We start from the raw sequence: 114,545 nt of genomic DNA, 5'->3' as shown, positions 1-114,545 counted from the left end.
CACCCCGCTCCTCGTCACGGACCCCGAGGGGGAGCACTTCTGGCCCGGTGCGTCGCGACGCCTGTACGACGCCCTGCCGGGCTCCAAGGAACTGGTCGGCTTCCCGGCGGCCGAAGGCGCGCATCTGCACTGCGAGCCGATGGGCCGCGCCCTCTTCGAGCAGCGGGTCTTCGACTGGCTGGACGCGCGCCTGGCCTCCGGTCCCCCGGCGTGAGGCTGATCCGGACGATCCGGCTCAGTTACCCGACTCCTTCTCCGGCCGGAGCTCACTGGGCCGTACGATCACGAACCCCTCGCCGTCCAGACGGAGTTGGACGGCCTCCCCGGAACCGCCCCGGAGCATCGAGCCGAGGCTCTGCGACCGGTGCAGCGTGGTCTGGAGTGCGCTGCTCCAGCCGACCACGGCATCGGTGTCGACGAAGACCGGGGCCTGCGGCGAGACGGGTATGACGATGGGGTTGCCCTCACACATCACCCCGAGCTTGCCCTGGCCGCTGAAGACGGAGTTGAAGAGCCCGCCACCGACCATGCCGGCGCCCTTGACGACCTTGATCTCGTAGGAGAGCGACGGGTCGAAGCACAGCACATTCCGGCCATTGACGGTGATGCCGTCCCCCGGGGCGAGGTCGATGATGAAGCAGTTGGCGGCCTCATGCGCGAACCACACCTCCCCGCGGCCCCGCACCGCCATCAGCGCCAGCCCCTCACCGGTGACCGCACGCTTGAGGAACTTCCCGATGCCCTGCCCCTGCTTCTCGAATTGCAACTCGCCCCGGTAGGCGATCATCGAGCCCTGCCGGGCATAACACTCGCCATCCAGCGCGTACTTGAGCGATTTGGCGTTCTGCTGCGTCATCCCGGGCGCGGTGGCCGGCGCGGCCATGTTCTCCGAGGCGAAAAGGTCACTGTTCATGGCCGGAATGCTAGCCCGGGAGTTGCCGCGCACACCGGAAAAGTCGGGGAGTCAGCGGGACAGTGCCCGGCAACCAGCGACCTTCGTCCCCGGCCCCGGCGATGGCCCCGGCTCATGCCGACCGGTCACTGGCCATAGGTTCATGCCATGACGACCACTGACGCCATGGACTACGAGTTCCGCACCGCCCGGCCCGAGGACACCCCGGCCATGGAGGCACTCGACGGGTCCTTCACCACCCGCACCATCTTCCATGTGGCCGTCACCGAGGACGGATTCGCCCTCCATGAGATCCCGGTGGACCCGCCCCTCCACAAAACTTTCCCGGCGGAGAACACCGACGACGACACCGACGCCGACGACGGCCCGGCAGCCGAGGAGGATCCGAACCACCGCACGTTCGTCGCCGTCGGCCCTGACGGCTGCCTGGCGGCCTTCGCCGCTGTCTCCTACGCCCCGTGGAACCGGCGCCTGGCCATCGAGGACATCGAGGTCGCCCCGGCCCATCGGAACCAGGGCCTCGGCCGCGCCCTGATGGCCCACGCCGCCGACTTCGCCCGTGACCGCGGCGCCGCACACATCTGGCTGGAAGTCACCAACATCAACGCCCCGGCCATCCACGCCTACCGACGGATGGGATTCACCTTCTGCGGACTGGACACAGCGCTCTACGACGGCACAGCCTCTTCGGGCGAACGGGCGCTCTACATGAGCATGCCTTGCCCCTGAGCCGTGCACGGCAGCGATGTTGATGACGGGGCTGTAGCTTCATGCGCTCCACGATCACTGCGGCAGACACCGACCGCGGCCGGCCTGCCCGCCCTCGTAGGCAGACAGGCGGAAGAGGTTGACAGCCCGTTCGTCGCGGTCGTCGCTGAAGGTGTGCGGGAGCCCGGCGAGCAGTTCGACATCACGCTTGCCGGTGGCCGCGTTGGCTACCGTCCGCAGAGGCAGTGCGTCGAGTTCCGCGGCCGAGACGGAGGCGTCGGTCGCGACGGCATGGGCGGCCAGGGCCGCGAAGACCTGGATCAGCCGCTCGCCCATCACCGTGGCGATACCCCAGGTCCGCAGGTTCTCATGGCGATCAGCCTGCCGCCCTGGCTCCTGGTCCACGAGCGGCAGCAGGACACGACCCAGGTGAGCGCAACGACGCCACAGCGTGTCGGAATCCGAGGTCACGGTCGTTCCTCTCGTGAGGGCGGCAGGTAGCGATCCGGGGTCAGGTGAGCATCGGATCGGAAATCAGCGGTAGTGGAGCGGGAGTTTGATTCCAGCCTGGTGCCGCGCGCTTGCTTTGCCTGGTCAGCAGGCTCCACGTCCCTCGGCATGCCGGTCTGGAGGGCGCCGAAACTCGGCAGGACCTGCGCAACCGCTCTGGGAATTGTCTCGCGCTTGACATGCACAATTTGGCGATATGCCCCCTTCTCCCCACCTTGGATCGGCCCATGGTGTGGCTTGCCCCAGATGGTCCGCTGGTCCTCAGCGGCAAAGGCGCACACCAAGCTTCTGCACGCAGGAGAGGGACTATGACATGACGCAGACGCATCGCCATGAGCGCGTCGGTGGTGGCACTCATCGGCAGCACCGTCGCTATCGCACCCACAGCTGCGGCCCACTCCTCGGCCCCGGCAATGACCGCGTCGTGGAATCAGACCACCTCACTCGGAGGCCCGATCAGGAAGTGCTACGCAGCCAGTTGCGATGCGGTCGTCCAGACCTACTCCGGCGAGTGGTTGGACTGGGACCACTACGCCACTAACGGGTCCGGCAACCGCTGGTACTACGTCCGGTACTCGTTCGGCAGCGGCATCCCCCACACCGTCTACGGCTGGATCTACTGCGGCAACGTCACCGCTCCCTGCTGAACCGCATGCAGCCCACAGCCGCTGTTGCCGCCGCCACGAAAGCGGCGATCGCCGGATGCGTACCGCCGCCCGCACGGAAGGCGACCTTCGAGCGACGGAACAACGGCAACTTGGTCAACACCACACCTTCGCAGCTCTGCACAGTGGCCATTTCCGGCACAAATCCGGCCCCTTGCCCGGTGGCGGCCAAGGCCAGCACGGTGCGGAAATCGTTGACCTGGTGGCGAATTCTCGGCTGGAACCCGGCCGCCTGACAGGCGCGCACGGCCATCGCGTGACCGGTCGTGCCGTCCCGCGCGGTGATCCACGGGACCTCGGCATAGGGTCCGAGCAACTCTGCCAGCGTGCCGCTGCGGCTGGCGGTCTCGGCCGCCGTATTGGTGACGAGGTACACCGGCTCCTCCAGCAGGGGCACCTCGTCCACCGTGGTGTCCGGTGATGCGGGCACGAAGTCATAGTCATGGACCAAGGCCACGTCGAGTTCACCGGCTCGCAGGCCGTCGGAGACGCGCGCAGAGTCGATCTCTTGCACCATCGGTTCCAGCGCGGGATGCCGCTGAGTCAGCTCTGCCAGCGCGGCGGGCACGATGGTGTGGCCACCGGAAGGGTAGGTCCCGATACGCAGCGGCCCGCCGATGCCCTCCCGTGCGCTGGCGAGCTCGGCGACCGCCAGCTCGAGGCGTTGCAGCACGGCGTCGGCGTGTGCGACGAGGGACCGGCCCGCGGGCGTGAGGATCACCCGCCGGCCGCTGCGTTCCAGCAAGGCCACGCCGGCCTCGCGTTCCAGTACGCCCAGCTGCTGGGAGACGGCGGACGCGGTGAAGGTCAGCGCCTCGGCCACGGCTGCGATCGTGCCCCGCCGGTCCAGCTCGCGCAGCAGGTGAAGACGACGAACATCAAGCATTAGCTCAGCTTAGCTATACAGGTAGAAATCAGAAATGGATCTACTGGATCAATGTGAGCCAGGGTGGGACCATGAAGCCCAACCCGCTCTTCAACGGCCTGTACGTCCCCTTGGTGACTCCGTTCACCGACGACCTGCGCCTGGCCCCCGACGCGCTGGCCCGACTCGCCGACGAGGCGCTGTCGGCCGGCTCCTCCGGACTCGTCGCCCTCGGCACCACCGCGGAATCAGCCACGTTGACCACGGAGGAGAAGCAGACCGTGGTGCGCATCTGCTCGGCCGCCTGCCAGGCGCACGACGCCCCGCTGATCGTCGGGGTCGGCACCAACGACACCGCCGCCGCCATCAAGTCACTGCGCGAGCTGGCGACCACCGGCGACGTAGCCGCGGCGCTGGTTCCCGCACCGCCCTACATCCGGCCCGGCGAAGCGGGGACACTCGCGCATTTCGCCGCGCTGGCCGAACACGGCGGCATACCGCTGATCGTGTACGACATCCCCTACCGCACCGGACAGACTCTCAGCGCCGGCGCGATCGACGCACTCGGCCGCCTACCAGGGATCGTCGGGATCAAGCACGCGACCGGCGCGATCGACGCGACCACGATGGAGTTGCTCGGCTCCCCACCACCCGGCTTCGCCGTGCTCGGCGGCGACGACATCGTCATCTCACCGCTCGTCGCGGCGGGCGCCCACGGCGGAATCGTCGCCTCGGCCAACCTCCGCACCGCCGACTACGCCGAACTGATCTCGCTGTGGCACCTCGGCTCCGCCGCCCCCGCCCGCAAGCTCGGAGCCGAGCTGGCCCAGTTCTCGGCGGCCCTGTTCGCCGAACCGAACCCCACAGTGATCAAGGGAGTACTGCACGCCCAGGACCGCATTCCCAGCCCCGCCGTCCGAATGCCACTGCTGGCCGCCTCCACCAGCACGGTCCACCGAGCAACCCTCCTGGCCGACAGCCGTGTACGGGAAGCGACCACGGGCTGACTGGCGCTGCTCCCGGCGGCCGTCGAGATCGTCTTGTCCATGGCGTTGGCCACTGTGGTCGGACGCGCCGGCGCACGGTTTCGCCAGCCCACCGTCCGCCGGGTGTTGTTCCGGAAGAGCGGCTTGCGTTACACCCAGCCAGTGATGTTCGGGTCGCGCTCGACCAGCTCGGTGATGCCGGCCTGCTGTGCCTGTGCGATCCGGGCGGCATCGGCGTGCGCACGCTCCTGGGCAAACTTCTCCCAGTTCGCGGGCTGCATGAACATCATGGCGTTGCTGCCGGGGACGACAGAAAGTCTCTGCCATCTCCTCGGCGGATGCCGCCAGTTGCACCACCACGACCTCAGGACCACCGAGGCCCGTAACCGCTGGCGTGCCCTACCAGATGTCACCCCTGGGCGGGTCATCGCTGCCCTCGGCCGGACGGCCCGGGGCTGGCGGGTGCCGTTCCCTCCCCGCTTCCGTTCCACCTTCTGGGAGATCCGCGACGGCATCCACGAAGCCTTCCTCACCCTTGGACGCGCACTGATCTGCCAACGACGCCTGAACTCTTGATAGGAATTTCAAGACAGGCACGGCTCACGTTGACGGCGGCGACCCGGCGGTCGGCCTCAGGCTGGCTTGCGCCACACGGAGACATGCTTCGCGGAGTCCTGAGTGAACGGCGCCCCGTCCCAGCCCGCGACGCGACGTTCCAGCTCGAGCCCGGCGATCCGTGCCATCAGGTCGAGTTCCGCCGGCCAGGCATACCGGTGCCGGGAGTTGCCGCGGCGGTAGCGACCGTCGTCGCCGTCGCGGGTGAAGTGGTGCGAGACGAGAATCTGCTCGACCAGGTCGAAGGTGTCGAAGCCGAGATGTTGCTCTGAGACGTCGAATGGCACCGCGACCTGGCCGGGTGGCAGGAACCGCAGCGGCGGCACGCCCAGCTCGATGACGAATCGGCCGCCGGGCCCCAGATGACGTGCCGCGTTGCGGAAGCACTCGACCTGCTCGTCCTGCGAGAGCAGGTTCGTGATGGTGTTGTAGACGAGATAGACCAGAGTGAACTCGCCGGGGACGACAGTGGTGGCCATGTCACCGATGGTCACCGGAAGCACGTCCTCGTCAACCTTGCGCCGCAGGACCGCTGCCATGTGCTCTGACAGTTCGATGCCCGCTACCGGAACGCCGCGCTCCCGCAGCGGAACGCCCACGCGTCCGGTTCCGATGGCGAACTCCAGTGCCCGGCCCTCTCCGGCAAGCTCGGCGAGGAAGGCGAGAGCCGGATCGAGAACGGCGGCCGAGGACATCTCGGTCTCCTCGGCGTCATAGCGGTCGGCGGTCGCACGGGTCCACAGCTCACTACTCGTCACGGGAGGCCACTGTGCCGGGTGTTGCGGGCGCTGTCGACGCATTTTACCCGGAAGGGCTGAAGTAGGCCTTCCGCAGGGCCTGTTGTATGGCCATGGGCATGCTGGCCGGGCATCCACCGCACAGCCCCAACGACAAGGCAGCCGGCTAGGCCTTCTCTTTCGGACTACGCTCCCGGGAGCGCGATAGGTTGCCCGGCATGGCTGAACTCGGCCCCGTCGCCTGGCCACCCGCCCCGATCAGAACCGAGCGGCTCGTGCTCCGCGAGCCCGAGGCCCGAGATCGGGCGGCGTTCATCGAGCTGCTCGCCTCACCGGAGGTGCATACCTACCTCGGTGACCCTCGACCGCGTGATGAGCTGGAGCGCGCGGTGCCCGAGATATCCGAACGGCGGCCTGGTCTTTTCGTGATCGATCTCGACGGAGCGATGATCGGCATGGTCAAGCTCGATCGGTACGACGCGGAGAGTCCCGGGCACGACCGTCCGGATGTCGGGGAGGCCGAGCTCGGCTACCTGTTCCTGCCGGAGGCGTGGGGACGCGGATACGGCGCCGAGGCGTGCACAGCGGCACTCGACTGGTTCGCCGACACGCTTCCCGGCCAGCCGGTGGTGCTGCGCACCCAGACCGCCAATGAGCGCTCGATGCGCCTCGCGGCAAAGCTGGGGTTCACCGAGGTGGAGCGGTTCGAGGCCTACGGCGCCGAGCAGTGGCTCGGCGTGTGGTCCTCGGTCACGCCGTCCGGTTGAGCCGGCCGTTTCATTCGGATCATCTCGCTGACCAGGTGAAGATGGCGGCGAGGTGGAGTCCGGCGAGGCAGATCGTGACGGTTTTGCCGTAGCAGGCGGTCGGGCCGCGCCATTTGCTTGAGCTTGTTGATGCAGCGCTCGACGGTGCTCCGCTGACGGTATGCCTCGCGGTCGAAGACCGGCGGCCGACCGCCCGACCGGCCTCGCTTCTTGCGGTTGGCGATCGGGTCGGCTGGCCGCGGGATCACCGCCCGGATTCCACGCCGTCGGAGCTTGGTGCGAATCGCTCGGGACGAGTACGCCGTGCCCGTCAGGACCACCGTCGGGTGCTCTGGGTTGGCGTCAGGTGTGACGTGGCGGTCGCCGCAGGCCGTGAGGTCGCACGAGGCGATCAGGCCTGTTCGTCTGCGCCCAGCGGCGGAGGTACACACCAGTGTGAGCGAGAGATTGTCCGGGATGACGTAGATCGAAGCACTGCCGGGGCGAGCGCACGGATCGGCTTCAGCGCGGCCAGGCTGTTGGCGGTGCCCGTGCGGCAGTGGTTGACGCCCCATAGGCGGTCGTCGGCGACGGAGTAGAGCCGTGGAAGTAAGTCACGCCGTGGTGCGGCGACAGGCCCCGGCAGGCGGTCGGGCTCGAGGCGCACGGCAATCGGCACGCGCTCCCGATCGTGGACATCGCCAATGCACTCCTCACCCCCTGAGATCACCCCCCGATCGCCCAAATCGCCCAAATCCCCTCGAAGGCAACATCGAACCCGTGGCGCAGTCAGCAGCAGTGGCCGACGAATTCGTACCCATGAGAAGCGACTCCCCCGCCTGGCTCTACCATCCTGTCGATCACCTAACCCGGGAGGGGACATGGCCGAGGGCCAGGAGAGCACCGACGCAGCTGCGGCTGGAGCGGTGGAGCTGGCCTACCGGCCGACCGTCGCCGACATCACGGCCGCCCTGCGAGCACGGGCGAAAAACAGCAGTGGGGGCCGCTTCCTGCGCCGGGGGCTGATCTACGTACTGGTGGTCATGGCTGTCGGCGTCCTGCTGTCGACGGGCGGCGCCGACCGCCACGACACACCGTGGCGGCTGTATTTGGTGCTGGGGGCCTGCGTCGCCTTCATGACCGCGGTGCCGTGGCTCCAGGCTCGCCAGGTCCACCGGCTCAGCGAGCGGCAGGGAGACGTGCGCGCCGCTGTGGACGACGCCGGAATTCGCCTCACCACCGCGCACAGCTCCGCCACCCTCGACTGGCACCTCTACCCGCGCTACGTCGAGACCTCGGAGCTGTTCGTGCTGCTCAGCGCGGACAGGACCGCTGTCGGCGTCGTCGTCCTCCCCAAGCGAGGCGTGGCGACTCCGGAGAACGTGGAACGGCTGCGGGCGATACTCGACCGCCATCTCGTACGCGCGGATGTCGCCGCGACGATCGGCAGCCCGCGGACCCGGGGCCGGGCTGCCGGCCGCGGAGCCGGCTCCATCGGCCTGCTGCTCCTCGGTCTGCTGCTGTTCTTCTTCGCGTTCGCCGCCGGCCAGAAAGTAGCGCACCCGGATCGATTCCCCGGCATCCAGAACAACACCGCTCCCATCTCGGTCGTCCTGCTGCTTCTGGGCGTGCTGGCCGTCGTCGGCGGGTGGCGGCTCGCCCGGCGGATGAAGGTGATGCGGATCGTGTCCACCGTGCTCGCCGTCGCCGCCCTGCTGGCCGGCGGAGTCGTCGTGTACCGCGTCGGGCCGATGCTCCACTGCTGGGACTCGGCCCAGATCGCCCGCGGCCCCGCCGGCGGTTACGCCTGCCTGGACTTCTGAGCGGGCCGAGTGCTGCTCCGGATGTGGATCATCGGCCATCCCGGACCCAACGACCAAGACCCGGGCTGGAGTCAGCAGAGGCTTGCAGCCGGCACCGTCGCCGCACTCACGCACACGCACACGCACACTCACCTCATCCGCGGCCTGTGGTCCCGCCGACCACTGGCGCAGACTCACCATTGAGAAGATCGTGCTGCGGTGTCTCCCCTGCACCCGGCATCGCATCGGCATGCCGGGTGCAGGCCCGGCCCGTGGGCTCCTGGTCACCGACGTACCCCGGCGAGGGATTCCGGGGTGTCAAGGCGGCGCCCTGGCGCGGCACCGGACAGGACGCCCGCATCCACGAGCGGCTGCTTCAAGGGTCGCCCGAGCTGCGCGCCACCATGCTGGTCGACACCTCCCACATCGCGGTCCGCGGACGTCACGAGCAGTGGGGCTACGCGCCATCGGCGACCAGCAGCCATTCGATGACGCCCCGGTGTACACCATGATGGTCCGCAACCTGCCGGCACACGTCGGCTGAGGGCGCCCGCCGCCCCTACTCAGCCATCACCGGACGACTTGGTGCTCAAGGGTTCCGCGGCCGGAAGGGATCGACTTCGGTACGGTTCCGGGCATGCCCGCTCCCCGTGACAGCTACGACTCGACCCGTCACCCCGATCTCCTGGCGTGGCTGACAGAACGACAGACCGGCTTCGAACGCTGGGCCCACGAAGCCGGCGGCATCGCCCTGTTCGACTTCTCCAACGCCTCCCTGGACGTACTGGAAGACCGGGTGAGGGAGACGTACACCAAGACGGAAGAGATCACTCAGCAGCGCCGCACCCTCTTCATCCAAGGCGCCGTGTGGTACATCGGCGAAGTCTTGTGCCGCCGCAAGGGGTGGGTATGGAAGTTCGAGCCGGACTTCAACACCGGCGAAGTACCGCCGTTCTACGGCGAGACAGAAGCGCCGGGGCTCCTGGACACCCCCTGCGTGGGCGCACCCGAGGCCGGTCCCGGTGAGCACTGGTACCCGCTGAACACGCTACGCCGCCTGCTCGCCGAGGACGACGAGTTCGGCAATCCGATTGATGAACAGCTCGTCGGGATGGTCGAAGGCTGGTACGACGAGGACGAGGACCAGGAGGACGACGAGGGCTGATGCCGCGCACCCTCGCGTGCGGGGCCCGCCCTCGTCGCGGCCGCCGCTGTCGACCTCATCGATCTCATCGACCTGATCCTGGTCGGCTCGCCGTCCTAGCGGCCTGGGCTCCACTGGAATTGGCAACAGTTGAAGGTGACCTCAACTACCTGAGCGGGCTGGGAAAGACCGGTGACGGCCTCAGTGTTGGATCAGGCCGCCGAGCGGAACGGGAGCGACGTGGCTCGTTGCCGGAAGGCTCTGCACCAGGGCGAGACCGACATCGACCAGCAATGACCGCCGCAGGCCCGCAACGTCCGGTGACCGGAGTCCAGACCGACTCAGCAGTTTCGCCGTTCGGCTCAGGCCGGAGTCGGCCGCCGGTGATACGGACCTGGTAAAAGATGCCGACGTTCTGGTGCTCTGGTCCGCCGGGGATGGTGCGTTAGGCCGCGGGAATCACCCTTGAGTCCACGCCCAGCAGGCGTTCAACCACCGAGGCGTAGCCAGTCTCCTCGGCGACCTCCCGGATCACCGCGTCGAACGGACCCTCAGCGTGCTCGACTCTGCCGCCCGGAAGAGTCCAGTTGGTCTCGCCCTTCGGCGGTACGTGACGGGCCAGCAACACCCGCCCGTCCTTGATACACACGGCGTACGCTGCCAGCCGGAAACTCATCCCCGCACCTTCCACCGGGCCTGTTCCGACGTCCAGGATCCGCGCATCGCCAGTGCCGTGACCGGGAACGTTCGCCGGGGTGGGGTCGTGGTGGCTGTGTTGCGGTGTGGCTTTGCTGTGCTGCTCCGAAATCGCTGGACGCCGTTCAATGGAGTAGGCGAGCATCCGCAGGTGACAGATGAATCCGATTGCCCGGGGCCGTTCACGAGGAGCCCGAAGAAGATCCGTTTTGTCGAGCTCTCCGGCGGGGCGATGTCCGCTTTGCTCGACGGGGACTTGTCTGCAGCCAGCAGGATGGCCGGGGTTTCGCTGACCGAGTACTTCGTCACCGGCAGAGCACGGTGGCTGTGGCGGTTCCGGCTTGACCAAATGGACGCCGCTCCCGCTCATGCGCGGTGGTTGGTGCCGCAGGCAGTCGTCGGAGACAAGGACCGCGTCGTCGGACATGCCGGGTTCCACGGACCACCCGATGAGGTCGGCATGGTCGAGATCGGCTACTCCATCGCTCCCCCCTTCCGCCGCCAGGGATACGCCCGGTCCACGCTGATCGAGTTGCTTCGCCAGGCGGCGGCCGAAACCGCAGTCACGACCGTGCGGGCAACGATCAGTCCCGACAACGTGGCGTCCCTGGCCACGATCTCGGGCTTCGGCTTCGTTGAGGTCGGAGAACAGTGGGATGAGGAGGACGGTCTCGAACTCGTCTTCGAGGTCCCTGCCCGCCAGGTTCCACGCGCTTGATGGGATGGTTCGCGGCAGGACGCCGACTGTGACCGCGGCGTCCAGTGCGGTGGTCAGGCCGCAGCAGTGAGGGCACGAACTCCCCATCGGATGCCCTTCTCGCTGCGGATGCGGGCGCGTTCTCGGCGTTGCGCGGCGAGTACGTCGAGGTGGCGGGCGTCGGCATTGCGCCGGCGCAGGTAGCGGTGCAGAGCCTGGGGCACTAGCTGGAGGTTGGCCTGCACCACGGCTACGGCGACCGCATTGGCCTGTCCCATCTGCACATCCCTCACCCAAGGGGAGCGCGCACGGATGCGGAAACGAAGCTCACTCACGCCGACCGCGCCGTGCGCCCCGAGGCTCGGCGTCCCAGACACGCACCGGGCCCGGCGACGGCCCCGTCCCCACGGGAGGCCGTCGCCGGGCCCTTTGGTGCGCCGATCCCGTCCCCACGGGTGGGCACCGGCTCCGGGCTGCCGCTCCGCTCATACAGCGGTCCCGGAGGTCTTGGTGCGGCGGCCGACGGCTCAGAGGCCGGAGGCCGTTGCGGTGGCGGGCCGAGAGCCGGAGCGGCGACCGGCGGCCCGACGCGGTGACGGAGCGTCAGACACGCGCCGTTTCACGTGCGTTGCCCGCGTCCGCCGCTCCGTCGGCCGCAGGGGCCTCGGTGAGCTGCGTACGCAGGGCCTCCCCCTCGACGTCCACGTTCGGCAGGAGCTTCTGGAGCCACCGCGGGAGCCACCAGGCGGAGCGGCCCAGCAGTGCCAGGATCGCGGGGACGATGGCCATGCGGACGAGGAAGGCGTCGAAGAAGACGGCGATGGCGAGGCCGAAGCCGATCATCTTGATCATCGAGTCCGAGGAGCCGATGAAGCCGGCGAAGACGCTGATCATGATGACCGCGGCGGCGGTGACCACCCGCGCACCGTGCCGGAACCCGGTGACGACGGCCTCTCCCGGGCGCTCCCCGTGGACGAAGGCCTCGCGCATCCGCGTGACGAGGAAGACCTCGTAGTCCATCGCCAGGCCGAAGACCACACCCACCATGAAGATCGGCATCATGCTCATGATCGGGCCGGTCTGCTCGACGCCGAACACGCTGCTCAGCCAGCCCCATTGGAAGACCGCGACGACCGCGCCGAGCGCCGCCACCACCGACAGCAGGAAGCCGAGCGCCGCCTTGAGCGGGACGAGCACCGAGCGGAAGACCACCATCAGCAGGAGGAAGGCCAGGCCGACGACCAGCGCCAGATAGGGCACCAGCGCGTCGTTCAGCTTCTGCGAGACATCGACGTTCATCGCGGTGGTGCCGGTGACCAGGGTCTTCGCCCCGGTGTCCTGGGCGATGCCGTGCGTCGTGGACCGGATGTCGTGCACCAGGTCCTCGGTCTGGACGCTGCTGGGCTTCGACTTCGGGACAACGTTCAGCATCGCGGTGTCGCCGGCCTTGTTGAAGGTGGGCGGGGTGACGACGGCGACATCGTCCAGCCCGCCGACCTTCTTGGCGACCCGCGCCGCGGCGGACTTGACGCTCTCCCCGGCGTGGACGTCCCGGCCGTCGACGACCAGCAGCAACGGGCCGTTGACACCGGCGCCGAAGCCGTCCGACAGCAGGTCGTAGGCCTTGCGCTGGGTGGTGTCGGTGGGCTGGGAGCCGTCGTCCGGCAGGCCCAGTTCCAGCGAGGTGGCGGGGATCGCGACGGCGCCGAGGCCGATCACGGCCGTGAGGAGTACGGCGACCGGGCGGCGCAGCACGAAGTGCGCCCAGCGGGTGCCCATGTTGGGCCGCTCCCCGGCACCGGCCTGCCGGCCGTGCCCCTCGTCGGTCTCGCTCCCCTTATGGGCCTTAGGGACCTTGGGGGCCTTAGGGGCCTTAGATGCCGTACGGGCCGTACGGGGCAGCGCCCGCGCCCCCGCGAAGCCGAGCAGCGCCGGGATGAGGGTCAGCGCGATGAGCACGGCGATGACGACGGTGCCGGCCGCGGCCAGGCCCATCTTCGTCAGCATCGGGATGTTGACGACGGTGAGGCCGACCAGTGCGATCACCACGGTGAGCCCGGCGAAGACGACCGCGGAGCCCGCGGTGCCGACCGCGCGTCCGGCGGCCTCCTCGCGCTCACGGCCGTCGGTGATCTCGGCGCGGTAGCGGGAGACGATGAACAGGGCGTAGTCGATGCCGACCGCGAGGCCGATCATCGTGGCCAGCGTCGAGGTGGTGCTGGAGAGATCGAGGGTGCTGCTCAGCGCGGTGATGGTGGAGACGCCGATACCGACGCCGATCAGCGCGGTCAGCAGCGGCAGTCCGGCCGCGATCAGCGCGCCGAAGGTGATGACGAGGACCACCGCGGAGATCGCGATACCGATGACCTCGGTCGCGCCGGTCTCGGGGATGGCCTGGAGTGCGTTGCCGCCGGTCTCGACGGTCAGCCCGGCGTCCCGGCCGTCCTGGGCCGCGTCCTTGAGGGCGTCCTTGGAGGCGTCGCTCAGCTCGAAGCCGGTGACCTTGTAGGAGACCTGGGCGTAGGCGGTGCGGCCGTCCTTACTGAGGGCCTTGGCGGCGTACGGGTCGGCGACCCGGTCGACCTGCGAGGAGCCCGATCGCAGGGCGTGGACGGTGCGTTCGACGGCCGCCTTGTTCGCCGGGTCCTTCATCGACTCGCCCTTGGGGGCCTTGAAGACCACCCGGGCCGTGGCGCCGTCGGCGTTCGCGCCGGGGAAGCGCTGGTCAAGGAGGTCGAAGGCGCGCTGGGCCTCCGTGCCGGGGATCGAGAAGGAGTCGGCGGCAGGTGCGGAGGCGGTGGCGGCCCCGACGCCGGCAACGGCCAGCAGGGCGACCCATATCAGGGCGACGAAGCGGCGTCGCCGGAAGGCGAAGCGTCCGAGTTTGTAGAGGAAAGTGGCCATGAGACCGGGGGCTCCCGTCGAATGTGGGACGTACAGGGGCGTGCGCCATCGCCCCGGCGACGAGAGCGGCGTTCCGGGTACGAGGGCTCGGATGAAGGGGAGTCGGGCGAGCGGGATCAGACGCCGAGGGCGGGGAAGACCACGGCGTCGAGATAGTCGGAGAGGAACGCGGCATCGGCGCAGCGGTTCTCGATGAGCTGCCGGGCGACGAACGCGCCGACGAGCATGTGCGGGATGAACTGGAGCGCGGGGCAGTCGGCCGCAATCTCGCCACGGTCGATACCGCGCCGCAGCATCGCGTTCAGTCCTGTCACCTCGGGGTCGAGGAGGACTTCACGGAGGGCCTGGTGCAGATCGGGGTTGCCGTGGATGGCCATCCCCAGCCCCCGCATCAGGGCCGCGTCCTTCTCGACCTGCCCCTCGTCATCGGCCCGGCGCACCAGCTCGGCGAAGTCGCCGCGCAGGCTCCCGGTATCGACGTCCGCGGTACTGACCGGCTTGCAGTGCCGCAGCGCCCTCGCCACCAGCTGCGGCTTGCCCTGCCACTGGCGGTAGAGGGTGGCCTTGCTGGAGTGGGTGCGGGCGGCGACGGCGTCCATGGTCAACGCGTCGTACCCGACCTCACGCAGCAGATCGAGCACGGCATCGAAGAGCTCGGCCTCCCGCTCGGGAGTCAGCCGGCTGCGTCCCATGACACGCACCTCCTGGTTGGACCGTACGGACGCTGCCACCCTACCGGCGGTAGCGAACGAAACAGTTTCGTACACCTCGTAAGGTAAGGGTGCATCGAACGAAACGGAAGCGTTTCGATGGTGGCCTGCGTCACGCCGCACGCCCGCACGCGTCACGCGTCACGCGTCACGGGTCACGCGTTGCCGTGCTCGTCGCCGACACGGCGACGGTGAGCCGTTACGCGATGCGGCAGGACGGGTCGAGCGGGGAGGGCGCGCCAACGCTGAGAGCGTCACCGGCACCAGGGCGGATTGACTGGGCGATGTTCCGCCCGTCTCACCGGATCATGCCGAGCGTGGCCGCCTGCCCACCCGCCCCGCACCACGGCCGCTAAGTGCCCCGGCAGGACATATGTCATCCCCAGGAGGTGACGCACGGCTCTGCGCGGTCGGCTGCCGGTCCTCGTAGGCTCAACACCATGTTCACATCCCACAAAGCCGGACGAGATGACTCCTGGGAAGGCATCGTCATCGATAAGTCCCGGGGCATGCTCGACGGCTCGAATATGTATCACTTCGTCGAAGTCCGCCTTGCCGACGGCGAATCCGTGAAGGTCCGGATCAGCCGCCGTCTCTGGAAGTCGATCGCGATCGACGATCGGATCGTCAAACGACCGGGCACCGAACCGGCCAAGGAGTAGCCCCGCTGATCGACTTCTGTCAGAGCGATCCTGGAGCCCTTGGGGCGCGCCTGGGCCTCCTCGGTAGTCGCGGCCACCAGTCCACCCGGCGACCCGCTTTGCTCGAGTTCCGGTGACGGCCGGCGAGGCGGTCTCGGTGGTGAGCCGGAGGGCGCCACGCGTATCGGGCGAGCCCGGCGCGGCACACCCGCGCGGATGGTGGCGGCCTTGGGTGCCCAGGCGTCGATGGCCACCTCGATCAGCTCGATGTCGCCGCGATCACCCTCGCTACCGCCCTCATCCGGCCCGACACGTGATCGACAAGATGCCCCTTAGGACGGCCATTGCTCCGGCTGATATCTCATCAGTCGGAGGTACCGGGTGAACACCTTCGGGTCGAAGAGCATCCCGGAGTACTCCTCGGTCATCTGCACGCCGTTGACAACCGCGGTGGGCGTGCCCAGGCCGCCTGGGGCATCTGCATCGGCCCGATCGAAGGCCCGCTCGGATCGGTCGACGAACTCGCGGTACTTCATGGTCTTGACGGCGGAGTCGAATGCCGGGCCGCGCAGTCCTGGCACCTTGCCGGCAAGTTTCAGCAGCAACGCGTTGGTGTAGCCGTCAACGGCTTCGGCCGGCTGGTGCCGGTAGAGCATGGCGTGGTACTCGGCGAACTTTCCAGCTTCCAGCGCGGCCCGCAGCGCGTTGACGGCCCTCTTCGAGCCGCCGCCACCCACTTTCTCGTCAAGGAAGGACGCGAAGGTGTACTCGGTCTTCACCTCACGCCGCTGGGTGAGGGTGCGGAGGGCCGGTCCGCCACCGGTCACCTCGAACTCCTGGCAGACGGGGCAGCGCGGGTCCTCGTAGAGATGCACCCTGACCGGAGCGTCCGGATCCCCGACGACGATGGTGGTGCCGTCCACGCCGAGTTTCTCGGGCGGCTTCGCCGGGCCCTCATACACGGCCTTCTTCGGCGACGGCTTCCGTGCGGTGCGTTCACCGCATCCGCTCGACACCAGCCCCGGCAGAACCAGTATCAGCGCTAAGGCGGCCAGCCGTCTTCGGCCACGTCCCACTCTCATGTATCCCTCCCCGGATCAGGGAGACATGAGAATAAAAGTACGAGGACGGCAGGAAATTACCCGCATTAGTGGAGTCTGCGCGGAAATCCCAGGCCGGCCCACGACTTCTCCGCTCGCGGCAGCCACTGGCTCACATCGCGCCACTGATCACCCGCCAGATCTCCGCACCCCAAGGCACTTGCCCGTCCACGGACTTGCTCTACTTTCGCGAAAGGCCTAGGCCCTGTCGTCAAACTCCCGCCTGCCCCGCGGCGTCTGGCACGCACGCTCGCTGCGTTGTCGGGATCGTCCACGTAGGCCCACTACGAGGACGACCCTCCGCCTTGCGAGCGCACGCACCAGACGCCGCGGGACCTGCCCTCCGGGCAGACGACGGGAGTTTGACGACAGGACCTAGTTCCGCCCTTCCATCCGCTTGATCCAGGAGTACGACCATGAGCGCTACCGGCCCGGACGCCACCCTCATCGTGGGAGTGCATGGGGTACTGGACCGGCACCCCTGGATCGACCGGGTGAGCGCCGAGTTCGACCTCGACGAGGACGTCTTCAGCCTCGCCGTGAAGCGGGCGTCCGCCTACGCCTGGAGTTCCACCGCCCTTACGGACAAGCCCGCCGACAACCTCTGGGACCACAACGACGCGGACGGCGACTGGACGCAGGACGGCCAGGTCCGTCAGCTGGCCTGGCTACAGTCGTCACTTCCGCGGCCCGTGAACACTCCGGGCAAGAAGCAGCGCGCCCGCCGCCTCCCGGTCCTGCCCGTCATCACGGTCCTCTCGGACGCGCTACGCCGCGTCGGCACCGTCCGCCTCACCGGCACCCACGCCCTCGTGCCGCTGCACCGCGCCGGGGATGCCCGCATCGAACTCGCCGAAGTGGCCGACTGGTTCGCCCTCGCCGACCCGACCGGCGCGGCCTCGCTGACGGTCACCGTATCCGCCCTGCCGTCGTCGAACCTCACCGCACGGGCCGCCGAGATCCGCGAGGCGGCACTTGAACGCACGTACCAGCACATGACAGTTGAGACCCTCAAGCCCGCCGGCACGACGACTCCGGGTCTCGCCCGTCCCCTCGCCGGGGAGGTGCAGGCCGAGGGTTTGCGCCGGGCGCTCGCCTTCCGCTGCGACGTGCGCGAGTGGTCCACGGACGTGGCCGCGTGGACGGCGGAGGTGTTCGCTGACTCGATCCGGGCAGTGACGGGACTCTCGGGCCTGATCCTCATCACGGTCTCTTCGGAGGTCTGAAATCCGGAGGTAGGGGTTGCGTAACTGCCGGTCGCCAAAGTCCGGCGGGCCGCCGACGCGCCGAGCGGTGAGACGGTCGTACGACTGGCCGAAGTCAGTCGTACGGCTGGCCGAAGTCAGCAGAATCAGGGCTCGCTGTCCGGCGGCAGGCTGGGCACATCAGCGTGGAAGAGGCTGACCAGCAACCCGTACGGCTTGCTGTGTGCGCTGTCGGTGGTCGGATGCAGTTCTGCCGCCATCGCGCGCAGCCGGGCTTCCAGGGCGTGCGCCTCGGCGTCGGTGAGCCAGAGGTGGCGCAGCGCGGTGTGCGAGGGGTCGCCGGGCCGGCTCGGCAGCATCTCGCCGAGCGCGGCGTTGATCAGGAACTCCGGCCCGACCGCGGCGTCCTCGTGCACCTTGAAGCCGTGGCTGACCAGCGCGAAGTACTGCTCGGTGCCGCCGCGTACCTGGCGGGTCTCTGCCAGCCGGACCAGTCCGGCCTCGCGCAGCACGCGCACGTGATAACCGATGGTGCCCTTACTCATGCCCAGCGCGTCGGCAAGCTGACGCAGCGTTGCGGGACGTTGGCGCAACACGTTGACCATACGGTGACGCCCCGGGTGCCCGAGGGCCTTGAACTCCGCGGGCGAGCGCAGCACAAGGTGCTCCTGCTCGTCGCGACGGTTCTCGTCCTGGTCGGCACTGCTCCCCTGCTCGGGGGACTGCTCTCCTGCCATGGAAGAAAGTGTCCATGAACCTCAACACTTTTGACAACTCCGCGCGGTGGCCCCAGAATTCCGACCAAGGAAGTGGCGAGGATTCTCGCCACTTAACCGCCGGGAGACCCCAAGGAGCCAGATGCCCCTCGCCACAGCCCGTGTCGCCACCACCCGCCCCGCCCGCTACGTCAAGCAACTCGTCTCGCATATGGGGCACAAAGCTGATGCCGCCCGCACCTCCGACGACCGCGCCACGATCACGGTCGCTTCCGGGACCTGCACCCTCACGCCCACGACGGACCGGCTGGAGTTAACCGCCACCGCGGTCGACGCCGAGTCGCTGACCCGGGTCCAGGACGTCATCACCCGTCACCTGGTGCGCTTCGCCGCCCAGGAGGAGCTCGCTGTCGAGTGGACCGCCGCGATGGACGGCGGCGAGCTGGAACCCACGGCCCCCGTCGTCGGCGAGTACCTGCTCAGTCACCACACCCCGGCCGACGACATCCTCGGTGAGCTGGCCGTCGCCACCCGTGAGGCCGCCGGCGGCGCTGCACACATGCAGGTCTCCTCCGACGAGGGCACGCTGCTCACCATGCTGACCCGGCTGACCGACGCCCGCTTCGCGGTCGAAGTCGGCGTCTTCACCGGCTACTCGACTCTCTGCATCGCCCGCGGCCTGGCCGACGGCGGCCGACTGCTCGCCTGCGACGTCAGCGAGGAATGGGCCGCCATCGGCCGGCCGTACTGGGAGCGTGCAGGTGTCGCCGACCGGATCGACCTACGCATCGCCCCCGCGCTGGAGACCCTGCGCGCGCTCGACGCCCAGCCGGTCATCGACATCGCGTTTATCGACGCCGACAAGGACAACTACCCGGTGTATTACGAGGAGATCGTGCGCCGACTGCGACCCGGCGGGTTGGTGGTACTGGACAACGTCTTCCTCGGCGGCCGCGTCCTCGACCCCGCGTACCAGCAGGAGCATCACCTGGCGGTACGGAGGCTGAACGACATGATCACTCGCGACAAGCGGGTGCAGTCCGTGATGCTGCCGGTGCGCGACGGCGTGACCATCGCCCAGCGCTGCTGACGCGGCACGCTTGACAGAGCTGCTTCCACAGAATCGCCGCGTTGCGCATCGGGACGTTCACGGCCTCATCGTTCCCCGACGCGAGTGCATCGACCGCCGCCCGATCGTAGGAGATCTTGGCGCGCGCAGTGCCGAATACGTGTGACCCGGTCGGGGGCGCCGGGTCATGGCCAACAACAACCCCAAGGCCGGTGCCGCAGGCGCCGTCCAGGCTGAAATCGACGCGACCTGAGCGCACCGCAACAGCACACGGACACCCCCGACCTTGCGGCCGCCACCGCCCGCCTCCCTTTGAACCCCGGCTCCCGCACCGGCAAGCGCACGCCAACCGTGCACGAGGTACCGCTGCTGCCCACAACTGCCCCCAGCTCACTGCCGATCCGGTAGCCTCATCGTCGTCCGCGCCGCGGAAACCCGGCAGCGCCCCGGCCTGTGGCGCACCGGAGCCACCGTGCATGACATTGACTCACCCGCCGCCCAGGCCGGCTCCCTCACGGCCTTCGCAGCACTGCCCGAGAGCCTGCACCTGGACACTGAGCAGACCACCGGCTCGGGGAGGGTTATATCGGCCTCCCGCCCGCGCCGGATCTCGCCCCCGACCTCTCCGCACTGCTGGATTGCTTCATCCGCGGCGGAACTCTCGCTACGTACAAGGTCCCTGCTCCGGCGAGGCCGAGGGAGCCGAGGCGGCAACAGGGCAGATTTTGGACGCCCAAGCGGCAGAGCAATGGCTGTGGCTATCGCGCAGCCCGACCAGCAGTGCGCCTCTAGAGCATCAGTCCTCTTCGCCACCCACACGGAGGACGCCATTCATCCCGCTCCCCCGGACCAGCCCCATGGAATCGAACGGCAACTCAGCACGGCCGTACACAGCCTTTGCGGCACCGGCAGCTCAGCACGACCGGATACGAGGTGGGCGGCATGAGCGAGCCCACCGATGCATCAGCTGACCACATCCCGGAGCCGCGCACCGCCCCGCCGCCGCCCCCGCCCGTGGCACCCACCGCCGGGTCGACGAACCGACCGGGCATCCCTCTTGACGCCGAGTCGGACGCCGCCGGAGACGCGAACGCTCCCGGGGCACAGATGCGATATGTGGACCTGACGGGCAGCCGAGAGGCGGCCGGCCGCTCGATCCGGCTGCGTGACATGGCCAGACGCCTGCCCCAGTTGGTACGCCGGTCGCTGGCTCTCGCCTGGCAGGTCGACCGGTCAGCGACCGTCGGCCTCCTGCTGTGCCAGCTAGTCGCCGGCGTGATGCAGGCCCTGGGCCTGGTCGCGGTCAGTGGCACCCTGACCGCGCTGTTGACCAGCGGGGATGTCTACCACCGGCTCCTGCAAGCGTGGCCGTCCGTGGCCCTGCTGGCGGGGGCATCCGGCGTGCGTGCCCTCCTGGGGATCACCGTCAACTGGCTCTCCTCCCGGCTGGGCCCGCTGATGACGCGGGAGGCCGAGCAGATGCTGCTGACGGGCTGCGCCGAGGTGGAGTTGTGCGCCTACGACGAGCCGGACTTCAACCGCGACCGTGAAGCCGCCGACCGCGGGGCCACGGTCACCGGAGACCTGATCGACGAGGGGCAGGACCTGATCGCCTCGTCGGCCTCCTTCCTCGCCGGGGCCGTCGTGCTGGCCGGGGTGCACCCGCTGCTCCTGCCGCTCCTGGTGGCAGCCAGTCTTCCGCAGGCGCTGGCCCAGGTCAGCGCCGCGCGGGTGCGCTACCTGGCGAACCTTCGGAGCAACGGTGACAACCGGATGCTGTCGGTGCTGCGATGGCACATTTACACGAGAGAAGCGGCCGACCAGATCCGTGCCGGCACCATGGCCGCTTTCCTGTCCGGCCGGTACCGGCAGACGGTCGCCCGGATCAACCATGAGGACCGGGCCGCAGCCGACAAGGGAGCCCGCATGTCCCTGGCCGGCGCGCTGTGCGGAGGGCTGGGGTCGGCGGTCGTGTGGGCGGCGGTCGTGTGGCTGCTGGCCACCGGCCGCATCAGCGTCGGGCTCGCGGGGACGGCCGTCTTCGCATTGCAGACGGCGGGGCAGTCGGTCCGCGGCCTGGTGGCCGTGGGGGCGCGGGCCGTACGCACGGGGCTGTATATGGACGACTGGACCGGATTCCTGGACAAGGCCGGCGGGTTCCGTATGCGCCGCGGCCCGCACTGCCCCGAGCCGCCGAAGACGATCGAGATCAAGTCGGTCTCCCATCGCTACGCGGGCAAGGACCACGATGCGCTGTCCGACGTCTCGCTCACTCTGCGGCGGGGGGAGGTTACCGCCCTGGTGGGTTTCAACGGCTCGGGGAAGTCGACGCTGTCCAAACTGGTCAGCGGCCTCTACCTACCCACAGGGACAGGTGTTGTGGGATGGCACCCCCACCGGCGACGCCGACCCACAGGCGCTGTGGCAGCAGGTGGCTCTGGTGCCTCAGGACTACGCACACTGGCCGCTGACAGTGCGCGAGAACATCACCCTCGGACAGCCGTCGCCACGTGGTGATGCGGCGGTACGCGAGGCGTGCGAGGCCGCCGGCGCCGACGAAGTCGTCGACAAGCTCGGCGCCGGCCTGGACACCCTTCTCGCCCGGGAGTGGCTCAACGGCGAGGAGCTGAGCGGCGGCCAGTGGCAGCGCATCGCCCTCGGTCGCGCCTTCTTCCGCCAGGCCGGGCTGCTGGTCCTCGACGAGCCGACCGCGAACCTCGATCCCCGCGCCGAGTACCGGATTTTTCAGCGGCTGCGGGACCTGGCCCGGGACCGGGTGGTGCTGCTGGTGACCCACCGCATCACCAATGTGGCCGTGGCCGACCGGATCGTGGTCCTCGACGAAGGTGTCATCGTGCAGGAGGGCACCTACACACAGCTCGCCCAACAGCCGGGTCTGTTCCAGCAGTTACTGTCCTATCAGGTGGCCACCTCCAAGACGGGCGGCGAGCAACACGGGACACCCGCATGAGCCGCCCGAGTGAATCGCTTCGCCAGAACACAGATGGCTAAGAGGGAGAGGGGCGCCAAAGTGGCCAGCCGCGGCGCGTGGTACCGCCGCCGCGGCGGCAGCAGCCAGCTGATCAGCAGCAGCCCCAGAGGGATGACGAGTCCGTAGCCGCACACGTTGAGGATCAACGAGAAGCCCGGCGCATTGCGGTCGTCGTGACACGACCCGCAGGGCCAGATCGGCCACCTGCAGTGCAGTGTCGGTCAGGAGGCCGGCGCCCGGGGCCAGACCCGGCGCGTACTTCGCGGTGGCCTCCCGCCGTTCTCATTGACCGCGGGCAGCGCCCACGTGCCTGCTGCGGTGCGGTGGCTGACGTCGCCGTCGAGGATGGCGCCCGACGTCACTACCAGCGCTTGACCTTCACGCAACGGCAGAGTTTCTACTGGCGGCATGCGAATCGGAGAGATCGCCGCGCTCGTCGGGATCACCACCCGGGCGATCCGGCACTACCACCACGTCGGACTGCTCCCGGAGCCGGAGCGGCGTCCCAACGGCTACCGGGCCTACAGCATCCGCGACGCCGTCCTGCTCGCCCGGGTGCGCCGGCTCACCGAACTCGGCCTCAGCCTCGATGAAGCGCGCGACGCCCTCGCCGACGATGCCGGGCGCGAACTGATCGAGGTATTGGAGGAGCTCGACGCCGACCTGGCCCGCCAGGAAGCCGGCATCCGAGAGCGCCGCCGCCAGCTCGGCGCCCTGCTCGCCGAGCCGCCCGGCGCGACCGGGCCCGTCTCACCTGGCCTTGCGGCCCTACTGGCACAGGCCCCCGGGACAGACTCACCGAGCGCGGCCAAGGACCGCGAGTACGTCACGCTGATGGACGCCACCAGAACCGGTAACCAGGAGATTTTCGCGCTCCTTGGAACGCTGGTCGCCGATCCCACGGTCGTCGAACTATACGAACGCCTCGACGCGCTCGCCGATGCCTCCGTCGACGATCCGCGGATCGCACCCCTGGCAGCTGACCTGGTGGCAGCAGTCCCCGACGAACTGTTCGCCGCGATCCCCGAGAACGGAGTGGTCGTGACCGGATTCAAGGAGGCGCTGCTCGCCGAGTACTCCCCCGCGCAGGCGGAAGTCGTGAGCCGGCTCATGGATGCCTTCATGGAAAGGGGCCGGGGATGAAGGGCGGACCGCGGGGCGTACGGGCGGCGCGGGTCGCGGCGGTCGCCGTGCTGCCGGGGGAACTGGCCCTGACGGTCTGCTTGGTGGCCGGGGCCCGGCCGCCCGGGTGGGTGCTGGCGGGCGCCGAGGCGCTGGTCCTCGTGGTGCTGCTGCTGGAGGCCTGGGTGCTGCGCTCGCTGTACGTCGCCGCGCGCGGCCGCGGCGCGGACCGCAAGGCGGCGCGGCAGGCCACCGTACGTGAGGTGGTGCCGGTGACTGTCCGCCGCCTGATCCTCCACGAGCTGCGCGCCCTCGCCTCCCTGGGGCGGTGGGTCCGGCGCTGCACGCACGGGGTACGCCCCGGGGACCTCGCCGCCGCGTACACCGGGCCCCAGACCGCGATGATGTACGGGCTGCTCTTCGTGGCGGTCATCGAGACCGTGGGCCTGGCCTTCCTCATCCCTTGGCCGGCGGTCCACCGGGTGCTCCTGGTACTCGACCTGTACGGCGTCGTCCTAGTGCTGGCCCTGCACGCCGCCTGCGTCACCCGGCCGCACGTCGTGCGCCCCGACGGCTCTCTGCGGATCCGCTACGGAGCCCTCTTCGACCTCGCCGTACCCCCGGACGCGGTCGCCTCGGTCCGGGTCGACCGGCGCTACCCCGAAGGCCGCCTGATCACCCTCTCCGAGGACGGGGTCCTCGACCTGATCGTGGGCAGCCAGACCTCGGTGACCTTGCAGCTGAACCGGCCACTCCCCTTCACCCGCCCGCTCGGCAGAACGGAAGAGGCCCACACCATCCGCTTCCACGCCGACGACCCGCGCGCACTGGTCAGCGCACTCCGGCAGCCCACCTGACACACAGACCGGTTCCGACCGCACAGGCGAAGGAGAAGGGCAACTGCGCCCGTCTGCCGTGCGGACCTCAGCTCTTTGCACGCGAGGAAAGGAGTACTCCCGTTGTGAAAACCACTGCTGTCACGGCCAGTACGGGGAGGTCCATCCCCGGCGCGGGGAGAAGTGCCCACGCATGGGGGTGCCCGAGACCGTCATAGCCCTCAACAACGACCAGCAAAATCCAAGCGAGGGGGATGACCAGCGATCGCTCACCGAGCAAGGGGCGGCACATGAGCATGAACCCGGTGAGGAGTGCCGTGTTCCGGCCGACGGCCCCTGCGGCTCCTGAGCCGAGAGCCCAGGAGAAGCCGTAGCCGATGCCAACGGCAGCCACTACCACGAGGATGACCAATGCAGCGTCCATGCGCGCAAAGGGACGGATTCCCGCGTTCTCCACATCGTGAACCCGAGCAGAGAGCGTCGCGATGAGGGGCGCACACACCGACAAAGGTGCGAGCAGCATCAACTGCACCTCGTTGCCACCTGCCAGCGACGGCATGGCCGCGAGCCGGTCACGGAAGAGCCATACGAGCACGGCGAAGACGGCAAGCCCCACCGGAATGTTGATGTGCGCGCGTCGCGCCTTGATCCACCAGTACATCAGCCGGCCTTCCCGCAGCTGCGGGCCCGGGCTTGTGCTTCAGCGAACCAGGCGGCCTGCTTACCTACCGGAAGCTTCCTGACCTTCTCCACGGCGGCGACGGTTTCACGGTCGGATGCAGAATCGCCGGCGTCAAGGCCGGCAGTCGAGCGCAGCCACAGCTCCAGGGCGTCGGCCCGCTTGAAGTCCTTGCGGCCCAAGCACGACCATTCGGCGTCGTTCAGCGGAGCATGCGCCACGCTTTCGGCAAGCTCGTCCGTGCTGGTCCTGGGCAGGAACCAGATGTGCCATACCTCCGTCCCCGCGCCGACCTCAAGACGTGTGTAGGTGACCTTTTTCGGCGCCGGTACCCCCGCTCGATGCAGGTGCTCAACAATCGGACCCGCTGTCGTCTGCACCCTCGGCAGCATGTCCTGATACAGCTCGGGGACGCATACGTTGACGTCGGCGCGGTTGCTGCACTTCTCGGCCAGGGCAGAGGTGATCATCGGGGTGCGGTATCCCCAGCCGGATGTCACTGCACAGCAGGTGGCGAGACCTGCCACGGCCACCAGGCCGGCCAGGGTGATGCGGACCGCCGACCGCCACGGGCCCCACAGCAGCATCGCGGAGCCGGCAACCGCGCACGTGAACACCACGGGGACCAGCAGGCCGACAGGTGAGATGACCTGATCGATCTCCGGTGAACTCATGGTGTAGGCCGCTGCGTGTCGCAGCCACAGAGTGCCGGGGATCTCAGTCGAATTGTTTCCCGCATAGCCGATGAAGAACCACGTCCCGGCCATCACCAGCGGCGCACAGACCACAGGAGAACGGGACACGTTCCCGATCGCGAAACCCATCACCGCGTAGGGGATGGGCAGCAGTAGCCCGATCGCTACCGCTGGCAGGGATGCCGCGTCCGGGACGACCGATGCCTGCACGAAACGCATCACGGTCATCACCACCATTACCGCGACACCCAACGCCACTGGCAGGCTCAGACGTTGAGCCGCGATGCGGTACCTGCTGCGCCATGGCGCCATGTCCCAGATGCCGCTCTGCCGCAGCCGTCCGGCTTCCCACGCGCCGCAGCCGGCTGCGGCCGAGGCGGCAAATATCAGAGCCTGATAGGCAGCCGCCGACACCGTTGGGGGATGCCTGTTGTCGTATTGGGCAAGGCTTCCGCTGGAGTAGGCGACGAAGAAGGTGAAAACGAGTACCGGTGCGGCAAGGAATGTGGCACTGGAGGTGCGCAGCAGGGCCTTCACCTTCATGAGTCGCCCCCCGACAGCATGCTGTAGGCGGCTTCTGCCCGGCGCGCCGGCGTGGTGTCGTGAGGGGCATGGGCGAGGAAACCGCTGGTGTCTCCGTCGTAGACGAGCTTTCCGCCGTCCAGCACGGTGACGTTGTCAGATTCCTCGGCAAGATCGGCCACATCGTGGGTGGACAGCAGGACGGCCACGTCTGAGGGGAGTTGGGCCAACACATCGCGGAATACGCGGCGTTGTCTGGGGTCCATGCCCGCTGTGGGTTCGTCGAGCAGGAGGACTTCAGCGTCATGGACCAGCGCCTGGGCGACGCCGACACGACGCAGCTGCCCGCCGGAGAGTGTCTTGGTCTTGACGCTCTCCTTGTCGGCAAGGTCGACTTGCCGCAGAGCTACGGCTGCCTTGGCCCACGCGTCGGTTCGGTTCATTCCCTTGGTCCAGCCGACGAAGGCGACTTGCTCACGGGCGGTCAGGCCTGGCATGGCAGTGATGTTCTGCGGCATCCAGGCGACTTTCCGCCGGTAGTCGCGGCTCGTGGCTGGTACGCCGCGGTGGGTGATGGCGCCCCGTTGCGGACGACGGACGGACGCTGCCAGGGACAGCAACGTCGACTTGCCGGCACCATTTGGCCCCAGAAGAACCGTACTTCCCGGCTTCAGGGAGTAGTTGAATGCGGAGAGCACCTCCTTGTGCCGGTACGCGAACCAGCAATCGGTCATCTGTATGGGCACGCACAGTCTCCAGGTACATCGGAAAGCGGGGGTCCGCGACGTTCGCGGGCCCCTCGCTACAGGTCACTACACGGTCCGGTTCGATTACTCGCTTACGGTAATCGCCTTCACAGTGAGGACGCTGCCCGAACCCTCACCGTTGGTCTTGTTAACCGAGGCCCCCGCCAGCCGGCGCCCTGACCCTGACGTCCGTCCCACGCCACTCACCTCGCCCCTCACCGCTCAGTAGGTGCCGACTGCCGATGGCGCCGCCTGGTGGCCCGGTATCCGATCGTGAGGGCGATGAACCACACCGCCCACACGTAGAGACCGAGCCGGGTGTCGCTGGAGAGGGCCATCATGGCGACGACGAACAGGAGCAAGGCGAGGGCTATCCAGTTGGTCACCGGTGCGCCGGGCATCCGGAAGTCGGTGGGCGGGAGGAGTCCGGCGCGCACCTTGGACCGGTAGCGCAGGTGGGCGACGAGGATGATGGACCAGGTCCACAGCACGGCGCAGGCGCTGACCGAGGTGATGTAGACGAAGGCCTTGTCCGGGGAGACGGCGTTGACGAGCACGCCGATGCCCATGACGAGCACGGACAATGTCAGGGCAGGCAGCGGGAGTTGGCGGACGCTCAGTCCTTTGAGTGCCCGCGGGCCTTCGCCCCGGGCGGACTGGCCGCGCAGCATCCGGCCCGCGGAGTAGATGCCGGAGTTGCAGGCGGACAGGGCGGCGGTGAGTACGACGAAGTTCATGATCCCGGCCGCGGCGGGGATGCCCACGCCGGCGAGTACCTGGACGAAGGGGCTGGCCCCGGGGCTGTACTCGGTCCAGCTGAGAACGGACAGCAGGATGATCAGCGCGCCGACGTAGAAGACCGCGATGCGGACGGGGAGAGTGTTGATCGCCTTGCGGAGGGTTTCCTTGGGGTTCTGGGCCTCTCCGGCGGTGACGCCGATGAGTTCGACGCCGGCGTAGGCGAAGACGACTGACTGCAACGCGGTCAGGGACTGCCAGGCGCCGTCTGGCGCGAAGCCGCCGTCCGCCCACAGGTGTGTGACGGACGCGGTGTCGCCGAGGGCGGAGAAGCCGAAGGTCAGCACGCCCACACCGATGATGATCATTGCGATGATCGCCACGACCTTGATGGTGGCGAACCAGAACTCCAGCTCTCCGAAGAGCGTGACGGAGATCAGGTTGGCCGCGAAGAGCACGGCCAGCGCCACGGCGGCCGTGGCCCAGACCGGGACGGAGGGCCACCAGTAGGCGATGTAGTGGCCGGCCGCCGTCACCTCCGCCATACAGGAAGCGACCCACGCGGCCCAGTACGACCATCCGGTGACGAACCCGGCGAACGGGCCGCAGAATTCCCGCGCGTAGTCGGCGAAGCTTCCCGACGTCGGCCGGTAGGTGAGCAGTTCGCCCAGCGCCCGCATGATGAAGAAGACGACGACGCCCGCAGCGGCGTAGCACGCGATCAGACTCGGTCCGATCTGGGCTATGCCGGCGCCTGACCCGTAGAAGAGGCCGACGCCGATGGCGCCCCCGATGGCCATCATCTGGATCTGCCGGGCGCTGAGGCCGCGTCGGTAGCCCTCTTCGGGCGCTGCCTGCTCGGTATGGCTGTCGACCTGATGCTGCGCGGCCTGGGCTGGCGTCATCGGAGGCCCTGCCTTTCTGCTGTGGGTTGGCACGGGTCGTTCGGGTTGCGCGCTATTGGGTGCCGACGGTGCGCAGCACCGTGAGCACGAGGGTGCGGGCCACTTCGGCGATGTCGGGGAGGGAGACCTGTTCCTGGGGGCTGTGGGCCAGTCGCACGTCGCCGGGCCCGAATTGCAGGGTCGGGATGTCCGCCGCGGCGTACAGCCTCAGATCGCTCCCGTACGGCGCGCCGCGCTCGCGCACCCGTGGCCCGCCCACCGCGTCGCTGTGCGCGTCGCGGACCAGAGCCGCGAGTGGATGTCCGGCGGGCAGCCGCCCACTGGCGAACCGGCCACCGGGCCAGGTGACCTGGGCCGGGTGGGCACGGAGCCAGGGGTCACCGGCGCATGCCTCGGCCACGGATGCCTCGAAGTCGGCGGCTGCCCGGGCCGGGTCCTCACCGAGCCGAACGCCCAGCCGGCCCTCGGCGACGAGGCTGTCCGGCACGCTGCTCGCCCAGTCACCTGCGCGGAGGATGCCGACGGAGAGCGCGTAGGGGGTCCGGTACTCGGCCATCAGCGGATCGGCCGCCACGTTGCGCCGGGTTTCCAGGCGGGCGAGCGCCTGGTGGATGGGCAGGTAGGCGTCGATGGCGCTGGCTCCCGCATCGCGGGTGCTCGCGTGGGTGGCCTTGCCCGGCACCTCGATACGGAAGGTCAGCGAGCCGCCGTTGGCCGTCACCAGGGTGCCGCTGGTCGGTTCGGTGATGAGGCAGGCGTCGCCGCTGTGGCCGCGCTGGAGGGTGGCGAAGGCTCCGAGCCCGCCGTCTTCTTCGCCGACCACGAGGTGCGCGGCCACCCGGCCGCGCAGCCTGGCTCCGCTGGCGCGAATCGCCGTCAGGGCGGCCAGGTTGGCGACCACGCCGGCCTTCATGTCACAGGCGCCTCGGCCATGGACGACGTTCCCCTCCACTCTCGGGACGAAGGGGTCGCCGTTCCATTGCCGCAGGTCGCCGGGGGGAACGACGTCGACGTGCCCCTGGAGGATCATGGTCGGCCCGTCGTCGCCGCCCGGTGTGGTGCCCACCAGGCCCCATGCCTCGTCGCGCGGAACCTCGGTTCCCGGGAAGTCGGGGTGTGCGCGCAGGGCGGCCAGGTCCGCCTGCCACAGGTCGACGTCGAGACCGAGGCCGTCCAGCTGCTTCGCCAGCCGGTGCTGCATCGCGGTCTCGGCGGCGCTCCCGGTCACGCTCGGAATCGCGAGCAGCTCCAGGAGCATCCGGGCGATGGCATCCTCGTCGACCGCCTCCAGCGCGGCGGATTCCTCGGGACTGAGGGCTGCGGTCATGTGGTCTCTCCCATCGGTGCGGCTCAGCTGATGGGGTCGGATGCTATGTTCGCGCCACAGACGCAATCAATTACTAAAACTTGCTTCTGAGTGTTTGTTTCTTGCATACTTACGGGCCTCTTGGAGATTTCTTGTCCGCCCTTGAGGCCGTCGTCCGGTGTGGAGGTGGCGGCGTGGACGCTGTCGACGAAGAGATCATCCGGTGCGTGGTGCGGAACGGCCGGAGTACGTATGCCGAGATCGGCGAGGCGGCGGGGCTGTCCGCGCCCGCTGCCAAGCGCCGGCTCGACCGGCTGGTCGCCTCGGGGGCGATCCGCGGGTTCACGGCGATCATCGACCCGCAGACACTGGGCTGGCGGACCGAGGCGTTCGTCGAGGTGTACTGCAAGGGCCATCCCACCCCCGACGAACTGCGACGGAACCTGGAAGGGGTCCCGGAAGTCGTCGAGGCGTGCACCGTCTCCGGTGCGGCAGACGCTGTGCTGCACCTGCTCGCCCGCGACATTCCGCACCTGGAACAGGCCATCCAGAGGGTCCGTGAGGCCCCCGTCATCGAACGCACCGAGAGCGTGATCGTGCTCTCCCGCCTGCTGGACCGCCCCCGGCTGTGAGCATCCCCCTACGTGGCTTCGTACTGGGCCCGGATCCGCCCCGCCTCTGTCCGCAGCTCGGACAGGAGCCGGCCCGCACTGCCGGCCACGGAGGTCCGCAGCATGGCGACACCGATCTGCCGGGCCAGGACGGGACCGTCGACCGGGCGGACCTCGATGTCGTCCCGTGCGCGGCCCAGCCCCAGGCGCGGGACGAGCGCGACGCCGATCCCGGCGGCGACGAACCCTTGCAGCACGCCGTAGTCGTCCGTCCGCATGACGTGGGCCGGTTCAAAGCCTTCCCGTGCGCAGGCCCAGGAGAGCAGGCGGTCGCACGGGTCCCAGTCGCTGGTTCCCATGATCCAGCCCTCGTCGCGCAGCGCCGTCAGCGGGACGCGCTCCCGCCCCGCCTGCTCGTGGTCGGCGGGGAGCACCACGAGCATCGGATCCTCCAGCAGCGGGTGAACGATGAACTCCTCATCGAGGTCGAGGGGTTCGCCTTGCTGGGAGAAGACCAGCGCGAGGTCCAGTTCCCGCGAGCGCAGCGCGGCCAGCAGCGAAGGGAGCTCTCCCTCCCGGAGAGTCACCTGGACCCCCCGCTGGTGGAGTCTGCGCACGGCCGGCGGCAGCAGCGAGGCGCCGGCCGTGGGAAACGTGCCGACGCGGAGGGTCTCGGCACCACGCCGGACCATGGCGCCGACCTCCTGCTCGGCCAGACGCACCCGTGCCAGCACCGCCTCGGCGTGCGGCAGCAGCGCCTCGCCGGCCTCGGTGAGGGTGGCCCCCTTGGGACCCCGGAGAAACAGCGGTGCTCCGAAGTGCGATTCGAGGGTCGCGAGATGGTGCGTGACCGTCGGCTGACTGTGGCGGAGTACGCGCGCGGCGCCCGCGAGAGAGCCCTCGCGGGCGATGGCGCGGAGGATCTGGAGGTGGCGCAGTTCGAGCATGGCCGTCCTGGGAGAGGCAGATCCGCCGCCCCCGTGAAAGGGGGCAGCGAGGCAGGGATGGGTATAGAAATTCTCTGGAGCGTTCCAGAGAAGCACAGTATTCCTCTATGGGTCTCTGCCTGTGACGCTTCCTTCTGTGACGCAACGAACCACCGACACCACCCGGCACATCGCCCAGCACACCGCCCCGTACGCCGAGGCCGTCCGCGCATACGCCCGCGAGGACTGGCTGCGGCTGAACGTGCCCGGACACTCCGCTGACCCACTTCGCTTCGAGCCGCTGGCCCAGCTGGTCGGTGAGGCGCCGCTGCGGCTGGACGTGCCGCCGCTGCTGGACGGCATCGACCTCGGCGCCGCCGGCCCGATGGAGCAGGCGCTCGATCTCGCGGCACAGGCGTGGGGTGCGCGCAGGACCTGGTTCCTCACCAACGGCGCCTCCCAGGGCAATCGCATCGCGACCCTGGTCTCCCGGGCGCTCGGCAACACGCTGATCGTCCAGCGCAGTGTCCACTCCAGCGTGGTCGACGGCCTGGTCCTCTCCGGTCAGCGGGCTGCGTTCGTGCATCCGTCGGTCGATGCCGAGCGGGGCATCGCGCACGGGGTGACCGCGGCCGGCCTCGCCCGGACGATCGCCGCCCACCCGGAAGCGGCCGCCGCCTACCTCGTGACGCCCAGTTACTTCGGGGCTGTGGCCGACGTACGCGCCTGCGCCGACGTCGCTCACGCAGCCGGCATCCCGCTCATCGTCGACGAAGCCTGGGGGTCACACTTCGGCTTCCACCCCGACCTCCCCGAAAACGCGCTCGCGCAGGGCGCCGACCTCGTCATCTCCAGCACCCACAAACTGGCCGGCAGCCTCACCCAGTCCGCGATGCTGCACCTCGGCGAGGGCCCCTTCTCTGACACGCTTGAGCCCTTGATCCAGCGGGTCTTCCACCTGACCCAGTCCACCAGCGCCAGCGCGCTGCTCCTCGCCTCTCTCGACGTGGCCCGCCAGACCCTCGTGACCGGCCGGGACCGCATCGGCGCCTCGCTGGACGCCGCCGACAAGACGCGCGCGCGGGTTCGTTCCGCCGGCCGCTTCGGCATCGTCAGCGACGCCTTCGACCGCTTCGGCGACATCGTGACCGCCGACCCGCTCCGCGTCTCCATCGACACCCGCGCCGACGGCATATCCGGCCACGAGGCCCGGCGACGCCTGATGCGAGATCACCGCATCATGGTCGAGGTCGCCACCGACTCGGCCATCGTGGCCGTGGTCGGCGCAGGAACGGCCCCCGACACCGACCGCTTCGTCGAGGCCCTGCACGCCCTCCCGGCCCCGCTCCGCGACCAGCCTTCGGCAGACCACCTGCGCCTGCCCGCCCCCGGCAGCGTCGAGATGACCATGCGTGAGGCGTTCCTCGCACCGAGCCGCACCGTCGCGGCCCACGAAGCCGTCGGCCAGGTGTCGGCCGACACACTCGCCGCGTACCCGCCCGGCATCCCCAACGTCCTCCCCGGCGAGGTCGTCACCGCCGACCTCGTCAACTTCTTCCAGCGCACGGCGGCCGCACCCAACGGCCATGTACGGGGCGCCGCCGACCCCGCCGTAACGACCCTGCGCGTCGTGGACCGAACCCGCTGCACCTGAAGCGCCTGTCTCCACGGCTTCATCGCCAGACATGGCCTGTACGACGCCTCTATTCCTTACCAGTTGCATTGATGGAAGGGGGCCATTAGGGGATTCATTGCGGTCCGGGGTGGCACATCCTTTTCGCGCGAGGAGCGACCTTCAGACGCTTCTCGCTGCCGAGTCGCCGCGTCGACGCCACCCCGGCTACGGGGCGCCCTCACGTGATGTGCTGGAGGGAGAAGGCCGCGGTGTAGCCCGTGCCGCTTTCCACGCTTGCCCATGCGACCGAGCCCAGGGCGCTGTACGGGGCGATATGACGGTACGGCAGGCCGGTGATGCCGGCCATGTGCGGGGCGAGGGTCCGCATCACGGGCACGAAGCGGAATATCAGGAGGGTTTGGCCGGCGCGCTTGTTCATGAGGGCTTCGGCTCGCTGCCACGCCGTGGCCGGAATGCGGCGGGCGAGCTTCGCGGTACGCAGGCGCTTTCCCAGCAGACGACCGGTGCGATGGCCAAGAGCGTCCCCGACCATGACGGCGCCGGCAGCAACCGCGATGACCCCCAGCAGGTGCAAGCTGCCGGTTCGGGCCAGTGCACCTGCGGTGAGCATGAGAACGAGAGTGGGGATGAAGGCACCCACCAGCAGAATGGATTCCCCGATGATTGCCGTGGCCAGCACCGTGTACGCGGCGGCAGGGGAAATGTGGCCGAGCAGGTTGGCGAGGCCGTTCATCGCGCTACATCGCCGAATTCGGCTGGGCGGTCAGCGCATTGGAGTGGTTGACGGCATCGAGGGGCCGGCGCAGTTGCCATACCGTCGCGGGTGGCAGATTTTCCCACACGGACCAACAGCCGATCGCGTATCGGCGGTGATAGCGGTTCAACAGGTCTTTGACGTCGCGTTGACGGCGGGCTTCCGGACCGGATGCCAGCAAGGCGCGGACCCAGCGACTTCCGCAATAGGAGAAGTAGGTGAGCCTGCCCCCGGGGCGGAGCAGGTCTAAGTAGCGACCCATGATGTCGTCAACCTGCTGGGGGGAGAAGTTGGCGAACGGCAGGCCGGAGACGATCACGTCATAGCGGCGGTCGGTGGTGAGCTGTTCGACGCCCATGTTGTGGACGCGAATTCGCTCCTGCTTTTCCCGCAGGTTCGGGTCCCCGTGAACCAGCTCACGCAGATGCGCGGCAAACTGGGCGTTGGATTCCACGATGTCCAGCCGGCTTCCCCGGGGTATGAGGGGCAGCAGAACACGTGTGACCGAGCCGGTACCCGCCCCCACTTCCAGGACGTTCAAGCTGTCCGGCATTCTTTCCCGTAACGGAGCGGCCAGCAGGTTGGCCAGCGGCTTGCCGCTGGGGGCGACGGAACCGACCGTACGGTGGTTCCGTATCGATTCGACCAAGAAGGTCCATCCTTCGGTCGCCCGCTGGGTCCGGAGGCAACTGCTTCGAGCGGTGTTCTCATTCATGGAGAAAAGCAATTCCTGTAGAGGGGCGGAGTATTCGACGTCCCCATCCTCGAATGCACAGGTCAGCGCCGTCCTCCCCCACAGGGCCCCAAAGCCGAACGGTCCTGAAGTGCCATCAGTGGTTCCGGCGTCATCCTCTGGACGGACGGCACCCCACCCTGAGAGGTAGGCCGTTGCTCTTGGTGCCCAGCCCCAGCGCGGCAGCGCCCCCCCGAGCAGCCACCGGCCCACGGCACGGATCTCCGACGCCGCGGTCCCGGGCGAACAGCGCGGTCAGCCCGCGACGCAGGTGCTCAGCGTCCCTCCCGCCCGCCGACTGAAGGCCCCCGGCACATTGGCCGAGACCGCACCACCCGCTCGTCCGGTTGTAAACAATCGGACACAAGAACACTCAAAATAGGTAAACCACAGCAGTCGGGTGCAGCGTGCTCTAGCGTCACGTCCGACACGGGGGCGGTTGTGGGGCCGGGGGGCTCCAGCCGCGCCGGAAGTGAAGGGGACGACCAAGTGGGGGGCCATGGGGTTGTTCGAAGCTGCCGGAGCAAGGGTGATCGATTCACCTGCCGGGACAGCCAAGTTGGACCGCGTACCGGAACACGACGACAGAAGCAGGCACAGGCCGACGGAACGGCGGTTGCGGCAGTTGGCGCCGGCCGTCGATGCCGTGGGTGCCCTCATACCCGTGGGGCTGCTCTGTGCCGTGACACAGCAGCCCCAGCCGTTGCTCACGGCGGTGCTGGCCGGTGCCTCATGGCTGGCCGTGGGGGCATCGAAGAATCGTTACAGCCGGGAGGAGCCGGCCGGTGACGGCGCCGCGCTGGCCGTCTTACGGGACTGGCTGACCATGCTGGGCGTATTGGCCATCGTCTGCGTCGTGGCGCGGGTCGAGGTCTCGCTCCAGATATGTGTGCTCGCCCTGGTGCCGTGCCTGGCGCTGGGTGTGGCCCGGCGCCGGCTCGTACACCGGTATCTGGTGGCCGCCAGACGCCGGGCGCAGGCGCTGCGCCGGGTGCTGATCGTCGGCGAGGCGGGCACCGTTGATGTGGTGCTCGCGGAGCTGGCACACCGTACTGATCATGAGTATGTCGTGGTCGGGAGCTGTCTCGTCGGCGAGGAGGACAGCGACTCGGCAGTGCCGGTCCCGGCCCGGCTCGCGTCGGACGGGAGTTCTCCCGAAGCGGCGCTGGACGGCGAGACCGTGCTCCGGTGCGCCGCCGACCTCGACGTCGATCTCGTTTTCGTGGCGCCGGGCCGTCGGCTGCCCGCGCCGCGCATACGGCGGCTGGCCTGGGCCCTGCACGACGGGGGACGGAATCTGGCCATACTTCCGGGCCTGATCGATGTCTCGCAGCACCGGGTCCGGCTCGCGAAGGCGGCGGGTCTGACGGTGATGCATATAGACCCCGCGGCGCGGCGCGGGGTGCCGGTTCTGCTGAAGCAGGTCACGGACCGGCTGGGGGCGCTGCTGCTACTGGCGCTGCTCTCCCCGGTGTTCGCCTTGGTGGCGGCGGCGATAAGGCTCTCGTCCGCCGGGCCGGTGTTCTACTGGCAGATCCGGGTCGGCCAGGATCTGCGGCCTTTCCGGATGTGGAAGTTCCGCACGATGGTGGTCACCGCCGACCGGATGCGGGCGGCGCTGGAGTCGTCGAACGAGCACGACGGGGCGATGTTCAAGATGCGGCGGGATCCGCGGGTGACGCCGGTGGGCCGGCTGCTGCGCCGCTTCTCCTTGGACGAACTGCCGCAGCTGTTCAACGTCCTGACCGGCCATATGTCGTTGGTCGGACCGCGGCCGCCGCTGCCCGAAGAGGTGGAGCGGTATGACGGGACCGAGCTCCGCCGGTTGTCCGTCAAGCCGGGGCTGACCGGGTTGTGGCAGGTCAGCGGGCGGTCGGATCTCTCCTGGGACGAGACCGTCGCGCTGGATCTGAGTTACGTGGACAACTGGTCCTACGTCCGCGACATCAGTGTGCTGGCCCGTACCGTGCGGGCCGTCGTGGACGGGCGCGGTGCGTACTAGCGCGCCACGGTGTGCGTCCGGCGCCTCGCCGAGAGGCGGGCGCCGGGTGCACGGTACGGATCCAGGGCGGTCACACCGCGGCCGGCGCCGCCCGCCAGGCCTGATAGGTGCGGGCGATGCCCTCGGCGAGCGGGATGGTGGGCGTCCAGCCCAGGGCCCGCATCTTGCTGATGTCGAGCAGCTTGCGGGGGGTGCCGTCGGGGCGGGACGGGTCGAAGGCGATCCGGCCCTCGTATCCGACCGCGGCGGCGACACAGGCGGCCAGGTCGGCGATGGTCAGGTCACTGCCGCAGCCGACGTTGACCGTGTCGTCGCCGTCATAGCGGCGCAGCAGCACCTCGCAGGCGGCGGCCAGATCGTCGACGTGCAGGAACTCGCGCAGCGGGGTGCCGGTGCCCCAGAGGGTGAGTTCCGGCAGCCCCTGTTCCTTCGCCTCGTGGAAGCGGCGGATGAGCGCGGGCAGGACGTGCGAGGTCTCGAGGTCGAAGTTGTCGCCCGGCCCGTAGAGGTTCGTCGGCATGGCGGAGATGAAGGAGGCACCGTATTGCCGGCGGTAGGAGCGGATCTGGACGAGGCCGGCGATCTTGGCTATCGCGTAGGCCTCGTTGGTGGGCTCCAACGGCCCGCTCAGCAGGGCGCCTTCGGTGATCGGCTGCGCGGCGTGCTTGGGGTAGATGCAGCTCGATCCGAGGAACAAAAGACGGCGGGCCCCGGCCCGGTGCGCCCCGGCGATGACGCTGAGCTGGATGCTCAGGTTGTCCTCCAGGAACTGCACGGGGTAGGTGCTGTTGGCCATGATGCCGCCGACCTTGGCGGCCGCCAGGACGACGGCGTCGGGCCGCGCCGAGCGCAGATACGCCTCGGTGGCCCCGGCATCCCGCAGGTCGAGCTCGTCGCGGGTACGGGTCAGTACGTCATAGCCCTGCGCGGACAGCCGCCGGGTGACGGCGGATCCCACCAGGCCTCGGTGGCCCGCGACGAAGACGCGAGCGGGTGTGGGCAGCAAGTCATTCATGGGCCGGATTGTGTCAGTCAACCCGATACGTCCACCGGCTATTTCAGGAAATATCTGCCGCTCCTCGCTCTCGACCGGCGACGGCGGAGCGGGTAGCGTCCACGCCCCGCGGTCCGCAGGCGCGTGGGTAATCCAGCAAGTCAGAACCGATGCACATCACTTCTCGTGGGGGGAAGCCATGCCGAAAACCGCGGTCATCACCGGAATCACCGGTCAGGACGGTTCGTATCTCGCCGAATTGCTGCTGAACAAGGGCTATGAGGTACACGGGCTGATGAGACGCTCATCGAGCTTCAACACCGAGCGTATCGACCACATTTACCAGGACCCGCACACCCCGGACCGGCGGCTGCTGCTGCACCACGTCGATCTGTCGGACGGGGTGGCCCTGGTGAATCTGCTGCGCGATGTGCAGCCCGACGAGGTCTACAACCTCGGGGCCCAGTCCCATGTCCGGGTCTCCTTCGACGCTCCGCTGTACACCGGCGATGTGACCGGGCTGGGCGCCGTACGGCTGCTGGAGGCGATCCGCGCCAGCGGCGTGCAGACCAGGCTCTACCAGGCCTCGTCCTCGGAGATGTTCGGCGCCACCCCGCCGCCGCAGAACGAGGCGACGCCCTTCCACCCGCGCAGCCCGTACGGCTGCGCCAAGGTCATGGCGTACTGGTCCACGGTCAACTACCGCGAGGCGTATGGCCTGTTCGGGGTCAACGGGATTCTGTTCAACCACGAGAGCCCGCGGCGCGGTGAGACCTTCGTGACGCGCAAGATCACCCGCGCGGTGGCCCGCATACAGGCGGGCCTTCAGGAGCATCTCTACCTCGGCAACCTCGACGCCGTCCGCGACTGGGGTTACGCCCCGGAGTACGTCGAGGCCATGTGGCTGATGCTCCAGCAGGACGAGCCCGACGACTATGTGGTGGCGACCGGAGTGGCCGCGACCGTACGGGACTTCCTCCAGGCCGCCTTCCAAGCGGTGGAGCTGGACTGGGAGCGCTATGTGCGCTTCGACGCGAAGTATGAACGGCCCTCCGAGGTGGACGCGCTCATCGGTGACGCGTCCAAGGCCAAGAGCCTGCTGGACTGGTCAGCGAAGGTGCAGTTCGACGAACTCGCCCGGATCATGGTCGAGTCGGACGTCCGGCAGCTGGCGGACGAGCTCTCCGGTCACCGGGTGCGGGTGGACCGATGACGGCCACCGTCACCGACCGCCAACTGCGCGGTTTCACCGGCGCCGGCTACGACAAGGGCCGGGGGCTGCTGACCCAGGTCGCCTGGTTCGTCGTGCTCAACGTCCTGTTCATGAAGTGGTGGTGCCCGCCGCGGCTGCGGCCCGCGCTGCTGCGGCTCTTCGGCGCCCGGGTCGGCGAACGGGTGCTCATCCGGCACCGGGTGCGGGTGCAGTGGCCGTGGAAGCTGACGATCGGCGATGACGTCTGGGTGGGTGAGGACTCCTGGCTGATCAACCTGGAACCGATCAGTATCGGCCATGATGTCTGTGTGTCCCAGGGTGCCGTGCTGTGCACCGGGAGCCACCAACGCCGTTCGCCCACCTTCGAGTTCGACAACGCACCGATCCGGCTGGAGCCCGGGTCCTGGGTGGCCGCCCGGGCCATGGTGCTGCGCGGTGTCACCGTCGGCGCGGATGCGGTGGTCGGGGCCGGTGTGGTCGCCCACCGCGATGTGCCGCCGGGGGCCGTGCACACCACCGGAGGTGCCGTATGAGGATCACCCATGTGGTGACGCTGGTCAGCGACGACGGGGCCTACGGCGGTCCGGTGAGCGTGGCCACCGGGCAGCTGGGCGAACTGGCCGCGCGGGGGCACGAGGTGGAGCTGGTCTCGCTGTGGCGGGGCCGGAGCGCGCCCCCGCGGTCGGTGGACGGGGTGCCGCTGCGCGCCCGTACGGCTCGCACGCTGGTGCCGGGACAGGGCTTCCTGGGCCTGTTCCACCCGGGGCTGCTGCCCACGCTCTGGCGCCGGGTGGGCCGGGCCGACGCGCTGCATCTGCACGCCGGGCGGGACCTGGTGTCCCTGGCCGCGCTCGCGGTGGCCGTGATGCGCCGCCGGCCCTTCGTCGTGCAGACCCATGGCATGGTCCAGCCCCGCGGCTCGGCGGTGGCCCGGCTCTTCGACCGGGTGTATGTCCCGCTGCTGCGGCGGGCGGCCGCGGCCCTGGTGCTCACCGATGAGGAGGAGGCCGGGCTGCGGAAGGTCCTGGGCCCGCGCGGACCGCGGCTCGTCAGACTCCCCAACGGGGTCCGCTCCCGCCCGGCCGACGGGGAGCGCAGCGAGACCGATGTGCTCTTCCTCGCCCGGCTGCAGAGCCGCAAGCGCCCCGAGGCCTTCGTGCGGATGGCGGCGCTGGTGCACCGCAAACGGCCCGAGGTGTCCTTCACCCTGCACGGTTCGGACGAGGGGCGGCTGGCGGAGGTGCGGCGGCTGATCGCCGAGGAGGGGCTGGGCGAGGTCGTGACGTACGGCGGGGCCCTCGACCATGATGCCGCGGTGCGGCGCACGGCGCAGGCCACGGTGTATGTGCTGCCCAGTGTCGATGAGCCGTTCCCGATGAGTGTGCTGGAGTCCCTGGCGGTGGGCACCCCGGTGGTCTGCACCGGCAGCTGTGGGATCGCCGGTACGCTCCGGCGGCGGGAGGCCGCGGTGGTGACCGACGGTTCGCCTGAGGAGCTGGCGGACGCGGTGCTGCGGCTCCTGGAGGACCGTCCGCTGCGGGAGCGCGTCACCCTGGCCGGTCAGGCGGCTGTCGAGGAGGAGTTCTCGCTGGCGGCCGTGGCCGACCGGCTGGAGGGGTGGTACGGGTCCCTCGCCCGGCCCGGCGCACGCTGACCGGGGCGGCGGGGGCCGGTGCCCCCGCCGCCTGTGGTCAGCGTCCGGCTGCCCGGGCGATCCGCAGCAGTTCGGTGATCCGCTCCAGACCGGCCCGGCTGCTGAGCCGCTGTTCGACGTACTGCGGGCCCCGGGCTCCCAGCTGCGCCGCCCGCCCGGGGTCGTCGGCGAGCGCCCGGACCTCCGCGAGGAGCGCCTTCGGGTCCTCCGGTGCGAGGACCGTCCCGGCGCCCGAGCTCAGGACCTCCTGGGCGGTGCCCCCTTCGGCGGCCACCGAGGCGATCACCGGCCGGCCCGTCATGAAGTACGAGGTCAGCTTGGACGGCAGGCTCATGTCCAGGACCGAGGCTTTCTGGGTCACCGCGAGCACATCGGCGGCGGCCAGCACCTCGGGGAAGTCCTCGGTGTCGGCGGGCGGCAGGAAGGACAGCGCGGGGACGTCCGCGGCGAGCCGTTCCAGGTGTGCGCGCTGGTTGCCGTCCCCCATGAGCACGAACCGCACGGGCGCGGCCTCCTGACCGGCCAGCCGCGCGGCCTCGACCAGCACTTCCAGCCCCTGTTTGAGGCCCATGTTGCCGGCGTGCAGCACCACGGTCTCCCCGGCGGACCAGCCCAGTCGCGCCCGGGTGCGGTCCCGGTCGCCGCTCGGTCCCCGTACATGGGTCCAGTTGGGCACCACATGCACCCGTGAGCGCGGCACGCCCATCGCCGTGACCCGGTCCACGAACGATTCATGCACCACGCCGACGACGGCCGCCTGGCGCAGCACCCGCGCCTCCACCGCTCCGGCCAGCGCGGCGGCCCGGCCCCCGCCCTGGATGCCGCTCTGTTCGGCGGCGGCCCCCATCAGGTCCTGGACGACCACGACATGCGGTACCCCGGCCTGCCGTGCAAGGCGTCCGCCGAGCACTCCCCCGGCCAGGCTCGGCATCTGGGTGAGCACCACGTCGGGTCGGATGCGCGGTGGTGTCAGGGCGCTGTGGACCAGGATGCTCGCCTCGAACAGGGCCCGGCGCAGGGCGGTCTGATGCGGCGGAACGGTGTGCCGCCGGCGGTGCACGGTCACCCCGCCGCGGCGTTCCCGGACGCGCCACCGGCCGCGGTAGCCGTCCGCGACCCGCCAGGCGGGATAGTGCGGCATGCCCGCGAGGACATGGGTGTCGGCGCCGGATGCGGCCAGATGCTCGGCGATCTGGGTCGAGTACGGCCCTATGCCGGTGTGTTCGGGTGCGTAGTTGGTCGAGACCACGAGCACGCACCGGCCCGCGAACGAGTCTTCCACGAATGGCCCCCCTCTGGATGTGCGGTCATCGTAGGAGGCTGCCGGGGCCCGCGGGCTGTGAATTGGGTTGCGATTGTGTCCCGAAGGCGACCTTGTTTTCCCGATGTCCCTTAGATTGTGGTCGCTGGTGGGGAGTTGGGGGGAGGTGGGCCGATGCTGCGCGGAAAACGTCCGGGCACCGCGGTGCCGGTACGGGGCATCGCCGCACTGTGCTGCTGGGCGCTGCTGCTGGTGGTGCTGCTTCCGGTGCTGATCCTTCAGTCGCTCGACGCCCGCTTCGGTGCCGCCCTGGCCGTGCAGTGCGTGGTGGTGGTGCACACGGGTGCGGCGCTGGCCCGGGTGCTGACGGACGTCCGGGCACGGCTGATCTCGCTCGGTTTCTGGCTCTTTTCCTATGTGTGGCTGGGACTCGCGCCGTTGGCGATGCTCGCGACGGACGCCTACCCCCGGGGATTCGTGGTCGACGCGAACACCGCGTTCCTGACAACTGCCGTGGTGGAGGCGGGACTTCTCGCCTACAGCGCGGGGTCGGCGGTGGCGTCCTGGCGGTCGTCGCGCACCTCCGTGGTCCTCGAACCGTTGCTGGCCCGGCGGCTGTCGCCGGGGCGGGTGCTGCTGCTGTGCGGTCTGGCGCTGCTGCTGGCGGTCGTGCTGATCCCGGGTCAGGGCGGGCTGTCGGCGTTCTTCCTCAGCCGTCAGGCGGCCAACGAGGCCGCTGCGCAGGCCGCGCCCGCCGGGTCGGCGGACCGGGCGATGGCCGCCTGGGCCCTTTCGGTGCCGGCTTTCTGGGCGCTGGTGGGGCTGGTGCACGTACCGCGGTTCACCACCGGCGACCGGACCCTGCGCGGCTTGCGGTGGCTGCTGCTGCCGCTGATGATCGCGGTGAATGTGGTCGTCAACAACCCGATCAGCCAGCCGCGTTTCTGGGCCGGTACGGTCCTGCTGGCGCTGGCCTTCAGCGCCTCCTGGCTGCGCGGGCCGCGGGCGTTCCGGATGGGCGCGGCGGCCGTGGCGGCCGTGGTGCTGGTGGTCTTCCCGTACAGCGACTACTTCCGCTACGACAAGCGGGAGCCGGTCCATGTCGTGTCGCTGGCCGAGCAGTTCACGTCCAACGGTGACTATGACGCGTTCCAGCAGGTCGAGACGGGGGTGGACTATGTCCGTACGCATGGCTTCACGCCGACGGCCGCACTGGGGCCCCCGCTGTTCTTCGTGCCGCGTGCCGTGTGGCCCGGCAAGCCCGATGACGCGGGCATCCTGCTCGCCCGGCATGCGGGCTACACCTTCGAGAATCTCTCCGCGCCGTTGTGGATCGAGACCTACATGTGGGCCGGTTTCCCGTCGGTCATCGCCGTCTTCGGTCTGATCGGCGCGGTGGGACGGCGCATCGACGACCTCCGGCACCGGCTGCGCAGGCGCCCGGGGACCCTCGCGGCACTGCTGGTGCCGGCCTTCGGCTTCTACCAACTGGTGTTGCTGCGGGGCAGTTTGATGGCCATCGTCGGCCCGCTCGCCCTGCTGCTCTGCATCCCGCTACTGATCACCCGTAAGCCGGGGCGGCGGACCTCTCCGCCGGCCGCGGCCGACCCCGCGGGCGCCCCGGCGTCCCCCGCGCCCCGCGCCGCCTTGCCGCTACCCACAGGAGGAGCACGTACGTGAGCGTCTTCGACGAGCCCGCGGAGGAGCCGGACCAGATCCGGGACCAGCTGCGCCAGCTCTTCCGGTATCGGGCCCTGGTCGTGCTGGGGCTGGTGCTGGGCATGCTGGGCGGTGGCGCCGTGTCCCTGCTCGGCGGTTCGACCTATACCGCGACCGGCGAGGTCGTGGTGCATGCGATCAGTACGGCGCCCTTCGAGGCCGGCGGCGTCTCGGTGGACAAGCAGATCAGCATGGGCACCGAGCGGCAGATCGCGCAGAGCGCGTCGGTCGCGGCCGGTGCGGCCAAGGCCCTGAAGCCGGCCACCGAGCCGGCCCGGCTCCAGCGGGATCTGCGGGTGAGCAATCCGCCCGAGACCCAGACCCTGATGTTCGAGTACGACGCGGACTCCCCGGACCGGGCGTCCGCGCTCGTCAACGCCTTCGTGCACGCATATCTGGACTACCGGCAGGACGCGGCGACCCAGCGGATAGACAAGACCGTCAGCAAGCTGAGCACCGAACTCAAGCCGCTCCAGGAGCAGCGCAAGGTGCTGGACCGGCGGATCGCGGCCGGGAGCGGGGGGCGGGCCACCGATGAGTCCGAGCGCAGCAATCTGGTGTCGGAGATAGCGGATCTTCAGGGGCGGATCTCCAGCCTGAAGTCCCTCGACACCACGCCCGGCGACATCGTCCGCAAGGGCGATCCGCCGGCCTTCCCGTCCAGCCCCGGGCTCGTCGTGCTGCTGCTCGCCGGGGCCGTGGTCGGGCTGGTGCTGGGCATTCTGGCGGCCTGGGTGCGTTCGGTGCTGGAGCCGCGGGTCCGGTCGGTGGCGGATGTGCAGGACAATCTGCGGGCACCGGTCCTTGGCATCCTGCCGCGGCGGCAGGGCGGTGCGGAGCTGCTGGAGGTCGGGCGGTCCGGGCGCGGCAACCGGGCGGAGGCCTACCGGACCATCGCGTTCCGGCTGGTGCACGACCAGCGCTTCGCGGGACGGGGCAGTCTGCTGGTCGTCTCCCCCCGGGAGCATGCGGAGGCGGTCTCGGTCGCGGTCAACCTGGCCGGTGCGTTCGCCGAGATCGGTAACGACATCCTGCTGGTGGAGGCCGATCTGCGGACTCCGCAGCTCGCCCGGCGGCTGCCGCTGCATCACGGTCACGGCCGTCCGGTGCCGGGTAGTTGGGCGGACGGCGAGCGGCTGGCCGTGGACGCGGGGGTGGACGGGCGGTTCGATCTGCTGCCCGGCCGGGAGGTGCCCAACCCGGCGCGTGCCCTGTCGTCACCGCAGTTCGCGCGGCTGCTGAACGCGCCGTCCGGCCCGGACGAGAATGTCGTGGTCGTCACCGGGCCGCTGCTGTCGCACGCCGACGGGCTGGCCGTCGCCAAGCAGGCGGCCGGTGTCGTGGTGGTGTGTGATCTCAACGAGGTACGCCGGGACGATCTGGACCGGGTGTGGGAGCTGATCACCGGCGCCGGCGGGCACATCCTGGGAGCCGTCCTGGACAAGGGCAGCCGCGGGACGTCGCTGCGCCGGCTGACGGACGGCGGGCCGACCCACCGCAAGCGCGGCCGGGGCCGTGCGCGGACGTCCCCGGTGGCACCGGCGCCGCGGCCGGGCCCGCCGCCGCCGCTTCTCGGACCGGCACCGCAGGACGGCGCGTCCGTCGACGCCGACACCACCTCGCTGCGCGGATGACCGCCATCCGTCCGGCGGGGGCGGGCGACCGGCCCGCGCCACCGGCGGCGGACGGAGCCGCGGCCGGCGGGCGGGGGGTCGGCAGCACCGCCCGCGGCAGCATGTTCGGCCTGGCGGGCTCGGCCGCCAACGCGCTGTTCGGGTTCGTCCTCGTCGCCGTCATCACCCATGGCCTCGGGGCCCGCGGGGCCGGCGCGGTGTTCACGGGGGTCGCGGCCTTCACCATCCTGAGCAACGCGCTGAAGCTGGGCGCCGATACCGCGCTGGTCCGCTTCGTCTCCCGGGACCTGGAGCTGAGCGGCGGCGCCGGCGTACCGGCCCTGCTGCGGATCTCGGCCCTGCCGACGCTGCTGGCGAGCGCCGCGGGTGCGGCGGTGCTGCTGTGCTCCCCCGGGCTCGCCGGTCTGCTGCTGCCCGAGCTGGATCCGGGCCAGGCCGCCGCGCTCATCAGGCTGTTCGCGGTGTTCCTGCCGGTGACGACGGTGGCGCTGGTGCTGCTCGGGGCCACCCGGGGCTACGGTTCGGTGGTGCCCTTCGTGGGCGTGGAGCAGATCGGCAAACCGGCCTTGCGGGTACTGCTCGCGGTGCCGCTGGTGCTGGTCGCACCGAGCGTGACCGGGCTCTCCGTGGCCTGGCTGGCGCCCGGGGTGCTGGGTGCGGTGGCCGCCGCCGTCTCGCTGCGCCGGTCCCGCCGTACGCATCCGGGCTCCGGTCAACCGCCTTCGCAGGCACGGGAGTTCTGGGCGTTCGCCGGGCCGCGGGCGGTCTCCTCCGTCTTCGACATCACCGCGGTGTGGATCGGGGTGATCCTGCTGTCGGCGCTGGGCACCGGCACCGACGCCGGCATCTACACGGCGATCGGGCGGCTGGTCACCGCGGGCAGCCTGCTCCAGCTGGCGATCAGGCTGGCGGTGGCGCCGCAGCTCAGCCGGCTGCTGGCGGGCGGCGACCGGCACGGGGCGCGGTATCTGCACCGGCTGTCGACCCGCTGGATCGCGCTCTTCTCCTGGCCGGTGTTCCTGGTCCTCGCCGCCTTCCCCCGGACCGTGCTGTCGCTCTTCGGGCCCGGCTTCGGCGGGGGCGCGACGGGGCTGGTGGTCCTGGCGGCCGCCTGTCTGGTCAATGTCGGTGTCGGCAATGCACAGACGGTCATCCTCATGGCCGGGCGGAGCGTCTGGAATCTGGTGGTTGCCGGCACCGCGTTCGTGATCCAACTGGGCAGCGGGATCTGGCTGGTTCCGCGCTACGGGGTGCTGGGGGCGGCGGTCTCGTGGGGTCTGGCGATCGTGGTGGACAACGGTGCCTCCGCGCTGCTGGCCCGCTACCGCCTGGGCTTTCGCACCATCGACCGGGGCTATCGGTGTGCCGCGGTGCTCGGCGTCGTGACGGTGGCGCTCCCGGTGTTCGCGCTGCGGATGCTTTTCGGGGACACCCTTGCCGGTGCGCTTTTGGGAATTGTTTTAGCCATTGGGGCTTTCTGCGCCGCCGTCTGGCGCTATCGTTTGCCGCTGGGGGTAGGGGAGTTCTTCGGGGCGCTGCGTAAGCGTGGTTCGGGAAACTCACCGTGAACACCGGTCCCAGTTCCGCACAGAACTCGTCGCGTTCCCACGTCCTACCCTGACAATTCCGATCGCGCCATGCTTCCAGGGGGGACCTGTGCGCCAAAGAAGTAAACCAGTCCATCTGTTGCTCGCTGCCGCGGTGCTCAGCACCGCGGCCACGGCCCTTTCCGCCGGCCCGGCTCAGGCCACCGGCGAAACCACTCTCACCGCCGATCCGCTGCGTACGTGGCAGACCGACGGCATCGTGTGGGCCATGGCCTATGCCAAGGGCATCGTCTATGTGGGAGGCACCTTCAGCCACATCCGGCCGCCGGGCGCCGCCCCCGGCACCGGCGAAGTCGCCCGTACGAACTTCGCGGCCTTCGACGCCAAGACCGGTGAACCACTGTCGTGCGCCCCGGCGTTCATCGGCGGCACGGGCACGATCCGCGCCATGAAGGCCTCGCCCGACGGCTCGACGGTCTACATCGGCGGCTCGTTCGGGAAGGCCGGTCCGGTGGGCCGGTCCAACACGGCCGCCCTCAACACCGATGACTGCACCATCGGGGCGGACTGGAAGCCGACGGTCAGCTCGACCGTCCGGGCCCTGGACGTCACCGACGACACGGTCTACATCGGCGGCGGGTTCGACACCGTCCAGGGGCAGACCCGCGAGCGGGTCGCCGCGCTGCGGCCCGACGGCGAGCTGCTCCCGTTCAAGGCGACGATCCGTGGGTCCTCGGTCGGCAACGACCCCACCCCGGCGGTCAACGCCATCACCGTCGCTCCGCAGCTCAACAAGGTCATCATCGGTGGCCGGTTCACCTCGGTGAACGGCAGCTTCCTGAACGTGCACGCACTGGCCGGGCTGGACGCGACCACCGGCAGGGTCGTCAACTCCTTCACCGGGTGGATTCCCCAGAGGTCGGCGGTCAAGTCGCTCGTCAACGACGGGACCAACTTCTATCTGGGCGCCGAGGGCACCGGCGGCGGGGTCTTCGACGGCCGCGCGGCGGGCCGGCTGTCGGACGGCGGGCAGCTCTGGAAGGACACCTGCCTGGGCGCCACCCAGGCGGTCCTGCCGTACAAGGGCGTCCTCTACAGCGGCTCCCACGCGCACGACTGCTCCAACACCCCGGGCGGCTTCACCGACATCGGCAACCGCCAGCACTTCCTGGCGCAGTCGATCTCGGACAAAACGATCCTGCCGTGGTTCCCGGACACCAACGACGGGATCGGCGAGCAGATCGGCCCGCGGGCGCTGACCATGGCGGACGGCGTCCTGTGGGCGGGCGGTGAGTTCACCGTCGTCAATGACGCGCCGCAGCAGGGCCTGACCCGGTTCACGGCGGCGCCGGACACCGGGGCGCCGCAGGTGCCGCTGCTCAGTGGTGCGAGCGGGTCCCGGGGCAAGATCACGCTGAACTGGAAGGCCTCGTGGGACCGGGACGACGGTGTCCTGACCTACAAGATCTACCGGGACGGCGAGTATCTGACCTCGCTCAACCAGGATTCGCGCTACTGGAACCGGCCCAATATGAGCTTCACGGACACCGTGGAGCCCGGGGCGCAGCACCGGTATTCGATCGAGGTCACCGACGGCACCAATGTGTCCGGGCGCAACGGCCCGGTCTATGTGACCGCCAGGAACTGACCGTATGCCGAGTGGGGGGTAAATGACGCACCGAGTAGGTTATGCGCCCGGGGTCTACGACCTATTCCACGTCGGGCATCTGAACATTCTCCGGCACGCCAAAAGCCAGTGCGACTATCTGGTGGCCGGTGTCGTCTCGGACGAAATGGCGGTGCAGGCGAAAGGGCAGGCACCGGTCATTCCGCTGGCCGAGCGGCTGGAGATCGTACGCAGCGTCCGATTCGTGGACGCGGCGTTCGTCGAGACGGTGCCCGATAAATTGGAAACCTGGCAGCAGGTGCGGTTCGACGTCATTTTCAAGGGCGACGACTGGCGGGGGACCAGCAAGGGCGACAAGCTCGAAAGGGATTTCGCGACGGTCGGGGTCGATGTGATCTATTTCCCCTACACCGTGCACACGTCGAGCACCCTGCTGCGCAAGGTGCTCGACGGGCTCGCGAATTCCGCGTGACCGGCCCGGGCCGTCTGCCCTGGTGAGTGTCCGTCCCCGGCCGGTCAGCGGCCGGGGGCGGACAACTCGCGGTACCACTTCACCAGGAACGCCACCATGAACAGCAGATGGGCGACGAGCAGGCAGCTGTACAGCACCAGGAACACCTCCCGGCTGCCGAACACCAGAAACAGGGCGCAGAAGACCCCGTAGTCGACCGGAAGCAGGGCGACGGAGCGCAGCGTGGAGGCGGGTGCCGCGGGTGCCGGCCCGCCCGCACCGCTCCGCAGCCGGTCGGCGCGCTTGAGCTGTTCGGTGAGGATGCCACCGAAGAAGACCATCACCGCGGCGAACTGGAAGGCGACGGGTACGAACAGATACCGAGGGTCGGAGAGGCCGAAGTGGCGGTAGAACGAGACGAGTACGGCCATGTGCAGGGCGAGCATCTTCGCGCAGTCGACCACATGGTCCAGCCACTCCCCCGCGGCGCTGCCCGTTCCGGTCAGCCGGGCGAGCTGCCCGTCGGCGGAGTCCAGGGCGAAACCGAGGACCAGCGCCGCGAAAATAGCCACCGCCGCGGCGGGCGAGGGGCGGAGCACCGCAATCATGACCACGCCGGCGAAGGTGAAAACCCCGCTGATGATGGTGACTTGATTGGGTGTCAGTTTGAGGCTGTAGCCCACGGCGGCTAACACCCGGCCGGCCGGCCGGTTCACATAGCGCGAGTACAGGGACACTCCCTTCGCGGATTTCTGGGCCGCAGACAGCTGTCTGATCGCATATCCGAACTGGCTCATGTCCCCCACCTGATGAATGGACCCCCGAAGGAGCAACATCATGGCAGGCAGGACCTCTTCGTCAACCGGTGGCGCCGATCGCCGGACGCTGCTGGCGGGTACGGCCGCGGCGCTGGCGGCCGCCCTCACCGGTTGCGAGCCGGCGGCCCCTGCCTCCCGGCAGACGTCGGACGACGCCAGGGCACCCGTGGTCACCGGCCACAAGCCCAAGGGCAAGGATGTCATCGATGTGGTCGCGGACTTCGGGGCCAAGGGCGACGGACGCACCGACGACAGCCACGCATTCGCCCGTGCGTACTCCTACGCGGCCGGCCGGGTGTGGGACCACATCGGCCGGACCGTGATCGACATACCGGCCGGCACCTACCTCATCCGCAAGCCCCATGCGCTGCTCAACGCCACCGGGGGCAAGCTCAAAGCCAATGGCTTACGGTTCCGCGGCGCCGGCAAACGGATGACGCAGCTGCTCTTCGCGCCGCCCGAGGGTGACACCACCTATCTGTGCCGCAACGAGGACAGCTGGGCGAATGTGATGTTCGAGCAGCTGGGCTTCGTCTCCGCCACCCCCGGCGCGTCGTTCTTCTACTCCTACTCGACCGGTCAGGCACAGGACTACCGCTTCACCGAATGCGAGTGGACCGGCGAGTGGACCTACGGCCTGGCCCTCGACGGCAGCAACACCAACTCGGAGATGCGCTGGGACGCCTGCCGGGTGGGCGGGGCGTACCGCAAGGCGTTCCTGTACTCCGGGCTGTCCGAGAAGTCGGTGAGCCACGGCCAGCAGGACCAGTTCCTCAACTACTGGTTCAACGACATGAAGGTCGAGTACGCCTGGGGCAACTTCCTGGAGTTCCCCTACGGGGGTTCCATCACCTGCCGTGGCGGTTCCTATATCGTCACCGGCCGCCGCCCCGAGGACTCCGGGGATTACGGGCGCACCAGTACCTTCTTCCGTTTCCCGCGCGGTCCGCACCACGACTCCGTGCAGCGCTTCCACGCCGAGGACATCCGCTTCGAGGTGCGCGACCCGGACACCGTCGTGATCGACTGCGCCTGGGACAGCGGCACGGTGCACTTCAACGACTGTGACGACACCGCGAACGCCTTCAAGTCCTTCGCCGAGGAGAGCAGCCCCCACCGCTACCGCATCGGGTCCCAGGGCCCGCTCGTGCGGTACGACTCCTGCCAGCTGTCCGGGCAGCACTCCTACGAGCAGGACGGCGGCGGCGCCGGCCCCCGGGCCCGCTATGACATGTGCCGGTTGCGCAATCACTCCCCGCAGGACTTCATCAAGGGTGCGGGCGACCGGGTGAAGTTCGTCGACTGTCTGGGGTCCTGAACGGGCCGCGGAGGGCGGGAATCCGGGGGTCCGGAAATGCCGCTGACGCCCTGTGCGTCCGGTGCCGTGCCCTCGCCGGCGGTGACCAACGGCACACGTACTGGTCAGTAGTATCGCCGCCGGCCGGGCCTAGAGTGAGGGCCGCAAGGGCGCCGCCGGGCACCGGCGGCGATCCTCCCTCCGAGCCGACCAGGGAGACTGCATGCGTTCCCCGAAGGACTTCTTCCGCCCGCTGGCAGTCGGGGCGCCCACACCGGTACGCGAGGTACCGTTCCGGCCGTCCCGGATGATCCACTTCTTCGACCCGGGCAACGAGAAGATGGCCGCCAAGGTGCCGGCCATCGCGCCCACCGTGGACGTACTGCTCGGCAATCTGGAGGACGCGGTCGCCGCCGACCGCAAGGAAGCCGCCCGGTCGGGTCTGGTGAAGATCGCCAAGGCCACGGACTTCGGCGACACCCAGCTGTGGACCCGGATCAACAGCCTCGACTCCCCGTGGGCGCTGGACGATCTGCTGACGCTGGTCACCGAGATCGGCGACAAGCTCGACGTGATCATGGTGCCCAAGGTCGAGGGCGCCGAGGACATCCACTACGTCGACCGGCTGCTCGCCCAGCTGGAGGCGAAGGCGCAGATCCAGCGGCCGATCCTGGTGCACGCCATCCTGGAGACCGCCACCGGCGTCGCCAACGTCGAGGAGATCGCCGGGGCCAGCCCCCGGATGCAGGGCATCTCGCTCGGCCCCGCCGACCTCGCCGCCAGCCGCCGGATGAAGACCACCCGGGTAGGCGGCGGACACCCCGGCTACCTGGTCCGGGAGGACCCGCACGGCGCCGACGCCGACGCGCCGCGGGCCACCTTCCAGCAGGACCTGTGGCACTACACCCTGGCGCGGATGGTCGACGCCTGTGCGGCGCACGGCATCCTGCCGTTCTACGGGCCGTTCGGCGACATCAAGGACGTCACCGCCTGCGAGGACCAGTTCCGCAACGCCTTCCTGCTGGGCTGCGTCGGCGCCTGGAGCCTGCACCCGGTGCAGATCGCCATCGCCAAGAAGGTCTTCTCCCCCGCACCCGCCGATGTCGCCTGGGCCCGCCGGGTCATCGAGGCGATGGGCGACGGCACCGGCGCGGTGATGATCGACGGCAAGATGCAGGACGACGCCACGTACAAGCAGTGCCAGGTGGTCGCCGAACTCGCCGACGCCCTCGCCGCCCGCGACCCCGAGCTGCGCGACGCCTACGCCGCGGCCGAAAAGGAGTAAGACCCGTGTCCGACGCGATCCTGCGACCGCGCCGCTCCGTGCTCTACATGCCCGGTGCCAATGAACGCGCCCTGGAGAAGGCCAAGTCCCTCCCCGCCGACGCACTGATCCTCGACCTGGAGGACGCCGTCGCCCCTGACGCGAAGGCCGACGCCCGCAAGCGGGTCGCGGCCGCCGCGGCCTCGGGCGAATACGGCTACCGGGAGGTGACGATCCGGGTCAACGGGCCCGGCACCGCCTGGCACGCCGACGACCTCCGGGCCGCCGCCGAGGCCGGTCCGGACGCGGTGGTGGTGCCCAAGGTGGACTCCGCCGACACCGTCCGGGAGGTCGAGCGCGCCCTCGAAGCCGCCGGTGCTCCGGACCGTACGGCCATCTGGGCCATGGTCGAGACCCCGCGCGCGATGCTGGACGCCCGTGCCGTCGCCGCCGCCAGCGAACGCCTCACCGTGCTGGTGATGGGCACCAACGACCTGGCGAAGGAGTTGCACGCCGAGCATGTTCCCGGCCGGGCCCCGCTGCTGACCGGGCTGTCCCTGGCACTGCTGGCGGCGCGTGACACCGGCAAGGCGATCCTGGACGGCGTCTACAACGATGTGAAGAACGCCGAGGGCTTCGAGGCCGAGTGCGTGCAGGGCCGGCAGTTCGGGTTCGACGGAAAGACGCTCATCCATCCGTCGCAGGTCGAACCGTGCAACCGGGCCTTCGCCCCGTCCGCCGACCAGATCGCCCATGCGCGCAAGGTCATTGACGCGTTCGACGAAGCCACCCGCGAAGGGCGCGGTGTGGTCACCGTCGACGGCCGGATGATCGAGAACCTGCATGTCGAGGATGCCCGCCGGATTCTCGCCGTCGCCGAGGCGATCGCCGGGCGTTGAGGAACGCGCGCCCTTCCCGCGGCCGCCGCGGGAAGGGCGGCGCTGTTTCAGGGCCGTCATGGTGAATCCCATAATCGGACAGGGTGAATAAGCGGGACTGGCCGTTGCTCAGGCTTGGTGGTGCGGGGCATCCGGGATAGCAAGATCCCCGGGGACCGACCATGAACGCAGGAGCACACAGTGAAGAATTCGGCACGCGTCAATGTCGTGACGGCAGGAGCCTGCGGTCTGTTCCTGGCCGCGGGTACGCTCTCGCCCACCCTGGCGTGGGCCGCGCCGGCCGGCGGCGACGGGGTCTCGAACAGCAACACCGTCGCCCGCTTCGACGCCAGGTTCCACTGCGCGCACCGGGCCCGCTTCTGCATCAACGGGCCGGTGCTCAGCGGAAATCCGCGGAGATCGCAGAACGTCCATGTCGTGGGGACGGTCAGCAACAGCGGCAGCCCGACCAACACCAACGCGAACACCAATGACGACACGGGCGGCACGACCGGCACGGCGACCAAGTCCGGCAACAACGAGCAGCACATCCACCACCACCGCGAATGAGACGGTGCGGGTGCGCTGAGCCGCTCCGGTCCCGGGCGTTCCGGGGCCGGAGCGGCCGTGCGTACCTCCGTCGGCGCGGATCAGTGGCGGAAGAGGCCGAGTCCGAGGATGCGCTGCACGTTGTTGCTGCTGCCCGACGAAGCGCCCGTGACGGAGTTGGCGGCGTTGGTGGTGCCGTTGGTGTTGTGGAGGTTCCCGCTGTTGTTCGGGTTCCCGTGGTTGATGAAGTTGCCGCTGTTCAGGCTGTTGCCGCTGTGCACCGGCCCGTTCACACAGGCGTGGGGGGACGCCAACACCGGTGACCTGAAGTGGATCTGGCCCAGGCGGTTGTTGCAGACCACCCCGTTGACCGTGCCGTTCAGCGTGCCCACATCGGCGTCCGCCACCGTGGAGAGCAGCGACTCCGGAAGGGTCACCGCCTGGGCCGCCCCGCCGCCGAACAGCACCAGCCCGCACGCCCCGACGACCGTTCCCGCCTGCACAATTCTTCTCACGACGCTCCTCGCCTCTTCAGCCTTCTGATGCCAGACGTATCGTGCTGCCGCGGTCGGCCCACATCGGCGTTCAACCCGCGGGGAGCAAACCCCCGGCGGCCACAATCAGCCGGGTGGCCCACACTCCGCAGGTGACGGCGGTGGCGGGGCCGTCAGGTGACGCTGTGCGGATGACAGGCCGTCGCCGAGCGGGGCGGCCAGGCCTGGGGGGCGAGGATGCCCAGGACATAGGCGCGGGCGACCAGGGCGGGTCTGGTGGGGGCGTCCAGGAGGTCGCGCAGCCGGCTGAGGTGGTAGTCGACGGTCTGCCGGGAGAGGTGCAGGGACGTGGCGATCTCCGCGTTGCTGCAGCCGGCGGCCAGCAGGGACAGGATGCGTACCTGAGTCGCCGTCAGCGGCGGATGCGGCTCATGGGCGACCCCCTGGTGGGTGACGACCGCCCAGACACTGGTGGCGCGGTCCGCGCTGCGGCCCACCGTCGTCAGATGCAGCCGGGCGCGGCGCTGCTGACCGCGGGCGTCCATGAGCACCACGGTCGTCTGGATGCGCCGGCTGCGGCGGGCTATGAGATCGAGCCAGCTGCGGTGCAGCCCCGGTAATTCCGGCGTCGGGCCGAGCACGGTGTGCGCGCGGCGGCCGACGAGGTCGGAGAGCCGGGTGCGCAGCAGTTCGGCGGCCGCGGCGCTGGCCTGCTGGATGCGTCCGCCCGCGGAGATCAGGGCGCACGGCAGACCGCTGTGATCGCGCAGCGCGTGCAGGCTCTCCTCGGCCTCCCGGCGCTGGCGCAGCGCGCGGGTGTAGTCGCTGATGTCGATGTAGATGCCCGCCACGCACCGCTGGCTGCCTTCCCGTACGGGGAAGCGGTGGCCGACCGCCTGGCCGCCGGTGCCGTCGAAGCGGTGGTAGGTGAGGGTGTGCCGGACCGGTTTGCCGCGTTCGAGCACCTCCCGGTCCAGGCTCAGGAACCGGGCGGCGTCGGCCGGGCCGTCGACGTCGGCGACGTCCTTGCCGATGATGTGCTCCGGTGTGGTGCCGTACAGATGGGCGTAGGCGTGGTTCGCCCAGAGGTAGCGCCCGGTCGCGTCCCGGATGAAGGCCGCGGCGGGGGCGAGGTCCGCGAAGGCGTCGTAGCGGCGGGGACCGGCCGTTTGGGGGCCGACTTCCACCGCGAGTCCTCGGGAGCGGCCCTGTCGGGGCACCCCGAGGGGCCAGTTCACATCGAAGACCCGGCCGTCGAACTGCGCCTGCCAATGGCTGATTTCGGGTGCCTCGGCCGGCCCGGCGAGTTCCTTGCGCACGGTGTCGAGGAACCGCTGGGCGGTCACCGTGTCGTCGAAGGCGCCTCCGCCGCTGTCGATCACGCGTAGCTCACGGTCGGCCTCCCACCAGGACACCGGAAGGTGTTCGAGCAGCGATTTCAGACTGGTCTCGTCCACGACGGGCCCCTTAGTGGTGATGAGATCTACGGGTTTCGGACGGCGCGCCATCGCCATGCGTATCCCCCGCCGCGGGCAGGCATGCCCGGTTCTCGGCCGATCTGGCGATATCCGCTCGTTCACAACTGCGGTGCCGCGGGGACGCCATACGGCATCACGGAACCTTCACGACCGAATGACGGTATCCACAACTCTGGCATTTGCCTGAGCGGTTGCGGCCCGAAGAGGGGAACGGTGGGCCGCACGGCTGCTTCGCTAGAGGGAACGGCGTTCGGATCCGGGGGGCCGGGCGTTGCCAGCCGTTCCGATGGTTCCCACGTATGAAAAGGAGTCGGATTCCAGTGAGCAAGGTGCTGTTCGTGTATGCCAAGGGTGGTCCGCCCTTGGGGTACGCCCTGTCACGGGTCGCCGCACGGTCGGCAGTGCACCTGCTGGCGCTCAGCTCGCTCCCTCCCACCGTGGCCGCGTCCGCGGACCGGCTGTGCGCTTCGGTGCTGTGCCCCGCCGAGTCCGAACGGCGCGACCTGGTGTCCCTGATCGTCTCCCGGGCCCAGGCGGTGGGCGCGGACGCGGTCGTCACGTTCTCCGAGTACGCCGTCGTCGCGGTCGCGGAGGCCTGCGAGAAGCTGGGCCTCGCCGGGGCGGGCGGCTGCTGCGCCCTGGCCCGCGACAAACGGATGATGCGGCGCACCTGGCAGGAACGGGGCATATCCCAGCCCCGGTTCCGGCCGGTCGCCACCGCACAGGATCTGCACGAAGCGGCCGCCGCGCTCCGCTTCCCCCTGCTGCTGAAGGCCGCCTGGAGCGCCGGCTCCACCGCCCACCGGACCCTGCGCTCCGCCGAGGACGTACCGGCGGCGTGGGAACGGGCGCGGGAGGTGATGGCCGAATCCGCCCAACTGGGCTATGCCGAGCTGCATGTGGCCGACGCCGGGGCCGACTTCCTTGTCGAGGAGATCGTGCCGGGCACCGCCACCGGGTGGTTCGACCAGGAGGGCTGGGGCGACTACGTCAGTGTCGAAGGCGTCGTCGTGAACGGCGACTTCCGTCCGGTCTGCCTCAGCGGGCGGATGCCGACGGTGGAGCCCTTCACCGAGCGCGCCGGTATCACCCCGGCGGCGCTGCCGGACGACGCCCAGCGGCGCATCGTGACCCTCGCGCGCGAGGCCGTCGACGCGCTGGGCTTGCAGAACTGCGGTACGCACACCGAGATCAAGCTCGGCGCTGACGGGCAGATGTGGGTGATCGAGACCGCCGCCCGCTTCGGCGGGGCGATGACCGTCCCGCAGATCGAGGAGGTCTTCGGCCTGGACCTCATCGGCATGCTCACCGACCATCTGCTGGGGCGTCCGGTCTCCTGGCCCGCCGAGGTGCGCACTCCGCAGGAGGCGCACGGCGCGGCCGGTTCCCTGGTCGTGCTGGCCGTCGACGGCGCCGGTGAGGCCTGGCCGGACCAGCGGGTCTGGGACTTCCCGACGGTGCGGGACGCGGTGCCGCTGAGCGCCGGCAGCCATCTGTCCGTGGTCGCCGAGAACTCGCTCCCGGACGGGGCGCCGGTGCCGGTGTACGACCCGGCCGCGGGCGCCAACACCATGGCGGCGCTGTGCCTGTTGTCCGCCACCGCCCCGGAGACCGTGATCCATGACTTCCGGAACCTGGTGGACGCCCTGCCGCGGGTGCTCCCCACGGCCGGTCCCACCACGGAGGTGCGCGCATGACCACCACCGCCGTTCTGCCCGCCGGTGCCCCCGGCCCGGTCACCGACCGCACCGTCATCGGTGAGAACCTCTCCCTGCCGCTGTTCCGCACGCTCTCGGGGGTGCTGGCCGGTCACCCGTACCTCAAGGTCGTGGTGGACCGGATCGAGAACACCTGGCATCTGCTCGACACCGCCGTCCATCCCTTCCACGTCAACTACATCGCCACCCGCGTCCTCGGCATGGAACTGACGGAGCTGGACTCCTGTCTGGACGCCTTCAACGCCTCGGTCTACATGGACCCCGAGCGCCGCTTCCTGCTGGGTGTGCTCTCGCTGCACACCGATGAGGACGCCGAGGGCCGGGAGCGGCCCTTCCTCGTGCTGGAGACCACCGAGGCCGACACCATGAACGGCCGGCTGCTGGAGGAGTTCTACACCTTCGTCCGGCACCGGGTCGACGGCCGTCTGCCACTGCTGCTGAAGCCGGCGAACCACGGGCAGGAGCACGAACTCGGCGCGATCAGCGACGTACGGGTGCCGCGGATCCTCGGCCATCAGCTGTTCGGCAACCGCACCCGCACCCCGCTCAACCCGGGCGAGGCCGTCGGCCGGCTCCGCTACTTCCGGACCCTTGAGGAGTACACGGCCGAGGCCGACGGGCTCGGCTGGTCCGACATCGTGGCCATGCCGTGTCTGCCGGACGATGTGCCGCGGGTGGCCGGCTTCCTCAACACCTCGCCCGGCACCCCGCTCTCGCACACCAATGTCCTCGCCTCCGGCTGGGGCATCCCCAACGCGATCGTCCGTGACCTGGAGCGGATGGTCGACGCGGAGGTGCTGGACGGCGCCTGGGTCCGCTACCGGGTCGAGGACGACGAGATCACCATCGTCCCGCTGGCCCATGCCCCGACGCTGGACGCCCCGGCCTGGCACCAGCAGCGGATCCGGATGGAACCGCCGCTGCTGGAGGACGTGCCGGCACTGTGGCTGCACCGGCTGCGCCGCGCCGACGGGGACCGGTACGGGACCAAGGCCGCCAACCTCGGCGAGCTCCATCACGTCCTCGACAGCCGCAGCGCCGATCTCACCGCCTTCTACGGGCAGCCCCGGCCGCCGCGCGCCGACCTCTACGGCCATCTCGCGGCCCGCCTCGGCGCCAAGGACACGACACCCGAGGAACTGCGTTCCCTGGCGGCCGACTTCGTGGCCGGGGTCATCGCCGCGCCGGACGGGGTCGCCCTCCCCTTCGCCCTTCAGCACCGCTTTCTGACGTCCTCGCCGGCCGTGCAACAGGGCCTGGGCAAGCTCAAGATGGCGCTCGAACTCGACGCCCTCGACGTGCTGGACGCGCTCTGTTTGCATTTGCAGCAGCTCATCCGGAACACCCCGCTGCCCGAGGACGTGAGCCGCCAGATCACCCAGGCGCTGCCCGGCGGCCCGGCCACCGGCAGGCGTCTGGTGGTGCGGTCCTCCTCCAACGCCGAGGACCTGCCCGGGTTCTCCGCGGCCGGGGTCTACGAGTCGATCACCACGGTCCACGGCGCGGACGAACTCCTCGACGCGGTACGCCAGGTGTGGGCCTCCCTGCTGTCGCCGCGCAGTGTCCGGCTGCGCCACCAGGCGGGCATCTCCCTCGACGACACCTATATGGGCGTGATCATCCAGGAGTATGTGCCCGCTGACCTCGGCGGTGTGCTGGTCACCTGCAATCCGACCAGGCGCGAGGACTTCCGCAACGTCTACCTCAACTGCTCGCCCGGCTCGCCCGAGACGGTCGTCGACGGGACGACGCTGCCGCTCCAGTACCTGTACAACACGGTGGAGGGCGGCGGCCGTACCGTCGCGCTCGGTTCGTCCGGCCAGGATCTGCCCGTCGGCACCCGGGACAAGCTGGCACGGCTGGCGCTGACCGGGCGGCTGCTCCAGTCCCACTTCAGCGACACCGACCTGGACCATCCGCTCGACATCGAGTGGCTGATGACCGATCAGGGGGACTTCCGTCTGGTCCAGATCCGCCCCTACGCGCTGTGATCCGCCGGTTCACCGGCCCGCTGCGCACCCGCCGGTCCCGGCCCGCGGGTGCGCCGCTGCCGCCACGGGCCCGACGGATCATCCGGCTGAACAACGGCTTCCAGCTGCTGTTCAACCTGCTGTGGTGGATGCCGGTCTTCTACGCCTACCAGCGGGAGGCGGGGCTCTCCGACGGGGAGATCTTCGGCATCCAGAGCATCTACTACGTCGCGTTCTGCCTCTTCGAGATCCCGACCGGGATGGTGGCCGACCGGATCGGTGCCCGCAACTGTCTGCGGGCCGGGGCCGTCGTGATGACCGCGGCGAACCTGGCGCCGGTCTTCGCGCCCAGCTATACCGGCTTCCTGGTGCACTTCCTGGCCATCGCCGCGGGCCGCTCGCTGACCTCCGGCGCCGCCAGCGCCTATCTCTACGACGGCCTGGAGGCCGAGGGCGCGGGCGAGCACTATCTGAAGGCCGAGGGGCAGGCGCGGGCACTGGGGCTGGCGGCGAAGGTGCTGTGCTGGCCGCTGGTCGGTCCGCTGATGGCCGTCGCGCACCCCACGCCGTATGTGCTGAGCGCCGCGAGCGCGGCGGGTTCGCTCGTCTGTGCCGTGGTGTTGCCACGGCAGGCGACGGTCCGGAGCAGCGGCCCCGGCCGCGGCAAGGGGACGTCGCGCGGCGGGCCGGTGTTCCTGCGCGATGCCGTCTCCGCGCTGCGCTGGGTGTGGGCCACCCCGTGGCTCGCGCTGCTCATGGTGCAGGGCGTCGCGGTGTTCACGCTCTCCCGTATCTGCCAGGTCAACCTCTTCCAGCCGATCCTGATGGACCACGGCATCCCGGAGAGCTCGCACGGTGGGGTGCTGGCCGCGATGACCGTCGCGGAGGCGGTGGCCTCGGCCCGTCCGCAGTGGCTCGGCAGACGGCTGTCACCGGTGGCCTGGGTGTCGCTGCTCAGTCTGGCGATGGCGGGCACTCTGGCGGGCAGCGCCCTGGGCGGGCCGTGGACCGTGATCGCGCTGCTGTGCGTGTTCGCCGCGGTCACCGGTTTCGCCTATCCGCTCCAGCGCAAGCTGGTGAACGACGCCATCCCGGCGGGGGCGCCGCGGGCCACCCTGCTGTCCGTCGAGAGCATCGTGGACCGGGGGGTATGCGCGCTGGCGGCGGTGGCCGCGGGAGCCTATCTCTCGGCCGGCCGGCTGGACACGCTGCTGTGGCACAGCGCGCTGGCCACCGGTGTGGTGATGGTGGTCCTCCAGCTGGTCCTGCGGCGTGCCCCGGGCCGCCGCAAGGTCGCTCCGGTGGCCGAGCCGGAAACGGAGCTGGTCACCACAGCAGGAAACCCCTGAGCGGCACCGTCATACTGGGGACGTGCGGGGTACCGAAGCCGGGCGTTACGGCGAAGGCCTGTTCCGCCCGGAAGAGACCGGTGAGGCCGACCGTATCGACCTGGGCGCGCTCGCCTATGACGAGGTGAGCACGGCCCGGCTGGCGGCATTGGGCGCCGGGCCCGGGTGGTCCTGCCTGGACGTGGGTGCGGGAACCGGCACCCTCGCGCGCTGGCTGCTGGAGTCGGCGGGTGTCACGGCGGTCCTCGCGGTCGACCGTGACACCCGGTCCCTGGACGCCGGCCGGACTCCGGGGCTGTCGACGCTGACCGCCGACATCACCGCGCCGGACTTCGACCCCGGCCGGTTCCAGCTGGTGCACGCACGGTTCGTGCTGATGCATCTGCGCTCCTGGCGCCGGATGATCACCAAGCTGGCCTCGCTGGTCGCCCCCGGGGGTGTGCTGGTGCTCAGCGACGCGGTGGACCTGACGACCGCCGGGGCACCGGCCACCCCGTACACCACGGTCATGCGGGCGATGTGGCACGGGCTCCGGCAGTCCATCGGCACGGACATCTCCTGGGTGCCCGACTGCCCGTACCTGTTGCGGGAGGAAGGCCTGAGCCGGGTGGCCGCCGAGATCCATGTCCCCCCGTTGGTGCCCGGCAGCCCCCTCAGCCGTTTCTGGGCCGATACCTGGGACCGGGCGCGGGACGCCATGCTGGCGACGGGGCAGGTGGACGCGGCACGGATCGAGCGGGCCGGGCACGAGCTGTCGTCGGACGACTGCGCCGGTCTCTCCCCCGGGATGCTCACCACCTGGGGCTGGCGGACCGAGGAGGCCGTCCGCGACGGGCACCTCTGACGTGCCGTCGTTGGACGGTCCGGTCCGTCAGCCACGGGGGCGCGGTCAGCGGGAGTGCGCCGGATCCGGTGACCGCCGGTCCGCCGTGGGCAGTTGCTGGGTGGAGCAGTGGATGCCGCCCCCGCCCTCACCGATGTTGTCGACCGGCACCTGTACGACCTTCCGTCCCGGATACTGCTCGCGCAGGATGGCGGCCGCCCGGCTGTCGGCCTTCCGGTCGCCGAAGCGGGGCATGACGACCGCGCCGTTGGCCACGTAGTAGTTGACGTAGCAGGCCAGGAACTCCTTCCCGCGCCGCCCGAAGTCGGCCGGTTCGGGCAGCTCGACGACCTCGATCCGCTTCCCGCCGGCGTCGACGGCCCGGTCCAGCACACTGCGGGCCTGTTCGTAGGCCGCCGTGAAGGCGTTGCGGGGCGCGCCCTTCGCGGGGGTGCTGAGGACCACGACGCCGGGCGCGGAGAACCGTGCCAGCGCGTCGATGTGATAGTCCGTGATGTCCTTGCCCTTGACGCCCTTCACCCAGATCACCTTCGTGGCGCCGAACAGGTCCTTGAGCTCCCGCTCCAGGTCCGCGCGGGTCTTGCCGGGGTTGCGGTTGTCGTTGACGAGGGAGCTCTCTGCCACCATGAGGGTGCCCCGGCCGTCGCCCTCCACGGCGCCGCCCTCGCTGATGAGCGGGGCCTTGATCCGCGGGATCCGCGCGTCGGCCAGGATCGCGCGGGCGACCCGGCGGTCATGGCCGTGCTCCTGCTTGCCGCCCCAGCCGTTGAAGTTGAGGTCGACACCGGCGACGCCGTCGGGGCCGAGCACGAAGACCGGTCCGGTGTCCCGCATCCACAGGTCGTCCACCGGGACCGGCATGACCTCCACCCCGGACCCGCACGCCCGCTGCGCGGCCTTCGCGTCCCGGTCCCCGGCGAGCAGCCGCACCGGCTCGAACTCGGCGACGGTACGGGCGAGTCGGGCGATGTCGGCCCGCACTCCGGCGGTGTCCGGGCCCCAGATCCGGCGGCTGGGCCAGGACATGTAGGTCGCCTCGTGCGGATGCGCCTCATCGGGCAGCCGCCATTCGCCGCCCGGCCGGGCCGCCGCGGGGACGGCGTCGGTCCTGTGCGGTGCGGCCCCGTCGCGGTCCGGTGTGCCGCAGCCGCTCAGGGCTCCCCCGAGGGCGGTGGCGACCGCCGCTTGCAGTGTCTGACGTCGGGATATGTCCACGATCAACTCCTGACTGAAAATTTGGTCAGGACGATGGTAGGGCATGATCGGACCCGAGCCACCTTGATTTCTTCGGACAGCGGGAGCATTCGATGCCGGACAGGCCCACCCAGATCCTCGAAGCCGCCGCCCGGCTGATCGCCCGGCGGGGCGTCCGCGGGCTGCGGGTCGAGGAGGTGTCCGCGGAGGCCGCCGTCTCGACCGCGCTGATCTACTACCACTTCAAGGACCGCGCCGGACTGCTGCGCCGCACCCTGGAGTTCATCAGCCGGCGCGCGGTCCGGTACACGGACGCCGCACTGGAGACCTCCGACGATCCCCGGGTACAGCTCACCGAGATGCTGCTGCTGGAGCTCCAGGACAGCCCCCAGGTCAGGGAGAACAGCGCGGCCTGGGGCGAGTTGCGGGCCACCGCCGTCTTCGATCCGGACCTGCGGGAGCTGCTGGCCGCCGCGACCCGGGAGTGGGTGGACGATCTCGCCGGGCTGCTGCGCCGCGCACAGGAGGCCGGGCCGGACGGGACCGGGGCCGACCCGTATGCGGCGGCCGAGCGGCTCACCGCACTCGTCGAGGGCCTGAGCGAGCGCTGGCTGAGCGGCACCACCACACTCCAGCGGGCCCATGAGCTGCTCCGCGGCGCCGTCGAGACGGAACTCCGGCCGGTCTGACCGATCTTGAACCCCGGCTGCCCCCACCCCATGGTGGGGGCAGCCGCATGTTTAAACAGGTGAGAGGCCCTGCCACCGCACGGTTTACCGCGTCGGAGTGGCCGCCATAGCGGATGAACTCAGCGCTTCGGTGAATAAGCGGACATCAACGACTGTTTTCGGTCGGAGTCCGGCTCATGACGCTCTGCGCATGATCTCCCGTTCCCTCCCGGGCCCCACCATGGGATTCCGTACCCACCAGGGGCGCGACAGGTGGCGTTCATCCGGCAGTTGACCGTTTCTGACGGAAAATTTTCTGTCTTGGTGGGTAAATGGTGAAGAAAAGCGACCGAAAGTGTGCATCGGTTTTTGACCACCGATCGGCCGCTCAGCGATGGTCCATGGCATGCCCGTCATACCCCGACCCGCGGCCAGCGGCCCGCTGCGCCTGCGCGACTTCCGTCTTCTGCTCGCCGGTGCCGCGGCCGGCCAACTCGGCGCCCAGGTCACCCTGGTCGCCCTGCCCCTCGTCGCCGTATTGGAGCTCAACGCCCCCGCCTTTCAGGTGGGGTTGCTCACGGCCGCGGAGACCGCCGCGTTCCTGCTGGTCGGACTGCCGGCCGGGGCCTGGGTCGACCGGATGCGCAAGCTGCCGCTGATGATCCGGGCCGATGTCGTACGGGCCGTGTCGATGGCCAGCATCCCGCTGGCCGCCGTCGCCGGGGTGCTGACGATGGCTCAGCTGTATCTCGTCGCCCTGGTCACCGGTGTGGCGACGGTCTTCTTCGACGTGGCGCACCAGAGCTTTGTGCCGCACCTGCTGCCCAAGGATCAGCTGGTCCCGGGCAACGGGGCGCTGGAGACCATCCGTTCCTCGGCGCAGGTGGCCGGTCCCGGGATCGGCGGCGGGCTCGTCCAGCTGCTCGGGGCCTCGCTCGCCATCGTCGCCGACGCGGTCGGCTATCTGCTCTCGGCGCTGTTCCTGTGGGGGATCAAGCAGCCCGAGAGCCGGCCGGAGCGCGTCGCGGGGACGTCCCTGCGCCAGGACATCGGTGAGGGGCTGCGGTTCGTGTTCGGGCACCGTCTGCTGCGGGTGATCGCGGTGACGACGGGCCTGGCGAACTTCTTCACCGCGACACTGATGGCCACCCAGTCCGTCTTCCTGGTCCGGGTGCTCGGGCTGTCGCCGGGTGTGGTCGGTCTGGTGCTGGCCGCCTCGGCGGTGGGCGGGCTCGCCGGGGCGCTGTGTGCGGGGCGGCTCGCCGCCCGGTTCGGCCAGGCCCGGATCATCTGGCTGTCCGCGCTGGCCACCGGCCCGTTCGCGCTGTTGTGGCCGCTCGCCGGGCGCGGTGCGGGCGCGGCACTGTTCGCGGTCGGCTCCGGCGTGGTGTTCTTCGGCGCCGTCGTCTACAACGTGGCGCAGGTGAGCTTCCGTCAGGCGCTGTGTCCGCCCCGGCTGCTCGGCCGGATGAACGCGACTCTGCGGTTCCTGATGTGGGGCACGCTGCCGCTCGGGGCCCTGGCCGGCGGTGCGCTGGCCGAAGCGTTCGGCGCCCGTACGGCGCTGGCGTGGTGCGCGGCCGGATTCCTGGTCGTGCCGCTGCCGCTGCTGCTCTCCCCGCTGCGCCGGATGCGGGACCTGCCGGCCGCCGGGGCGGCCGAGGACGCCCCGGCCGACACCACGGACCCGGCCGAGCCCGCGTCCGTCAGCTGAACAAACCGGCCGCCGGCCGTATCCGGCCCGGCCCTTCTCTCTCCGCGCACGGCTTTCCCACCCGCATCACCTCCTGGCGATGCGCGACCGTCACGACAAAGAGGATCACGTGCTCAGCATCACGAGCCAGTACCTGGCCCGTTTCCGGCGGCTCGACGCCGGTGACGGCACCCCGGTCCTGCTGCCCGTCACGGGTGCCCAGCGTCGCTTCGCGCTGGTGCGTGCCATGGACCCCCACGGGCGGCCGGATCTCGTGCCGATGTTCTTCGCCTTTCCGCGCGGCACGGTGGACCCCGTGCGCCTCGCGGCGGCCGCGAACCGGCTCGCCGCCCGGCACCCCGTGCTCCGCGCCCGGCCCACCGTGCTGCGCGGCACCCCCGTACTCCGCCTGGAGCGGCCGCAGGTCCCGGTGATCCAGGAGACCTGCGCGCCCGGTGAGGACGCGGCCACGGTGCTGCACCGGGCGCTGGGCCGGTGGGCGCCGGAGGGCGCACCGCTGCGGCTGTTCCTGGTGCCGGACGGTCCGGAGGGCACCGAGGAGGTGCTCGCCGTCGTCCTGGACCACAGTGCGTGTGACGGCCAGTCGCTGGCCCGGCTCGTCGAGGAACTCGGCGCCGGCTACGACGAGGACCCGGGTGCCGAGGGCCCCTCTGCCGCCGACGTCGCGGCCGAACTGGACGCCTACCAGGACGCCGTGCTGCGGCAGCTCGACGCCGAGGAGCGCGCGGGGGCGCCGGAAGCCATGGCGTACTGGGGCGAGCGCCTGCGCACCGTGTGCGAACAGGACCCCGTGGCCCGGCCGGAGCCCCTCTCCCCCGGTGCGCCGCCGAGCGGCTCCGCCACACTGCGGATACCCGCGCCCTCCGACGGGGTGCCCTTCCCCGAGCTGCTCAACGCCTGTCGCGCGGCGGCCGCGGTGCTGTACGGAGCGGGCCATGTGGTGCCGCTCGGCTACCCGTGGGGCGGCCGGCCGCCCGGTGCCGCACCGGTGCTCGGCTGCTTCCTCAACACCGTCGTCTTCCCGACCGCCACCGGCGACGCGCCCACCACCTCGGCCACGGCGGCCGCCTGGTGGGACGACCTGGACCATGCCGCCACCCCCTTCGACGCCGTGGTGCACGCCGCCCGCGCGGCCGGCTCCGGCTGGCGCGGCCGGCTCGACGGCATGCTGACCGTCGACGACACCCGACGCCAACCCCCGCTCCGCCTGGACGGGGTGACCGGCCGGGAGATCCATGTCGACGGCCGGGCGGTCCGCGGACCCTTCGCGGTCTCCGTCTCCCAGGGCCCCGAACTGCGGCTGCGCATGGTGTGGGACCGCGCGGTCCTCCCCGATCACGCCGCCGAGCGCGCCTTCACGGCCCTCGCCGACGCGGTACGGACACCCGTGCCGACGGCCGGCTGACCCGGGGCCCCGCCCCACACCACCACCTACCGACCCCGCCGGACCCGCCGCGCGATCCGCGGCGCGGTCCGCGCACCCCACCGGCCGGGCCCGACCATGCCCCGGCCGAGCACACCAAGACCCGACGACCTCAGGGATCGCCCATGCTTCCGCTCTCCTCCTCGCAGGAGATCGTCTGGCTGCACGAACAGGTGCAACCGGGCAGTCGCGCCTACAACTTCACCGCCGCCCTCGACCTGTGGGGCCCGCTCGACACCGACGCGCTGCGCGACGGACTCGCCGCCACCCTCGACCGGCACGCCGGTCTGCGGCTGGAACTCGTCGCCGTCGCCGGGGCGATGCCGGGCCAGCGGGTCGCCGCGGCCTGTGCGCCGCGGCTGCGCACGGTGGACCTGAGCGGGGCGGCGGACCCGGAGGCCGCGTTCCAGGAGCTGCTGCGCACCGAGGCGGAGACCCCGCTCGACACCTACGAGGCACCGCTGCTGCGCTGGACGCTGGTCCGGCTGGCGGACGAGCGGCACCGGCTCATCCACGTCGAACACCATCTGATCCACGACGGCCACTCGTTCGCGATCCTGCTGCGGGACGTGTTCACCGTCTACCGGGGCCGCGTCCTGGGTGAGCCGGTGGAGCTGCCGACCGCTTCCTCGTACGCCGACCATGTCCGGGCCCGGTCCGGGGACGAGGCGACCGCGGAGCGCCGGGAGGGTCTGGAGTTCTGGGCCGAGGCGCTGCGGGACAAGTCCTACGACCTGCCGCTGCCCGGTCTGGCCCGGCCCGGTGCCCGGCGGCGGCACCACGGCGGCCAGTTGCGCCAGTCGATCGGGGCGGATCTGGCGGAGCGCCTGCGTGCCCACGCCCGCGACCGTGGCCTGACCCCGTTCGCCACCCTCCTCGGGCTCTTCGCCGAGCTGCTGCGCCGGCACAGCGGCCGCGCGCAGATGGTGATCGGCACCGCGGTCGGCAACCGTCCGCGCGGTTTCGAGGACGCCGTGGGCATGTTCGTCAACACCATCCCGCTCCCGCTCCGGCTGGACCCGGCCGCCCCGGCCGAGGAGTCCATGGACGAGGTGACCGACACCCTCATCCGTGCGCTGCCGCACCAGGAGGTGCCGATCCAGGAGCTGACCCGCGCGCTCGGGCTGCACACCTCGGGGGCGGACAACCCGCTGTTCGATGTCATGTTCAGCGCGCACGACGCCGAGCTGCCCGACATCGAGGTGCCCGGCCTGGACATCACCCTGTTCGAGGGCTTCAACACCGGCACCACCCGGTTCGACCTGGACGTGGTGCTGCTGCCGGACGACCGCCGCGGCGTCGGTCCCCGGCACGGCGCACCGGGCATGACGCTGGTCTGGGACTACGACGCCGACCTGTTCGGCGAGGACGTGGCGAAGCTGCTGGCCGGGCGGTTCCTCGACCTGCTGCGGGCGTATCTCGACGCGCCCGGCACCGCCCTCGCGGACCTGGCGCCGCCGCCGGTACCTGCGGCCCTGCCGGCCGCCGCTCCGCAGGCGCCGGGGCACGACCCGCTCGACCCCGCCACCGCCCACGACCGTTCGCTGCCCGCGCTGCTCGTCGGCGCCCGCCGGTTCACCTACGGCGACCTGGCGGACCGGGTCGCGTCGCTCGCGCAGCGGATGCTGGCGGCGGGGGTGACCGCCGGTCAGCCGGTGGCCGCCGTGCTGCCTCGCGGTGCCGACTCGGTGGTGACGCTGCTGGCCTGTCTGCGGACAGGGGCGGTGTACTGCCCGCTCTCGCCGTCCGATCCGCCGGCCCGCATGGCGCTGCTGCTGGAGCGGCTGAGCCCGGCGCTGGTGCTGACCTCGGCGGACGCCCCCGTCACCGTTCCCGAGGGGCTGCCGTCGGCCACCGTCGACGCCGCGGTCCTGCCGCCGGCGCGGGCGGCGGAGACCGTGCCCGGTGCCGCGTACCTCATTCACACCTCCGGCTCGACCGGTATTCCCAAGCCCGTCGCCGTCGGCCGCGCGGCGCTGGAGAACCATCTGACCGGTGCGGCCGAGCGGTTCGGCCTGGGTGCGGGTGACCGGGTGCTGCTGTTCGCCCAGCCATCGTTCGATGTGGCCCTCGAAGAGGTGCTGCCGTCGCTGTACGCCGGGGCCTGCCTCGTCGTCCCCGAGCGCGAGGTGCCGACCGGCACCGAGCTGGCCGAACTGCTGGTCGCCGCCCGGGTGACGGTGGCCAATCTGCCCACCAGCTACTTCCTGGCCACCCGTCAGGAGATGCGCCCGGCACTGCGGGACGGTCACTGGGCGCCGCGGCTGCTGGTGCTCGGCGGGGAGCGGATCCCGGCGGATGCGCTGCGCGCGTTCCTGGCCGACACCGACAGCACCGTGCTCAACGTCTACGGCGTCACCGAGGCCGCCATCAGCTCCACCGTCCACGAGATCACCCGCGACGGCCTCACCGAGGGTGCGGAGATCCCGCTCGGCACCGAGCTGCCGGGCGAGCGGGTCCATGTCCTGGACGCCCACCAGCGGCCGCTGCCGGACGGCGCGGTCGGTGAACTGGCCATCGCCGGGGCGGGGCTGGCCGAGGGCTATGTGGGCAACCCCGAGACCACCGACGCCCGGTTCCGCCGCGTCGAGGCGCTCGGCGGTGAGCGGGTCTACCTCACCGGTGACCGCGGCTACCGGGGCCTCGACGGACTGCTGTACTTCCTGGGACGCCTGGACCACCAGATCAAGCTGCGGGGTTACCGCATCGAGCTGGAAGAGGTGGAGGCGGCCGCCTCGGCCGCGCTCGGCGGGCGGTCCTGCGCCGTCGTCCTGGACCGCGAGGCCCCCGGCGGGCCCCGGCTGGTCGGCTTCCTGGAGGGCTCGGACGACGACGGGCCGTGGGATGAGCAGGCGCTGCACGCGGAGCTGAGCCGACGGCTGCCGAGCGCCCTCGTCCCGGGGCGCTGGGCCCGGCTCGACGTCATGCCGCGGCTGGCCGGCGGCAAGCCGAACCGGACCGCGCTGACCCGCAGCGCCGCCGCGCTGGAACCGGCCGCCCCCGCCGAGGAGTTCGACGCCGGGCAGCCGGTGGAGCCGGCCGATCCGATGACCGCGCTGCTCGTCGAGGGCTGGCGCGAGGCCCTGGGGCACGAGCGCTTCGATGTGTCCTCGGACTTCTTCCGGTCCGGTGGCCACTCGCTGCTCGCCGCGCAGCTGGCCTCCTGGCTGGAGCCCCGGCTGGGACAGCGCCCGCCGCTGCGGCTGCTGTTCCAGAACCCGGTGCTGACCGACCAGGCCGCCGCGCTCGCCGCCGTCGGCACCGCTGCCGCCGGCTCCACCTCGCCCGTTTCCGCCGCCTCGACCACCGTGACGGAGTCCCGATGACCACCCAGCCGATGACCGCCCGGACGGCGGCCCCGACGACCGCCGGTGCGCTCAGCATCGCGCACGGCGCGCGTCCCGCCACCGACGGCGCGACCGAGGTCCTCGCCCGCTTCGAGGAGTGGGTCCGCAGCTCCCCCGACGCGCCCGCGGTGATCGACGGGCCGCACAGCTGGACCTACGGGCAGATCGGCGCCGCCGCCGACGAGGCCGCCGCCGCGCTGCGTGCCCGGGTACGCCCCGGAGACCTGGTCGGCGTCTGCCTCGACCGCTCGGCCGCCCTCGTGGTGACCGCCGTCGCGCTCGCCAGGATCGGCGCCGTCTATCTGCCGCTGGGGCCCCGCCCCGGGGAGCGCCGCACCGACGCCGTCACCGAGGACCTGAACGTCCGCTGTCTGATCGGCGATCCGGAGCTGCTGCCGCCCCGGCACCGGGCCGGCGACCGGCTGGAGCTGGCGCTGCCCGGCGAGGGAACCAATGCCACCACCACGGTCGTGGCGGCCTTCGCCGCGCCCGGTGCCACCGCGCACTCCGCGCCCGCCGGGGCGTTCTACGCCGTGCTGACCTCCGGCTCCACCGGCCGCCCCAAGGCGGTGGCCGTCGGTGAGCCCGCGCTCGGCGGACTGCTGGACTGGTACCGCGCCACGACCGGGCTCGGCCCCGGTGACCGGCACTCGCTGCTGATCGGCGTCGCCTTCGACCCCCATCTGCTGGAGCTGTGGGCCGGGCTGACGTCCGGAGCGGCGCTGGTGCCCGCACCGGACGAGGTCCGCTGGGACTCCGTGGTGCTCGCCGACTGGTGGCGCACCGCCGGGTTGTCGGTGGCGGTCGCGGCGACCCCGATGGTCGAGCCGCTGCTGGACCGGCCCTGGCCGCAGGATCTGAGGCTGCGTCATCTGATGGTTGGCGGTGACCGGATGCGCCGCCGCCCCGGCGCCGAGGTGACCGCCACCGTCCACAACGCCTACGGCCCGGCCGAGGCGACGGTGGTCGCCACCACCTACGCCATGCACGGCACGGACGGCGCGGCCGGGACGGACTCCGCGCCCCCGATCGGCCACCCCGTACCGGGCGTCACCGTGCTCGTCGCCGACCCGGACGGCCGGCCCGTCGAGCACGGTACGGAGGGCGAACTCCTCATCGGCGGCAGCGGGCTGGCGCTCGGCTATCTGGACCCCGAGCTGACCGCGCGCCGCTTCATCGCCGTGCCCGAGGGCCTCGATCTGCCGGGGGTGGAGCGGGTGTACCGCACCGGGGACCGGGTGCGGATGGCGGCCGGCGGGCAGCTGGAGTTCCTCGGCCGCCTCGACGACCAGGTCAAGATCAGCGGGGTACGGATCGAACCGGCCGAGGTGGAGGCCGCGTTCGAGCAGGACCCGGCGGTCCTGAGCGCCGTCGTGACCGCCCCGCGCACCGCCGACGGCCGGGCCCGCCTGGTGGCGTACGTACGGGCGGCGGCCGGTGCCGTGCTCACGGCGGACGCCCTGCTGCCGGCCCTGCGGGCCTGGCTGCCCGAGCAGGCCGTTCCCTCGGACGTACGGATCGTGGACTCCTTCCCGCTGGACGCCAACGGCAAGGTGGACCGCGCCGAACTGACCCGGCGGGCGGCCGAGTCCCTTGCGCCCCGCCCCGGCACCGCCCCGGACGGGAGCGCCCCGGACGGTGACGAGCTTGCCGACGCCACCCCCGGTGAGCGGCTCGTGCTGAGCGCCGCCCGCGATCTGCTCGGCCGGCCCGGGATCTCCCTGGCGGACAACTTCACCGAGGCGGGCGGCACCTCCGTGCTCGCCGCCCGGCTGCTGACCGTCATCGAGAAGGACAGCGGGATCCGGCTGCGCGCCCCCGAGCTGCTCCGCCAGCCGGATCTGCGCGCCGTGGCCCGGCTCGTCGATGAGCGTGCCGCCCGGCAGCCGGCGGGTGCCTGAGATGACCGCCCGCACCCCCGCGTCCTTGTCCTCCCCCGACACCCGGAAGGAAGGCCCCGTGCCCACCGAAGGCACCCCGTCCCCCGCTCACCGCCCGTCCGGTGAGCCCACCGCGGCCGACCGGCCCGCGCCCTCGGCAGGTCTGCCGGCCCTCGTGGCCTGGCACGCCGCCCGGACCCCGGACGCCCTGGCCGTGGCGGACGGCGACAGCACGCTCACCTATGCGCAGCTGGTCACGGCGGGCCGGGCGCTCGCCGCGCAGCTGCGGACGCACGGTGTCGGCCCGGGTGACTCGGTCGCCCTGCTGATGCCCCGCTGCGCCCGGACGGTCGTCGCCCAGCTCGCGCTGTGGTGGGCGGGCGCCGTGTGTGTGCCGCTCGATCCGGCCCATCCGCGGGCCCGTTCCGAGGCCCTGGCGGCCGAAGCGGGCGCGACGCTGACCGTCGGCGACAGCAAGCTCCTGGAATCCGCGGCGCTCACCGGCGCCACCCTCGCGCTGCCCGGTGAGCCGCTGGTGGACGGCGACCCCGCTCCGGCGGCCGAACCGGGCCCGGACGCCACCGCGTTCATCATGTTCACCTCGGGCTCCACCGGCCGTCCCAAGGGCGTGGCGGTGCCGCACAGTGCGATCGCCGAGCTGGTCTCCGACCCCGCGTATCTCACGCTCACCGCCCGCGACCGGGTGCTCTTCCACTCGCCGATGACCTTCGACGCCTCGACGTTCGAGGTGTGGGGCGCCCTGGCCAACGGCGCCGCGGTCGTGGTGTGCACCGACGAACGGCCGTCGTTCGAGGACCTGGCCCGGCATGTGGAGCGGCACGGCGTCACCGTCGCCTTCTTCACCACCGCGCTCTTCCACCAGCTGGCCGGCCGCCGCTCCCGGATCTTCTCGGCGCTGCGCTCGGTGATCGTCGGCGGCGAAGCGATGTCCGCGCACCATGCCCGCGCGGTCCTGCGGGCCTTCCCCTGGCTGGAGCTGGTCAACGGCTACGGGCCGACGGAGGCCACGACCTTCACCACCAGTCACCGTGTCACCGACGCCGACTGCGACGGCCAGGTGCCCATCGGCCGTTCGATCGCCGGGGCGGCCGTGCATCTCCTCGACGCCACCGGCCGGCCGGTCGAGGACGGCGTGCAGGGCGAACTGTGGATCGGCGGCAGCCGGCTGGCGCACGGCTACACCGGGCAGCCGGAGCTGACCGCCGAGCGCTTCGTCCAGCACCCCGAGCTGGGGCGCCTCTACCGCACCGGTGACCTCGTCTCCCGGCGTCCGGACGGGCTGCTCGACTACCACGGGCGCACCGACGACCAGGTGAAGATCCGCGGCTTCCGGATCGAACCGGCCGAGATCGAACACGCCCTGCGGGAGCGGCCCGAGGTGGCCGACGCGGCCGTGACCGTGCACCGCCCCTCCCCCGACGACGCCCGGCTGGCCGCCTTCGTCGTGGCCGCGTCCGGGCCGGTCCCCCGCCCCGACGCACTGCGCGAGCGGCTCGCCGCCGTCCTGCCCGCGCATCTGGTGCCCGATGAGGTGCGGCTGGTCGACGCGCTGCCGCTCACGCCCTCCGGCAAGGTCGACCGCCGCGCCCTGACGGACCTCGTCACGACGGACGCGGCCGGCGCCCCGGCCGGTCCGCTCGGCCCGCTGGAGCAGGCCGTCGCCGAGATCTGGAGCCGTTCGCTGGGCCGCGAAGTCGCCCGTGCGGACGCCGACTTCCTCGCGCTGGGCGGCCACTCGCTGCTGGCGCTGGCCGTCACCGACGATCTGCGCGAGGAGCTCGGTGTCGAGCTGACCCTCGCCGACTTCTTCGCCGCCCCCACGGTGGCGGGACACGCCGCGCTGGTCGAGCGGGCCCTGCTCGCCGCGCACAGCGATCTGCGCCCCGGCGCCCCGGAGGACACCGATGCCCACTGACACCCCCACCGCGGCGGCCCTCCAGGAGGAACTGCTGCGCCGGGCGCGCTCCCGCGCCGCCCGCCCCGCTCCCGCCCCCGAGGCCGTCCACCACGGGCCCGCGCCGCTCTCCCACGCCCAGCGCCGGATGTGGCTGATGGACCGGCTGGGCCAGGGCGGCGGCTCGTACAGCGTGCCGTTCGCCACCCGGCTGCGCGGTCCGCTCGACCTGGACGCGCTGGCCTCCGCGTTGACGGCCGTGGTGGGCCGCCACGAGATTCTGCGCACCCGGTACGGGCACCAGGACGGCGAGCCCTACCAGGAGGTGCTGCCCGCACCCGAGACGATGACGCTGCGCGTCGTGGAGACGGCCGCCGACGGCGCCGGCGCCCTGCTGGCCGAGGAGGCGCACCGCCCCTTCGACCTCGCCGCCGGTCCCGTGCCGCGCGCCCTGGTCCTGCGGCACGGGCCGCAGGACCACACCGTTCTGCTGACGTTCCATCACATCGCCCTGGACGGGGCCTCGCTGGAGACCGTCGCCGGGGAACTGGCCGCGCTCTACGCGGCCGCCACCGGGGGCACCGCCGCCGAGCAGCCGGCTCCGCCGCAGTACGCGGACTTCGCCCGGCGGGAGCAGGCCGCCGCCGACCGCCTCGAACAGGGCCTGCGCCACTGGGAATCCCGCCTCGACGACCTCTCCCCGCTGCGTCTGCCCCGCCCCGCGCAGCCGCCCGCCGACGGTGGCGCCCGGTCCGCCGGCACGCACACCGCACCGCTCGACCCGCGGGTGCCGGCGGCGCTGCGGGAGCTGGGCCGGGAGCACCGCGCCACCCTGTTCACCGTGGCCCTGGCCGCGGGCTTCGCCGCCCTGCACCGCTTCACCGGCCAGGACGACCTCGCCATCGGGGTCGCGGGCAGCCACCGGCAGGGCGCGGAGATGCGCGGCCTGGTCGGCCTGTGCGTCAACACCCTCCCGGTCCGGGTGAACACGGGCGGCGACCCGTCCTTCACCATGCTCGTGGAGCGCGTACGGGAGGCGCTGCTCGACGCCCAGCAGAGCCGCGAGGTGCCCTTCGACCTCATCCTGGAACGGCTCGGGGCGGCCGCCCGCGACACGGACGGGACGGCCCTGATACGGGTCAGCGCGGACGTCCTGGGCGTGCCCACCACCCTGCGGCTGCCGGGCACGGTCAGCGAGTACGTCGAGGTCGGCGCCGACGAGGCGAAGTTCGACCTCTCCTTCGCGCTGGTGGACACCGACGCCCCCGCCGGCCTCGTCCAGTACGGCCGGGCCGCGCTGGACGAGGAAGCGGCGGCCGCTCTCGGTACGCACTACGGCGAGCTGCTCACCGCCGTCGCCGACGACCCGGACCTGCGACTGTCCCGGCTGCCGGGTGCGATACCGGCGCCGCGGGACGAGACCGACGCACACCCCGCCGAGGCGCTGCTGCGCGCGCACCCCGGGGTGGCCGAGGCCGCGGTGCTCGCACCGGCCGGCGGCCCCCTCCTCGCCTATGCCGTGCTGCGCGGGATCGGCGGCCCCACACCGGCCGAACTCCGCTCCCACCTGCGGGCGGCGCTGGCTCAGGAGCTGGTGCCCGCCGCGGTGATGCTGCTGGACGCGCTGCCGCGGACGGCCGACGGTGCGCCCGATGCGGCCCGGCTGCCCGGCCTGCCGTCCGCGCCCGCCCCGGAAGGCGCCCGCGCCCAGGCCGTGACCGAGGGCTTCACCGAGCTGCTGGGCCGTCAGCCCGGGCCGGATGACGACTTCTTCCTCCTCGGCGGTCACTCGCTGGTCGCCGTGCAGCTCGCCGAGCGGCTGCGCCAGGCGCTGAAACTGCCGCTGACCGGCCTGGACATCATGCAGGCCCGCACCCCGCGCGCGGTCACCGCGCTGCTGGACACCCGCGCGGCGGAGCGGGCCGCCGCGCCCACGGTCACCGCGGCCCGTCCGCGGCGCTCGCGCGAGGGCACGGTCCTGGTCACCGGCGGCACCGGCGGCGTCGGCGCCTTCGTGCTGCGCGAACTGGCCGCACAGGGCCGCCCGGTGCTGGCCCTGGCCCGCCCCGAATCCGCGCATCTGGTCGCCGGTGACGGGGTGGACATCATCGAGGGCGACCTCACCGACGTGGACGGGCTGCGCAAGGCCGTCGAGAGCGCCGATGCAGTTATCCACGCGGCCTGTACGTTCACCCGCCCCGAGGTCGATGTGACGGCGATGGCCGCGATGGTCGGCGCCTGGTCGCGCGGCCCGTTCGTCTTCGTCAGCAGTGTGGACGCCTATGGGCACCCCGCCGGTGAGTGGGTGGCGGAGGAGTCCGCCCCGGGGCAGCCGCTGAGCCCGTACGGGCAGGCGAAGCTCGACTGTGAGGCGCTGCTGCTGCGGGCCGCCGGTTCGCAGGGCCGGGGCGGGGCGAGCGCTGTCCGCTCGCCCCTCGTCTGGGGCCCGCACCAGCGGCTGCGGGACCAGTTGCGCTGGGGTGCGACGGGTCTGCTCTACCAGGCGGCGCGGGAGGGCCGGCCGCTCGTGCTGCCCCGGCCGGGTACCGGTGGCCATGCCTGGTACGGCGCGGCCTGGGTGCACGCCGCGGCCCTGGCCCGGTCCGTGGTCTCCTGCCTGAATGCCCCCGTGCACGGCGTCGCCAACGCCGTCAGCGGCCATGTCACCTGGCAGGACCTCGCCACCACGCTGACCGGACTGCTCGGCAGTGACAGCGAGATCGTCGAAGCGGACGAGGTCCACCCGGACCTCGACCACCGCTGGCACTACCACGCGGACCGGCTGTCCCCGTCCCTGCGCCTCCAGCCGGGCGAGGACTGGCGCTCCGTACTGGCCGAGATGGCGGGCCCGTCCGAGCGATGACCCGATCGGTGTGACGACGCTGCGCCCGGTGGCCCCCTCGGCCACCGGGCGCAGCTGTCGTCACGCCTTACGGGGACGGGGCGCGCCGGGAAATCGCCACTTCCCCGGCCTGCCCCTCGCCGATTCCCGCACTCGGCTTGCGACCATGGGCGGGCTGCCGGGCTGACGCCCTCCGTCGCCGCAAAGGAGCCCCCCATGAATGCCAGCACGGACCTGCTCGTCGACGCCTTCGGACGTATCCGGGAGAGCGTCGAGGACGCGGTCACCGGGCTCGACCCCGATGAGCTCGGTACCCGTCCCGAGGACGGCGCCAACTCGATCGGCTGGCTGGTCTGGCATCTCACCCGGATCCAGGACGACCACCTCGCCGGTGTGGCCGGCACCGAGCAGATCTGGCTCTCGGACGGCTGGTACGACCGCTTCGGCCTGCCCTTCTCACCCGACGACACCGGCTACGGCCACTCCGCCAAGGAGGTGGCGGCCGTACGGGACCTGACCGATGAGCTGCTGATGGGTTATCACGGCGCGGTCCACGACAACACCGTGCAGTACCTCGCCGGGGTCGACGACAAGGACATGAAGCGCGTCGTCGACCGCGCCTGGACGCCGCCCGTCACTCTGGGCGTCCGGCTCGTCAGCGTCGTCGCCGACGACCTCCAGCACGCCGGGCAGGCGGCCTATGTCCGCGGCCTGCTCGGCGCCTGAGCACCGGACCGGGCGGGCCGCCGCGTGCTCACCGTCTGCGGGGCAGGCGGTGCAGCTCCACAGCGGTGAGCCGGCCGCCCGTGATCTCCGCCGTCATATAGGTGCAGTACGGCTGCCGGCGGCGGTCGGTCGGCGAACCCGGGTTGAGCAGACGCAGCCGGTCGCCGGCCGTGGAGTCCCAGGGGATGTGGCTGTGTCCGAAGACCAGCACATCTAGCTCGGGGAACCGTTCGGCGCACCGGCGCTCCCGGCCCTGCACGGGGCCGGTCTCGTGCACCACGCCGAGCCGTACCCCCGCCAGTTCCGCGTACGCCACCTCGGGCAGCCGCGCCCGTAGTTCCGGGCCGTCGTTGTTGCCGTACACCCCGATCAGCCGCCGGGCGCGGTCCGCCAGCAGGTCCAGGGTGGCGGTGTCGACCCAGTCACCGGCGTGCACGACGACATCGGCGCCCGGCACCTCGTCGAGCAGCTGCGGCGGCAGCGCCTTGGCGCGCTTGGGCAGATGCGTGTCGGACAGGAGCAGGAGTCGCACGGGAACTCTCCTCGGGCCGTGCTCACGGACGCGGGCCGGGCGGTCAGCGTTCCTGGGCGGTGGGCCGCACGGTGAGCTCGTTGATCGCCACATGGGGCGGCTGGGTGACCATGAAGACGACGGAGCGGGCGATGTCCTCGGCCCGGAGCCAGGTCTCCGGCGGGAGTCCGTGCGCCGACGCCGCCTGGCTGCCGCCGCGCGTCATATCCGTCGAGGTCATGCCCGGTTCGACCAGCCCGACCCGGACCTGACGCCCGGTCACCTCTTGGCGCAGCGCCTCGCTGAAGCAGCACACCGCGTGCTTGGTGGCCGAGTAGACGCTGTTGTCCTTACGGGGCACCCGGCCCGCGACCGAGCTGACGGTGACCAGGTCGGCCACGCCGCGCGGCCCCTCGTGCGCCGCGCGCAGCAGATGCGGCAGCGCGGCATGGGACATCCGCAGCACCGCCTTGAGGTTGAGGTCGACCATCCGGTCCCAGTCCTCGGGGTCGCTGTCCGTCACGGCGCCGCGGGCGCCGAATCCGGCGTTGTTCACCAGGAGGTCCAGCCGCCCGAAGTGGTCCACGGTCTGATCGACCGTCCGGCGTGCCTCGGGGGCGGCGGCGAGGTCGGCGGTCACGGCCAGGGACACGCCGCCCTGTGCGCCGATCTCCTCCGCCAGCTCCTCCAGGCGTCCGGTGCGGCGGGCCACCAGCGCGAGGGAACACCCCTGCTGGGCGAGCGCCAGGGCCGTGGCGGCACCGATGCCGCTGGAGGCGCCGGTCACCAGCGCCACACTGCCCGTCAGCGGCCTCCGGTCGGCGCCGCCGCCCGCCCCGGAGGCGCTCCGCTGTGCCGTCGCGGCGTGCTCGGTCTCTCCGGTGCCCATCGCGTCCCGCTCCTCCCGCTCGGATTCCTCGGCCGGGGTGGCCGCATACACGGTCCGGGAATCCGTACCCCGTCGCGCCGCAGAATTCCCTTCCCCCTCTGGTATCCGAATTCATCATCTGCCCCACAGGGAAAGCCGGATGGCCGGGAAATACGGACCGGCATTTCCCCGGACGCGGTGCGCACGGCCGGACACCGGGTATGACACAGAGAACCCCTTGTGCCCTCGGGAGCTGCTCATGAGGCATACGCATCCCCAGCCCGGCGACATCGGACTCACCCGAATATCCGGCATCACCGGCCGGTTGATCCGCTTCGGACAATGGATCAACGGAGACGGTTTCGCCGACTATCAACACGCCTTTCTCGTCCTGCCCGACGGCCGGCTGCTGGAAGCCGAGCCGGGCGGGGCCGACATCAAACCCCTCAGCGCCTACGACGGCACCCCGGTGTGCTACGTCTGCCCGAAAGGGCTCACCTCACAGCAGCGCACCGCGGTCTGCGCGGCGGCCACCGCCTACGCCGGGGTGCCCTACAGCTTCCTCGACTATCTGGCGATCGCCGCGCACCGCTTCCACCTGCCCCTCCCGGGGCTCCGCCGCTATGTGGCGAGCACCGGCCACATGATCTGCTCCCAACTCGTCGACCAGAGCTACCAGGACGCCGGTGTCCATCTGTTCGCCGACGGCCGCTGGCCGGGCTATGTGACACCGATGGCCCTGTACAGCCTGCTGGCCGACTGACCCCCGCGCGGGCGCACCCGACCGCACCCGGAATCCTCCCGGTAGCGTGGCGCATACCATTGAGGCCACCGGTGCGAGAGGTGACGGGACCATGCGGCAGCAACCCGTTCTTGTCTATGACGGCGACTGCGCCTTCTGTACGTCTTCGGTGCGGTTCGCGGAACGGCGGCTGCGTCCGCGCTGTGCGGCCACCCCCTGGCAGTTCACCGATCTCACCGAGCTCGGCATCAGCCGGCGCCGCGCCGAGCACGAAGTGCTGTGGGTGACGCCGACCGGTGCCGTGCACGGTGGCGCGCAGGCGGTCGCCAAGCTGCTGCTGAGCGCGCCCCGCGGGTGGCCGGTGGTGGGCGCGCTGCTCACCCTCCCGCCCCTCCGCTGGGTCGCCCACGGGGCGTACCGGCTGATCGCACGCAACCGGCACCGGATGCCGGGCGGGACGGCGGCCTGTGCACTGCCGTCCTCCCCCGCCGCCCGGCCGAAGTGACGCTCCGTCAGGTGCCGGACTTCCGGCCGTAGACGTAGACGTCGTCACCGTTCTTGAGCAGCGACCAGTACTTCTTCGCGTCGTTGCTGCGCATATTGACGCAGCCGTGCGAGCCGGGTGCCGACCAGACACTGCCGCTGATGGAGTGGAACGCCTGCCCGCCGTCGAAGAACTGGCTGTACGGCATGGGCACGTCGTACAGGGTCGACACATGGTGCAGATGACGCCAGTAGATCTTCTTGGCGCCGGTGCGGGTCTCGTAACCGTCGCGGCCCGTACGGACCGGGACCGGCCCGAAGGCCAGCTTCCCGCCGTCCTGGATCCAGCTGAGCTGCCGGGTCAGGTCGACGCAGGCTATCCGCCCCTTGTGGGTGGGGCAGTGCCCCGCCTTGTTGGGGTTGTGACCGGCCGCCTTCTGCTGTGCCACGACGCGCATCACGCCCCAGGTGACGGGTCCGGCGTAGCCGATGTTCGGGGTGATGCCGTGACTGGTCTGGAAGTCACGGATCGCCCGGCAGTCGGCGGCCGACTGGCGCCCGTCCACCCGCAGGCCGAGGAACTTCTCGGCCTCCTTCTGGTAGGGGCCGCGGCTCGCGGTGCACGAGGACGCGGTGGCGGCCTGAGCCGTCGAGCCGAAGGCCACCGTCAGCGGAACGGTCAGCACCGTGAGAGCGAGCGCCGCGCCCGCCCGACGACCGGCGCCGGACCGCGGGACACGCAGGTTCAGTCGTCTTTTCATGCCCCGTAGGACTGTTTGCCCGACCCGCCGGTTGCAGGCGTGACCGACCCGAAATATCTGGTACGCGAAACCGCGTCCTGGTGGACGGAAGGGCGTCCCGTCCACCAGGGAAACGGGACCGCCTACAGCACCGAGATCTTCTTCTGGTGGGCGTAGCTGAAGCCGTCGTCGTCGAAGTAGAAGACGGAATCTTGAGCTTGTCGCCCGTACGGCATAGCAGGGTTTTCCACCACAACGGGACAACGGCACGAGACGCCGAACACACCCCTCCTGATAACCCTCCGCTATCGAATCACCACTTAATGTGCTCATGGCGGACGGTCGCGGCGCCCGCGGACGGCCGCCTTCCCGGGCTCCGCCAGGAGTCACCCCCACCCAGAAGGGACGACGCATGATCACCGATCCAGTGCGCGCGGAGTACGAGCACCGCTTCGCCATGTACGACACCGACGGCGACGGCTATCTGACCGCCCAGGACTTCACCGACCGGGCCCGGCTGCTGACGGACGCGGTGGGTGAGCCGGCGGACTCCCCCAAGGCGCGGGCGCTGGGTGCGGGGATGCGCCACACCTTCGAGCAGCTCGCCGCGCTGGCGCAGATCGACGCCACGGGGCGGCTGAACCGGGAGCAGTTCGTCGCGGCGTTCGCACGCGCGGGTACGTCAGGGGCCCTCGGCCAGGTCGTCGGCCCGTCGATCGCCGCGACCGTCGCCCTCGCCGACTCCGACGGGGACGGTGTGGTCAGCCGGGAGGACTTCGCGGTGGTGCACCTCGCGGCAGGGTACTCGGCCGCACAGGCGGCGGAGGCATTCACGGCGCTGGACCAGGACGGTGACGGGCGGCTGCTGGTCGAGGCCTGGTCGGCCGAGTAGGCGCCCGGGGACCGGCCGCGAAAGCCCCGGCTCTCAGGTACGGAAGGTCAGCGCGAGGTGCGCCCTCAGCCCCGGGACGCTCACCGGGACATCGCGCAGTCCCAGGTAGCCGTCGGGGCGGATGAGGAACGCTTCGCCGCCCCGCGCCCCGTACATCCTCCGGAACGCGTCGAGGCTGTCGTGGGCGACGGGCAGCGCCACGCCGTCCGTACGGAGGTGCGGGGCCGCGACCACCCAGGCGCTCAGCTGCCCGTGCGCCCCGCGCCGCGCCGACGCCACCACCTCGTCGTACGGCGCCAGTTGGGCCTCGTCGTCCGCATAGAGCAGCAGCGTGTGGTCCGGCCCGCGCAGCAGGTCGAACAGGCGGGACGGGAAGGTGGTGAGGTCGTGGCGGAGGCCGTCGCAGTCCGGTGCCCGGTCGCCCGCGGCGGGGCCCTCGGGCGGCTGCCGGTCCGGCCCGACGATCGGGCTGCCGCGGTAGCCGACGAGTAGTTGGGCCTCACGCCGGATCACCGTCGACGGGTCGTCGGGGTCCGCCTGGACGCCGCTGCCGGCGTGCCGGACCGTCCGCTGCACCACTTCCTCGCCCACGGGACGGCGCTCCGCGTGATAGCTGCCCAGCAGGCCGTCACTCGCGGCCGACCGCACCGCCAGGGCCACCTTCCAGGCCAGGTTGTAGGCGTCCTGGATGCCGGTGTTCATGCCCTGGGCGCCGGTGGGCGGATGGATATGGGCGGCGTCTCCCGCGACGAACACCCGGCCCGCTCCGTAGCGGTCCACCAGGCGGTGGCTGATGCGGAAGACCGAGGACCAGCGGAGCGAGGAGGCGCGGGTGGGCTGCGGTGCGAGCCGGTCGAGGACCGCCTGGATGTGCGGGAGGCCGGGAGCGGGCCCGGCCTCCAGACCGTGCGCCACGTCCTCCTCCTGCGGCCCTTGCGGCAGGGAGAGTTCGGGCGGGACGAGCATGGACATCCGGTAGCGGTTGCGGCCTGGCAGCGGGATGCAGACCAGCAGGTCGTCGGTGCGGCCGTCGGTCTGGTGCATGGCCCGGACCGCGTACCCGTGGGGCAGCTCCCAGTCGACCTCGACATCCCCCAGCATGTACTCCTCGGGGAAGTACCACCCTCGAAGCTCAGGCCGAGAGCCTTGCGGACGACGCTGTGGGCGCCATCGCACCCGAGGAGGAAGCGGGCGCGGATCCACTCCTGCGCACCGGACGGCAGCGCAAGACAGGCCCGGACCTCGTCGGCGTCCTGCTCGAAGCTCACCAGCTCCGTGCCACGTTCGACGTGGGTCCCCCAGCCCGCGAGCCGCTCGGCGAGGATGCGTTCGGTGGCGTACTGCACCGACGACCAGGACATCCACATCGGCCATGGCTGCCTCCCGGGGCGGAACCACCCTCCTCTCCAAGGGAACACCGCATGGTGGGGCTGTCCATTTCCGAGGGAGGGCTTCCTGCCGCTCCCCCTGCTGTAGGGGCCGTACTGGAGGCCGTCCGCAGTGGGCCTTGACGCTGACGCAGCGGCAACTTGGACGATGACGCCGTACGGCAGACACAGTCACCCCACCGGAGGCATTCGTCATGTTGCGCGGCAAGGGCATCCATTACGACACCGGCACCTTTCCCAACGGCGACACATCGCGCCCCGTCTTCGACGCCCGGGACGCCGAACGGGACATGCGCGTCATCGCGGAGGATCTGCACTGCACCGCTGTCCGTATCACCGGGGGCGATCCGGACCGGATCGAGACCACGGCGCGGTCCGCGGCGGAGGCGGGCCTGGAGGTCTGGTTCTCGCCGTTTCCCTGCGAGCTGTCGAACGCCGAGATGCTGCCGCTGTTCACCGACTGCGCCGAGCGGGCGGAGCGACTGCGGCGCGACGGCGCCGAGGTCGTCCTCGTCACCGGCTGCGAACTCAGCGTGTTCGCCCGTGGCTACCTGCCCGGGGACACCCTGAACGAGCGCATTCCGGTCCTGGCGGGCCCCGGCCGCGAAGCCGCGCTCCAGGGGATCCCCGACAAGGTCAACGCCTTCCTGGGGGAGGTCGTCGACGCCGTGCGGCCCCTCTTCGGCGGCGGCGTGAGCTACGCCTCCTGCCCTCTGGACGGCGTGGACTGGGCTCCGTTCGACGTCGTCGGCCTGGACGCCTTCCGTAGCCTGCGCAACGCGGCCACCTACCGCACCGACCTGCGCAAGGAATGCGGCCACGGCAAGCCCGTCGCCATCATGGAGGCCGGCTGCTGCACCTACCGGGGAGCGGGAGAGCACGGCGGCGCCGGCTGGTACATGGCGAGGGAGGCCGACGGCGTCACCCTCAAACCCGGCCTGGTGCGCGACGAGGGCGAGCAGGTCCGCTACCTCGACGATCTCATGACCGTCTTCGAGGAGCAGGGCGTCGATTCCGCCTTCTGGTTCAGCTTCGCCGGTTTCAGCACACCCCACCGGACATCCGGACCGGACGAGGACCTCGCCTCCTACGGCATCGTCAAAGTCCTGGACGAGCACAGCGGCTATCCCGCCGACAAGCGCGCCTACCCCGACATGCCCTGGGAACCGAAGCAAGCGTTCCACGCACTCGCCACCCGCTACAGGGCCCGTTCCTCACACGGGCTTCCGGCCTATTTGACGCCAGGTCACCACCGCGACCGATGACGGAAAGATCATCGTGTGGTACACAGACACAATGCCTTTACAGCGCCCCTTCCGCTTCGGTGTCAACATGTTCGTTCCCGGTTCGCGACGCGAGTGGAGTGCGAAGTGCCGAAGAGCCGAGGAACTCGGTTTCGATGTAGTCGGAGTGGCCGATCACCTGGAATTCTCCGCTCCGTTTCCGGCAATGGTGCTCGCAGCCGAAGCGACCGAACGGGTACGGCTGAGTACGTTCGTGTTGAACACGCCGTTCTACAACCCCGTCCTTCTCGCGCGTGACGTGGCGAGCACCGATCAATTCATCGACGGGCGTATGGAACTCGGGCTCGGCGCAGGCTATGTGAAGGCCGAGTTCGACACCGCGGGGATACCGTTCCCCAGCGGTGGACGGCGGGTTGAGCAGTTGGAACAGACTGTCACCACATTGCGTGGTCTGTTTGCGGACAAGGAATATCAGCCGCGGCCGGCCCAACCCTCCGGGCCACCACTGCTGATTGCGGGCTGGGGCGACCGGCTGCTGCGGGTGGCCGCCACGCACGCCGACATCATCGCCTTCCCCGGAGGCTGGGCCAGCACCACCGGTGAGGCTCTTCATCTGTCCGGAGTCGCGCAGATGGAAGAACGTCTCGCCTACGTGCGCGGCCTACTCGGTGACCGCGCCGACGCCGTCGAGCTGAATATCCTGCTGCAGCAGGTGATTCCGCCCGCCGAAGCCTCCGCAATGCCTGACAGGTTCGCGCCGCTGTCGCCCGACGCACCGCACAGCCCCGAGGAGCTGCCCAGTGTATTGATCGGCACCCCGACGGAGATGGCGCAACAAATCAAGGAACGCAGCGAACGCTACGGCTTCACCTATTTCACGGTCATGGAATACAACATGGAGCACTTCGCGCCGGTCATCGCCGCGCTCCGCTGAACCGGCTGTGATCGAAAGGGTCGAAAGAATCCAAAGGATCGAAGGCATCGAAGGCGTCGAAGGCATCCAAGGGATCGAAAGGTGTGTCCCGATGGGTATTGGCTCCATGACCAGTCGTGAAGCGGTCGGCGTGAATGTCGCGCTCGCCGACCCGGGCACCTCCACGACCCTTTTGCTGCTACGCCACGGTGAGACGGCATTGACACCGGAGAAGCGGTTGTCCGGCAGTGGCGGCTCCGATCCGGCGTTGTCGGAGGCCGGGGAGCGGCAGGCCGAGGCCGCCGGGAAGATGCTCGTGGCACGTGGCGCGGTGCAGGCGGTGGTGTCCTCACCGATGCGCCGGGCCCAGCAGACGGCCAAGGCAGCGGCACGACGGCTGGGCCTGGAAGTCCACGTCGACGAAGGGCTCCGTGAGGCGGATTTCGGCGCCTGGGAGGGACTTACGTTCGCCGAGGTGCGCGAGCGCTACCCGGACGAGATGGCAGCGTGGCTCGCCTCTCCGGCGACAGCGCCGGGCAGAACCGGGGAGACCTTCACCGCGGTGGCGCACCGGGCCGCGCTCTCGCGGGACCGGCTCCTGGCGCGGTACGAGGGGCAGACGGTGCTGGTCGTTTCGCATGTCGGGGTGTTGCGGACGCTGGTTCGGCTGGCGCTGGGCGCGCCGCCCGGGTCGCTGTTCCGGATGGAGCTGTCGGCGGCCTCGCTGTCGGCCGTGGCCTATGACGGGGAGGGGAATGCGTCGGTGCGATTGCTGAACGACACCTCGCATCTGGCGGACCACCGCTGACCTCGGCAACCGAGGGGGCCGTGCTCGGCACGGCCCCCTCGTCGGTCAGCGTCGAATCGTCTTGGTGCGCATGAGGAATTCAGCGAGGTAGCCGTCGTGCGGCAGCCCGTGCGCCATCCACGGTGTCGGATGGTCACCGACGTAGACGTTGGCGATGGTCGGCTCGGCCACCAACTCGTCGATCAGGTGCGCGTCGGTGGTGACGGCGGTGAGGACGAGGGTGTCGCGCAGCGGCCGGACCCCGGCGTCGCGGTCCCACGGAGCCACCCACGCACAGGGGAAGCCCAACTCCATTCCGAGCTGTTCGGCGAACGGGCTGTCGAGCTGGTGCACCGCCGGCCGGAGCACCGCGGAACCATCGCCGAGATCGTCGACGATGCCGTCACCGCCGAGCCACGCCTTGGTGCCCGCTGCCCGCTGCCGCAAGTGCTTGTCCCACCGGCGGGCGGGATCGACGGGCATCACGGGCAGGACCGCGCGTTCGTCCGTCGCGGGCAGGCTGGGCAGCGCGGCGAGGCGTTCGGCGATCGCCGCGGCCACGGGGGCGGGGTCGCCCTCGACCAGCACGCCGGTGGCGTTGACACAACCGACGCCCGCACCACTGCTGATCGACTCCACGAGGGTGTCGACGATCGGCTCCCACTCGGTTTCGGCGGTGATGAGGATCTTGGAGCGCCCGGGGCCCTGCGGAAGAATGCGTGGATCGCCCGCGTACTTGGCCACGACATCCGCACCGCCGTACACCATTCCGAAGTCGGCGTGCCGGAGGATGTCATCGGCCACGTGGTGGTCGGTGGGCAGCAACACGACTCCCTCGTCACCGAAACCGGCCTCACGCAGGGCAGTGACCAGCCGATGCGGGGTGAACGGCTCACGACGGGAGGGACGCACGGCAACGCGGTAGCCGAGCGCGAGGGCATCGAGCCAACCCTGGTGCACCGCAGGGTGATTGCCCGCCGCATGGACGGCGAATACCGCACCGCGCCGGGTCCACACCGCCGCACCGTCCTGGGCCTTCGGATCGCGCCATGAGCCGACCGCACCGGCCGGCCGTGCGTTCTCCACGTTGAGGTGGATCCGCTCGGCGGCCCGCGCGATGTCGTCGGTGGCCTGGCGCACCACCGAGATCGGTATCCCGGTGACCGCGCTGACGGTGTGCTGATACTCCTGCGGCGTCAGCCCCGCGACCGTCTGCGTGGCGAAGGCCCGGCCCGCCTGTGCGAACGCCGCGATCCGTGTGTCGACGGGTAACGCAGGCGCTCGGCGCAGGGCCTTTATCGCGTGGGTGACGTAGAGCGAGGGCGCGAGACTCAGTGTCGCGGCCGGCTTTCCGGCCAGCTCTCGAATGGTCTCCTGGCGCCGGGACCGATAGGGGCCGCCGGGGCCGAGAACGTCCAGGGACAACATCAGTACACGCCCTCGACCACGGCCGTGTCGCCGAAGGACGCCACGGGTGCGACGTCCGCGACCGCATCACCGAAGCCGCCGTCCAACGGTGCGATCCGGGTGGCGAAGTCCCGCTCGATGTTGTTGACCAGCAAGGCACTTCGGCTCATGTGATGCAGAACGATCTGCCCGCGCTCGCCGTACGGAACCACCCGTCCGGTGTCGGGGTCGACCACCCGGAACGTGGTGTACGGAGCGAAGGAGTCGAACACGCACGGCTCGTCGGCACCGAGGCCGGGTCGCTCCACCGATGTCCCCAGCATCATCGTGCCGCCGTACCCGCCGACGAACGTGGCGCTGCCGAACACCTCGTCGCGCAGCAGATCCCGGGTGTCGGCGTCCAGATGGGTGCCGCCCCAGATGATCGCGCGGACCTTCCGGTTCACCAACTCGACCAGGTCGTCGTGCTGCGCGAGGCGCTCCAGCATCGGCGGGGTGGCGAAGAGGACGCCCACGTCCTGGCTGGCCAGAATGTAGCCGACCTGTTCGATGAGATGGTCGGTGTAGGCGCTGGCCATGTCCGTATTGCCTTGCCCGATCAGCTTCTTCACCCATCGCGGGTCCAGATCGATGCTGAAGTTCAGACCGCCCCGCATCATCGCGGTGTCGACCGCCATCGCTCCGACATTGTGCGGCCCGGTGGGAACCGCACTGAGCCAGTCGACATTGCGGGGTACGCCGTGAGAATCCAGTCGCTCACTGAACCATTCGACGCTGCGCCGGTGCCACTCCGCGCTGTACATCACGCGCTTGGGCTGCCCTGTGGTGCCGCCGCTTTCGTAGACGGACGCTCCGTGCTCGTCACCGTAGCCACGGGGAATCAGTTCACGGACACCGACATCGCGCAGCTCGTCCACCACGTTGGGAAACAAGCCGAGATCGTCGAAATCCCGCACATCCGTCAGCGGATCAAAGCCGAGGGTCTCGGCCCGTTTCAGCCAGAACGATGACCCGGTCTCCGGACTGAAGTGCCACCGCATCATCTCCCGGACGAACTCTCCGTCAGTGTGCTCGACCATGGATTTTCCTCTCGAAAGAATGGAACAAATACCCGGAAACTGCTATATCGATGGCTTGATCGGCTCGGGCCCGGATCGGTGAACTCAGGTTGCAGGGCGCGGAGTTGAAGCAGCGCCTCGCGCACGACGGCGACGCGGGCCGCACCCACGTCACCGTCGAAACCCCGACCCGCCGCCACCGGGCGGAAGGAAAGCCTTCGCCCTCCACCCGATGGACCGGCTCACCCGGCGCCGCGACGATGTCCTGCGCTTCTTCCACGGCCTGGCGGTGCTTCCCTACCCGGTCTCGACCGACCCGCTGAGGCAGCGGGCGGTGGAGAGGCCGGCCGTGTCGGTCCAGGATTCCTTGCCGAGCACGAGGTTGCGGATGATCTCTCCGGCGGCAGGTGCTTGGCACAGTCCCTGACCGGAGAATCCAGCCGCGTAGAGGAACGGGCGGGAGGCATCGCGGCCGATGAAAGCCATCCCGTCCGGACTGACATCGAGGTCTCCGCTCCACCCGTGCTCGAGGCCGTTGCCGGCCAGGGCCGGGAACGTCGTGCCGAGGTGGTGTGACACTCGTTCCAGCCAGGCCTGTCGGGTTTCGTCCGGAGCGGGACGGCCCATCCCGACGAGGATCCGGTCTCCCCAGCTTCGAATCCGCAGGCTGGACGGGTGGATGGTCATCGGCAGGGCGTTGCGCGGGGCACTACCGGGGGTGTCGGTGTCGGTGTCGGTGTCGGTCAGCAGCATGTCGACGGGGTACGTGGTCACAGGAATGCGCACGTCGGCCATGGCCGCGACCGTTCCCGCCCAGGGGCCTGCCGCGCAGACGATGGTGTCGGCACCGATGCTGCCCGCAGGCGTGTGGACCCGCCCATCCGGGTCGATGCCGGTGACGGGTGTTTCCGTGCGCAGGATGGCGCCGGCCTGCTGGGCGGCTGTGGCATAGCCGCGCACGATCGCGGCGGGATCGCAGGCGTAGGCCTCGGGCGACCAGGCTGCCGCCAGGATGGTTCGCTCGTCGACCAGCGGGTTGAGCCGCGCCGCTTCAGCCGCGGTCACGAGTTCGACGTCCACTCCGGCTGCCTGCTGGGCGGCTTGGGTGTCTTGGAAGTCCTGCACCTGCTGCTCGTCGGTGAACAGCACGAGCAAGCCGATACGCCTCAAGCCGAGGTCCGTTCCGGTCCGTTCGCTGAAGGCGTGGTAAGCCGCCAGGCTCCGGACGGCAAGGCTGCTGATGAGAGGGTTGCCGGGAAAGTAGGTACGCACCACGCCCACAGTGGTCCCGGACGATCCCGATCCGAGCGCGCCACGCTCCAGCAGGACGGTTCCGACGCCTGCCTCGGCGAGCTGGCACGCTATGGAGTTGCCGATGACGCCCCCGCCGATGACGACGACGTCCGTGCGTTCGGGGAGTTGGCTCACGGCTGGCGGACCGATTCGTCGGCGCGCAGTTGGCGCAGGTGATCTCCGGAGTCCCACGGGTACAGGTGGAGATTCCAACCGCCCAAACAGTTGACGTAGAGGGCCAGTTGGCTCACCACACTCAGGAAATCGTCGCGATCGAGCTGGTCGAGGCAGGACAGGAAGCGCTGGGTGAAACTCCAGAGCTGCTCCAGACCGCAGTAGCCCAGGAACTCGGCCGGAAGACCGACCAGCAGGCGCGTCATGTGACGCAAGGAATCCATCGGCATGCCCTGGACCGCGGCCCGGACCAGGCCACCGTAGGTGGCGTACCCCAGCGGGCGGGTCTCACCGTTGACGAACAACAGAGTGGGCAACACCGTCTCAAAACTGCCCGCTCCGGAAGGGATCACCCCCGCGTGGAGATCGGCGAGCTCCTGTGGTTCGGACAGCCAGGCCCGATCGGTCGCGGTGTACACGTCGTGAAGGAGACGCTTCGCGTCGGGATCCGCGGCGGTCAAATGCGGAATACGGTGGCCGCCTTCGGTGCCCGCCTTGCGGACCTCCGCCAGGATCGGCTTCTTCGTCGAATAGACCGAATCCCAGATGGCCTGCCCGACTTCCCGCAGTGCGGGAATATCCCCCTGCCGGATCAGGCCCACCGGGGATGCCGGCATCGGTTCGGTTAACGCGCCGTACTTGATGCCTAAATGCTGTAGCGCGGAGCAGAATACGGTCCCATCGGGCGCCTCACGTCGATCTGCGATCCGAGTGGACGCGGACAGATGCAGCAGCGACGGGATAGGTGCCGCGTGATAGAGATGCTGTCCCGCCACCAGCGCGTGTCCCTGCAAACTCTGGTAGGGCAATGCCTCCCACAGCGCGTCGGCGAGTTCAGCGTTGCGACCGTCGAGTTCCGCGGTCACGGTGATACCCAGGTCGGGCCAGGCAATCTCGATATGCCGACCGGAAAACGTGTCAGTCAAGTTTTTTCCTTCGTTGAGTGAGCTGCCACAGCTGCTATTTCTCTGCGAAAGAGTCACGGACGGAGTCGGTTTGTGTGCGCAAATCCGCTCACCTCGGAGTTGAGGGCGAGGAGCGCGTGCAGCAGGACGGTGACCCGCCCTGGCTACCGAGGCCAACCCGGATCCGCCCTACCAGGCCAAATACCGCGAACACGGCATGAGAGTGCAGACGCTGACCGCCACCGAGGGGTAGCTGGCCATCAAGGCGCCGTCCAGCAGCAGGCGCCGCTCCCACCCGGAGGCGCGAGGGCGTCGGCTAGGTTATTCAAAGGTGTCGCCCGTGGCGAAGAAGGCCAGCAGCACGAGCGCCTGGTTCTAGTCCTGCATAAGTGGCGGACTCTACGCAATTCTTAGCAAAATCATCAAGAAAATTGTCACGCATACCGGCATCGCAGGTAGCGCCAAAATGGCTGTACCCCAGATCATCTGGGCGTATCTTTAGGTGATCACCTCTCCGACGCGTTAAGGGGGAGTAAGTAATTCAACAGCTATAGATATGTCCGCTTACGGTAACTGGATCGCTCACTCGTAACTGCCGGCCGAACCGGTCTCACAAGGATCCTCCGAGGTCTACCGGGGTCTTCCTAATCGATGCCGTGTCTCAATTAGAGAATACATGCCAAGAACAACTGGTCAACCCTTCCCATCGGATTCGGCCTAAGGTGCTCATGCAGCGCTGGTGGATGTCCGGAAGTCGTCCGGCAGGCCGATGCCGGTGACCGGGTCGGTGCAATCCAGTAGCCAGTAGCGGGAGCACCTGGGGCCCGTAATGCTCCGGGAAGCGGAGGCGGTAGGTCTGCCGGGCCCGGTGGTACGGCCACTGGGCTGCCGGGGCTGACAGGGCACCACGAGGCGGTCCCCCGCGGGACGGTGACGGTGTGGTTGGCCACGAGCATCAGCAGGGCCCGGACCTCTGGCGGGCCCTCCAGGGCAGTGATGATGTCCTACCTCTGGGCCGCTCTCCGGACGCGATACACCGCTCGGGACTCGTGCGCGGTGCGTGCGTACCTGCGCAGCGCGTGCATCAAGTGCGCCGGTTGCGCTCGGCGGACACCCCCCGGGCGAGCAGGTGATCGTCGTGCTTCTGAAGGTCATGCGCCCACGGACTGAGGGGTGCGCCCCCGCACGTCTGAACAGGTGTGCCGTGTGCAGGCACGGCCGCGCGCCGACGGCAAGGGGGCAGGCCGGTCCACGGCGGCGCTACCGCGCGCTCTGCCGATAGCAACTCGGGGCGTGGTTGTCTCTTCCCCGTCGAATTCATGGCGCCGCGCGGAAATCGCAGTTCGAGCACCATTCGAACGCGATACGCCGCACCGGCGCCAGGTTTCCTGAATGACTGCCAGGCAACTGCGCGGCGAGCGACGGGAGTAAAGGCATGCAATTTCCTCAGGTATCGGAATCGACGACCCGGAATGAATTCCGGGGCTATGGGGCACGGGGCATCACGGCAGCAGCCGTCCTGCTGGCGGCCGGTGCGCTGAACGTGGTCACCGAGCAGCCCGCCGAGGCCCGGGGCGGCGGGGCCTGGGACCGTCTGGCCGGCTGCGAGAGCGGCGGGAACTGGCGGATCGACACGGGGAACGGGTTCTCCGGAGGGCTTCAACTCGCCCACGGCACCTGGCACTCGTTCGGTGGCGGCGCCTATGCGTCACGGGCGGCGCGGGCGACCCGGTCCCAGCAGATCCAGGTGGCGGAGCGGGTGCTGGCCCGGCAGGGCTGGGGCGCGTGGCCGGCCTGCTCGTCCTCGCTGGGGCTCAACTCGGCCACCCCACACCGCACTCCGCGGAGCACCGCGGCCCGCCCCGCGCCGCAGCGGCACACCGCTCCGTCGTCCCGCGACCGGGTCCGGCATCCGCAGTCCCATGAGAAGCGCTACAAAGTGGGGCGCCATAGGAGTACCGGCGGCTCGATCGTCGTCAACGCCGGGGACACCGTGAGCGGAATCGCGTACGCACACGGTTGTGGCTGGCAGGAATTCTACCGGCTGAACCGCCGCGTGATCGGGGCGAATCCGCATCTGATTTTCCCCGGCACCCGACTGGCCGTGCCGCACTCCGGCACCCGCTGAGCGCCTTCCGGAATTCCCGGCACAGCATGACGCAGGCCCCGGGGAATTCCGCTGAAACTCCTTACCCACACCGCGAGATGGCCCGTCGGAGGGGACGGGCCGGCGCGGAAAGGGGTGGCGACGGCCGGGTGTGGTGATCCGCCGCCGGGAGTGACGGGTACGGTCCGTCCGCGGCACCGCGGACGGGCCTTCCGCACGGCGGACGCGTGGAGGCCGGTGTCGCCTTCCGCACCCTTGTCCGTCGCTGCCGGCCGGTGCGCAGGCAGCGGCGGGGAACTCCCCCACACCCGTCACCGGAGGGGTGCGGCGGCCCAGTGCGGTCGGCGCGGGCAGACGGCTCCGTTTTCCGCCGCCCCCGTTTTCCGCCGCCCCGGCTACGCGGTCGCGTACACCTTGTTGGCGAACTCCGCGATCTCCGCGTCGCTGAGGTTCTTGGCGAGGTTGGCCTCGGTGATCATTCCCACCAGACGGTGGCCGCCCTTGACGTCGATCACCGGCAGCCGCTTGATGTGGTGCTGCTCCATGGTCTGGAGCACGTCGCTGGCGCCCGCGTCCGCGTCGATCCAGTGCAGCGTCCCGCCCATGGAACCGGCCTGCACCGTCGCCGGGTCGATCCCTTCGGCACAGCAGGCGATGACGATGTCACGATCGGTGATAAGGCCCATGAGCCGGTTGTTGTCACCGCAGATGGGCAGGCAGCCGACGTCCAGATCCCGCATCATCTTCGCCGCGTCGTGCAACGATTCGTGCGCTCCCACACAGTGCGCTCCGCCGGACATGATGTCTCGGGCTCGCAACTTGGTGGCCATGATTCCTCCTGTCGCAGGAGTGTGCTTGCATGCCTCGCCTTCGATCACATCACGGATGACCCCGAGATGCTCACCGGGACGGCCCCCGGGACGACCCGGAACGCCGAGGTCGCGGCGGGGCGGGGCCGTCTCCTGCGACGACTGCCGGACCCGGCGCCGTCTCCTGCGACGACTGCCGGACCCGGCGCCGTCTCCGGGCGTAGTGTCGGTCCGTGACGACGTCGAATCCTTTCTTCGAGCCGAGTGATCTGCCGTACGAACTGCCGCCTTTCGCGCGGATCCGGAACGATCACTTTCTGCCCGCGTTCACCCGCGGCATGGCCGACCAGCGGGACGAGGTGGCGGCGATCGGCTCAGGTGCCGAGCCGGCGACCTTTGAGAACACCGTGGAGGCGCTGGAGCGCAGCGGTGCGGTGCTGGGCCGGGTGCGCCGGGTGTTCTTCAACAAGGTGGCGGCGGACACCGATGAGGAGATCCAGGCGCTCGAGGTCGAGATCACGCCCCGGCTGGCCGCCCATGACGACCTGCTGCTGCTCGACCCCGCCCTGTTCGACCGGCTGGACGGGCTCTACGAGCAGCGCGGGAAACTCGGACTGGACGAGGAGCAACTGCGGCTGCTGGAACGCCACCACACCCACCGGGTACGGGCCGGTGCCCGGCTCGCCCCCGAGCAGCAGCGGCGGCTGCGTGAGCTGAATGCCGAAATCGCCGCGCTGAGCACCGAGTTCGGGCAGAACCTGCGGACGGCCACCGCGGCCGCAGCACTGGTGCTGGACCGGGCCGAGGAGCTCGCCGGCCTGCCCGCGGACCGGATCGCCGCCGCCGCCGAGCAGGCGCAGGCGCTCGGGCACCCCGGCAAGTTCGCGCTCGCCCTGAAGAACTTCTCCTGCCAGACCGAACTCGCCGCGCTGGAGGATCCGGCGCTGCGCGAGCGGCTGCTCGCCGCCTCCCTCGGGCGGGGCACCGACAGCAACGGCCCGATCGCCGTATCCCTGGCCGGGCTACGGGCCGAGCGCGCCGCGCTGCTCGGCTACCCCAGCCACGCCGCCTGGGAGGTTGCGGACCGGACGGCCGGCACCACGGCGGCCGTCGAGGAGCTGTTCGGCCGGCTGGTCGCCCCCGCCGTCGCCAACGCCGAGCGGGAGGGCGCGGCGCTGGCCGAGGCGGCCGGGGTGGCGGAGATCGGCGCGGCGGACTGGCAGTACTACTCGGAACGGGTGCGCAAGGAGCGGTTCGACCTCGACACGGCGGCGCTGCGGCCCTACCTGGAGCTGGACACCGTGCTGCACGACGGTGTCTTCCACGCCGCCGGGCTGGTCTACGGCATCACCTTCACCCGGCGCCCCGATCTGGTCTCGTACCACCCCGACGCCCATATCTACGAGGTGCACGACGCCGACGGCAGCCCGCTCGGCCTGTACATCGGCGACTTCCACGCCCGCGAGTCCAAGCGGGGCGGCGCCTGGATGGACTCGCTGGTGGCGCAGTCGAAGCTGCTGGGGCAGCGGCCTGTGGTGGTCAACAACCTGAATGTCGCCAAGCCTCCGGCGGGCGAGCCGGTGCTGCTGAGCTGGAGTGAGGTCAACACGCTGTTCCACGAGTTCGGGCATGCCCTGCACGGCCTGTTCTCCGATGTCCGCTATCCGCTGCTCTCCGGCACCCGAGTGCCCCGCGATTTCGTCGAGTTCCCCTCGCAGGTGAACGAGATGTGGGCGGACTGGCCCGAGGTGCTGGCGCATTACGCCCGGCACCACGTCACGGGAGAGCCGATGCCGGCCGAACTCCCCGCCCGGCTGCGCGAGGCGGAGAACTTCGGCGCGGGCTTCCGGATGGTCGAGCACCAGGCCGCCGCGGTGCTGGACTGGGCCTGGCACACCCTGTCCGCGGACGGCGACGTGCCGGGCGAGGACGAGGCGGCGGCGTTCGAGGCGGCCGCGCTGGAGCGCTACGGGCTGGCGATGGCCGCGATCCCGCCGCGTTACCGCACCGGCTACTTCGCCCATATCTTCAGCGGCGGTTACGCGGCGGGCTACTACGGCTACCGCTGGGCCGAGGTGCTGGACGCCGACACCGTGCGCTGGTTCCGGGAGAACGGGCGCACGATCCGGGAGAGCGGGGAGATCTTCCGCCGGGAACTCCTCGGCCGGGGCGGCAGCGTCGACCCGCTCGCGGCGTTCCGCGCAGTGGTCGGCCGCGACGCGGAGATCGGGCCGCTGCTGGACCGTCACGGGCTGACGGACTGAGGGGGTGGCGGGCTGAGGGGGTGGCGGGCTGGCGGCCGGCGGGCTGCCCCTCGGAGGGCCGGGCGCCCGGCTGATCATGGATGGCGGCCCGCTCCGTACCAGCGAAGCGGGCCGTCGTACCCCCGGGCCGCTCAGCCGGCGACGAAGCGCGGGTGCGGCTCCCCGTGGAGGCGGCCGGGCGGGAGCTTGCGGCCGTAGGCGACCAGCAGCAGGTCCTGGGCCGAGCCGGACAGCGGTGTGCCGGTGCCGAAGGACCAGTCGAGGTCGTCGGCGCGGAGCTGGATGCCGCGGAGGTCGGCGCCGAAGAACCTGGCCGTCCCGAGGGTGACCTTCTCCAGGAGGAGGCGCACCCGGTCTTCGGGGACGCGCCGGTCGAGGCCCAGGGCGACGGTGATGTCCAGGCCGTGCACCACGTCGTGCCCCAGGGCCCCCGTGATGCCGACGACCGGCGGCTTCCAGGGATGGTGCGCATGCTCACGGAGGAAGCCGGCGAGTTCGCTGGTCGAGGCGGCGGCCGCGTCCCTGCGGGCGCACCGGTCGGTCATCCGGTGGAGATTGCCTCCCACGCGGACGAGTTCGGCGAGCGTCTTGGGGAGCGAGTAGCGGAACCCCATCGACATATGGGCTGCGACCTCCCGTACCCGCCACCCCGCGCACAGCGTCGGTGCGTCCCACTGCCCGGCCGGCAAACCGTCCAGCATGGCTGCCAGTTCCCGGCGTTCGGCCGCGATCGCCGCCTTGATGTCCATCGGAGTTCTCCTCTCGAACCGCCCCTGGTTCCAAGGATCTTGGCATCGTCGCCATAAGTCCAAGAGCTGGTGGTTCTGCTCTCTAGAATCAGCGGTTATGGAACTTCGACAGCTCCAGTACTTCGTCACGGTGGTGGAGGAGGCCAACTTCACCCGCGCCGCCGCCCGTCTGCATCTGGCGCAGCCCGGGGTGAGCGCCCAGATCCGGCAGCTGGAACGGGAGTTGGGGCAGCCGCTGCTCGACCGCTCCGGCCGGTCGGTGACCGTGACGGAGGTGGGTGCGGCCGTCCTCGCCCATGCGCGGGCCGCGCTCGCCGCCGCCGATGGGATACGGCAGACCGTGGACCAGTTCAGCGGGCTGCTCCGTGGCCGCGTCAGAATCGGCCTGCTCTCGGGCGCCGCCAGTAACCGGTTCGACATGGCCTCCCTCCTGGCCGATTTCCACGACGCCCACCCGCAGGTCGAGATCTCGCTCACCGAGGACACCTCGGAGCGGATGCTCGGCGAGCTCCAGCACGGTGCGCTCGATATCGCCGTGATCGGCCTCAAGGACGAGGAGCCGCCGCCGGGTACGTCCTGCCAGATCGTGGTGGACGAGCCCCTGGTCGCCGCCGTCGCACCGGACGACGCCCTCCTGACGGCGGACGCGGAGCGGACGGGCATCCCGCTGACCGCGCTCCGCGACCGTGCCTTGATCAGCCTGCCGCGCGGTACCGGACTGCGCGGGGTGCTCGAACGTGCCTGTGCGGAGGCGGGGTTCCGGCCCCGGATCGCCTTCGAGGCGGCCGCCCCGCACGTCCTGGCCCGGCTCGCGGCCCGTGGCCTCGGGGTGGCCGTCGTCCCGGCGCTGCCGGCGGACGAGGCGGCCGCCGCGGGTCTGCGCACGCTGGAGATCACCGCACCGCGGCCGCGCGGCCGGGTCGCCCTGGCCTGGCGGGCGGCAGGCCCCTCAGGCCCCGCCGCCCGGGCCCTCCTGGAACGGCTGCGCGCCGCGCTGCCCGCGGTGGGGAGCGGTGGCGGCGCAGCGGGCGCCGGGCAGGCGGCGGATAACGGGGACGCCCGGCAGGCGGCGGCCCCCGAGGACACCCGGCAAGCAGCGGGCGCCGGGAATGCCCGGCAGCCCGCCGCCACCGCCCCCAATCACCAAGCTGTAGGCGCGTAGTCCTTCAGGAAGCAGCCGAACAGGTCCTCACCGAGTTCGCCGCGGACGATCGGGTCGTACACCCGTGCCGCTCCGTCGACCAGGTCGAGCGGGGCGTGGAAGCCCTCGTCGGCCAGCCGCATCTTGTCGGGGTGCGGGCGCTCGTCCGTGATCCAGCCGGTGTCCACGGCCGTCATGAGGATGCCGTCGCTCTCCAGCATCTCCCGCGCGCTGGTGCGGGTGAGCATGTTCAGCGCCGCCTTGGCCATATTGGTGTGCGGGTGACCGGCGCCCTTGTAGCCGCGGCTGAACTGGCCCTCCATGGCGGAGACGTTCACCACGTACTTGCGGCGCGCCGGGGCCGCCGCCATCGCCGGGCGCAGCTTGCTCACCAGCAGGAACGGGGCGGTCATATTGCACAGCTGGACTTCCAGCAGCTCGATCGGGTCGACCTCGTCCACCTTCTGGATCCAGCTGTTGCTGGCGTGCAGATCCGGTACCAGCCCGCCGGCGTCGATCGCGGTGCCCGCCTCGATACGGGCGGGCGTGGCGGAGCCGGTGGTCAGGGCGAGGGCGGTGAGGTCGGCCGCGGTCAGCGCGCCGGACGTGCCCGCTGCGGCGGGGAGGGCCGCGGGGACGCCGCTGCCGAAGTGCCCGAGGACGACGGAGGCGGGCAGTTCCCCGGCGGGCAGCGGGGCGGACTCGGCGGCGATCAGCTGTCCGTACGCCTCGGGTGACCGGCGGACGGTCTGCGCGGCGTTGTTGATCAGAATGTCGAGCGGGCCTTCGGCGCTCACCGTGTCGGCGAGCGCGATGACCTGGGCCGGGTCCCGCAGATCGATTCCGACGATCTTCAGCCGGTGCAGCCAGTCCGCGCTGTCCGGCATCGCCTTGAAGCGGCGGATGGCGTCGCTCGGGAAGCGGGTGGTGATGGTGGTGTGGGCGCCGTCGCGCAGCAGCCGGAGCGCGATATACATGCCGATCTTCGCCCGGCCGCCGGTGAGCAGCGCGCGCCGCCCGGCGAGGTCGGTGCGGGCCTCGCGGCGGGCCCGGTTCTCCTTGGCGCAGGGCGGGCAGAGCTGGTGGTAGAAGGCGTCGACCTCGACGTAGCGGGACTTGCAGGTGTAGCAGGACCGGGGCCGCTCCAGGATGCCGGCCAGCTCCGTGCTCACGGAGCTGGCGAGGGCCAGGCCCTGGGTCTCGTCGTCGATCCGGTCGGGCGCGCCGGTGGCCGTGGCCGCGGTCACCGCCTTGTCGTTGGCGCTCTTGGCCGCCCGGCGTTCCTGCCGCCGCCGCTGCTTCACCTTGCGGTAGATGCCGGCGGTGGCGCGCCGTATGGTGATCGCGTCCGGGTGGTCGACGGGCAGCTCGTCGAGCTCCTCCAGCACGCTCAGGCAGACCGCCATCCGCTCCGAGTCGATACCCGTGCCATCGGCCCGGCCTGTTTCGGTCACCGTCATCGCCGCTGCCGCTTTCCTGGGATCGTGTGTTCTATTCAAGCTTCGGCGGAACTGTACTGAGCCGCGGCTGTTGTTCCAAACCCGGTGGGGCGCACTCGCGCTGGTGAGCGTGGCCATGACCGGTGGAGGGGCGCCCCGCCGGTCATGGCCTAGGGGATGTCTTCCTGATCCGGCCTGATCGGGAAGACACCCCCTAGGGCCCGGCGTGCGCGTGCGCCGGGCCCTCGTCCTGCCGTATCCGGCCGTCACCGCACCGGGTCGTGCCCCAGCTCGATGTCGAACTCGCCGTCTCCGGCAGCCGCCACGTGCAGCGGGGTGGCCACCGGCGGGTAGCCGCTGGCGATCAGGGTGTACTCACCGCTGTCGAGGTCGGTGAAGACGTACTCCCCGTCGTGACCGCTGGTGGCGGTGCCCACCACGTTGCCCGCCGGGTCCAGCAGGGTCACCCGGGCGTCGTCGACCGGGCTGCCGTGGACCGTGCGTACGGTGCCGCGGACCTGGGCGCCGGGCGTCAGCCGGACCTCGTACCAGTTGCGGTCGCCGGTGGTGACCTCCACCGGGAGGGCGGACGGGCGGTGGCGGGCGGCGCTGACGGCCAGGGTGTAGCTGCCGGGGGCCAGTTCGCCGAACACGAAGCTGCCGTCCTGGCCGGCCACGCCGGACGCCACGACCTCGCCGGTGACATCGGTGGCCACGACGAGCGCGCCGGGCACCGGGTCGTCGCCCTTCTCGTCGCGGACTTCGCCCTCAAGACCGGCCGCGCCGCCGAGGGTCAGGTCGTACGAGACCGGCTCACCGCCCACCACGACGGTGACGGCCTGCGGCTGCCGGGTCCCCGCGGAGCCGATCAGCACATAGCTGCCGGCGCCCGTCGTGGGCAGGGCGTAGCCGCCGTCGGCCGCGGTCGAGGTTCGGCCGAGCTGCCGGCCGTCGACGCTGATCAGGGTGACCGCGGCCCGGTCCACCGGCCGGCCGTCACCGTCCCGTACAGTTCCCCGGATCTCCGGTCCGGTCGCGCCGATGCCACGGTCCGCGGCGGGTGCGGAGGCCGCGGCCACGGCCGGTACGGCGCCGTCCCCCGGGGCGTCAACGGGCTCGGACGGCCCGGACGGCGGCGGCGTGACCACCGCGTCCTCGGCACCGTTCGCCGCCCCGTCGACGGCATCCACCGCACCGCCGGCGGACTTCGCCGCGGCTTCGGCGTCGGCCTCCGCGCGGGCCTGGAGCCCGGAGATCTGCCGCAGCGGGACCTCCTTGATGAACCACATCAGCAGGAAGGCCAGGGCGACGACGATCGCTCCCATGAGGAAGACCGTGTGCATCGAGTCCGCGAAGCCGCGCTTGAACGGCTCGGCCAGCCGCGGGTCGAGGTGCTGGATGAACGACGAATCGCTGAGTACACCCGAGGAGTCCGCGTTGCCGGGGTGCTTGAGCATGTCCAGCACGGGCTTGTTGGCGGGGTCGTGCAGCACCGCGGGGTCGCGCAGCGCGGCCTGGAAACGCTCGGTGGACGCCGCGTCCTTGAACGCCGCGGCGATCTTGTCGCCGACCGTGCTGAACAGCACCGACAGGAAGATCGCGGTACCGGCGGTGGCGCCCATCTGACGGAAGAACGTGGACGAGGCGGTGGCCACTCCCATGTCCCGCGGCGGCACCGCGTTCTGCACCGCCAGCACCAGGGTCTGCATACAGCCGCCCAGGCCGAGGCCGAAGACCAGCATGTAGATCATGGTCTCCCACAGCGGGGTGTCCCACTGGACCCGGAAGTGGAAGAGCAGCATCGCCGCGATCATCAGCGCGGTGCCGATGATCGGGAAGATCTTGTAGCGGCCGGTCTTGGCGGTGATCTGGCCCGAGGCGATGGAGGCGATGAACATGCCCGCCATCAGCGGCAGCATTTCCAGACCCGAGGTGGTGGGGCTGGCGCCCTTCACGATCTGGAGGTACTGCGGGATCATCAGCATCCCGCCGAACATGCCCATACCGATCAGCACGGACAGCACACTGGTCTTGCTGAAGGTGCCGTTGCGGAACAGCCGCATCGGGATCAGCGCGTCATCGCCGATCCACCGCTCGACGAAGATCCAGGCGATGATGCCGACGCCGCCGATCACATAGCAGGCGATCGACCGGGAGGAGTCCCAGCCCCACTCCCGGCCCTGCTCCGCGACGAGCAGCAGCGGCACCACACCGACGGAGATGGTGAGCGCTCCCCACCAGTCGATGCGGTGGTCGCGCCGGGTGTGCGGAATGTTGAGGACCTTGGCGACCACGAACAGCGCGATGATCCCGATCGGGACGTTGACCAGGAAGACCCAGCGCCAGCCGGTGATGCCCAGCAGCTGGTCCTGCCCGGCGAGGGCCCCGCCGATCAGCGGCCCGGCCACACTGGAGGTGGCGAAGGTGCCCAGCATGTAGCCCTGGTAGCGGGCGCGTTCACGGGGCGGGACGATGTCCCCGATGATCGCCAGCGCCAGCGACATCAGACCGCCGGCGCCCAGGCCCTGCACCGCCCGGAACGCGGCGAGTTCGGTCATCGAGGTGGAGAAGGTGCACAGCACCGAGCCCGCGACGAAGATGGTGATCGCGGCCAGGTAGTACGGCTTGCGGCCGTACAGGTCGGACAGCTTGCCGTAGAGCGGCGTGGCGATCGTCGAGGTGATCAGGTAGGCGGTGGTCGCCCAGGCCTGCTGGCTGAGGCCGTGCAGATCGTCGGATATCGTCCGGATCGAGGTGCTGACGATGGTCTGGTCGAGCGCGGCGAGGAACATCCCCAGCATCAAACCGCTGAGGATGGTGAGGATCTGACGGTGACTCAGGACTCCCGGTCCGGGTATCTCCCCGGTTCCCGCCCCGGGCGGGGAGGTGGCGGTGCTCATGTACGTAGGTCTCCCTGCTCCACGGTGGCGCCCTGGTCTCCCCCGGGACCCAGCCGTGTGTGTTGTCGTTCTGCCATGTCCTCGTTGAGACGGCCGAGCAGCCGGATCAGGTCGGCCCGGTCCTGGGGCGACCACGGTGCGAGGAGGGCGGCCAGTTCCGCGTCGCGCTGAGCGCGGTAGTGCGCGAACGCGGCACGCCCCGCCTCGGTCGCGGCCAGCAGCGACCCGCGGCGGTCCTCCGGGTCCGGGCGACGGGTCACCAGGCCCCGCTCCACCAGCGAGCGCACCTGCCGGCTGACGGTCGACAGATCGAGGAACGCATCGGCGGCCAGATCGGTCGCCCGCTGGTCCCCGCCGACCACCAGCCGGGCCAGCAGCACCCGGTCGGCGGCGCCGCTGTCGCCCTTGACCCGCTGCTTCCAGGCCGCGATCAGCCGCGAGAAGCGGACGATCTCCGTTCCCAGTCCGGCGGCCGCGTCCTCCAGCCCCGACGAGGCCGTGACCTCAGGGGCAGCCCGGTCGCAGTCGTGGACCGTGCCCTTATTCATCGTCGTGATCCTTCGCGGTGCGGTCGTCGACCCGTCGCGGTGCGGTCGTCGGCCCGTTGGTACCTTGCTTGTATCCAGCAAGCATAGCGGCTGGAATCACCCGGTCCGCACCGCCCAACCCCGGGGTACGGGCGCGGTGATGGGGGTGCGGAGGCAAGGGTCCGGCCCGTATATGCTCCGCCACGCCCCCTGTACGAGCGGCGCACGTACACCCAGTGGCGTACGGAAACCGGGCAGACCGCCGCCCATCCGACCGGCCGGAGACCGTTGTGCACCTTCCCCCTGAACTGCTCGCGCTGCTGCGCCGGCCGAGCCCCTGCTTTCTGGCCACCTCGATGCCCGACGGCTCCCCGCAGCTGACCCAGACCTGGGTCGACACCGACGGCGAGCATGTGCTGATCAATAGCGTCCGGACCCATGTGAAGACCCGGAACATCGCACGCGACCCCCGGGTGGCCGTCGCCGTCTCCGACCCGGACCACCCCGCGCGCTACTTCCAGGTACGCGGCCGGGTGATCGCGACCACGACCGAGGGCGCGGTCGAGCACATCGAGCAGCTCGCGCAGAAGTACCTCGGCAAGCCCTATCCCTGGTACGGGGGCCGCGATGAGGAGCGGGTGCTCTTCGTCATCGCGCCGGAGAGCATCAGCGGGACGGGGTAAGGCGCCGACGGTGGCGGGACCCGGGGCCGAGCGGCGCGCGGGCCCCCGGCGGCGCGCGCCCTGCCCGGCTACGACTCGGTCCCGTCCTCGCTGAGCTGCCGCACCGCCTCGTCCGGGTCGGCGAGCAGCCAGGGCTGCCGGTCGAGCGACGGATGGTCCCGGCGGAACCCCTCCACCACGGCCGCCGCGTCCCGCAGGGCGCAGCGGTCACGGCCGGCCAGCTCCCGGGTGATGACGACCGCGTTCTCGAACGCCACCCAGCGCTCCATCAGCAGGTTCTGCACCGCCCCGATGCCCCGCTCGGCGCGGATCTCCGCGCACTCCGCGGTGAGCGAGGCGAACCAGGCGGCCCGTTGCCGGTATGCGGCGGTCTCGCCGCTGCCGTCCTCCAGGGCGAAGGTGCGCGCCAGCGCCGTCACCAGACGCCGGATGTGCCGGTGCTCCACCCAGGGGTCCGGGTCGGCGATCCCGCCGCGGTCCGGGTACTCCTTGCGGAGCTCGGACCATTCGCCGCCGAACCCGTAAAGGCTCTCCAGCAGCACCGGATGCCGGTCGAAGGAGCCCCCGTCCACGCCCCGGAACACCTCGCGCAGCAGGGCGTGCGGCAGCTCGGTGGACTCCGCGAGCAGGACCGCGTCGTAGAGATCCTTGGCCTCCGGGTGCGCGTCGCTGACCAGCCAGAGCACCTTCCAGGCGAGCGAGAGCGCACGGGTCGCCGCCTGGATCACCACCGGTGCGGTGCCCGGCGGCCCGCTGATCTCGGCCGGCTCCGCGGGCGCGGGCAGGCGCTCGGTGAAGACGAAGTCGAGCTGCACGCTGCCGCCCGGTACGCCGTCGGCCTCGGCGGTCCACGGGATGACCAGCCGCCGGCCCGGGACCCGGTCGTAGGACCAGATCTCGTCGCGGACCGCGGCCTGCGCGTCCAGCCGTACCGGACCGCCGCGGTGGGACAGTGCCCCGGCCGCGGCGGCGATCCCGTCCAGCATCTGCTCCGTACGGTCGTCGGTGAGCTGCCAGGTCTCCGGCACCACGACGAAGTCGAGATCGCCCGGCTCGCGCGCCGCGTCCCCGAACCACGACTTCAGCAGCATGCTGCCGCGCAGGACCAGATGCCCGGCCCACGGGGACCGCGCGAGGGCGGTCAGCACATGATGCAGGGCGTGCCGCCGTGCCGCGTACCAGCGCGCTCCGACCGACGGCTCCGCGAAGCTCGGCTCGCCCAGGCGCATCCCGAAGGCATGATGGGTGGCCGCGGGGTCGAACACCGGGCGCTGCACCACCCCGTCGTCCGGTACGGGCAGCAGGGTGGCCGGCAGATCCATGTCCGCGCGGGTCGCCTCGTCGGGCCGGGCCCGGGGCACGATCACCGTGTCCTTCCACGGTCCGTAGCGGATCGCCCGCCACTGCGCCCCCGTACCCGTCTCCTCGGTTCCCGTCATGCGCCGCTCCGCTCCCCCGCCACCGTGTTCTGCTCGTCCAGCCAGCCCGCGTCCAGCGCGATATTGCCGTCGTGGACCACGAACTCCCGTTCCACGGAGGCTATCCGGTGTCCCGCGGCCCGCAGCTCCGCCGACAGGGCGCCCAGCCGCCGGTCCGCGGTCGCCCGGCCGACCAGGCGGCACCGCTGGGTCACAAAGCGCTCCAGCCGGCCGTCGGACCGCACCCGGCGGGCGTTGCGCGAGAGGTGCGCACCGTGCCGGGTGGCGAGGGTGAGCAGGGGGCCGACGGGAGCGGCGGGCGCCAGGAGCAGCTTGAGGTGATGCTCGAAGTAGTAGTCGGGACCGAGCGCCAGGGCCTCCTCGTCGGTGCCGGGTACGCCCGCGCTCCACGGGGTGGCCTCGATCTTCGTCCGCACCACGGAGAACCCCGCGGCCCGCAGCCCGTCCGCCGCCGCGGCGGCCCGCGACCGGATCTCCGCGTAGGTGCCGGTCCCGTGCAGCGTCAGCATGGGCTGCGAGGGCACCGCCCCCTGTTCCAGCAGGATGTGGACGTACTTCATACGGTGTGCCGCCGCGTGGGCCGCGAGTTGTCCGGCCGCCTCGGGGGCGCCGTCGTCCCGGACGGTGAGATGTACCTCGAACTCCCCCGCGAAGGCCGGGCTCCCGGCCGCCGTCCGGTCCTCGATCGCCGCCGCCCCGTTGCTCCTGCTCATCCGGAAATGATCACATGGTTCAGATCTCCGGGAAGTGGTCGGGGACGCCGAGCGTTCCCGCCACCGCCCGCCAGATGGCCGCTTGTGCGGCCGCGAGGTCGATCTTCGGGTCGCCCAGCATCAGCCGGATACCGAAACCGTCGCTCAGGGCGAGCAGCAGGGTGCTGGTCGCCTCCACGTCGCAGTCGGTGAGCTCGCCCGACTCGATGCCCCGCCGGATGGCCGTGCCGATCCAGGTGTGCAGCTGGTCGTAGAGGTCGACGGCGAGCTGCTGGGCGGTCTCGTCGCGCAGGGCGCGCACCCACAGTTCCTGCCACAGCCGCCAGTCCTGCCGCAGCTCGGGGTCCGTGGGCAGCATGTTGTGCAGGATCCGGGCCAGGACGACGGAGGCGGGCACCGTGTCGGCGTCCCGTTCGAGTTCGGTGCCGGTCTGGGCGAAGGAGTGGGTCATCGCCTCGGCGAAGAGCCGCTCACGGTTCTCGAAGTGGTAGTGGAGCAGGGCGGTGGACACCCCGGCGTGTTCCGCGACCATCCGCATCCGGATCTTCTCGAAGCCGACCTCGGCGATCACTTCGCACGCGGCGGACAGGATCCGTTCCCGCGTTTCGAGAGTGCGTTCAGCCTTGGCCACGTGAGTGCTCCCCGGGTCGGTGTCGGTGTCCTCGGCGGGCCCGGCGGGCCCGTCCGGTCCATCTTCCCGCATCACCGCCGCCGGCTGTCCGTCGCATGGCCGCTCATCGGTAGTCGTGGAAGCCCCGGCCCGACTTACGGCCGAGCAGGCCGGCGTCCACCATCCGGGCCAGCAGCGGCGGGGGCGCGTAGCGCGGTTCCCGGAACTCCTCGTACAGCGACTCGGCGATCGCCCGGGTCGTGTCGAGGCCGATCAGATCGGCCAGTGCCAGCGGCCCCAGCGGGTGGGCGCAGCCCAGCCGCATCCCCCGGTCGACATCGTCCGCCGAGGCCGCGCCGGACTCGACCATCCGCACCGCGTCCAGCAGGTAGGGGACGAGCAGCGCGTTGACGATGAACCCGGCGCGGTCGGCGGCGTGCACGACCTCCTTGCCCAGTACGTCGGCGGCGAAGGTGTGGGTCCTGCGGGTGGTGTCGTCGGCGGTCAGCAGGGAGGGCACCAGCTCGACGAGCGGCAGCACCGGCACGGGGTTGAAGAAGTGCAGGCCGATGACGCGCTGCGGGCGTGCGGTGGCGGCGGCGAGGCGGATGACGGGGAGGGATGAGGTGTTGGTCGCCAGGATCGCGTCCGGGCGGCGGACCACCTCGTCGAGCCGGGTGAAGACGGCCAGCTTCGCAGCCTCGTCCTCGGCGACGGCCTCGATGACCAGGTCGCGGTCGGCCAGTGTGGCCAGTTCGGTGGTGACGGTGATCCTGGCGAGCGCCGAGTCCCGGTCCTCGGCGGAGAGTTTGCCGGCCGCCGTGGCACGCTCCAGGGAGCCGGTGATCCGGCGGAGTCCGGCGTCCGCGGCGGCCGGGCCGGTCTCGACGACGCGCACCTCCCGGCCCGCACGGGCACATACCTCGGCGATACCGGAGCCCATCAGGCCGCAGCCCACGACCCCGACTCTTTCGACTGCGCTCTCGGACAACGCTCCTCCTCGGCCGGTGTTCCGGGACGTTTCGCGGGTCCCGCCCGGCGGGTGGGTGGTGCCGGGCGGGGTAGAGCGGGGGGCCGGTCCGGGTACTCCGGCCCGGTGGGCGGAGTACCCGGCCGGGTTCAGGAGGCGGTGGGCATCTGCAGGACGCCGGTGCCCCGCTTGACCAGTTCGCCGGCGATGATCAGGCGCTGGATCTCGGAGGTGCCCTCCCAGATGCGGTCCACCCGCAGCTCGCGGTAGAGCCGCTCGACCGGGTACGAACGGTCGTAACCACGGCCGCCGAAGATCTGCACACAGCGGTCGATCACCCGGCCCGCCGCCTCGCTCGCCGCGAGCTTGGCGATCGCCGCCTTGGCGTGCAGGGTCTTGCGGTCGACGGTGCCCTCGTCCACCTCCCAGGCGACCTGGTGGGCGTAGGCCCGGTTGACCGCGATATCGACCGCGCAGTCCGCCAGCATCCCCTGCACCAGCTGGAAGTCGGCGATCGGCGAGCCGAACTGCTTGCGTTCCACCGCCCAGTCCCGCGCCAGCCGCAGGGCCCGCTCGGCGGCGCCCGTCGTGCGGGCCGCGATCATCAGCCGTTCCTCGGTGAACCAGGACCGGGTGATGTCATACCCCTTGCCGACGCCCCTGAGGACGGCGTCCTCAGGGACGTGCACCTCGGTGAAGGTGAAGTCGGGGTGCTCGTAGACGAAGGTGTGCATGAAGCGCGGCACCCGGGTCATCTCGATACCGGGGGTGTCCTTGTCGACGAGGAAGAGCGTCGGCTCCCGGTCCGGACCGGCCGCGGCGAGCACGATCATGAAGTCCGCGTGGTCGCCGACGGTCACGAACCACTTCTCGCCGTTGAGTACCCAGCCGTCGGCCGTCCGGGTCGCGGTGGTCGCCAGGTTCTGCGGGTCGGAGCCGGCCCCGGGTTCGGTCACCGCGTAGCAGTCGCGGCGCTCACCGCGGATGACCGGTTCGAGGTAGCGCTCGCGCTGGGCGGGGGTGCAGAAGCGCAGGGCGTTGGCGGGGCGCCAGACGGTGTCCCACAGGGCGCCGGTGAGCTGCCCCAACTCCTCCTGGACGATGGCCTGTTCGAGGATGGTCAGCCCGGCGCCGCCCCACTCCTCGGGCATGTTGACGGCCTGGAGTCCGCTGGCCAGCACGGCGTCGCGGACGTCGGTGTGGGCCTTCGGGAGCAGGCCGTTGTTCTCCTCACAGTCGGTTTCGTACGCGGTGAGGGTCTCGGTGAGCTCGCGCGCGGTGCGCTTGAGGTCCGCCTGGCGCGGGGTGAGACGGAAGTCCATGTCAGTCCTCGGAGTCGGTGGGGAGCCGGGTCGGGTGGTGGCCGGGGTCAGGGCAGGGGCAGGTCGAGGGCGCGGGTGCCGCGCTTGATGAGCTCGTTGGCGATGATCAGGCGCTGGATCTCGGAGGTGCCCTCCCAGATGCGGTCCACCCGCAGCTCGCGGTAGAGCCGCTCGACCGGGTAGGAGCGGTCGTAACCACGGCCGCCGAAGATCTGCACACAGCGGTCGATGACCCGGCCCGCCGCCTCGCTCGCTGCGAGCTTGGCCGTCGAGGCCTTGGCGTGCAGCGCCTTGGGGTCGGCGCCCGGCTGGTCGGCCTCCCACGCCACCTGGTGGGTGTAGGCGCGGTTGACCGCGATGTCGACCGCGCAGTCCGCCAGCATCCCCTGCACCAGCTGGAAGTCGGCGATCGGCGAGCCGAACTGCCGCCGCTCCACCGCCCAGTCCCGGGCGAGTTGCAGGGCCCGTTCGGCGGCCCCGGTCGTCCGGGCGGCGATCATCAGCCGTTCGTCGGTGAACCATTCCTTGGTGAGTTCGTAGCCGTTGCCGACGCCGCCGAGGACGTCGTCGTCGGGGGCGAAGACATCGGTGAAGGTGAACTCGGGGTGCCCGTTCACGGCGGAGTGCATGAAGCGCGGTACCCGGGTCATCCGGACGCCCGGTGCCTGCTTGTCGACGAAGAAGAGGGTGGCGGCCCGCTCCGGGCCCGCGTCGGCCTGCACCAGCAGGAAGTCGGCGATGTCACCGCAGGTCACAAACCACTTCTCGCCGTTCAGCAGCCAGCCGCCGTCGGTACGGGTGGCGGTGCTGGTGCCCGAGGAGGGGTCCGATCCCGCACCGGGTTCGGTCACCGCGAAGGCGTCGAAGCGCTCGCCCCGGATGACGGGGAGCAGGTACTTCTCCCGCTGGGCCTCGGTGCCGTACGCGAGCACGTTGGCGGGCCGCCAGGGGATGTCCCACAGGCAGTTGGTGACCTTGCCGAATTCCTCCTCGACGATGACCTGGTCGAGCAGCGACAGTCCCGGACCGCCCCACTTCTCCGGCATGTTGATGGCGTAGACCCCGGCGTCGATCGCGGCCCGGGTCAGCTCGTGGACGGTGTCGGCGGGCAGCGGTCCGCCGGCCTCCTCGGCCTGGTTCTCGTACCGGATCAGCAGTTCGGTGTAGGCGGCGGCGCGGGCCTTGAGATCGGCCTGTCGGGGGGTGTAGCGGAAGTCCATGGTGTCCTCCGGGACGGCGGGCGGGGAGGGGCGTCAGGCCAGTACGGCGCGGGCATCGAGGGCGAGGGCGCCGTCCGGGCGGACGAGCAGGGGGTTGACCTCGATCTCGGTGATCTCGGGGTGGGCGGCGGCGAGGGTGGTGAGGCGCTCGATGACGGCTGCGGCGGCTGCCAGGTCGACCGGGGGCCGGCCGCGGACCCCCTTGAGGAGCGCGGCGGTCCGCAGCCCGGTCAGCAGCTGTTCGGCGCGGGCCGCCGGGACGGGGGCCAGGGCGAAGGCGACATCGTGCAGGGCCTCGGTGAGCACGCCGCCCAGGCCGACCATGGCGACCGGCCCGAACCGGGGATCACGGTTCACCCCCATGATCAGCTCGACGCCATCGGTCAGGTCGGCCATCGCCTCGACCGAGTAGGAGGCGGCGCCGAGCCGGGCGTGCATCTCCCGGAAGGCGGTGACGAGCGCGGCCCGGTCCGGCAGCCCGAGGGCGACCCCGCCGGCGTCGGACTTGTGCAGGAGGTGGAGGGCCTTGAGGACGTAGGGACCCTCGAACGCCTCGGCGGCGGCGAGCAGTTGGGCCTCGTCGGCGATCTCACGGGCCTCGGGGAACGGGACTCCGGCGGCGCTCAGCAGCGTACGTACGCCGTGGTAGCCGGGGTCGCGCAGCGGGTCAGCGGCCGGTGGCAGCGGGCGGACGCCGGGCGGGCCGGCCACCTCGGTCACGGTCATGGCCGCCAGCGCTCGGGCCGCGTCCTCGGTTCCGGCGAACACCGGTATGCCCGCCTCGACCAGCGTCCGGCAGCTGGGGGCGTCCGGGAACATCGACTGCACCACCAGGGGTTTGGCGGTCCTCGCCGCATGGACCGCCATCTGGTGTGCGGTCTCCAGCTCGCCCGCCGCGAGCGCGCTCCCGCCGCCCGCGGTACCGCTCTCGGCCGCCGGTCCGCCCAGGCCGCCGGTCGCCGCCGAATAGCCGCCGAAGTACCCGGTCAACAGGACGGAGTCGACCTCGTCCAGGGCGAGCAGGGCACCGACGGTGTCGCCGTAGGAGTGCGGGTTCTGCTCGCCCATCCCTGCGAGGTCGACGGGGTTGCCCACCGCGGACTGTTCCCACAGCAGTGTCCTGAGCTGTTGCTGGGCGGCGGGCCCGAGTTCGGGCACGGCCAGCCCGGCGGTCTCGGCGGCGTCGGCGGCGATGGCGCCGTGGCCACCGCCGTCCGTACAGACCGCGGTGCGGTGTCCGGTGGCGCGCCGCCCCCCGTTCAGCGCGGCGAGCACGAGGGTCATCTCATGGGGTGTGGCGACCAGTTCGACGCCCGCGTCCCGGCAGGCGGCGGCCACGACATCGGCGGAGGTGGTCAGGGCGCCGGTGTGGGACTGCGCGCTGCGTGCGGAGGCGGTGCCCCGTCCGGCGGTGAGCAGGACCACCGGTTTGCCCGCTGCGGCGGCCGCCTCGGCGAAGGCCCGGCCGTCGCCGAAGTCCTCCGCGTAGACGGCGATGGCCCGGGTTTCGTCGTGCCGGGCGGCGTCCTCGATGAGGTCGACGAGGGTGACATCGGCCTGGTTGCCCAGCGAGACGAAGCGGGAGAAGCCCAACCCGTGGGGCGCGCAGCGGAGTTGGAGTTCCAGTGCGAGGTTCCCGCTCTGGCTCAGCAGGGCGATACCGCCGGGCGCGAAGCGGTCCGAGGCGAGATAGAGCTCGGTGGTGTTGTCGGCGATGCCGAGGCAGTTGGGGCCGACGAGGACGGCGCCGGCGGCGCGTACCCGGTCGGCGATGGCCTGTTGGCGGGCCAGTCCGGCGGGGCCGGTCTCGGCGAATCCGGCGGTGATGCCGACGATGGCGCGGGCGCCGCAGGCCAGCGCGTCGTCGACGGCGGCCTCGAAGCCGGGGCCCGGTACGGAGATCACCACGAGTTCGACCGGTTCGCCGATCGCGGCGAGCGAGGTGGCGGTGGTGCGCCCGAGGACCGTGCCGCCGCGGCGGTTCACGAGGTGGACGGGGCGGCGGCCGGGTGCCCGCAGGGCCTGGGCGGCGACCGCGTGGCCGTACTTCGCCGGATCGTCACTGGCTCCCACCACCGCGACCGACTTCGGGTCGAACAGGGCCGACAGATCACGTCCCATGGTCACCTCTCCAACCGGAGCGCGGAGTTGGGGCAGGCCTCGGCGGCGGCCCGGGCGGCGTCCTCGGAGGCGCCCGGCGCGGGTTCGGCGGTGACGGCGGCGTAGCCGAATTCGTCGAGGTCGATGAGGTCCGGTGCGGGTTCCTGGCACAGGCCGTAGCCCTGGCAGCGGGTGGCGTCGAGACGGAGTTTCACGGCGGTCGTCCTTTCAGCGGGGAGCGGGGGCGGAGCGCGGGCGGGGCACGGTCCGACGGGCGACATGCGGGACGGGCACGGTGAGCCGGCCGGTGTCGGCGGGCGCGGCACAGGCCGGGCAGGGGGCGTCGAGGTGGGCGCGGACCAGGTCGGGGAAGGCGCGCAGCAGGCTGCCGGCGGTGCCCGCCGCGGCGTCGAGCAGTCCGCAGGCGCCGCGGCCGGGCAGGGAGGTGGACCAGCGCTCCAGCCGGGCGAGGAGGCCCGCGTCGGCGGTGCCGTTCGTCAGCGCGGCGACCGCGTCGCGGACCGAGCCGGTGCCCGCGACGCAGATGCCGCACTGCCGTGCGCTCTCGGCGGCGAGATGGGCGACGGCGGCGGAGGCCAGGGAGACCGGGCACTCGTCGGGGGTAAGGAAGCGGATCGCCCCACAGCCGAGGGCCGTCCCCGCGGCCGCGAGGGTGTCGGGGTCCAGCGCGAGGTCGAGCCGGTCGGGCCCGATCAGCCCGCCGAAGAGGCCGCCCATGAGGGCGCCGGCCGGTTCGGGGGTTCCCTGGGCGCGAGCCAGGGTCCGCAGGGTGCAGCCGTAGGGCACCTCGGCGAGCAGGGGTTCGGCGCCACCGCCCGCGAGCGTGACCAGGGTGGCGCGGGCGGTGCGCCGCCGGTGGTCCGGGTATGCGGCGATGAGCGCGATACGGGCCAGGGTCTCGACGTTGGCGACGAGGGTCGGTGCGCCGCCGACGCCCTGTTGGTAGGGGCGGGGCGGTTTGGCGGTGGGGAGGGCGGGGCCGCCGTTGATCCGGCGGACCACGGCGGTCTCCTCCCCCGCGACATAGGTGTGCGGGGCATCGACGACATCGCACGGCAGCCGCGGGGCCCGTTCGGCAAGCGCCCGGCGGATCCGTTCGCCCGCCGCGGTGTCGGAGACATAGACATAGCCGCGTTCCGCGCCGGTGATCTCCGCGGCCCGTGCCAGCCCGTCCAGGACCAGATGCGGGCGGGCCCGCAGCAGCCAGCGGTCCTTGACGGAGCCGGGCTCGCCCTCCTCACCGTTCGCCACGACGACGGGGCGGGGCCCGGCGTCGCGGACGGCGCGGAGCTTGGCGGCGGTGGGGTAGCCGGCGCCGCCCCGTCCGCGCAGCGCGCCGTCGATCCGGTCGAGGAGCTCGGCCGGGCCGATCGCCGTGCGGTAGCCGCCGGCGGCCGCATACGCCCCGGCGTCCTCGGTCACGTCCGGTGCCGCGCCGAGCACAGAGGGGGTGCCCGGCGCTATCAGGGAGTCGATCCCGGTCATCCTCGGTCTCCGTCCGGTGGGGTGGTGCGCAGGGTGCGCACGGCGCTTTCCAGGGCGCTGCGGTCCGCGGCCGTCCGGTCGTAGCCCGGTCCGGGGAGGCCGATCAGCATGCGGTGGTGGTCGAGCACGACCTCTGCCGCGCGGAGGGCGGCGCGGTCGTCGCCGGGGCGGGTACGGCGGGCGACCGCGGTCACCAGGCCGGTCACCTCGGCGAGGTAGCGGAGCCAGCCGTGCTGGGTGCCGTGCAGGATCAGCCGCTCGACGCGGCGCCGTTCGGCTTCGGTGGCTTCCGCCGGGGCGTCCGTCATCCGTGGCGCGGCGGTACGCAGGGCCGCGACGGTGGCGGGCAGTTCCCGTTCGGGTTCGGGGGTGAGCCCGAGCCAGATCAGGTTCCGACGACCGCTCATGCGTGCCTCCGGGGAGAGGGGTGGGGTGCCGGCACGACTCGGGTCAGGCAGCTGGGTGCGGTGCCGTGGCTCGGTGCCGGGGTGAGGTGCCGTTGCGGGGGTTCGGCCGACGGATCGGGGCGCGGGGCGCCCGCTCGCTTCCGGGATCCGTACGGCGGAGCGCCGGAGCAGCGATGCCACTAAGCTAACTAATCAATTAGTCAGGACACAAGTCTTGACTTCGTTGAAACCCGCCAGCAATCTGACTGACCAATTAGTCAGCACGGGATCCGGTGCGCCGGCCCAGCGGCGCTCCCCCCACGCCCAGCCGCCTCCGCCCCCAGCACCCGTGCGACATGGAGGAGTGACCCGATGCACCCCGAAGCCACCACGGCACCGACGCAACAGGACGTCCCCGCCAGCACGGCACCGACGGAACAGACGGAACAGGAAGTCCCCGGGCAGGCGCTGCCCGCCCGCTACTACACCGACCCGGCCACGGCCACCGCCGAGACGCGGCACATCTTCGCGAAGTCCTGGCAGCTCGTGTGCCATGAGTCCGATCTCCCCGGCCCCGGCGCCCGGCTCGCCGCCACCGTCGCCGACCGCGAGGTCCTGGTCGTCCGCACCGGGGACGGCACGCTGGCCGGGCACCTCAATGTGTGCCGGCACCGCGGCACCCGCCTGGTCGACGCGCCCGAGGCGTCCGGCAAGGCCATCCGCTGCCCGTATCACGGCTGGACGTACAAGCTCGACGGACGGCTGGTCGGGGCGCCCGAAGCACGGCAGATCCCCTGCCTGGACAAGCCCGCGCTCGGCCTCTTCCCGGTCCGGGTCGAGTCGTTCCTCGGCTTCGTCTTCGCCAACCTCGATCCCGATGCCGTTCCGCTGTCGGAACAGTGCGCCGGGCTGGCGGAGGCCGTCGGCCACTACGCGGGGACCGATCTGGTGCCCGTCGGACGCAGCCGTATCCACGATCTGGCCGGTGCGGAAGTACAGGAAGCCAACTGGAAGGTCGCCGTCGACAACTACCTGGAGGGCTATCACGTCCCGGTCGCCCACCCCGGGCTGATGCGGCTGCTCGACTACCAGGGCTACACCAGCGAGATCGACAAGTCCTACGTCCTCTTCGCCTCGCCGCTGCGCGACAAACCG

General features: G+C 70.7%; 97 protein-coding genes and 7 pseudogenes (2 of these 104 only partly in view). 54 read left to right on the top strand and 50 right to left on the bottom strand.

Going from position 1 to position 114,545, the window contains the following annotated elements; all coding sequences use genetic code 11:
* Nucleotides 1–214, top strand: the end of a protein-coding gene (locus QT196_RS37500; protein WP_290356526.1) for a hypothetical protein. Its footprint begins 428 nt before the window's first position; only the last 214 of its 642 coding nucleotides appear in the window; its start codon lies off the left edge, out of view; its stop codon occupies nt 212–214.
* A 21-nt stretch (nt 215–235) separates the two neighbouring features.
* Here QT196_RS37500 and QT196_RS37495 read toward each other — a convergent pair whose 3' ends face one another.
* Complete coding sequence (locus QT196_RS37495) at nt 236–913, bottom strand: AIM24 family protein (protein ID WP_168483118.1); 678 nt, start codon at nt 911–913, stop codon at nt 236–238.
* A gap of 147 nt (nt 914–1,060) precedes the next feature.
* On the opposite strand from QT196_RS37495, the gene QT196_RS37490 reads away from it, so the two are divergent.
* Nucleotides 1,061–1,642 (top strand): GNAT family N-acetyltransferase, encoded by a 582-nt coding sequence (locus QT196_RS37490; protein WP_290356525.1) that lies wholly within the window; start codon nt 1,061–1,063, stop codon nt 1,640–1,642.
* A 54-nt stretch (nt 1,643–1,696) separates the two neighbouring features.
* Here QT196_RS37490 and QT196_RS37485 read toward each other — a convergent pair whose 3' ends face one another.
* Entirely contained in the window at nt 1,697–2,092 is a 396-nt protein-coding gene (locus QT196_RS37485; protein ID WP_168483116.1) for a hypothetical protein, read from the bottom strand.
* A gap of 371 nt (nt 2,093–2,463) precedes the next feature.
* Here QT196_RS37485 and QT196_RS37480 point away from each other — a divergent pair, with 371 nt between their 5' ends.
* Nucleotides 2,464–2,778: a hypothetical protein gene (locus QT196_RS37480; RefSeq protein WP_290356524.1), complete on the top strand. Its 315-nt coding sequence runs from the start codon at nt 2,464–2,466 to the stop codon at nt 2,776–2,778.
* On the opposite strand, the gene QT196_RS37475 is transcribed toward QT196_RS37480, so the two are convergent.
* Nucleotides 2,762–3,682, bottom strand: coding sequence for a LysR family transcriptional regulator (locus tag QT196_RS37475; protein ID WP_168483114.1), 921 nt, complete (start codon nt 3,680–3,682; stop codon nt 2,762–2,764). The two genes, QT196_RS37480 and QT196_RS37475, sit on opposite strands and share 17 nt — an antisense overlap.
* A gap of 71 nt (nt 3,683–3,753) precedes the next feature.
* On the opposite strand from QT196_RS37475, the gene QT196_RS37470 reads away from it, so the two are divergent.
* On the top strand, nt 3,754–4,668 hold the full coding sequence (locus QT196_RS37470) for a 4-hydroxy-tetrahydrodipicolinate synthase (protein WP_168483113.1): 915 nt from the start codon (nt 3,754–3,756) through the stop codon (nt 4,666–4,668).
* Nucleotides 4,669–4,796: 128 nt separating this feature from the next.
* Here QT196_RS37470 and QT196_RS37465 read toward each other — a convergent pair whose 3' ends face one another.
* Nucleotides 4,797–4,934, bottom strand: a complete 138-nt coding sequence (locus QT196_RS37465) for a hypothetical protein (RefSeq protein WP_290356523.1) — start codon at nt 4,932–4,934, stop codon at nt 4,797–4,799.
* Between the two features lies 1 nt (nt 4,935).
* On the opposite strand from QT196_RS37465, the gene QT196_RS37460 reads away from it, so the two are divergent.
* Complete coding sequence (locus tag QT196_RS37460) at nt 4,936–5,223, top strand: hypothetical protein (protein ID WP_168483111.1); 288 nt, start codon at nt 4,936–4,938, stop codon at nt 5,221–5,223.
* A gap of 56 nt (nt 5,224–5,279) precedes the next feature.
* Here QT196_RS37460 and QT196_RS37455 read toward each other — a convergent pair whose 3' ends face one another.
* Nucleotides 5,280–6,020, bottom strand: a complete 741-nt coding sequence (locus QT196_RS37455) for a class I SAM-dependent methyltransferase (protein WP_168483110.1) — start codon at nt 6,018–6,020, stop codon at nt 5,280–5,282.
* A 197-nt stretch (nt 6,021–6,217) separates the two neighbouring features.
* On the opposite strand from QT196_RS37455, the gene QT196_RS37450 reads away from it, so the two are divergent.
* Nucleotides 6,218–6,766 carry a GNAT family N-acetyltransferase gene (locus tag QT196_RS37450; protein ID WP_168483109.1) on the top strand — a complete coding sequence of 183 codons (549 nt, stop codon included), beginning with the start codon at nt 6,218–6,220 and terminating at the stop codon, nt 6,764–6,766.
* A 19-nt stretch (nt 6,767–6,785) separates the two neighbouring features.
* Here the strand turns inward: QT196_RS37450 and QT196_RS37445 are convergent.
* Together QT196_RS37445 and QT196_RS37440 are read right to left on the bottom strand one after the other, a co-directional pair.
* Nucleotides 6,786–7,068: pseudogene (locus QT196_RS37445) on the bottom strand (transposase); the annotation flags it as partial.
* An 88-nt stretch (nt 7,069–7,156) separates the two neighbouring features.
* Nucleotides 7,157–7,369: pseudogene (locus QT196_RS37440) on the bottom strand (IS630 family transposase); the annotation flags it as partial.
* A gap of 257 nt (nt 7,370–7,626) precedes the next feature.
* Between QT196_RS37440 and QT196_RS37435 the strand changes: the two are divergent.
* The 3 genes from QT196_RS37435 (at nt 7,627) to QT196_RS37425 (ending at nt 9,712) form a co-directional block, all read left to right on the top strand.
* The gene (locus QT196_RS37435) at nt 7,627–8,568 is read left to right on the top strand and encodes a YcxB family protein (protein ID WP_168483107.1); all 942 of its coding nucleotides are present in this window, start codon (nt 7,627–7,629) and stop codon (nt 8,566–8,568) included.
* A 251-nt stretch (nt 8,569–8,819) separates the two neighbouring features.
* Nucleotides 8,820–9,059, top strand: a complete 240-nt coding sequence (locus QT196_RS37430) for a hypothetical protein (RefSeq protein WP_168483106.1) — start codon at nt 8,820–8,822, stop codon at nt 9,057–9,059.
* Nucleotides 9,060–9,184: 125 nt separating this feature from the next.
* The gene (locus QT196_RS37425) at nt 9,185–9,712 is read left to right on the top strand and encodes a hypothetical protein (RefSeq protein ID WP_168483105.1); all 528 of its coding nucleotides are present in this window, start codon (nt 9,185–9,187) and stop codon (nt 9,710–9,712) included.
* Between the two features lie 180 nt (nt 9,713–9,892).
* On the opposite strand, the pseudogene QT196_RS37420 reads toward QT196_RS37425, so the two are convergent.
* Nucleotides 9,893–10,367: pseudogene (locus QT196_RS37420) on the bottom strand (NUDIX domain-containing protein).
* Nucleotides 10,368–10,538: 171 nt separating this feature from the next.
* Here QT196_RS37420 and QT196_RS37415 point away from each other — a divergent pair.
* A complete protein-coding gene (locus tag QT196_RS37415; RefSeq protein WP_323139181.1) occupies nt 10,539–11,105 on the top strand; it encodes a GNAT family N-acetyltransferase in 567 nt (188 codons plus the stop codon).
* A gap of 53 nt (nt 11,106–11,158) precedes the next feature.
* On the opposite strand, the pseudogene QT196_RS37410 reads toward QT196_RS37415, so the two are convergent.
* The 3 genes and pseudogenes from QT196_RS37410 to QT196_RS37400 form a co-directional block, all read right to left on the bottom strand.
* Nucleotides 11,159–11,302: pseudogene (locus QT196_RS37410) on the bottom strand (IS630 family transposase); the annotation flags it as partial.
* Nucleotides 11,303–11,687: 385 nt separating this feature from the next.
* Nucleotides 11,688–13,988 carry an MMPL family transporter gene (locus QT196_RS37405; RefSeq protein WP_290356522.1) on the bottom strand — a complete coding sequence of 767 codons (2,301 nt, stop codon included), beginning with the start codon at nt 13,986–13,988 and terminating at the stop codon, nt 11,688–11,690.
* A gap of 116 nt (nt 13,989–14,104) precedes the next feature.
* Complete coding sequence (locus tag QT196_RS37400; protein WP_168483103.1) at nt 14,105–14,680, bottom strand: TetR/AcrR family transcriptional regulator; 576 nt, start codon at nt 14,678–14,680, stop codon at nt 14,105–14,107.
* A 458-nt stretch (nt 14,681–15,138) separates the two neighbouring features.
* Between QT196_RS37400 and QT196_RS37395 the strand changes: the two genes are divergently transcribed.
* Nucleotides 15,139–15,360 (top strand): hypothetical protein, encoded by a 222-nt coding sequence (locus QT196_RS37395; RefSeq protein WP_168476357.1) that lies wholly within the window; start codon nt 15,139–15,141, stop codon nt 15,358–15,360.
* Nucleotides 15,361–15,671: 311 nt separating this feature from the next.
* Here QT196_RS37395 and QT196_RS37390 read toward each other — a convergent pair whose 3' ends face one another.
* Nucleotides 15,672–16,421 (bottom strand): thioredoxin domain-containing protein, encoded by a 750-nt coding sequence (locus QT196_RS37390; protein WP_168483102.1) that lies wholly within the window; start codon nt 16,419–16,421, stop codon nt 15,672–15,674.
* A gap of 434 nt (nt 16,422–16,855) precedes the next feature.
* Between QT196_RS37390 and QT196_RS37385 the strand changes: the two genes are divergently transcribed.
* Nucleotides 16,856–17,665, top strand: coding sequence for a hypothetical protein (locus tag QT196_RS37385; protein ID WP_266736914.1), 810 nt, complete (start codon nt 16,856–16,858; stop codon nt 17,663–17,665).
* 125 nt (nt 17,666–17,790) lie between these two features.
* Here the strand turns inward: QT196_RS37385 and QT196_RS37380 are convergent, their stop codons facing one another.
* Nucleotides 17,791–18,381: a winged helix-turn-helix domain-containing protein gene (locus QT196_RS37380; protein ID WP_168483101.1), complete on the bottom strand. Its 591-nt coding sequence runs from the start codon at nt 18,379–18,381 to the stop codon at nt 17,791–17,793.
* A 121-nt stretch (nt 18,382–18,502) separates the two neighbouring features.
* On the opposite strand from QT196_RS37380, the gene QT196_RS37370 reads away from it, so the two are divergent.
* From QT196_RS37370 to QT196_RS37355, 4 genes and pseudogenes are all read left to right on the top strand, one after another.
* Nucleotides 18,503–19,450: a DUF2218 domain-containing protein gene (locus QT196_RS37370; protein WP_211117521.1), complete on the top strand. Its 948-nt coding sequence runs from the start codon at nt 18,503–18,505 to the stop codon at nt 19,448–19,450.
* 1,086 nt (nt 19,451–20,536) lie between these two features.
* Nucleotides 20,537–22,400: pseudogene (locus tag QT196_RS37365) on the top strand (ABC transporter ATP-binding protein).
* Between the two features lie 429 nt (nt 22,401–22,829).
* A complete protein-coding gene (locus QT196_RS37360; RefSeq protein ID WP_290356521.1) occupies nt 22,830–23,564 on the top strand; it encodes a MerR family transcriptional regulator in 735 nt (244 codons plus the stop codon).
* The gene (locus tag QT196_RS37355; RefSeq protein WP_266736911.1) at nt 23,561–24,400 is read left to right on the top strand and encodes a hypothetical protein; all 840 of its coding nucleotides are present in this window, start codon (nt 23,561–23,563) and stop codon (nt 24,398–24,400) included. The genes QT196_RS37360 and QT196_RS37355 overlap by 4 nt, the downstream gene beginning before the upstream one ends.
* A 67-nt stretch (nt 24,401–24,467) precedes the next feature.
* Here the strand turns inward: QT196_RS37355 and QT196_RS37350 are convergent, their stop codons facing one another.
* From QT196_RS37350 to QT196_RS37330, 5 genes are all read right to left on the bottom strand, one after another.
* A complete protein-coding gene (locus QT196_RS37350; RefSeq protein ID WP_290356520.1) occupies nt 24,468–25,040 on the bottom strand; it encodes a hypothetical protein in 573 nt (190 codons plus the stop codon).
* Nucleotides 25,040–26,296 (bottom strand): hypothetical protein, encoded by a 1,257-nt coding sequence (locus tag QT196_RS37345; RefSeq protein WP_290356519.1) that lies wholly within the window; start codon nt 26,294–26,296, stop codon nt 25,040–25,042. The genes QT196_RS37350 and QT196_RS37345 overlap by 1 nt, the downstream gene beginning before the upstream one ends.
* A complete protein-coding gene (locus QT196_RS37340; protein ID WP_290356518.1) occupies nt 26,293–27,021 on the bottom strand; it encodes an ATP-binding cassette domain-containing protein in 729 nt (242 codons plus the stop codon). The genes QT196_RS37345 and QT196_RS37340 overlap by 4 nt, the downstream gene beginning before the upstream one ends.
* A 215-nt stretch (nt 27,022–27,236) precedes the next feature.
* The gene (locus QT196_RS37335; protein ID WP_290356517.1) at nt 27,237–28,664 is read right to left on the bottom strand and encodes an amino acid permease; all 1,428 of its coding nucleotides are present in this window, start codon (nt 28,662–28,664) and stop codon (nt 27,237–27,239) included.
* 52 nt (nt 28,665–28,716) lie between these two features.
* Nucleotides 28,717–29,991 carry an ArgE/DapE family deacylase gene (locus QT196_RS37330; protein ID WP_290356516.1) on the bottom strand — a complete coding sequence of 425 codons (1,275 nt, stop codon included), beginning with the start codon at nt 29,989–29,991 and terminating at the stop codon, nt 28,717–28,719.
* A 173-nt stretch (nt 29,992–30,164) separates the two neighbouring features.
* Between QT196_RS37330 and QT196_RS37325 the strand changes: the two genes are divergently transcribed.
* Nucleotides 30,165–30,602 carry an Lrp/AsnC family transcriptional regulator gene (locus QT196_RS37325; RefSeq protein ID WP_290356515.1) on the top strand — a complete coding sequence of 146 codons (438 nt, stop codon included), beginning with the start codon at nt 30,165–30,167 and terminating at the stop codon, nt 30,600–30,602.
* 8 nt (nt 30,603–30,610) lie between these two features.
* Here QT196_RS37325 and QT196_RS37320 read toward each other — a convergent pair whose 3' ends face one another.
* The gene (locus QT196_RS37320; RefSeq protein ID WP_290356514.1) at nt 30,611–31,528 is read right to left on the bottom strand and encodes a LysR family transcriptional regulator; all 918 of its coding nucleotides are present in this window, start codon (nt 31,526–31,528) and stop codon (nt 30,611–30,613) included.
* Nucleotides 31,529–31,664: 136 nt separating this feature from the next.
* On the opposite strand from QT196_RS37320, the gene QT196_RS37315 reads away from it, so the two are divergent.
* Nucleotides 31,665–33,161, top strand: coding sequence for a PLP-dependent transferase (locus QT196_RS37315; RefSeq protein WP_290356513.1), 1,497 nt, complete (start codon nt 31,665–31,667; stop codon nt 33,159–33,161).
* Between the two features lie 199 nt (nt 33,162–33,360).
* Here QT196_RS37315 and QT196_RS37310 read toward each other — a convergent pair whose 3' ends face one another.
* A complete protein-coding gene (locus tag QT196_RS37310; protein ID WP_168483096.1) occupies nt 33,361–33,876 on the bottom strand; it encodes a DedA family protein in 516 nt (171 codons plus the stop codon).
* A gap of 4 nt (nt 33,877–33,880) precedes the next feature.
* Nucleotides 33,881–34,546, bottom strand: a complete 666-nt coding sequence (locus QT196_RS37305) for a methyltransferase (protein WP_356948494.1) — start codon at nt 34,544–34,546, stop codon at nt 33,881–33,883.
* Between the two features lie 766 nt (nt 34,547–35,312).
* Between QT196_RS37305 and QT196_RS37300 the strand changes: the two genes are divergently transcribed.
* The gene (locus tag QT196_RS37300) at nt 35,313–36,632 is read left to right on the top strand and encodes a sugar transferase (protein WP_290356511.1); all 1,320 of its coding nucleotides are present in this window, start codon (nt 35,313–35,315) and stop codon (nt 36,630–36,632) included.
* A gap of 70 nt (nt 36,633–36,702) precedes the next feature.
* Here the strand turns inward: QT196_RS37300 and QT196_RS37295 are convergent, their stop codons facing one another.
* A complete protein-coding gene (locus QT196_RS37295; protein ID WP_168483093.1) occupies nt 36,703–37,647 on the bottom strand; it encodes a GDP-L-fucose synthase in 945 nt (314 codons plus the stop codon).
* A gap of 178 nt (nt 37,648–37,825) precedes the next feature.
* Here QT196_RS37295 and gmd point away from each other — a divergent pair, with 178 nt between their 5' ends.
* The 3 genes from gmd to QT196_RS37280 are packed head-to-tail and all read left to right on the top strand — an operon-like array spanning nt 37,826 to nt 40,493.
* A complete protein-coding gene (gene gmd, locus QT196_RS37290) occupies nt 37,826–38,839 on the top strand; it encodes a GDP-mannose 4,6-dehydratase (protein WP_168483092.1) in 1,014 nt (337 codons plus the stop codon).
* Nucleotides 38,836–39,372, top strand: coding sequence for a DapH/DapD/GlmU-related protein (locus QT196_RS37285; protein ID WP_168483091.1), 537 nt, complete (start codon nt 38,836–38,838; stop codon nt 39,370–39,372). The genes gmd and QT196_RS37285 overlap by 4 nt, the downstream gene beginning before the upstream one ends.
* Complete coding sequence (locus tag QT196_RS37280) at nt 39,369–40,493, top strand: glycosyltransferase (RefSeq protein ID WP_248001517.1); 1,125 nt, start codon at nt 39,369–39,371, stop codon at nt 40,491–40,493. The genes QT196_RS37285 and QT196_RS37280 overlap by 4 nt, the downstream gene beginning before the upstream one ends.
* Nucleotides 40,494–40,530: 37 nt before the next feature.
* Here QT196_RS37280 and QT196_RS37275 read toward each other — a convergent pair whose 3' ends face one another.
* A complete protein-coding gene (locus QT196_RS37275; protein ID WP_168484262.1) occupies nt 40,531–41,742 on the bottom strand; it encodes a glycosyltransferase in 1,212 nt (403 codons plus the stop codon).
* 186 nt (nt 41,743–41,928) lie between these two features.
* Between QT196_RS37275 and QT196_RS37270 the strand changes: the two genes are divergently transcribed.
* From QT196_RS37270 to QT196_RS37250, 5 genes are all read left to right on the top strand, one after another.
* Nucleotides 41,929–43,434, top strand: a complete 1,506-nt coding sequence (locus QT196_RS37270; protein WP_266736903.1) for a hypothetical protein — start codon at nt 41,929–41,931, stop codon at nt 43,432–43,434.
* On the top strand, nt 43,431–45,107 hold the full coding sequence (locus QT196_RS37265) for a polysaccharide biosynthesis tyrosine autokinase (RefSeq protein WP_168483089.1): 1,677 nt from the start codon (nt 43,431–43,433) through the stop codon (nt 45,105–45,107). The genes QT196_RS37270 and QT196_RS37265 overlap by 4 nt, the downstream gene beginning before the upstream one ends.
* Nucleotides 45,104–46,675, top strand: a complete 1,572-nt coding sequence (locus tag QT196_RS37260) for an oligosaccharide flippase family protein (RefSeq protein ID WP_290356510.1) — start codon at nt 45,104–45,106, stop codon at nt 46,673–46,675. The genes QT196_RS37265 and QT196_RS37260 overlap by 4 nt, the downstream gene beginning before the upstream one ends.
* Before the next feature lie 133 nt (nt 46,676–46,808).
* Nucleotides 46,809–48,302 (top strand): fibronectin type III domain-containing protein, encoded by a 1,494-nt coding sequence (locus QT196_RS37255; protein WP_248001516.1) that lies wholly within the window; start codon nt 46,809–46,811, stop codon nt 48,300–48,302.
* Nucleotides 48,303–48,324: 22 nt separating this feature from the next.
* Nucleotides 48,325–48,753: an adenylyltransferase/cytidyltransferase family protein gene (locus QT196_RS37250; RefSeq protein ID WP_042158396.1), complete on the top strand. Its 429-nt coding sequence runs from the start codon at nt 48,325–48,327 to the stop codon at nt 48,751–48,753.
* Nucleotides 48,754–48,797: 44 nt separating this feature from the next.
* Here the strand turns inward: QT196_RS37250 and QT196_RS37245 are convergent, their stop codons facing one another.
* Nucleotides 48,798–49,529: a CDP-alcohol phosphatidyltransferase family protein gene (locus QT196_RS37245; protein ID WP_168483086.1), complete on the bottom strand. Its 732-nt coding sequence runs from the start codon at nt 49,527–49,529 to the stop codon at nt 48,798–48,800.
* A 40-nt stretch (nt 49,530–49,569) separates the two neighbouring features.
* Here QT196_RS37245 and QT196_RS37240 point away from each other — a divergent pair, with 40 nt between their 5' ends.
* The 4 genes from QT196_RS37240 to QT196_RS37225 all read left to right on the top strand — a co-directional run bounded on the left by QT196_RS37240 (nt 49,570) and on the right by QT196_RS37225 (nt 53,559).
* Nucleotides 49,570–50,868, top strand: coding sequence for a glycoside hydrolase family 55 protein (locus QT196_RS37240; RefSeq protein WP_248001515.1), 1,299 nt, complete (start codon nt 49,570–49,572; stop codon nt 50,866–50,868).
* A 202-nt stretch (nt 50,869–51,070) separates the two neighbouring features.
* Complete coding sequence (locus tag QT196_RS37235) at nt 51,071–52,132, top strand: CoA ester lyase (RefSeq protein WP_168483085.1); 1,062 nt, start codon at nt 51,071–51,073, stop codon at nt 52,130–52,132.
* A gap of 5 nt (nt 52,133–52,137) precedes the next feature.
* Nucleotides 52,138–53,010, top strand: coding sequence for a CoA ester lyase (locus QT196_RS37230; protein WP_266736895.1), 873 nt, complete (start codon nt 52,138–52,140; stop codon nt 53,008–53,010).
* Between the two features lie 180 nt (nt 53,011–53,190).
* Nucleotides 53,191–53,559, top strand: a complete 369-nt coding sequence (locus QT196_RS37225; RefSeq protein ID WP_168483083.1) for a hypothetical protein — start codon at nt 53,191–53,193, stop codon at nt 53,557–53,559.
* Between the two features lie 80 nt (nt 53,560–53,639).
* Here QT196_RS37225 and QT196_RS37220 read toward each other — a convergent pair whose 3' ends face one another.
* Together QT196_RS37220 and QT196_RS37215 are read right to left on the bottom strand one after the other, a co-directional pair.
* Entirely contained in the window at nt 53,640–54,041 is a 402-nt protein-coding gene (locus QT196_RS37220; RefSeq protein ID WP_168484260.1) for a hypothetical protein, read from the bottom strand.
* Between the two features lie 164 nt (nt 54,042–54,205).
* On the bottom strand, nt 54,206–55,489 hold the full coding sequence (locus tag QT196_RS37215; RefSeq protein WP_168483082.1) for a PAS domain-containing protein: 1,284 nt from the start codon (nt 55,487–55,489) through the stop codon (nt 54,206–54,208).
* Between the two features lie 341 nt (nt 55,490–55,830).
* Here QT196_RS37215 and QT196_RS37210 point away from each other — a divergent pair, with 341 nt between their 5' ends.
* Genes QT196_RS37210 through QT196_RS37195 form a run of 4 tightly spaced genes read left to right on the top strand, consistent with a single transcriptional unit; the run spans nt 55,831 to nt 61,391 of the window.
* A complete protein-coding gene (locus QT196_RS37210) occupies nt 55,831–57,207 on the top strand; it encodes an ATP-grasp domain-containing protein (protein ID WP_168483081.1) in 1,377 nt (458 codons plus the stop codon).
* Entirely contained in the window at nt 57,204–59,219 is a 2,016-nt protein-coding gene (locus tag QT196_RS37205; protein ID WP_168483080.1) for a PEP/pyruvate-binding domain-containing protein, read from the top strand. Before QT196_RS37210 ends, QT196_RS37205 begins: the two co-directional genes overlap by 4 nt.
* Entirely contained in the window at nt 59,216–60,547 is a 1,332-nt protein-coding gene (locus tag QT196_RS37200; protein ID WP_266736890.1) for an MFS transporter, read from the top strand. Before QT196_RS37205 ends, QT196_RS37200 begins: the two co-directional genes overlap by 4 nt.
* A 22-nt stretch (nt 60,548–60,569) precedes the next feature.
* Nucleotides 60,570–61,391 carry a class I SAM-dependent methyltransferase gene (locus tag QT196_RS37195; protein ID WP_290356509.1) on the top strand — a complete coding sequence of 274 codons (822 nt, stop codon included), beginning with the start codon at nt 60,570–60,572 and terminating at the stop codon, nt 61,389–61,391.
* A 45-nt stretch (nt 61,392–61,436) separates the two neighbouring features.
* Here QT196_RS37195 and QT196_RS37190 read toward each other — a convergent pair whose 3' ends face one another.
* Complete coding sequence (locus QT196_RS37190) at nt 61,437–62,606, bottom strand: agmatine deiminase family protein (protein ID WP_290356508.1); 1,170 nt, start codon at nt 62,604–62,606, stop codon at nt 61,437–61,439.
* 92 nt (nt 62,607–62,698) lie between these two features.
* On the opposite strand from QT196_RS37190, the gene QT196_RS37185 reads away from it, so the two are divergent.
* From QT196_RS37185 to QT196_RS37150, 8 genes are all read left to right on the top strand, one after another.
* On the top strand, nt 62,699–63,274 hold the full coding sequence (locus QT196_RS37185) for a TetR/AcrR family transcriptional regulator (RefSeq protein WP_266736887.1): 576 nt from the start codon (nt 62,699–62,701) through the stop codon (nt 63,272–63,274).
* Between the two features lie 385 nt (nt 63,275–63,659).
* Nucleotides 63,660–64,967: an MFS transporter gene (locus QT196_RS37180; RefSeq protein WP_168483076.1), complete on the top strand. Its 1,308-nt coding sequence runs from the start codon at nt 63,660–63,662 to the stop codon at nt 64,965–64,967.
* A gap of 109 nt (nt 64,968–65,076) precedes the next feature.
* Nucleotides 65,077–66,372 (top strand): non-ribosomal peptide synthetase, encoded by a 1,296-nt coding sequence (locus QT196_RS37175; protein ID WP_290356507.1) that lies wholly within the window; start codon nt 65,077–65,079, stop codon nt 66,370–66,372.
* 143 nt (nt 66,373–66,515) lie between these two features.
* Complete coding sequence (locus QT196_RS37170; protein WP_168483074.1) at nt 66,516–69,716, top strand: non-ribosomal peptide synthetase; 3,201 nt, start codon at nt 66,516–66,518, stop codon at nt 69,714–69,716.
* Nucleotides 69,713–71,638 carry a non-ribosomal peptide synthetase gene (locus QT196_RS37165; RefSeq protein WP_266736882.1) on the top strand — a complete coding sequence of 642 codons (1,926 nt, stop codon included), beginning with the start codon at nt 69,713–69,715 and terminating at the stop codon, nt 71,636–71,638. Before QT196_RS37170 ends, QT196_RS37165 begins: the two co-directional genes overlap by 4 nt.
* Nucleotides 71,639–71,696: 58 nt before the next feature.
* Nucleotides 71,697–73,553 carry a non-ribosomal peptide synthetase gene (locus QT196_RS37160; RefSeq protein WP_290356506.1) on the top strand — a complete coding sequence of 619 codons (1,857 nt, stop codon included), beginning with the start codon at nt 71,697–71,699 and terminating at the stop codon, nt 73,551–73,553.
* Nucleotides 73,543–76,395: a condensation domain-containing protein gene (locus QT196_RS37155; RefSeq protein ID WP_290356505.1), complete on the top strand. Its 2,853-nt coding sequence runs from the start codon at nt 73,543–73,545 to the stop codon at nt 76,393–76,395. Before QT196_RS37160 ends, QT196_RS37155 begins: the two co-directional genes overlap by 11 nt.
* Before the next feature lie 195 nt (nt 76,396–76,590).
* A complete protein-coding gene (locus QT196_RS37150) occupies nt 76,591–77,100 on the top strand; it encodes a DUF664 domain-containing protein (protein WP_168483071.1) in 510 nt (169 codons plus the stop codon).
* A 28-nt stretch (nt 77,101–77,128) separates the two neighbouring features.
* Here the strand turns inward: QT196_RS37150 and QT196_RS37145 are convergent, their stop codons facing one another.
* Both QT196_RS37145 and QT196_RS37140 read right to left on the bottom strand, forming a co-directional pair.
* Complete coding sequence (locus QT196_RS37145; RefSeq protein ID WP_290356504.1) at nt 77,129–77,632, bottom strand: metallophosphoesterase; 504 nt, start codon at nt 77,630–77,632, stop codon at nt 77,129–77,131.
* 43 nt (nt 77,633–77,675) lie between these two features.
* Entirely contained in the window at nt 77,676–78,500 is an 825-nt protein-coding gene (locus QT196_RS37140; protein WP_168484258.1) for an SDR family NAD(P)-dependent oxidoreductase, read from the bottom strand.
* A 238-nt stretch (nt 78,501–78,738) separates the two neighbouring features.
* Between QT196_RS37140 and QT196_RS37135 the strand changes: the two genes are divergently transcribed.
* Both QT196_RS37135 and QT196_RS37130 read left to right on the top strand, forming a co-directional pair.
* Nucleotides 78,739–79,242, top strand: coding sequence for a hypothetical protein (locus tag QT196_RS37135; protein ID WP_290356503.1), 504 nt, complete (start codon nt 78,739–78,741; stop codon nt 79,240–79,242).
* A gap of 91 nt (nt 79,243–79,333) precedes the next feature.
* Nucleotides 79,334–79,726 (top strand): DUF393 domain-containing protein, encoded by a 393-nt coding sequence (locus QT196_RS37130; protein ID WP_168483068.1) that lies wholly within the window; start codon nt 79,334–79,336, stop codon nt 79,724–79,726.
* 7 nt (nt 79,727–79,733) lie between these two features.
* Here the strand turns inward: QT196_RS37130 and QT196_RS37125 are convergent, their stop codons facing one another.
* Nucleotides 79,734–80,465 carry a L,D-transpeptidase family protein gene (locus QT196_RS37125; protein ID WP_266736873.1) on the bottom strand — a complete coding sequence of 244 codons (732 nt, stop codon included), beginning with the start codon at nt 80,463–80,465 and terminating at the stop codon, nt 79,734–79,736.
* A gap of 391 nt (nt 80,466–80,856) precedes the next feature.
* On the opposite strand from QT196_RS37125, the gene QT196_RS37120 reads away from it, so the two are divergent.
* The gene (locus QT196_RS37120; protein ID WP_168483066.1) at nt 80,857–81,336 is read left to right on the top strand and encodes an EF-hand domain-containing protein; all 480 of its coding nucleotides are present in this window, start codon (nt 80,857–80,859) and stop codon (nt 81,334–81,336) included.
* A gap of 33 nt (nt 81,337–81,369) precedes the next feature.
* Here QT196_RS37120 and QT196_RS37115 read toward each other — a convergent pair.
* A pseudogene (locus QT196_RS37115) lies at nt 81,370–82,679 on the bottom strand (FAD-dependent monooxygenase); the annotation flags it as partial.
* Nucleotides 82,680–82,918: 239 nt separating this feature from the next.
* On the opposite strand from QT196_RS37115, the gene QT196_RS37110 reads away from it, so the two are divergent.
* The 3 genes and pseudogenes from QT196_RS37110 to QT196_RS37100 all read left to right on the top strand — a co-directional run.
* The gene (locus QT196_RS37110) at nt 82,919–83,989 is read left to right on the top strand and encodes a hypothetical protein (RefSeq protein ID WP_290356502.1); all 1,071 of its coding nucleotides are present in this window, start codon (nt 82,919–82,921) and stop codon (nt 83,987–83,989) included.
* A gap of 31 nt (nt 83,990–84,020) precedes the next feature.
* Nucleotides 84,021–84,902 (top strand): LLM class F420-dependent oxidoreductase, encoded by an 882-nt coding sequence (locus QT196_RS37105; protein WP_266736866.1) that lies wholly within the window; start codon nt 84,021–84,023, stop codon nt 84,900–84,902.
* A gap of 166 nt (nt 84,903–85,068) precedes the next feature.
* A pseudogene (locus tag QT196_RS37100) lies at nt 85,069–85,689 on the top strand (histidine phosphatase family protein); the annotation flags it as partial.
* A 45-nt stretch (nt 85,690–85,734) separates the two neighbouring features.
* Here the strand turns inward: QT196_RS37100 and QT196_RS37095 are convergent.
* The 4 genes from QT196_RS37095 to QT196_RS37080 form a co-directional block, all read right to left on the bottom strand.
* The gene (locus tag QT196_RS37095; protein WP_168483063.1) at nt 85,735–87,096 is read right to left on the bottom strand and encodes an aldehyde dehydrogenase family protein; all 1,362 of its coding nucleotides are present in this window, start codon (nt 87,094–87,096) and stop codon (nt 85,735–85,737) included.
* Nucleotides 87,096–88,154, bottom strand: coding sequence for an AMP-binding protein (locus tag QT196_RS37090; protein ID WP_168483062.1), 1,059 nt, complete (start codon nt 88,152–88,154; stop codon nt 87,096–87,098). The genes QT196_RS37095 and QT196_RS37090 overlap by 1 nt, the downstream gene beginning before the upstream one ends.
* Before the next feature lie 276 nt (nt 88,155–88,430).
* Entirely contained in the window at nt 88,431–89,561 is a 1,131-nt protein-coding gene (locus tag QT196_RS37085; RefSeq protein WP_290356501.1) for an FAD-dependent oxidoreductase, read from the bottom strand.
* Nucleotides 89,558–90,526 carry a hypothetical protein gene (locus QT196_RS37080; protein WP_290356499.1) on the bottom strand — a complete coding sequence of 323 codons (969 nt, stop codon included), beginning with the start codon at nt 90,524–90,526 and terminating at the stop codon, nt 89,558–89,560. Before QT196_RS37080 ends, QT196_RS37085 begins: the two co-directional genes overlap by 4 nt.
* Before the next feature lie 1,414 nt (nt 90,527–91,940).
* On the opposite strand from QT196_RS37080, the gene QT196_RS37075 reads away from it, so the two are divergent.
* Nucleotides 91,941–92,633 (top strand): transglycosylase family protein, encoded by a 693-nt coding sequence (locus QT196_RS37075; RefSeq protein WP_168483060.1) that lies wholly within the window; start codon nt 91,941–91,943, stop codon nt 92,631–92,633.
* Nucleotides 92,634–93,007: 374 nt separating this feature from the next.
* Here QT196_RS37075 and QT196_RS37070 read toward each other — a convergent pair whose 3' ends face one another.
* A complete protein-coding gene (locus tag QT196_RS37070; RefSeq protein ID WP_168483059.1) occupies nt 93,008–93,442 on the bottom strand; it encodes a CBS domain-containing protein in 435 nt (144 codons plus the stop codon).
* A gap of 212 nt (nt 93,443–93,654) precedes the next feature.
* On the opposite strand from QT196_RS37070, the gene QT196_RS37065 reads away from it, so the two are divergent.
* Nucleotides 93,655–95,685: a M3 family metallopeptidase gene (locus tag QT196_RS37065; protein ID WP_266736856.1), complete on the top strand. Its 2,031-nt coding sequence runs from the start codon at nt 93,655–93,657 to the stop codon at nt 95,683–95,685.
* Between the two features lie 131 nt (nt 95,686–95,816).
* On the opposite strand, the gene QT196_RS37060 is transcribed toward QT196_RS37065, so the two are convergent.
* A complete protein-coding gene (locus tag QT196_RS37060) occupies nt 95,817–96,434 on the bottom strand; it encodes a maleylpyruvate isomerase family mycothiol-dependent enzyme (protein ID WP_168483057.1) in 618 nt (205 codons plus the stop codon).
* Nucleotides 96,435–96,531: 97 nt separating this feature from the next.
* Here QT196_RS37060 and QT196_RS37055 point away from each other — a divergent pair, with 97 nt between their 5' ends.
* A complete protein-coding gene (locus tag QT196_RS37055) occupies nt 96,532–97,596 on the top strand; it encodes a LysR family transcriptional regulator (protein ID WP_266736854.1) in 1,065 nt (354 codons plus the stop codon).
* Here QT196_RS37055 and QT196_RS37050 read toward each other — a convergent pair.
* The 3 genes from QT196_RS37050 to QT196_RS37040 all read right to left on the bottom strand — a co-directional run bounded on the left by QT196_RS37050 (nt 97,575) and on the right by QT196_RS37040 (nt 102,462).
* The gene (locus tag QT196_RS37050) at nt 97,575–99,035 is read right to left on the bottom strand and encodes an SDR family NAD(P)-dependent oxidoreductase (protein WP_168483055.1); all 1,461 of its coding nucleotides are present in this window, start codon (nt 99,033–99,035) and stop codon (nt 97,575–97,577) included. The two genes, QT196_RS37055 and QT196_RS37050, sit on opposite strands and share 22 nt — an antisense overlap.
* A 245-nt stretch (nt 99,036–99,280) precedes the next feature.
* Complete coding sequence (locus QT196_RS37045; protein ID WP_168483054.1) at nt 99,281–101,914, bottom strand: MFS transporter; 2,634 nt, start codon at nt 101,912–101,914, stop codon at nt 99,281–99,283.
* Entirely contained in the window at nt 101,911–102,462 is a 552-nt protein-coding gene (locus tag QT196_RS37040) for a MarR family winged helix-turn-helix transcriptional regulator (RefSeq protein WP_168483053.1), read from the bottom strand. Before QT196_RS37040 ends, QT196_RS37045 begins: the two co-directional genes overlap by 4 nt.
* Before the next feature lie 269 nt (nt 102,463–102,731).
* Here QT196_RS37040 and QT196_RS37035 point away from each other — a divergent pair, with 269 nt between their 5' ends.
* Nucleotides 102,732–103,124: a PPOX class F420-dependent oxidoreductase gene (locus tag QT196_RS37035; protein ID WP_168483052.1), complete on the top strand. Its 393-nt coding sequence runs from the start codon at nt 102,732–102,734 to the stop codon at nt 103,122–103,124.
* A 68-nt stretch (nt 103,125–103,192) separates the two neighbouring features.
* Here QT196_RS37035 and QT196_RS37030 read toward each other — a convergent pair whose 3' ends face one another.
* The 10 genes from QT196_RS37030 to QT196_RS36985 form a co-directional block, all read right to left on the bottom strand.
* Nucleotides 103,193–104,563, bottom strand: coding sequence for a nucleotidyl transferase AbiEii/AbiGii toxin family protein (locus tag QT196_RS37030; protein ID WP_290356498.1), 1,371 nt, complete (start codon nt 104,561–104,563; stop codon nt 103,193–103,195).
* A complete protein-coding gene (locus QT196_RS37025; RefSeq protein ID WP_168483050.1) occupies nt 104,560–105,276 on the bottom strand; it encodes a hypothetical protein in 717 nt (238 codons plus the stop codon). The genes QT196_RS37030 and QT196_RS37025 overlap by 4 nt, the downstream gene beginning before the upstream one ends.
* A 19-nt stretch (nt 105,277–105,295) precedes the next feature.
* Nucleotides 105,296–105,907 (bottom strand): TetR/AcrR family transcriptional regulator, encoded by a 612-nt coding sequence (locus QT196_RS37020; RefSeq protein ID WP_290356497.1) that lies wholly within the window; start codon nt 105,905–105,907, stop codon nt 105,296–105,298.
* Between the two features lie 103 nt (nt 105,908–106,010).
* Nucleotides 106,011–106,877: a 3-hydroxybutyryl-CoA dehydrogenase gene (locus QT196_RS37015; RefSeq protein WP_290356496.1), complete on the bottom strand. Its 867-nt coding sequence runs from the start codon at nt 106,875–106,877 to the stop codon at nt 106,011–106,013.
* A 128-nt stretch (nt 106,878–107,005) separates the two neighbouring features.
* Complete coding sequence (locus QT196_RS37010; RefSeq protein WP_290356495.1) at nt 107,006–108,178, bottom strand: acyl-CoA dehydrogenase family protein; 1,173 nt, start codon at nt 108,176–108,178, stop codon at nt 107,006–107,008.
* A 47-nt stretch (nt 108,179–108,225) separates the two neighbouring features.
* A complete protein-coding gene (locus QT196_RS37005) occupies nt 108,226–109,398 on the bottom strand; it encodes an acyl-CoA dehydrogenase family protein (RefSeq protein ID WP_290356494.1) in 1,173 nt (390 codons plus the stop codon).
* A gap of 33 nt (nt 109,399–109,431) precedes the next feature.
* Nucleotides 109,432–111,519: an acetate--CoA ligase family protein gene (locus QT196_RS37000; RefSeq protein WP_290356493.1), complete on the bottom strand. Its 2,088-nt coding sequence runs from the start codon at nt 111,517–111,519 to the stop codon at nt 109,432–109,434.
* 2 nt (nt 111,520–111,521) lie between these two features.
* Nucleotides 111,522–111,713, bottom strand: coding sequence for a ferredoxin (locus QT196_RS36995; protein WP_168483046.1), 192 nt, complete (start codon nt 111,711–111,713; stop codon nt 111,522–111,524).
* Nucleotides 111,714–111,726: 13 nt separating this feature from the next.
* Nucleotides 111,727–113,004: an NADH-ubiquinone oxidoreductase-F iron-sulfur binding region domain-containing protein gene (locus QT196_RS36990; protein WP_290356492.1), complete on the bottom strand. Its 1,278-nt coding sequence runs from the start codon at nt 113,002–113,004 to the stop codon at nt 111,727–111,729.
* Nucleotides 113,001–113,411, bottom strand: a complete 411-nt coding sequence (locus tag QT196_RS36985) for a hypothetical protein (protein WP_266736836.1) — start codon at nt 113,409–113,411, stop codon at nt 113,001–113,003. Before QT196_RS36985 ends, QT196_RS36990 begins: the two co-directional genes overlap by 4 nt.
* A gap of 351 nt (nt 113,412–113,762) precedes the next feature.
* On the opposite strand from QT196_RS36985, the gene QT196_RS36980 reads away from it, so the two are divergent.
* Nucleotides 113,763–114,545, top strand: the 5' portion of a protein-coding gene (locus QT196_RS36980) for an aromatic ring-hydroxylating dioxygenase subunit alpha (protein ID WP_290356491.1). Its footprint extends 411 nt past the window's final position; 783 of the gene's 1,194 nt are visible here — the first part of the coding sequence; it begins with the start codon at nt 113,763–113,765; the stop codon falls past the right edge of the window.

The sequence above is a fragment of the Streptomyces sp. P9-2B-2 genome, assembly GCF_030406865.1.
GTDB classification, from domain to species: domain Bacteria; phylum Actinomycetota; class Actinomycetes; order Streptomycetales; family Streptomycetaceae; genus Streptomyces; species Streptomyces platensis.
This window is presented reverse-complemented; position numbering and strand designations above follow the sequence as displayed.

Coding starts and splice junctions, on each gene's coding strand:
- QT196_RS37180 (WP_168483076.1), top strand. CDS start 63,660: ATGCCCGTCATACCCCGACCCGCGGCCAGCGGCCCGCTGCGCCTGCGC.
- QT196_RS37385 (WP_266736914.1), top strand. CDS start 16,856: ATGAGCGCTACCGGCCCGGACGCCACCCTCATCGTGGGAGTGCATGGG.
- QT196_RS37075 (WP_168483060.1), top strand. CDS start 91,941: ATGCAATTTCCTCAGGTATCGGAATCGACGACCCGGAATGAATTCCGG.
- QT196_RS37285 (WP_168483091.1), top strand. CDS start 38,836: ATGACGGCCACCGTCACCGACCGCCAACTGCGCGGTTTCACCGGCGCC.
- QT196_RS36990 (WP_290356492.1), bottom strand. CDS start 113,004: ATGACCGGGATCGACTCCCTGATAGCGCCGGGCACCCCCTCTGTGCTC.
- QT196_RS37395 (WP_168476357.1), top strand. CDS start 15,139: ATGTTCACATCCCACAAAGCCGGACGAGATGACTCCTGGGAAGGCATC.
- QT196_RS37135 (WP_290356503.1), top strand. CDS start 78,739: ATGAGGCATACGCATCCCCAGCCCGGCGACATCGGACTCACCCGAATA.
- QT196_RS37055 (WP_266736854.1), top strand. CDS start 96,532: ATGGAACTTCGACAGCTCCAGTACTTCGTCACGGTGGTGGAGGAGGCC.
- QT196_RS37450 (WP_168483109.1), top strand. CDS start 6,218: ATGGCTGAACTCGGCCCCGTCGCCTGGCCACCCGCCCCGATCAGAACC.
- QT196_RS37470 (WP_168483113.1), top strand. CDS start 3,754: ATGAAGCCCAACCCGCTCTTCAACGGCCTGTACGTCCCCTTGGTGACT.
- QT196_RS37090 (WP_168483062.1), bottom strand. CDS start 88,154: ATGGTCGAGCACACTGACGGAGAGTTCGTCCGGGAGATGATGCGGTGG.
- QT196_RS37010 (WP_290356495.1), bottom strand. CDS start 108,178: ATGGACTTCCGTCTCACCCCGCGCCAGGCGGACCTCAAGCGCACCGCG.
- QT196_RS37025 (WP_168483050.1), bottom strand. CDS start 105,276: ATGAGCAGGAGCAACGGGGCGGCGGCGATCGAGGACCGGACGGCGGCC.
- QT196_RS37355 (WP_266736911.1), top strand. CDS start 23,561: ATGAAGGGCGGACCGCGGGGCGTACGGGCGGCGCGGGTCGCGGCGGTC.
- QT196_RS37165 (WP_266736882.1), top strand. CDS start 69,713: ATGACCACCCAGCCGATGACCGCCCGGACGGCGGCCCCGACGACCGCC.
- QT196_RS37475 (WP_168483114.1), bottom strand. CDS start 3,682: ATGCTTGATGTTCGTCGTCTTCACCTGCTGCGCGAGCTGGACCGGCGG.
- QT196_RS37330 (WP_290356516.1), bottom strand. CDS start 29,991: ATGACCGCAGCCCTCAGTCCCGAGGAATCCGCCGCGCTGGAGGCGGTC.
- QT196_RS37040 (WP_168483053.1), bottom strand. CDS start 102,462: ATGAATAAGGGCACGGTCCACGACTGCGACCGGGCTGCCCCTGAGGTC.
- QT196_RS37050 (WP_168483055.1), bottom strand. CDS start 99,035: ATGACGGTGACCGAAACAGGCCGGGCCGATGGCACGGGTATCGACTCG.
- QT196_RS37120 (WP_168483066.1), top strand. CDS start 80,857: ATGATCACCGATCCAGTGCGCGCGGAGTACGAGCACCGCTTCGCCATG.
- QT196_RS37185 (WP_266736887.1), top strand. CDS start 62,699: ATGCCGGACAGGCCCACCCAGATCCTCGAAGCCGCCGCCCGGCTGATC.
- QT196_RS37460 (WP_168483111.1), top strand. CDS start 4,936: ATGGCGTTGCTGCCGGGGACGACAGAAAGTCTCTGCCATCTCCTCGGC.
- QT196_RS37250 (WP_042158396.1), top strand. CDS start 48,325: ATGACGCACCGAGTAGGTTATGCGCCCGGGGTCTACGACCTATTCCAC.
- QT196_RS37360 (WP_290356521.1), top strand. CDS start 22,830: ATGCGAATCGGAGAGATCGCCGCGCTCGTCGGGATCACCACCCGGGCG.
- QT196_RS37240 (WP_248001515.1), top strand. CDS start 49,570: ATGGCAGGCAGGACCTCTTCGTCAACCGGTGGCGCCGATCGCCGGACG.
- QT196_RS37295 (WP_168483093.1), bottom strand. CDS start 37,647: ATGAATGACTTGCTGCCCACACCCGCTCGCGTCTTCGTCGCGGGCCAC.
- QT196_RS37260 (WP_290356510.1), top strand. CDS start 45,104: ATGACCGCCATCCGTCCGGCGGGGGCGGGCGACCGGCCCGCGCCACCG.
- QT196_RS37310 (WP_168483096.1), bottom strand. CDS start 33,876: ATGAACGGCCTCGCCAACCTGCTCGGCCACATTTCCCCTGCCGCCGCG.
- QT196_RS37435 (WP_168483107.1), top strand. CDS start 7,627: ATGGCCGAGGGCCAGGAGAGCACCGACGCAGCTGCGGCTGGAGCGGTG.
- QT196_RS37235 (WP_168483085.1), top strand. CDS start 51,071: ATGCGTTCCCCGAAGGACTTCTTCCGCCCGCTGGCAGTCGGGGCGCCC.
- QT196_RS37110 (WP_290356502.1), top strand. CDS start 82,919: ATGTTGCGCGGCAAGGGCATCCATTACGACACCGGCACCTTTCCCAAC.
- QT196_RS37155 (WP_290356505.1), top strand. CDS start 73,543: ATGCCCACTGACACCCCCACCGCGGCGGCCCTCCAGGAGGAACTGCTG.
- QT196_RS37245 (WP_168483086.1), bottom strand. CDS start 49,529: ATGAGCCAGTTCGGATATGCGATCAGACAGCTGTCTGCGGCCCAGAAA.
- QT196_RS37095 (WP_168483063.1), bottom strand. CDS start 87,096: ATGTTGTCCCTGGACGTTCTCGGCCCCGGCGGCCCCTATCGGTCCCGG.
- gmd (WP_168483092.1), top strand. CDS start 37,826: ATGCCGAAAACCGCGGTCATCACCGGAATCACCGGTCAGGACGGTTCG.
- QT196_RS37345 (WP_290356519.1), bottom strand. CDS start 26,296: ATGAAGGTGAAGGCCCTGCTGCGCACCTCCAGTGCCACATTCCTTGCC.
- QT196_RS37070 (WP_168483059.1), bottom strand. CDS start 93,442: ATGGCCACCAAGTTGCGAGCCCGAGACATCATGTCCGGCGGAGCGCAC.
- QT196_RS37170 (WP_168483074.1), top strand. CDS start 66,516: ATGCTTCCGCTCTCCTCCTCGCAGGAGATCGTCTGGCTGCACGAACAG.
- QT196_RS37205 (WP_168483080.1), top strand. CDS start 57,204: ATGACCACCACCGCCGTTCTGCCCGCCGGTGCCCCCGGCCCGGTCACC.
- QT196_RS37140 (WP_168484258.1), bottom strand. CDS start 78,500: ATGGGCACCGGAGAGACCGAGCACGCCGCGACGGCACAGCGGAGCGCC.
- QT196_RS37425 (WP_168483105.1), top strand. CDS start 9,185: ATGCCCGCTCCCCGTGACAGCTACGACTCGACCCGTCACCCCGATCTC.
- QT196_RS37400 (WP_168483103.1), bottom strand. CDS start 14,680: ATGGGACGCAGCCGGCTGACTCCCGAGCGGGAGGCCGAGCTCTTCGAT.
- QT196_RS37150 (WP_168483071.1), top strand. CDS start 76,591: ATGAATGCCAGCACGGACCTGCTCGTCGACGCCTTCGGACGTATCCGG.
- QT196_RS37495 (WP_168483118.1), bottom strand. CDS start 913: ATGAACAGTGACCTTTTCGCCTCGGAGAACATGGCCGCGCCGGCCACC.
- QT196_RS37370 (WP_211117521.1), top strand. CDS start 18,503: ATGCCCCTCGCCACAGCCCGTGTCGCCACCACCCGCCCCGCCCGCTAC.
- QT196_RS37030 (WP_290356498.1), bottom strand. CDS start 104,563: ATGACGGGAACCGAGGAGACGGGTACGGGGGCGCAGTGGCGGGCGATC.
- QT196_RS37335 (WP_290356517.1), bottom strand. CDS start 28,664: ATGACGCCAGCCCAGGCCGCGCAGCATCAGGTCGACAGCCATACCGAG.
- QT196_RS37320 (WP_290356514.1), bottom strand. CDS start 31,528: ATGCTCGAACTGCGCCACCTCCAGATCCTCCGCGCCATCGCCCGCGAG.
- QT196_RS37130 (WP_168483068.1), top strand. CDS start 79,334: ATGCGGCAGCAACCCGTTCTTGTCTATGACGGCGACTGCGCCTTCTGT.
- QT196_RS37105 (WP_266736866.1), top strand. CDS start 84,021: ATGCCTTTACAGCGCCCCTTCCGCTTCGGTGTCAACATGTTCGTTCCC.
- QT196_RS37490 (WP_290356525.1), top strand. CDS start 1,061: ATGACGACCACTGACGCCATGGACTACGAGTTCCGCACCGCCCGGCCC.
- QT196_RS37005 (WP_290356494.1), bottom strand. CDS start 109,398: ATGGACTTCCGCTACACCCCCCGACAGGCCGATCTCAAGGCCCGCGCC.
- QT196_RS37405 (WP_290356522.1), bottom strand. CDS start 13,988: ATGGCCACTTTCCTCTACAAACTCGGACGCTTCGCCTTCCGGCGACGC.
- QT196_RS37350 (WP_290356520.1), bottom strand. CDS start 25,040: ATGTACTGGTGGATCAAGGCGCGACGCGCGCACATCAACATTCCGGTG.
- QT196_RS37125 (WP_266736873.1), bottom strand. CDS start 80,465: ATGAAAAGACGACTGAACCTGCGTGTCCCGCGGTCCGGCGCCGGTCGT.
- QT196_RS37480 (WP_290356524.1), top strand. CDS start 2,464: ATGAGCGCGTCGGTGGTGGCACTCATCGGCAGCACCGTCGCTATCGCA.
- QT196_RS36985 (WP_266736836.1), bottom strand. CDS start 113,411: ATGAGCGGTCGTCGGAACCTGATCTGGCTCGGGCTCACCCCCGAACCC.
- QT196_RS37390 (WP_168483102.1), bottom strand. CDS start 16,421: ATGAGAGTGGGACGTGGCCGAAGACGGCTGGCCGCCTTAGCGCTGATA.
- QT196_RS37045 (WP_168483054.1), bottom strand. CDS start 101,914: ATGAGCACCGCCACCTCCCCGCCCGGGGCGGGAACCGGGGAGATACCC.
- QT196_RS37465 (WP_290356523.1), bottom strand. CDS start 4,934: ATGTTCATGCAGCCCGCGAACTGGGAGAAGTTTGCCCAGGAGCGTGCG.
- QT196_RS37270 (WP_266736903.1), top strand. CDS start 41,929: ATGCTGCGCGGAAAACGTCCGGGCACCGCGGTGCCGGTACGGGGCATC.
- QT196_RS37380 (WP_168483101.1), bottom strand. CDS start 18,381: ATGGCAGGAGAGCAGTCCCCCGAGCAGGGGAGCAGTGCCGACCAGGAC.
- QT196_RS37280 (WP_248001517.1), top strand. CDS start 39,369: ATGAGGATCACCCATGTGGTGACGCTGGTCAGCGACGACGGGGCCTAC.
- QT196_RS37000 (WP_290356493.1), bottom strand. CDS start 111,519: ATGGGACGTGATCTGTCGGCCCTGTTCGACCCGAAGTCGGTCGCGGTG.
- QT196_RS37060 (WP_168483057.1), bottom strand. CDS start 96,434: ATGGACATCAAGGCGGCGATCGCGGCCGAACGCCGGGAACTGGCAGCC.